This is a genomic window from Mesorhizobium sp. ORM8.1, assembly GCF_053005525.2.
The window spans coordinates 1,003,175-1,109,461 of record NZ_CM132600.1 but is presented as its reverse complement, the minus strand read 5'-3'; the positions used below and the strand labels follow the sequence as shown (position 1 = coordinate 1,109,461).

General features: G+C 63.2%; 121 protein-coding genes, 2 tRNA genes and 5 pseudogenes (1 of these 128 running past the window's edge). 67 read left to right on the top strand and 61 right to left on the bottom strand.

All coding sequences use genetic code 11. The features are described from left to right. Positions 1 to 10 precede the first annotated feature (10 nt). Positions 11 to 178, bottom strand: coding sequence for a hypothetical protein (locus ACVDG8_RS05835; protein ID WP_447253862.1), 168 nt, complete (start codon positions 176 to 178; stop codon positions 11 to 13). A 135-nt stretch (positions 179 to 313) separates the two neighbouring features. Between ACVDG8_RS05835 and ACVDG8_RS05830 the strand changes: the two genes are divergently transcribed. After that, positions 314 to 487 (top strand): hypothetical protein, encoded by a 174-nt coding sequence (locus tag ACVDG8_RS05830; protein WP_447253861.1) that lies wholly within the window; start codon positions 314 to 316, stop codon positions 485 to 487. Positions 488 to 1,949: 1,462 nt separating this feature from the next. On the opposite strand, the gene ACVDG8_RS05825 is transcribed toward ACVDG8_RS05830, so the two are convergent. Beyond that, positions 1,950 to 2,918 carry a LysR substrate-binding domain-containing protein gene (locus tag ACVDG8_RS05825; RefSeq protein WP_447253860.1) on the bottom strand — a complete coding sequence of 323 codons (969 nt, stop codon included), beginning with the start codon at positions 2,916 to 2,918 and terminating at the stop codon, positions 1,950 to 1,952. Between the two features lie 113 nt (positions 2,919 to 3,031). Here ACVDG8_RS05825 and ACVDG8_RS05820 point away from each other — a divergent pair, with 113 nt between their 5' ends. The 5 genes from ACVDG8_RS05820 to ACVDG8_RS05800 all read left to right on the top strand — a co-directional run bounded on the left by ACVDG8_RS05820 (position 3,032) and on the right by ACVDG8_RS05800 (position 6,151). Continuing rightward, on the top strand, positions 3,032 to 3,865 hold the full coding sequence (locus tag ACVDG8_RS05820; RefSeq protein WP_447253859.1) for a hypothetical protein: 834 nt from the start codon (positions 3,032 to 3,034) through the stop codon (positions 3,863 to 3,865). 290 nt (positions 3,866 to 4,155) lie between these two features. Then, on the top strand, positions 4,156 to 4,905 hold the full coding sequence (locus tag ACVDG8_RS05815) for a DMT family transporter (protein ID WP_455707586.1): 750 nt from the start codon (positions 4,156 to 4,158) through the stop codon (positions 4,903 to 4,905). Then, the gene (locus ACVDG8_RS05810) at positions 4,902 to 5,099 is read left to right on the top strand and encodes a hypothetical protein (RefSeq protein ID WP_455707585.1); all 198 of its coding nucleotides are present in this window, start codon (positions 4,902 to 4,904) and stop codon (positions 5,097 to 5,099) included. The genes ACVDG8_RS05815 and ACVDG8_RS05810 overlap by 4 nt, the downstream gene beginning before the upstream one ends. Positions 5,100 to 5,455: 356 nt before the next feature. Next, positions 5,456 to 5,899 (top strand): MucR family transcriptional regulator, encoded by a 444-nt coding sequence (locus ACVDG8_RS05805; RefSeq protein ID WP_447253857.1) that lies wholly within the window; start codon positions 5,456 to 5,458, stop codon positions 5,897 to 5,899. Positions 5,900 to 5,902: 3 nt separating this feature from the next. Then, a complete protein-coding gene (locus ACVDG8_RS05800) occupies positions 5,903 to 6,151 on the top strand; it encodes a hypothetical protein (RefSeq protein ID WP_447253856.1) in 249 nt (82 codons plus the stop codon). Positions 6,152 to 6,188: 37 nt separating this feature from the next. On the opposite strand, the gene ACVDG8_RS05795 is transcribed toward ACVDG8_RS05800, so the two are convergent. After that, a complete protein-coding gene (locus ACVDG8_RS05795; RefSeq protein WP_447253855.1) occupies positions 6,189 to 6,392 on the bottom strand; it encodes a hypothetical protein in 204 nt (67 codons plus the stop codon). Between the two features lie 404 nt (positions 6,393 to 6,796). Here ACVDG8_RS05795 and ACVDG8_RS05790 point away from each other — a divergent pair, with 404 nt between their 5' ends. Then, complete coding sequence (locus ACVDG8_RS05790; protein ID WP_447253854.1) at positions 6,797 to 8,674, top strand: ABC-F family ATP-binding cassette domain-containing protein; 1,878 nt, start codon at positions 6,797 to 6,799, stop codon at positions 8,672 to 8,674. A 213-nt stretch (positions 8,675 to 8,887) separates the two neighbouring features. Continuing rightward, positions 8,888 to 10,993, top strand: a complete 2,106-nt coding sequence (locus ACVDG8_RS05785) for a molybdopterin-containing oxidoreductase family protein (RefSeq protein ID WP_447253853.1) — start codon at positions 8,888 to 8,890, stop codon at positions 10,991 to 10,993. A 34-nt stretch (positions 10,994 to 11,027) separates the two neighbouring features. On the opposite strand, the gene ACVDG8_RS05780 is transcribed toward ACVDG8_RS05785, so the two are convergent. Together ACVDG8_RS05780 and ACVDG8_RS05775 are read right to left on the bottom strand one after the other, a co-directional pair. Further along, a complete protein-coding gene (locus tag ACVDG8_RS05780; RefSeq protein ID WP_447253852.1) occupies positions 11,028 to 11,357 on the bottom strand; it encodes a hypothetical protein in 330 nt (109 codons plus the stop codon). 76 nt (positions 11,358 to 11,433) lie between these two features. Next, positions 11,434 to 11,556, bottom strand: coding sequence for a hypothetical protein (locus tag ACVDG8_RS05775; protein ID WP_447253851.1), 123 nt, complete (start codon positions 11,554 to 11,556; stop codon positions 11,434 to 11,436). A 73-nt stretch (positions 11,557 to 11,629) separates the two neighbouring features. Between ACVDG8_RS05775 and speB the strand changes: the two genes are divergently transcribed. The 5 genes from speB (at position 11,630) to ACVDG8_RS05750 (ending at position 16,261) form a co-directional block, all read left to right on the top strand. Beyond that, positions 11,630 to 12,439 carry an agmatinase gene (gene speB, locus ACVDG8_RS05770; RefSeq protein WP_447253850.1) on the top strand — a complete coding sequence of 270 codons (810 nt, stop codon included), beginning with the start codon at positions 11,630 to 11,632 and terminating at the stop codon, positions 12,437 to 12,439. Positions 12,440 to 12,500: 61 nt separating this feature from the next. Further along, positions 12,501 to 13,271 carry a 4-hydroxy-tetrahydrodipicolinate reductase gene (gene dapB / locus ACVDG8_RS05765; RefSeq protein ID WP_447253849.1) on the top strand — a complete coding sequence of 257 codons (771 nt, stop codon included), beginning with the start codon at positions 12,501 to 12,503 and terminating at the stop codon, positions 13,269 to 13,271. Between the two features lie 227 nt (positions 13,272 to 13,498). After that, the gene (locus tag ACVDG8_RS05760; RefSeq protein ID WP_447257239.1) at positions 13,499 to 14,455 is read left to right on the top strand and encodes an ABC transporter substrate-binding protein; all 957 of its coding nucleotides are present in this window, start codon (positions 13,499 to 13,501) and stop codon (positions 14,453 to 14,455) included. Between the two features lie 106 nt (positions 14,456 to 14,561). Beyond that, positions 14,562 to 15,371 carry an ABC transporter ATP-binding protein gene (locus ACVDG8_RS05755; RefSeq protein WP_447253848.1) on the top strand — a complete coding sequence of 270 codons (810 nt, stop codon included), beginning with the start codon at positions 14,562 to 14,564 and terminating at the stop codon, positions 15,369 to 15,371. An 11-nt stretch (positions 15,372 to 15,382) separates the two neighbouring features. Next, a complete protein-coding gene (locus ACVDG8_RS05750; RefSeq protein ID WP_447253847.1) occupies positions 15,383 to 16,261 on the top strand; it encodes an ABC transporter permease in 879 nt (292 codons plus the stop codon). 7 nt (positions 16,262 to 16,268) lie between these two features. Here the strand turns inward: ACVDG8_RS05750 and ACVDG8_RS05745 are convergent, their stop codons facing one another. Together ACVDG8_RS05745 and ACVDG8_RS05740 are read right to left on the bottom strand one after the other, a co-directional pair. After that, a complete protein-coding gene (locus ACVDG8_RS05745) occupies positions 16,269 to 17,624 on the bottom strand; it encodes a sensor histidine kinase (protein ID WP_447253846.1) in 1,356 nt (451 codons plus the stop codon). 28 nt (positions 17,625 to 17,652) lie between these two features. After that, complete coding sequence (locus ACVDG8_RS05740; RefSeq protein ID WP_447253845.1) at positions 17,653 to 18,330, bottom strand: response regulator; 678 nt, start codon at positions 18,328 to 18,330, stop codon at positions 17,653 to 17,655. A gap of 464 nt (positions 18,331 to 18,794) precedes the next feature. Here ACVDG8_RS05740 and ACVDG8_RS05735 point away from each other — a divergent pair, with 464 nt between their 5' ends. The 5 genes from ACVDG8_RS05735 (at position 18,795) to ACVDG8_RS05715 (ending at position 20,331) form a co-directional block, all read left to right on the top strand. After that, positions 18,795 to 19,028, top strand: coding sequence for a DUF680 domain-containing protein (locus ACVDG8_RS05735; RefSeq protein WP_447253844.1), 234 nt, complete (start codon positions 18,795 to 18,797; stop codon positions 19,026 to 19,028). Between the two features lie 49 nt (positions 19,029 to 19,077). Next, on the top strand, positions 19,078 to 19,311 hold the full coding sequence (locus tag ACVDG8_RS05730) for a DUF680 domain-containing protein (protein ID WP_447253843.1): 234 nt from the start codon (positions 19,078 to 19,080) through the stop codon (positions 19,309 to 19,311). A 56-nt stretch (positions 19,312 to 19,367) separates the two neighbouring features. Next, the gene (locus tag ACVDG8_RS05725) at positions 19,368 to 19,571 is read left to right on the top strand and encodes a DUF680 domain-containing protein (RefSeq protein ID WP_447253842.1); all 204 of its coding nucleotides are present in this window, start codon (positions 19,368 to 19,370) and stop codon (positions 19,569 to 19,571) included. Positions 19,572 to 19,603: 32 nt separating this feature from the next. Beyond that, positions 19,604 to 19,807: a DUF680 domain-containing protein gene (locus ACVDG8_RS05720; RefSeq protein ID WP_447253841.1), complete on the top strand. Its 204-nt coding sequence runs from the start codon at positions 19,604 to 19,606 to the stop codon at positions 19,805 to 19,807. A 281-nt stretch (positions 19,808 to 20,088) separates the two neighbouring features. Next, a complete protein-coding gene (locus tag ACVDG8_RS05715) occupies positions 20,089 to 20,331 on the top strand; it encodes a DUF680 domain-containing protein (protein ID WP_447253840.1) in 243 nt (80 codons plus the stop codon). Positions 20,332 to 20,451: 120 nt separating this feature from the next. On the opposite strand, the gene ACVDG8_RS05710 is transcribed toward ACVDG8_RS05715, so the two are convergent. The 4 genes and pseudogenes from ACVDG8_RS05710 to purM all read right to left on the bottom strand — a co-directional run bounded on the left by ACVDG8_RS05710 (position 20,452) and on the right by purM (position 23,121). After that, positions 20,452 to 20,967 (bottom strand): SixA phosphatase family protein, encoded by a 516-nt coding sequence (locus tag ACVDG8_RS05710; protein WP_447253839.1) that lies wholly within the window; start codon positions 20,965 to 20,967, stop codon positions 20,452 to 20,454. A 3-nt stretch (positions 20,968 to 20,970) separates the two neighbouring features. Further along, positions 20,971 to 21,162: a hypothetical protein gene (locus ACVDG8_RS05705; protein WP_447253838.1), complete on the bottom strand. Its 192-nt coding sequence runs from the start codon at positions 21,160 to 21,162 to the stop codon at positions 20,971 to 20,973. A 177-nt stretch (positions 21,163 to 21,339) separates the two neighbouring features. Next, positions 21,340 to 22,045: pseudogene (gene purN / locus ACVDG8_RS05700) on the bottom strand (phosphoribosylglycinamide formyltransferase). Continuing rightward, positions 22,042 to 23,121 carry a phosphoribosylformylglycinamidine cyclo-ligase gene (purM, locus tag ACVDG8_RS05695; protein ID WP_447253836.1) on the bottom strand — a complete coding sequence of 360 codons (1,080 nt, stop codon included), beginning with the start codon at positions 23,119 to 23,121 and terminating at the stop codon, positions 22,042 to 22,044. Before purM ends, purN begins: the two are co-directional and overlap by 4 nt. Positions 23,122 to 23,404: 283 nt before the next feature. Here purM and ACVDG8_RS05690 point away from each other — a divergent pair, with 283 nt between their 5' ends. The 3 genes from ACVDG8_RS05690 to hdaA are packed head-to-tail and all read left to right on the top strand — an operon-like array spanning position 23,405 to position 25,866. Next, on the top strand, positions 23,405 to 24,007 hold the full coding sequence (locus tag ACVDG8_RS05690; protein WP_447257238.1) for a CDP-alcohol phosphatidyltransferase family protein: 603 nt from the start codon (positions 23,405 to 23,407) through the stop codon (positions 24,005 to 24,007). Next, positions 23,934 to 25,160 carry an AI-2E family transporter gene (locus tag ACVDG8_RS05685; protein ID WP_447253835.1) on the top strand — a complete coding sequence of 409 codons (1,227 nt, stop codon included), beginning with the start codon at positions 23,934 to 23,936 and terminating at the stop codon, positions 25,158 to 25,160. Before ACVDG8_RS05690 ends, ACVDG8_RS05685 begins: the two co-directional genes overlap by 74 nt. Position 25,161: 1 nt before the next feature. Further along, a complete protein-coding gene (gene hdaA / locus ACVDG8_RS05680) occupies positions 25,162 to 25,866 on the top strand; it encodes a DnaA regulatory inactivator HdaA (RefSeq protein WP_447253834.1) in 705 nt (234 codons plus the stop codon). Between the two features lie 24 nt (positions 25,867 to 25,890). Here the strand turns inward: hdaA and ACVDG8_RS05675 are convergent, their stop codons facing one another. Further along, positions 25,891 to 26,160: a hypothetical protein gene (locus tag ACVDG8_RS05675; RefSeq protein WP_447253833.1), complete on the bottom strand. Its 270-nt coding sequence runs from the start codon at positions 26,158 to 26,160 to the stop codon at positions 25,891 to 25,893. Between the two features lie 477 nt (positions 26,161 to 26,637). On the opposite strand from ACVDG8_RS05675, the gene ACVDG8_RS05670 reads away from it, so the two are divergent. Next, positions 26,638 to 26,895: a type II toxin-antitoxin system Phd/YefM family antitoxin gene (locus ACVDG8_RS05670; RefSeq protein ID WP_447257237.1), complete on the top strand. Its 258-nt coding sequence runs from the start codon at positions 26,638 to 26,640 to the stop codon at positions 26,893 to 26,895. Between the two features lie 7 nt (positions 26,896 to 26,902). Beyond that, a pseudogene (locus ACVDG8_RS05665) lies at positions 26,903 to 27,285 on the top strand (type II toxin-antitoxin system VapC family toxin). A 49-nt stretch (positions 27,286 to 27,334) separates the two neighbouring features. Here the strand turns inward: ACVDG8_RS05665 and ACVDG8_RS05660 are convergent. From ACVDG8_RS05660 to ACVDG8_RS05650, 3 genes are all read right to left on the bottom strand, one after another. Further along, a tRNA-Pro gene (locus tag ACVDG8_RS05660) sits at positions 27,335 to 27,411 on the bottom strand. Positions 27,412 to 27,545: 134 nt separating this feature from the next. Further along, positions 27,546 to 28,742, bottom strand: coding sequence for a flavin-containing monooxygenase (locus ACVDG8_RS05655; protein WP_447253832.1), 1,197 nt, complete (start codon positions 28,740 to 28,742; stop codon positions 27,546 to 27,548). A gap of 111 nt (positions 28,743 to 28,853) precedes the next feature. Next, positions 28,854 to 29,822 carry an NAD(P)H-dependent oxidoreductase gene (locus ACVDG8_RS05650; protein ID WP_447253831.1) on the bottom strand — a complete coding sequence of 323 codons (969 nt, stop codon included), beginning with the start codon at positions 29,820 to 29,822 and terminating at the stop codon, positions 28,854 to 28,856. Between the two features lie 266 nt (positions 29,823 to 30,088). Here ACVDG8_RS05650 and ACVDG8_RS05645 point away from each other — a divergent pair, with 266 nt between their 5' ends. After that, complete coding sequence (locus ACVDG8_RS05645; protein ID WP_447253830.1) at positions 30,089 to 30,394, top strand: ETC complex I subunit; 306 nt, start codon at positions 30,089 to 30,091, stop codon at positions 30,392 to 30,394. A 58-nt stretch (positions 30,395 to 30,452) separates the two neighbouring features. Further along, positions 30,453 to 30,529: transfer RNA gene (locus tag ACVDG8_RS05640), tRNA-Arg, on the top strand. Positions 30,530 to 30,634: 105 nt separating this feature from the next. On the opposite strand, the gene ACVDG8_RS05635 is transcribed toward ACVDG8_RS05640, so the two are convergent. After that, positions 30,635 to 31,423 (bottom strand): hypothetical protein, encoded by a 789-nt coding sequence (locus ACVDG8_RS05635; protein WP_447253829.1) that lies wholly within the window; start codon positions 31,421 to 31,423, stop codon positions 30,635 to 30,637. Between the two features lie 313 nt (positions 31,424 to 31,736). On the opposite strand from ACVDG8_RS05635, the gene ACVDG8_RS05630 reads away from it, so the two are divergent. Next, complete coding sequence (locus ACVDG8_RS05630) at positions 31,737 to 31,949, top strand: hypothetical protein (protein WP_447253828.1); 213 nt, start codon at positions 31,737 to 31,739, stop codon at positions 31,947 to 31,949. Between the two features lie 120 nt (positions 31,950 to 32,069). Here ACVDG8_RS05630 and ACVDG8_RS05625 read toward each other — a convergent pair whose 3' ends face one another. Beyond that, complete coding sequence (locus tag ACVDG8_RS05625) at positions 32,070 to 32,468, bottom strand: ArsR/SmtB family transcription factor (RefSeq protein ID WP_455707584.1); 399 nt, start codon at positions 32,466 to 32,468, stop codon at positions 32,070 to 32,072. A gap of 470 nt (positions 32,469 to 32,938) precedes the next feature. Here ACVDG8_RS05625 and ACVDG8_RS05620 point away from each other — a divergent pair, with 470 nt between their 5' ends. The 4 genes from ACVDG8_RS05620 (at position 32,939) to ACVDG8_RS05605 (ending at position 36,294) form a co-directional block, all read left to right on the top strand. After that, entirely contained in the window at positions 32,939 to 33,397 is a 459-nt protein-coding gene (locus tag ACVDG8_RS05620; RefSeq protein WP_447253825.1) for a hypothetical protein, read from the top strand. Positions 33,398 to 33,978: 581 nt separating this feature from the next. After that, positions 33,979 to 34,752 carry a hypothetical protein gene (locus ACVDG8_RS05615; protein ID WP_447253824.1) on the top strand — a complete coding sequence of 258 codons (774 nt, stop codon included), beginning with the start codon at positions 33,979 to 33,981 and terminating at the stop codon, positions 34,750 to 34,752. 279 nt (positions 34,753 to 35,031) lie between these two features. Continuing rightward, positions 35,032 to 35,160: a hypothetical protein gene (locus tag ACVDG8_RS05610; protein WP_447253823.1), complete on the top strand. Its 129-nt coding sequence runs from the start codon at positions 35,032 to 35,034 to the stop codon at positions 35,158 to 35,160. Between the two features lie 162 nt (positions 35,161 to 35,322). Beyond that, positions 35,323 to 36,294, top strand: coding sequence for a glycosyltransferase family 8 protein (locus ACVDG8_RS05605; protein ID WP_447253822.1), 972 nt, complete (start codon positions 35,323 to 35,325; stop codon positions 36,292 to 36,294). A gap of 415 nt (positions 36,295 to 36,709) precedes the next feature. Here ACVDG8_RS05605 and ACVDG8_RS05600 read toward each other — a convergent pair. From ACVDG8_RS05600 to ACVDG8_RS05590, 3 genes and pseudogenes are all read right to left on the bottom strand, one after another. Further along, positions 36,710 to 36,950: pseudogene (locus ACVDG8_RS05600) on the bottom strand (DUF982 domain-containing protein). A 184-nt stretch (positions 36,951 to 37,134) separates the two neighbouring features. Further along, a complete protein-coding gene (locus tag ACVDG8_RS05595; protein ID WP_447253820.1) occupies positions 37,135 to 37,380 on the bottom strand; it encodes a DUF982 domain-containing protein in 246 nt (81 codons plus the stop codon). A gap of 104 nt (positions 37,381 to 37,484) precedes the next feature. Then, positions 37,485 to 37,688: a hypothetical protein gene (locus tag ACVDG8_RS05590; RefSeq protein WP_447253819.1), complete on the bottom strand. Its 204-nt coding sequence runs from the start codon at positions 37,686 to 37,688 to the stop codon at positions 37,485 to 37,487. Positions 37,689 to 38,119: 431 nt separating this feature from the next. Between ACVDG8_RS05590 and ACVDG8_RS05585 the strand changes: the two genes are divergently transcribed. The 4 genes from ACVDG8_RS05585 to ACVDG8_RS05570 all read left to right on the top strand — a co-directional run bounded on the left by ACVDG8_RS05585 (position 38,120) and on the right by ACVDG8_RS05570 (position 41,469). Further along, positions 38,120 to 38,479 (top strand): ArsR/SmtB family transcription factor, encoded by a 360-nt coding sequence (locus ACVDG8_RS05585; RefSeq protein WP_447253818.1) that lies wholly within the window; start codon positions 38,120 to 38,122, stop codon positions 38,477 to 38,479. A 698-nt stretch (positions 38,480 to 39,177) separates the two neighbouring features. Beyond that, positions 39,178 to 39,558 (top strand): sugar 3,4-ketoisomerase, encoded by a 381-nt coding sequence (locus tag ACVDG8_RS05580; protein ID WP_447253817.1) that lies wholly within the window; start codon positions 39,178 to 39,180, stop codon positions 39,556 to 39,558. Between the two features lie 39 nt (positions 39,559 to 39,597). Further along, positions 39,598 to 40,794 (top strand): FAD-dependent oxidoreductase, encoded by a 1,197-nt coding sequence (locus tag ACVDG8_RS05575; protein ID WP_455707583.1) that lies wholly within the window; start codon positions 39,598 to 39,600, stop codon positions 40,792 to 40,794. 24 nt (positions 40,795 to 40,818) lie between these two features. Next, entirely contained in the window at positions 40,819 to 41,469 is a 651-nt protein-coding gene (locus ACVDG8_RS05570; protein WP_447253815.1) for a glycosyltransferase family 2 protein, read from the top strand. Here ACVDG8_RS05570 and ACVDG8_RS05565 read toward each other — a convergent pair. After that, positions 41,409 to 42,605, bottom strand: a complete 1,197-nt coding sequence (locus ACVDG8_RS05565; RefSeq protein ID WP_447253601.1) for an IS256 family transposase — start codon at positions 42,603 to 42,605, stop codon at positions 41,409 to 41,411. The genes ACVDG8_RS05570 and ACVDG8_RS05565 overlap by 61 nt on opposite strands. 29 nt (positions 42,606 to 42,634) lie before the next feature. On the opposite strand from ACVDG8_RS05565, the gene ACVDG8_RS05560 reads away from it, so the two are divergent. Further along, positions 42,635 to 43,036, top strand: coding sequence for a hypothetical protein (locus ACVDG8_RS05560; RefSeq protein WP_447253814.1), 402 nt, complete (start codon positions 42,635 to 42,637; stop codon positions 43,034 to 43,036). Positions 43,037 to 43,078: 42 nt separating this feature from the next. Here the strand turns inward: ACVDG8_RS05560 and ACVDG8_RS05555 are convergent, their stop codons facing one another. The 5 genes from ACVDG8_RS05555 to ACVDG8_RS05535 form a co-directional block, all read right to left on the bottom strand. Then, entirely contained in the window at positions 43,079 to 43,885 is an 807-nt protein-coding gene (locus ACVDG8_RS05555) for an ABC transporter permease (RefSeq protein ID WP_447253813.1), read from the bottom strand. A gap of 5 nt (positions 43,886 to 43,890) precedes the next feature. Next, positions 43,891 to 44,724 carry an ABC transporter permease gene (locus tag ACVDG8_RS05550; protein WP_447253812.1) on the bottom strand — a complete coding sequence of 278 codons (834 nt, stop codon included), beginning with the start codon at positions 44,722 to 44,724 and terminating at the stop codon, positions 43,891 to 43,893. A 22-nt stretch (positions 44,725 to 44,746) separates the two neighbouring features. Next, positions 44,747 to 45,862, bottom strand: coding sequence for an ABC transporter substrate-binding protein (locus ACVDG8_RS05545; RefSeq protein WP_447253811.1), 1,116 nt, complete (start codon positions 45,860 to 45,862; stop codon positions 44,747 to 44,749). A 72-nt stretch (positions 45,863 to 45,934) separates the two neighbouring features. Further along, positions 45,935 to 47,029 (bottom strand): ABC transporter ATP-binding protein, encoded by a 1,095-nt coding sequence (locus ACVDG8_RS05540; protein ID WP_447253810.1) that lies wholly within the window; start codon positions 47,027 to 47,029, stop codon positions 45,935 to 45,937. 274 nt (positions 47,030 to 47,303) lie between these two features. Next, the gene (locus ACVDG8_RS05535; protein ID WP_447253809.1) at positions 47,304 to 48,191 is read right to left on the bottom strand and encodes a LysR substrate-binding domain-containing protein; all 888 of its coding nucleotides are present in this window, start codon (positions 48,189 to 48,191) and stop codon (positions 47,304 to 47,306) included. A gap of 82 nt (positions 48,192 to 48,273) precedes the next feature. Here ACVDG8_RS05535 and ACVDG8_RS05530 point away from each other — a divergent pair, with 82 nt between their 5' ends. Together ACVDG8_RS05530 and ACVDG8_RS05525 are read left to right on the top strand one after the other, a co-directional pair. Then, entirely contained in the window at positions 48,274 to 49,875 is a 1,602-nt protein-coding gene (locus tag ACVDG8_RS05530) for an amidohydrolase (RefSeq protein WP_447253808.1), read from the top strand. Positions 49,876 to 49,894: 19 nt separating this feature from the next. Then, the gene (locus ACVDG8_RS05525; protein ID WP_447253807.1) at positions 49,895 to 50,827 is read left to right on the top strand and encodes a dimethylarginine dimethylaminohydrolase family protein; all 933 of its coding nucleotides are present in this window, start codon (positions 49,895 to 49,897) and stop codon (positions 50,825 to 50,827) included. A 113-nt stretch (positions 50,828 to 50,940) separates the two neighbouring features. Here ACVDG8_RS05525 and ACVDG8_RS05520 read toward each other — a convergent pair whose 3' ends face one another. The 5 genes from ACVDG8_RS05520 to ACVDG8_RS05500 all read right to left on the bottom strand — a co-directional run bounded on the left by ACVDG8_RS05520 (position 50,941) and on the right by ACVDG8_RS05500 (position 53,132). Further along, the gene (locus tag ACVDG8_RS05520) at positions 50,941 to 51,276 is read right to left on the bottom strand and encodes a hypothetical protein (RefSeq protein ID WP_447253806.1); all 336 of its coding nucleotides are present in this window, start codon (positions 51,274 to 51,276) and stop codon (positions 50,941 to 50,943) included. A gap of 330 nt (positions 51,277 to 51,606) precedes the next feature. After that, positions 51,607 to 51,753, bottom strand: coding sequence for a hypothetical protein (locus tag ACVDG8_RS05515; RefSeq protein WP_447253805.1), 147 nt, complete (start codon positions 51,751 to 51,753; stop codon positions 51,607 to 51,609). Positions 51,754 to 51,861: 108 nt separating this feature from the next. After that, positions 51,862 to 52,095 (bottom strand): hypothetical protein, encoded by a 234-nt coding sequence (locus tag ACVDG8_RS05510; RefSeq protein WP_447253804.1) that lies wholly within the window; start codon positions 52,093 to 52,095, stop codon positions 51,862 to 51,864. 73 nt (positions 52,096 to 52,168) lie between these two features. Then, entirely contained in the window at positions 52,169 to 52,753 is a 585-nt protein-coding gene (locus tag ACVDG8_RS05505) for a cytochrome c (protein WP_447253803.1), read from the bottom strand. 241 nt (positions 52,754 to 52,994) lie between these two features. Beyond that, positions 52,995 to 53,132, bottom strand: a complete 138-nt coding sequence (locus ACVDG8_RS05500) for a hypothetical protein (protein WP_447253802.1) — start codon at positions 53,130 to 53,132, stop codon at positions 52,995 to 52,997. 204 nt (positions 53,133 to 53,336) lie between these two features. On the opposite strand from ACVDG8_RS05500, the gene ACVDG8_RS05495 reads away from it, so the two are divergent. After that, positions 53,337 to 54,908: a tlde1 domain-containing protein gene (locus ACVDG8_RS05495; protein WP_447253801.1), complete on the top strand. Its 1,572-nt coding sequence runs from the start codon at positions 53,337 to 53,339 to the stop codon at positions 54,906 to 54,908. Positions 54,909 to 54,912: 4 nt separating this feature from the next. Here ACVDG8_RS05495 and yddG read toward each other — a convergent pair whose 3' ends face one another. Continuing rightward, positions 54,913 to 55,824 carry an aromatic amino acid exporter YddG gene (yddG, locus tag ACVDG8_RS05490; RefSeq protein ID WP_447253800.1) on the bottom strand — a complete coding sequence of 304 codons (912 nt, stop codon included), beginning with the start codon at positions 55,822 to 55,824 and terminating at the stop codon, positions 54,913 to 54,915. Positions 55,825 to 56,027: 203 nt separating this feature from the next. Here yddG and ACVDG8_RS05485 point away from each other — a divergent pair, with 203 nt between their 5' ends. Then, a complete protein-coding gene (locus ACVDG8_RS05485) occupies positions 56,028 to 57,269 on the top strand; it encodes a glycosyltransferase (protein WP_447253799.1) in 1,242 nt (413 codons plus the stop codon). Positions 57,270 to 57,271: 2 nt separating this feature from the next. On the opposite strand, the gene ACVDG8_RS05480 is transcribed toward ACVDG8_RS05485, so the two are convergent. Then, entirely contained in the window at positions 57,272 to 58,027 is a 756-nt protein-coding gene (locus ACVDG8_RS05480) for a bestrophin-like domain (RefSeq protein WP_447253798.1), read from the bottom strand. Positions 58,028 to 58,197: 170 nt separating this feature from the next. Here ACVDG8_RS05480 and ACVDG8_RS05475 point away from each other — a divergent pair, with 170 nt between their 5' ends. Then, entirely contained in the window at positions 58,198 to 58,983 is a 786-nt protein-coding gene (locus tag ACVDG8_RS05475) for a ThuA domain-containing protein (protein ID WP_447253797.1), read from the top strand. 189 nt (positions 58,984 to 59,172) lie between these two features. After that, positions 59,173 to 60,231: a Gfo/Idh/MocA family protein gene (locus ACVDG8_RS05470; RefSeq protein WP_447253796.1), complete on the top strand. Its 1,059-nt coding sequence runs from the start codon at positions 59,173 to 59,175 to the stop codon at positions 60,229 to 60,231. Between the two features lie 177 nt (positions 60,232 to 60,408). Here the strand turns inward: ACVDG8_RS05470 and ACVDG8_RS05465 are convergent, their stop codons facing one another. From ACVDG8_RS05465 to ACVDG8_RS05425, 9 genes are all read right to left on the bottom strand, one after another. Next, positions 60,409 to 61,161 (bottom strand): amino acid ABC transporter ATP-binding protein, encoded by a 753-nt coding sequence (locus ACVDG8_RS05465; RefSeq protein WP_447253795.1) that lies wholly within the window; start codon positions 61,159 to 61,161, stop codon positions 60,409 to 60,411. A gap of 26 nt (positions 61,162 to 61,187) precedes the next feature. Then, positions 61,188 to 61,862 (bottom strand): amino acid ABC transporter permease, encoded by a 675-nt coding sequence (locus tag ACVDG8_RS05460; RefSeq protein ID WP_447253794.1) that lies wholly within the window; start codon positions 61,860 to 61,862, stop codon positions 61,188 to 61,190. Next, on the bottom strand, positions 61,859 to 62,530 hold the full coding sequence (locus ACVDG8_RS05455; RefSeq protein ID WP_447253793.1) for an amino acid ABC transporter permease: 672 nt from the start codon (positions 62,528 to 62,530) through the stop codon (positions 61,859 to 61,861). Before ACVDG8_RS05455 ends, ACVDG8_RS05460 begins: the two co-directional genes overlap by 4 nt. 120 nt (positions 62,531 to 62,650) lie before the next feature. Beyond that, entirely contained in the window at positions 62,651 to 63,439 is a 789-nt protein-coding gene (locus ACVDG8_RS05450; protein ID WP_447253792.1) for an ABC transporter substrate-binding protein, read from the bottom strand. A 110-nt stretch (positions 63,440 to 63,549) separates the two neighbouring features. Continuing rightward, a complete protein-coding gene (locus tag ACVDG8_RS05445) occupies positions 63,550 to 64,713 on the bottom strand; it encodes a saccharopine dehydrogenase family protein (protein WP_447253791.1) in 1,164 nt (387 codons plus the stop codon). Continuing rightward, entirely contained in the window at positions 64,710 to 65,216 is a 507-nt protein-coding gene (locus tag ACVDG8_RS05440; protein ID WP_447253790.1) for an Lrp/AsnC family transcriptional regulator, read from the bottom strand. The genes ACVDG8_RS05445 and ACVDG8_RS05440 overlap by 4 nt, the downstream gene beginning before the upstream one ends. Positions 65,217 to 65,317: 101 nt before the next feature. After that, positions 65,318 to 66,049, bottom strand: coding sequence for a 3-keto-5-aminohexanoate cleavage protein (locus ACVDG8_RS05435; RefSeq protein WP_447253789.1), 732 nt, complete (start codon positions 66,047 to 66,049; stop codon positions 65,318 to 65,320). 372 nt (positions 66,050 to 66,421) lie between these two features. Beyond that, positions 66,422 to 66,601 carry a hypothetical protein gene (locus ACVDG8_RS05430; protein WP_447253788.1) on the bottom strand — a complete coding sequence of 60 codons (180 nt, stop codon included), beginning with the start codon at positions 66,599 to 66,601 and terminating at the stop codon, positions 66,422 to 66,424. A gap of 54 nt (positions 66,602 to 66,655) precedes the next feature. Beyond that, entirely contained in the window at positions 66,656 to 67,138 is a 483-nt protein-coding gene (locus ACVDG8_RS05425) for a MarR family winged helix-turn-helix transcriptional regulator (RefSeq protein WP_447253787.1), read from the bottom strand. A 173-nt stretch (positions 67,139 to 67,311) separates the two neighbouring features. Here ACVDG8_RS05425 and ACVDG8_RS05420 point away from each other — a divergent pair, with 173 nt between their 5' ends. Both ACVDG8_RS05420 and ACVDG8_RS05415 read left to right on the top strand, forming a co-directional pair. Beyond that, complete coding sequence (locus tag ACVDG8_RS05420; RefSeq protein WP_447253786.1) at positions 67,312 to 68,127, top strand: p-hydroxycinnamoyl CoA hydratase/lyase; 816 nt, start codon at positions 67,312 to 67,314, stop codon at positions 68,125 to 68,127. Between the two features lie 33 nt (positions 68,128 to 68,160). Then, positions 68,161 to 69,651 carry an AMP-binding protein gene (locus tag ACVDG8_RS05415; protein ID WP_447253785.1) on the top strand — a complete coding sequence of 497 codons (1,491 nt, stop codon included), beginning with the start codon at positions 68,161 to 68,163 and terminating at the stop codon, positions 69,649 to 69,651. A 67-nt stretch (positions 69,652 to 69,718) separates the two neighbouring features. Here ACVDG8_RS05415 and ACVDG8_RS05410 read toward each other — a convergent pair whose 3' ends face one another. Beyond that, positions 69,719 to 70,135: a winged helix-turn-helix transcriptional regulator gene (locus ACVDG8_RS05410; protein ID WP_447253784.1), complete on the bottom strand. Its 417-nt coding sequence runs from the start codon at positions 70,133 to 70,135 to the stop codon at positions 69,719 to 69,721. A gap of 107 nt (positions 70,136 to 70,242) precedes the next feature. Here ACVDG8_RS05410 and ACVDG8_RS05405 point away from each other — a divergent pair, with 107 nt between their 5' ends. Then, positions 70,243 to 70,830 carry a dihydrofolate reductase family protein gene (locus ACVDG8_RS05405; protein WP_447253783.1) on the top strand — a complete coding sequence of 196 codons (588 nt, stop codon included), beginning with the start codon at positions 70,243 to 70,245 and terminating at the stop codon, positions 70,828 to 70,830. A 48-nt stretch (positions 70,831 to 70,878) separates the two neighbouring features. Here ACVDG8_RS05405 and ACVDG8_RS05400 read toward each other — a convergent pair whose 3' ends face one another. The 5 genes and pseudogenes from ACVDG8_RS05400 to ACVDG8_RS05380 all read right to left on the bottom strand — a co-directional run bounded on the left by ACVDG8_RS05400 (position 70,879) and on the right by ACVDG8_RS05380 (position 76,412). Continuing rightward, positions 70,879 to 71,133: a hypothetical protein gene (locus tag ACVDG8_RS05400; RefSeq protein ID WP_447253782.1), complete on the bottom strand. Its 255-nt coding sequence runs from the start codon at positions 71,131 to 71,133 to the stop codon at positions 70,879 to 70,881. Between the two features lie 198 nt (positions 71,134 to 71,331). Next, entirely contained in the window at positions 71,332 to 72,498 is a 1,167-nt protein-coding gene (locus ACVDG8_RS05395; RefSeq protein ID WP_447253781.1) for a tetratricopeptide repeat protein, read from the bottom strand. Next, the gene (locus ACVDG8_RS05390; RefSeq protein ID WP_447253780.1) at positions 72,449 to 72,955 is read right to left on the bottom strand and encodes a tetratricopeptide repeat protein; all 507 of its coding nucleotides are present in this window, start codon (positions 72,953 to 72,955) and stop codon (positions 72,449 to 72,451) included. Before ACVDG8_RS05390 ends, ACVDG8_RS05395 begins: the two co-directional genes overlap by 50 nt. Positions 72,956 to 73,259: 304 nt before the next feature. After that, on the bottom strand, positions 73,260 to 75,038 hold the full coding sequence (locus ACVDG8_RS05385) for a tetratricopeptide repeat protein (protein WP_447253778.1): 1,779 nt from the start codon (positions 75,036 to 75,038) through the stop codon (positions 73,260 to 73,262). A 127-nt stretch (positions 75,039 to 75,165) separates the two neighbouring features. Beyond that, positions 75,166 to 76,412, bottom strand: a pseudogene (locus ACVDG8_RS05380) (cytochrome-c peroxidase). Positions 76,413 to 76,625: 213 nt separating this feature from the next. Between ACVDG8_RS05380 and ACVDG8_RS05375 the strand changes: the two are divergent. Next, positions 76,626 to 78,158 carry an acid phosphatase gene (locus ACVDG8_RS05375; protein ID WP_447253776.1) on the top strand — a complete coding sequence of 511 codons (1,533 nt, stop codon included), beginning with the start codon at positions 76,626 to 76,628 and terminating at the stop codon, positions 78,156 to 78,158. Positions 78,159 to 78,227: 69 nt separating this feature from the next. Here the strand turns inward: ACVDG8_RS05375 and ACVDG8_RS05370 are convergent, their stop codons facing one another. Next, entirely contained in the window at positions 78,228 to 80,645 is a 2,418-nt protein-coding gene (locus ACVDG8_RS05370; RefSeq protein ID WP_455707582.1) for a putative bifunctional diguanylate cyclase/phosphodiesterase, read from the bottom strand. Positions 80,646 to 80,877: 232 nt separating this feature from the next. Between ACVDG8_RS05370 and ACVDG8_RS05365 the strand changes: the two genes are divergently transcribed. From ACVDG8_RS05365 to ACVDG8_RS05355, 3 genes and pseudogenes are all read left to right on the top strand, one after another. After that, positions 80,878 to 81,300, top strand: coding sequence for an OsmC family protein (locus tag ACVDG8_RS05365; protein ID WP_447253773.1), 423 nt, complete (start codon positions 80,878 to 80,880; stop codon positions 81,298 to 81,300). Positions 81,301 to 81,305: 5 nt separating this feature from the next. Then, a pseudogene (locus ACVDG8_RS05360) lies at positions 81,306 to 81,837 on the top strand (hypothetical protein). Positions 81,838 to 81,987: 150 nt separating this feature from the next. Continuing rightward, a complete protein-coding gene (locus tag ACVDG8_RS05355; protein ID WP_447253771.1) occupies positions 81,988 to 82,731 on the top strand; it encodes a 2OG-Fe(II) oxygenase in 744 nt (247 codons plus the stop codon). A gap of 58 nt (positions 82,732 to 82,789) precedes the next feature. Here the strand turns inward: ACVDG8_RS05355 and ACVDG8_RS05350 are convergent, their stop codons facing one another. Then, positions 82,790 to 83,104: an EthD family reductase gene (locus ACVDG8_RS05350; RefSeq protein WP_447253770.1), complete on the bottom strand. Its 315-nt coding sequence runs from the start codon at positions 83,102 to 83,104 to the stop codon at positions 82,790 to 82,792. Between the two features lie 236 nt (positions 83,105 to 83,340). On the opposite strand from ACVDG8_RS05350, the gene ACVDG8_RS05345 reads away from it, so the two are divergent. The 4 genes from ACVDG8_RS05345 to ACVDG8_RS05330 all read left to right on the top strand — a co-directional run bounded on the left by ACVDG8_RS05345 (position 83,341) and on the right by ACVDG8_RS05330 (position 86,986). Next, a complete protein-coding gene (locus ACVDG8_RS05345) occupies positions 83,341 to 84,963 on the top strand; it encodes an ABC-F family ATP-binding cassette domain-containing protein (RefSeq protein WP_447253769.1) in 1,623 nt (540 codons plus the stop codon). 615 nt (positions 84,964 to 85,578) lie between these two features. Continuing rightward, positions 85,579 to 86,190, top strand: a complete 612-nt coding sequence (locus ACVDG8_RS05340; protein WP_455707581.1) for a hypothetical protein — start codon at positions 85,579 to 85,581, stop codon at positions 86,188 to 86,190. After that, complete coding sequence (locus tag ACVDG8_RS05335) at positions 86,133 to 86,813, top strand: hypothetical protein (protein ID WP_455707580.1); 681 nt, start codon at positions 86,133 to 86,135, stop codon at positions 86,811 to 86,813. Before ACVDG8_RS05340 ends, ACVDG8_RS05335 begins: the two co-directional genes overlap by 58 nt. Continuing rightward, positions 86,810 to 86,986 (top strand): hypothetical protein, encoded by a 177-nt coding sequence (locus ACVDG8_RS05330; protein ID WP_455707579.1) that lies wholly within the window; start codon positions 86,810 to 86,812, stop codon positions 86,984 to 86,986. Before ACVDG8_RS05335 ends, ACVDG8_RS05330 begins: the two co-directional genes overlap by 4 nt. A 60-nt stretch (positions 86,987 to 87,046) precedes the next feature. Here ACVDG8_RS05330 and ACVDG8_RS05325 read toward each other — a convergent pair whose 3' ends face one another. The 4 genes from ACVDG8_RS05325 to ACVDG8_RS05310 form a co-directional block, all read right to left on the bottom strand. Further along, positions 87,047 to 87,727 carry a type 1 glutamine amidotransferase gene (locus ACVDG8_RS05325; protein ID WP_447253767.1) on the bottom strand — a complete coding sequence of 227 codons (681 nt, stop codon included), beginning with the start codon at positions 87,725 to 87,727 and terminating at the stop codon, positions 87,047 to 87,049. Positions 87,728 to 88,023: 296 nt separating this feature from the next. Continuing rightward, positions 88,024 to 88,917 (bottom strand): hypothetical protein, encoded by an 894-nt coding sequence (locus tag ACVDG8_RS05320; RefSeq protein ID WP_447253766.1) that lies wholly within the window; start codon positions 88,915 to 88,917, stop codon positions 88,024 to 88,026. A gap of 315 nt (positions 88,918 to 89,232) precedes the next feature. After that, positions 89,233 to 90,888 (bottom strand): acyl-CoA synthetase, encoded by a 1,656-nt coding sequence (locus ACVDG8_RS05315; protein WP_447253765.1) that lies wholly within the window; start codon positions 90,886 to 90,888, stop codon positions 89,233 to 89,235. A 381-nt stretch (positions 90,889 to 91,269) separates the two neighbouring features. Continuing rightward, positions 91,270 to 92,073, bottom strand: coding sequence for a helix-turn-helix transcriptional regulator (locus ACVDG8_RS05310; RefSeq protein ID WP_447253764.1), 804 nt, complete (start codon positions 92,071 to 92,073; stop codon positions 91,270 to 91,272). Between the two features lie 138 nt (positions 92,074 to 92,211). On the opposite strand from ACVDG8_RS05310, the gene ACVDG8_RS05305 reads away from it, so the two are divergent. Then, positions 92,212 to 92,601 (top strand): VOC family protein, encoded by a 390-nt coding sequence (locus ACVDG8_RS05305; RefSeq protein WP_447253763.1) that lies wholly within the window; start codon positions 92,212 to 92,214, stop codon positions 92,599 to 92,601. A gap of 4 nt (positions 92,602 to 92,605) precedes the next feature. On the opposite strand, the gene ACVDG8_RS05300 is transcribed toward ACVDG8_RS05305, so the two are convergent. Further along, entirely contained in the window at positions 92,606 to 93,304 is a 699-nt protein-coding gene (locus tag ACVDG8_RS05300; protein ID WP_447253762.1) for a helix-turn-helix transcriptional regulator, read from the bottom strand. A gap of 120 nt (positions 93,305 to 93,424) precedes the next feature. On the opposite strand from ACVDG8_RS05300, the gene ACVDG8_RS05295 reads away from it, so the two are divergent. The 4 genes from ACVDG8_RS05295 (at position 93,425) to ACVDG8_RS05280 (ending at position 96,188) form a co-directional block, all read left to right on the top strand. After that, the gene (locus ACVDG8_RS05295) at positions 93,425 to 93,829 is read left to right on the top strand and encodes a VOC family protein (protein ID WP_447253761.1); all 405 of its coding nucleotides are present in this window, start codon (positions 93,425 to 93,427) and stop codon (positions 93,827 to 93,829) included. 103 nt (positions 93,830 to 93,932) lie between these two features. Next, entirely contained in the window at positions 93,933 to 95,045 is a 1,113-nt protein-coding gene (locus tag ACVDG8_RS05290; protein ID WP_447253760.1) for a KamA family radical SAM protein, read from the top strand. Positions 95,046 to 95,162: 117 nt separating this feature from the next. Then, positions 95,163 to 95,579 (top strand): mobile mystery protein A, encoded by a 417-nt coding sequence (locus ACVDG8_RS05285; protein WP_455707578.1) that lies wholly within the window; start codon positions 95,163 to 95,165, stop codon positions 95,577 to 95,579. A 3-nt stretch (positions 95,580 to 95,582) separates the two neighbouring features. Next, positions 95,583 to 96,188 carry a mobile mystery protein B gene (locus ACVDG8_RS05280; RefSeq protein ID WP_447253758.1) on the top strand — a complete coding sequence of 202 codons (606 nt, stop codon included), beginning with the start codon at positions 95,583 to 95,585 and terminating at the stop codon, positions 96,186 to 96,188. 18 nt (positions 96,189 to 96,206) lie between these two features. Here ACVDG8_RS05280 and ACVDG8_RS05275 read toward each other — a convergent pair whose 3' ends face one another. The 4 genes from ACVDG8_RS05275 to ACVDG8_RS05260 all read right to left on the bottom strand — a co-directional run bounded on the left by ACVDG8_RS05275 (position 96,207) and on the right by ACVDG8_RS05260 (position 98,453). Beyond that, complete coding sequence (locus ACVDG8_RS05275) at positions 96,207 to 97,601, bottom strand: FAD-binding oxidoreductase (protein WP_447253757.1); 1,395 nt, start codon at positions 97,599 to 97,601, stop codon at positions 96,207 to 96,209. A gap of 156 nt (positions 97,602 to 97,757) precedes the next feature. Beyond that, positions 97,758 to 97,931, bottom strand: coding sequence for a hypothetical protein (locus ACVDG8_RS05270; RefSeq protein ID WP_447253756.1), 174 nt, complete (start codon positions 97,929 to 97,931; stop codon positions 97,758 to 97,760). Between the two features lie 75 nt (positions 97,932 to 98,006). Continuing rightward, positions 98,007 to 98,198 carry a hypothetical protein gene (locus tag ACVDG8_RS05265; protein ID WP_447253755.1) on the bottom strand — a complete coding sequence of 64 codons (192 nt, stop codon included), beginning with the start codon at positions 98,196 to 98,198 and terminating at the stop codon, positions 98,007 to 98,009. Between the two features lie 45 nt (positions 98,199 to 98,243). Next, on the bottom strand, positions 98,244 to 98,453 hold the full coding sequence (locus ACVDG8_RS05260) for a hypothetical protein (RefSeq protein WP_447253754.1): 210 nt from the start codon (positions 98,451 to 98,453) through the stop codon (positions 98,244 to 98,246). A gap of 531 nt (positions 98,454 to 98,984) precedes the next feature. Between ACVDG8_RS05260 and ACVDG8_RS05255 the strand changes: the two genes are divergently transcribed. The 7 genes from ACVDG8_RS05255 (at position 98,985) to ACVDG8_RS05225 (ending at position 101,772) form a co-directional block, all read left to right on the top strand. After that, positions 98,985 to 99,248, top strand: a complete 264-nt coding sequence (locus ACVDG8_RS05255) for a hypothetical protein (RefSeq protein ID WP_447253753.1) — start codon at positions 98,985 to 98,987, stop codon at positions 99,246 to 99,248. Beyond that, complete coding sequence (locus ACVDG8_RS05250) at positions 99,245 to 99,607, top strand: hypothetical protein (protein WP_447253752.1); 363 nt, start codon at positions 99,245 to 99,247, stop codon at positions 99,605 to 99,607. The genes ACVDG8_RS05255 and ACVDG8_RS05250 overlap by 4 nt, the downstream gene beginning before the upstream one ends. A 96-nt stretch (positions 99,608 to 99,703) precedes the next feature. Next, positions 99,704 to 100,045 carry a hypothetical protein gene (locus tag ACVDG8_RS05245; RefSeq protein WP_455707894.1) on the top strand — a complete coding sequence of 114 codons (342 nt, stop codon included), beginning with the start codon at positions 99,704 to 99,706 and terminating at the stop codon, positions 100,043 to 100,045. Beyond that, complete coding sequence (locus tag ACVDG8_RS05240; RefSeq protein ID WP_447253750.1) at positions 99,939 to 100,274, top strand: hypothetical protein; 336 nt, start codon at positions 99,939 to 99,941, stop codon at positions 100,272 to 100,274. Before ACVDG8_RS05245 ends, ACVDG8_RS05240 begins: the two co-directional genes overlap by 107 nt. Beyond that, entirely contained in the window at positions 100,271 to 100,546 is a 276-nt protein-coding gene (locus ACVDG8_RS05235) for a DUF1488 domain-containing protein (protein ID WP_447253749.1), read from the top strand. The genes ACVDG8_RS05240 and ACVDG8_RS05235 overlap by 4 nt, the downstream gene beginning before the upstream one ends. Positions 100,547 to 100,555: 9 nt before the next feature. Next, positions 100,556 to 101,374, top strand: coding sequence for a transglutaminase-like domain-containing protein (locus ACVDG8_RS05230; RefSeq protein WP_447253748.1), 819 nt, complete (start codon positions 100,556 to 100,558; stop codon positions 101,372 to 101,374). 233 nt (positions 101,375 to 101,607) lie between these two features. Next, positions 101,608 to 101,772, top strand: coding sequence for a hypothetical protein (locus ACVDG8_RS05225; RefSeq protein WP_447253747.1), 165 nt, complete (start codon positions 101,608 to 101,610; stop codon positions 101,770 to 101,772). A 57-nt stretch (positions 101,773 to 101,829) separates the two neighbouring features. Here ACVDG8_RS05225 and ACVDG8_RS05220 read toward each other — a convergent pair whose 3' ends face one another. Beyond that, complete coding sequence (locus ACVDG8_RS05220; protein WP_447253746.1) at positions 101,830 to 102,252, bottom strand: hypothetical protein; 423 nt, start codon at positions 102,250 to 102,252, stop codon at positions 101,830 to 101,832. A 308-nt stretch (positions 102,253 to 102,560) separates the two neighbouring features. Between ACVDG8_RS05220 and minC the strand changes: the two genes are divergently transcribed. The 3 genes from minC to minE all read left to right on the top strand — a co-directional run bounded on the left by minC (position 102,561) and on the right by minE (position 104,692). Further along, complete coding sequence (gene minC, locus ACVDG8_RS05215) at positions 102,561 to 103,469, top strand: septum site-determining protein MinC (protein ID WP_447253745.1); 909 nt, start codon at positions 102,561 to 102,563, stop codon at positions 103,467 to 103,469. 138 nt (positions 103,470 to 103,607) lie between these two features. Continuing rightward, positions 103,608 to 104,423: a septum site-determining protein MinD gene (gene minD / locus ACVDG8_RS05210; protein ID WP_371009471.1), complete on the top strand. Its 816-nt coding sequence runs from the start codon at positions 103,608 to 103,610 to the stop codon at positions 104,421 to 104,423. Continuing rightward, a complete protein-coding gene (minE, locus tag ACVDG8_RS05205; RefSeq protein WP_371009473.1) occupies positions 104,420 to 104,692 on the top strand; it encodes a cell division topological specificity factor MinE in 273 nt (90 codons plus the stop codon). The genes minD and minE overlap by 4 nt, the downstream gene beginning before the upstream one ends. A 130-nt stretch (positions 104,693 to 104,822) precedes the next feature. On the opposite strand, the gene ACVDG8_RS05200 is transcribed toward minE, so the two are convergent. Beyond that, on the bottom strand, positions 104,823 to 106,287 hold the 3' portion of the coding sequence (locus ACVDG8_RS05200) for an ABC transporter ATP-binding protein (protein ID WP_455707577.1). The gene runs 308 nt beyond the window's last position; the window shows 1,465 of its 1,773 coding nt (coding positions 309-1,773); its start codon lies beyond the right edge, outside the window; its stop codon occupies positions 104,823 to 104,825.

Genomic DNA, 106,287 nt, shown 5'->3' with positions numbered 1-106,287 from the left:
CGGCTAACGTCTACCTCCTCGGCTCGACCCCCATCCTCGCCGATTGCCGCCGCAGCGCTCGCCTCTCGTCGCCGGGCATCTCCAGCGGCGCGACGTCACCCGGCACTTCCTCGACGATCCGCATCGTGACGCGATAGGCGGCGTAGGCAAACAGGCCTATCAGCAGCAGCCGTATCATGGTGATCTCCTGAAGCAGTTGGTTCGGTTGGCAGGTCAACCGCAGCCCGGGCGATTGGTTCCAGCCGTTTCTCGCAACCAAACCGCCGCCGCTTCGTTTGCCCTCGAGGAAAGGGGCGAACGAGAGGAGGTTGTCATGACGAAGCTTCCTGTGCTGCTGGCTCTTGCGGCAGGGCTCGTGCTCGCCGCCTGCGACAACAGCACGCCGCCGACCAAGGCGCCGGGCGACACGATCAACCAGGCCGACAAGAACCCGGTGCCGAATTCTGCCACCAGCGGCGATCAGCCGGGCACGCCGGCAAAGCAATAAGGTGAGATGTTGGCGCGGGCCGCGCCACACAGAAGAAGGCCGGCGCTGCTTGGGAGGAAGCTCGATAGCGCCGGCCAAGCGGGAAATCAGGCCCGCCGCACAAGCCAAGATAGCTGAGTCTCGGCTTCACGTCATGGTGCGATCGCGCTAGCCGGCTACACATGTGGACGATCCAAAACCGAGGCAAAATCCCGAAAATCTGCTGGTGTTTGCCTCTTTTCACACTTTCTCCCGCGGTTTTTTTCCACAAGTGGCGGAACGTGGTTCGCAACACCGATGAACGGCATTTTGAAAAGCACTCTTGCCCTGGCCGCCGTCGTCCTCGCAGCACTGATCCTGTGGACGATCGCCTACAACTATCAGGATCGACTGAGCGACCGGACGCTCATCGCGATAGTGGCGACCGATGCGGCAAGGCAAAATCGCGGGACGATCGCTTACGCTTCCGCCGACGGCCGGATACGGAGACCAGAGGCATCGAGGAAGATGGGCGCGAGCGCTGGTAGGCGAGAGCAGGGGTATCGCGCCATAGCCGTGAGGTGGGCCCAGCGACTTCCAAGTTTAATTTGCGAAGTTCAATTGGATCTGCGTTGGCTCCAACGCGGCCACGGTCCACCGGATCAGAGTGCGTCGGATGGTATTCGACGTGGTTGGCGAAAACAAGTCTAAAAAACTATAAAAAAACAGGCAGAATGTTTCACCAGACATCGGAATATGACTATTGCGTTTCGAAACAAAGACGCCATTATACAGTAATTGGGAACGTTTAGTAAGAAGTTCCTAATATTATCACCGCATAAGCTTGGGGTGGGTGATGGTTGCGTGGTTACGTTCATCTACTGTGGCTTGAAACGAGTAATCCATGAAAGAATCCACCGCCTTGTATTGACCCAGCTTTGGTTCGGCGGTGGACGGCAGGTAGAGTAGTTAGGTTCCCGCGGGGATAGAATGTCTCGTCGGTATCACTCAGGTGAAGTCGGTCTAGCGCTGGTGGTGGTGGCTTATACTATTTTCACCCCCTAGCATTGGCTGAATCGGCAGTCCCTAGGGCAAGGTATGCCGAAAGTCCGCCAACCAGCATCGGCTGCTCCGCTATGGTTCCCGGCGACGATCCCATGGCGAGCAAAATCGAGTGGAGCAGCATCGGCTCTGACGAGCAGGCGACGGAATGTCTTCGTCAGCTCTCTGGGAAGCTTGGACCGGATGGTATGCAGGTTTGGCTTGCCCGCTCAGGATTTGTGGCTCACAGAAATAGAATTTTCGGCGCTTCTGATACGTTAGTTGAGATATCAGCAATGTGGCCAATAAAAAAGAATGGTCTCTTATATTATCCTGGGATCTCATCGGTGGTTCAAATTAGATTGTTGGCACATAGTCAAGCGTTTTCGTTTAGGTGGAATAGAGATGGAGCCGTTAAGGTGTCTCAGTCATATACAATAAAGTAAAGCGGAGCAAAATAATGTCACGCCAGTGCCGCGCGCCTGGGCTGGCCGCCGGCGATCTCCAGGTCGAGGTCGCGCTGCGTCAGCGCCGCCTCGGCCATGATCCACTGCTTGAACAGCTCCACCTTGCGCGCGCCGAGCGTCTTGAGCGGGCTGACGAAATACCAGCCGGCGGTGTTGGGGTGGTGGACGGCGAAGGGCGCCACCAGCCGCTCGGCGCGGATGTCGCTTGCCATATAGGCACGGTTGGCGACAGCAAAGCCCATGCCGGCATTGGCCGCCTCGTAGGACATCATGCACGAATCGAAATAGGCGCTCCTGGTCTCGCCCAGCACGAAGCTGGCGCCGGCAAAGCCAAGCCATGACTGCCAGTTCTGGGTGCAGGTGTCGGAGTGGAGCAGCGTGAAATAGCGCAGATCCTCCGGCGTCACCCTCGATAGCGGCTTGTCGCCCAGCACCTCGTGGAACAGCTTGCGGCTGCACACCGGCGTCAGATCTTCCTTGAACAGCAGTTCCGACAACAGGCCGGGGAAATGGCCGTCGCCGTAGCGGATTTCAAGATCGTATTCCGAGGCCGAGAATTCATGCGTGGCATAAGAGGTCGACACCCGCATCTCGATATCGGGAAACTGCCGCTGGAAGCTCAAGAGCCTCGGAAACAGCCAGCGCGCAGCGAAAGTCGGCAAGACGCAGATCCTGAGCACATGCGCCTGCGACTGGCCGGTGGCCTCCATGCTGGCCGCCACGATCCGCTCCAGCGCCTCGCGCACGCGCGCCACATAGGTCTCGCCCTCCGGCGTCAGCGACACCGCATTGCCGCCGCGCTCGAAGATCTTGAAGCGCAGCTGGTCCTCCAGGCTTTTCACCCGCTGGCTGACGGCGGAAGCGGTGATGAACTGCTCCTCGCCGGCGCGCGTGAAATTCTTGTGCCTCGCGGCGCTTTCCACGATTTTCAGCGAATTGAGATTGACCTGACTGAGCAGTCGCACGGGGTTTGGACCTTAAGCTGCGCTTACGCTAGCACCAGCATTCCTAAATTTACAGGGGTAGGGGATTAATTGACTGTTTACCAAGTGTTGCCCCCACTTTGGAGAAAATAAAAATGAACGCCCATACAATTCCCGAACTGCGTTGCGCGATGAGCCGAGAGGCCATCATTGGCCATGAGACTTCGTGGAAAGTGTCGACCTTCGGCGTCGCCCAGTATCGTCACGGCTATGATCCAGACCTGCTTGCCGCCATCGAGGCCGCCGCCCTCAAGCTCAAGGCCAGCCATGCCGTGCACAAGCATCTCGACCTCACCTTCATCACCGGCGCCGACCGCTACATTCCCGAGATCAAGGAACTGCTCAACGACAAGCTGCGCCTGGAAAGGCTGTCCGACATGATGGGCACCAAGCTCGAGCCCTATCCGCTGTCGATCGTCGGCTCGACCGTCACCTTCATGAACCCGAAAGACGGCGCTGTCGAATGGCATTGCGACGGCGTTCCGGTGACCGAGCTTATTCCGCTGTCGATCAGCGATCCCCTTATCGGCGGCCATCTTGAGATCTATTGCGACGATTCCGAGACTGGCCGGTCAATCCTCGAATCCGGCCGCGACATTCCCCGCAACAAGATCATGCGCATCGACCACAAGATGAAATACGCCACGCTTGGCCAGTTCCTCGGTGTGCTTCACCGCACCGCGCCGATCCAGCTTGGCGAGCGCGTCACCCTGGTGCTCAACCAGCGCTCGGCGACCAAGCCCTATGTCGACGACAACCGCATGTTCTACCTCGCCGCCGACAACGACCACGACCGCGCCTGGGTCAACGAGCTCGCTGAGGACGTATGGACCAACCAGCTGCCCGCCTATCGCCGCCATGCTGAGGAGCATCCGGTGCCGCAGCCGGGCGCCGAGCCCGTCTCGGGCGGCGCGAGGGACACATGGTAGAAAGCCGCGATACCGTTGCGGGACAGTCGCAAATGGCGTCGCTGAGCCCCGCTTCGGTCATGGCCGAAAACCAGGAGATCAATCGGCCCAGCGCTCCAAGGGGGCGCTGGCCTTCGCTTTCGGCGCGGTCGGGCTGTGGGCCACCAACGCGCTTGTCGGCAAGACGCTGCTTGCCGGATATCCGGTCTCGCACGTGCAGTTCCTGCAGTTCTGCGGCGCTGCCTTGGTGTTTGCGCTGATCAGGCTGACGAGCCGGACATCTCCTTCTCTTTTTCCCACAAGGGGAAAAGGTGAGGGTGACGCTCACCGCCTATGCCGTCGGTTTCATCGGCCTGGTCGGCACCATGATGCTGCAATACATCGCCTTTGCTTCCATGCCGGTCATCGAGGCCAATCTTGTCGCCTATACTTGGCCATTGATGCTCGCCGCGGCGGTCATCGTGTTTGGCCGCCCGCGCCGCCCCTTGCTGCTTGGGCTTGCGGCCATGGCCGGCTTCGCCGGCGTGGCCTTGGTCATGTCGGGCGGCCGCACGCATTCCTGGTTCGAGGGGGCCTGGTTCGAAGGAGCCTGGTTCGAAAGGGCCTGGTTAGAGGGCGGCAGTCTTGCCGGTTATTGCGCGGCTTTCGGCTCGGCGCTGTGCATGGCTTTCTACTCGCTCGTGGTCGGCCGCCTTGGCGTGGCGCCCGAGCGCCTGCTGTTGCCCTCGGCGCTGGCCGGCATCGCGCTGACTTTTGCCTGGTGCCTGCATGATGGCGTCGCCCTCCCGGCCGGCGCCGACCTCTCGCTCGGGCTCTATCTCGGCGCCGGTCCGATGGGGCTCGGCTATTACTGCTGGTCGCGCGCGGCAAAACTCGACCGGGGCGGCAGGATCGCGATCGTAGCCTATCTGACGCCGATCGCGTCGACGTTTCTACTGGCGCTGTCGGGCGAAAGCCTGTCGAGGACCGCGGTTGCCGGCGCCGTCCTCGTCATCGGCAGCTGCCTTGCGGTCGGCATCGAAGGTATGGAGGCCAAGGATGATGCCAAGGACAATGGTTGACGAGGATGAACGCCGCGCCAGGCAGGAGGCGCGCTGGCTGCAAGGAGTTCGGCGCCGAAGCGCCGCTCTATGCGGCCTTGAAGGCCGAAAAGGCCATCGAGCAGAAGGATTTCAGCCGTTGCGCGCGCTGGAAGCGCGTGCTGGAGATTTTGGACGACAAGCCTGCGGCGCGGCTCGGCGGCGTGTCGCGGTAAATTAGCGGTTGGCCCGGAAGTGTCGAATCGCACGGGTCCAGTTGTTCGCTCGCCGGATCCCGCTTGCGTGTACGGAACTTACCCTGGACTTGGATTTCAGCAACTTTCGGTGTGAATCGAAGTGCTGGAGCGCTCCTTTACGCTGCGCGACGCACCTCCTGTGCTATAATGCGTCCGTTGTAGCCATTAGAATTCCTAACTTGCATGTCCGTAGGACTCACTGAAACATCGTGCGGTATTGAGTCTCTAGCATTACTGACTCTGGGCGGTCCGTTGGGGGACAGGTCCAATTCGATACACCGACTAAAGTCTGAAAAAGGAGCTGGCGATTTGAGAGCCAGCAGAAGGTGAAAAAATTGTCCAATATCGATGACAAGACCGCAATCGAACTAACGGCCGACATTGTCTCGGCCTATGTCGGCAACAATCCGCTCCCGGCCTCCGGCCTGCCTGATCTCATCGCCAGCGTCAGCGCATCGGTGCGCAAGCTCGCTGGCGGTGTTGCCGTCAAGGAGACGGTGGCGTTGACGCCGGCCGTCAATCCGAAGCGCTCGGTGTTCCCCGACCACATCATTTGCCTGGAGGACGGCAAGAAGTTCAAGTCGCTGAAGCGCCACCTGGCGACCGATCACGGCCTGACGCCTGATGAGTACCGGGCCAAATGGGGCCTGCCCGCCGACTATCCGATGGTGGCGCCCAGCTATTCTGCCACCCGTTCGGCACTGGCCAAATCGTCCGGCCTCGGCCGCAAGCCGGCTGCCGCCGACGCAGGCAAGGCCAAGCGCAAGGTCAAGGCCTGAGGCATGTTGCCTGCAATGGATGACGCCGCGCCATTACCATGGCGCGGCCATCTGGCCGCCCTCGGCGCTCTGCGCCGCAGGGTGGCCGCTCAGTCTTCGGTGGACACCGCCGAGGGCGTCAAGGCGCGGCGCGTGCTGTTTTCGCTGGGCAATCCGTCGGGGAACTGCTCGCGGCGCTTAACGCGCTCGACCACTTCGAGCGTACCATCGTCGAAGCCGCCGATCCTTCGGCCGCAGAAGCCAAGCGATTGAAATGCCTGGCCATTCTGGATGGTCTTATTGCGAGCAGTCAGCCGCCACGCGACTGAGGCTGCTTGGCCTGTGGCGCACGCTTGGGGTCTTGTTCATCGGCAAGGCTGTCCGCCTCGACCGCCGTCATTTCAAGAAGATAGACAAGCATCTGGTAGCGCGAGCGCGAGAGCATCTTCGCCAGCTTGCGCGTGATCTCCGCGACATATCTCAGCGTGCGTAGATCGTTGGCCGCCCCGTCCATCGTGAGCTCCTGACATAGCCAGCTTAATTGGGCCAAGTGAGCTTGGCCAAGTTATCGTTGGCGCCCACTCACGACTCACAGCGCGTTGATAGATTTGCAGGTTTGCATTAAAAACTGAAATCAATTTTTGGTAAGCATTCCGTTTGGACCAAAAGATTTTGCTGACTTTTTTTGGATGTACCACAGATGACAGCGCTAATATTAAACATACGAAACTTATGGTTGTCTTGCGTCGTCGGGTTGTTCTTCCGCGGCGGAATGATCATCGCCGACGGAGCGCGATAGGCAAGCAAGCGATCGCCGCGGTCGCGGGGCACCGGAACAGGAGCCCCTCGAGGGCGCGGAGCACCCTCCCGGGTCGCCGGCTCTTGCGCAGCACTTATGTCCCGTGCAAAAGCCCGGCCATGCTTATCATCAACGACCTCTCGCTGCGCATGGCGGGGCGCCTGCTTCTCGATCATGCCTCGCTGACCCTGCCGGCCGGCACCAAGGCCGGCCTCGTCGGACGCAACGGCACCGGCAAGACGACGCTGTTCAAGGCGATCACCGGCGATTTCCCATCCGAGACCGGCTCGATCAACCTGCCCAGGAACACGCGCATCGGCCAGGTGGCGCAGGAAGCGCCCGGCACGGAAGAGCCGCTGATCGAGATCGTGCTCAAGGCCGATGTCGAGCGCTCGGCTCTTCTCGAAGAGGAAAAGACCGCGAGCGATCCGCACCGCATCGCCGAGATCCACACCCGGCTGGCCGACATCGACGCGCATTCGGCCGAATCCCGCGCCGCCACCATCCTTGCCGGCCTCGGCTTCGACGACGCCGCACAGAAGCGGCCGGCTTCGTCTTTCTCTGGCGGCTGGCGCATGCGCGTGGCGCTGGCGGCGGTGCTGTTTTCCGAGCCGGACCTGCTGCTGCTCGACGAGCCGACCAACTATCTCGATCTCGAAGGCACGCTGTGGCTGGAGAACTACGTTTCGAAATATCCGCACACCGTGCTGTTGATCTCGCACGACCGCGATCTGCTCAACCGCGCCGTCAATTCGATCGTTCATCTCGACCAGACGAAGCTCACCTTCTGGCGCGGCGGCTATGACCAGTTCGAACGCCAGCTGACCGAGCAGCGCGAATTGCAGGAAAAGGGCCGCGTCAAGCAGGAAGCTGCTCGCAAGCACATGGAATCCTTCGTCGAGCGCTTCCGCGCCAAGGCCTCCAAGGCCAGGCAGGCGCAGTCGCGCATCAAGGCGCTGGAGAAGATGAAGCCGATCGCCGCGATCGTGAACGACAGTGTGCGGCCATTCTCTTTCCCCGAGCCGGTGAAGACCGTCGCTTCGCCGATCGTGGCGCTGAACAACGTCAATGTCGGCTACACCGAGGGCAGCCCGATCCTGAAGAAGATGACGCTGCGCATCGATGCCGACGATCGCATCGCGCTGCTTGGCGCCAACGGCAACGGCAAGTCGACCTTCGCCAAGCTTCTGTCCGGCCGCCTGAAGCAGGAAACCGGCACGATGACGGTGGCGCCGGGCCTGAAAGTGGCGATCTTCGCCCAGCACCAGCTCGACGATCTGCGCCCGGAAGAGAACGCCTATGAGCATGTGCGGCGGCTGATGCCGGACGCGCCGGAAGCCAAGGTGCGCGCCCGCGTCGCCCAGTTCGGTCTCGCGACCGAGAAGATGAACACCGCCGCAAAGGATCTCTCCGGCGGCGAGAAGGCACGCCTGCTGATGGGGCTTTCGGCCTTCGAGGGGCCAAACCTCTTCATCCTCGACGAGCCGACCAACCATCTCGATATCGACAGCCGTGAATCGCTGATCCATGCGCTGAACGAGTTTCCCGGCGCGGTGATCCTGATCTCGCACGACCGGCACCTGCTCGAAGCCACCGCCGACCGCCTCTGGCTGGTCAAGGACGGCGCGGTCAACCCGTATGATGGCGACCTGGAGGACTATAAGACGCTGGTCACCGGCGTCTCGTCCAACCGCCGCGAGCAGAAGGAAGCGGACAAGGCGTCCAAGGCCGACCGCCGCCGCGAGGCAGCCCAGCGCCGCGCCGCATTCGAACCGCTGGCCAAGGAAATCCGCGCCACCGAGGCGCTGATGGACCGCGTCCGCAAGCGCATCGACCTGATCGAGGACGAACTTGCCAACCCGGCGATCTATGAGAAGGATCCCTCGACTGCCACGCAGCTGGCCAAGGAGCGCTCGCAGTTGGCGCAGACGCTGGCGCAAAACGAGGAGAAATGGCTGACGATGTCGGCGGAGTATGAGGAAGGGATCGCGGAGTAGGACGCCTTCTCCTTCCCCCTTGTGGGAGAAGGTGGCCTCGCGTAGCGAGGTCGGATGAGGGGTGTTCCAGGGAACGCCGACGCCTCACTTCGCTGGAACACCCCTCATCCGTCTCGGCGCAAAAGCGCCGATCCACCTTCTCCCACAAGGGGAGAAGGGGAAGCGCCCACCTGGCTCTACACGCCATCCGAAAAACCCGCTAAACATCCTCTCATGAACCAGCACGCGACACCCCGGATCGGCCATTCGGCCTGTCCCCATGATTGCCCGTCCACCTGTGCGCTCGAGGTCGAGCTGCTCGACACTCACCGCATCGGCCGCGTCCATGGCGCCAAATCCAACAGCTACACGTCCGGCGTCGTCTGCGCCAAGGTCGCGCGTTATGCCGACCGCGTGCACCACCCGGACCGGCTGCTGAAGCCGCTTATCCGCGCCGGCGGCAAGGGCGAGGGCGCCTGGAAGGAAGCGAGCTGGGAAGCAGCGCTCGATCTCGTCGCGGAAAATTTCATTCGGGCGGAAGAGAAATACGGCTCGCAGACCGTGTGGCCCTATTACTATGCCGGCACGATGGGGCTGGTGCAGCGCGACGGCATCGACCGGCTGCGGCATGCGAAAAAATACTCCGGCTTCTTCGGCTCGATCTGCACCAATCTCGCCTGGACCGGTTGGATAATGGGCGCCGGCGCCATGCGCGGCCCCGATCCGCGCGAGATGGCGAAAGCCGATTGCGTGGTGATCTGGGGCACCAATGCCGTCGTCACGCAAGTCAATGTGATGACCCATGCGATGCGGGCCCGCAAGGAACGCGGCGCCAAAATCGTCGTCATCGACATCTATGACAACGCCACCATGAAACAGGCCGATCTCGGCCTGGTGCTGAAGCCCGGCACCGACGGTGCGCTCGCCTGCGCGGTGATGCATGTGTTGTTCCGCGATGGCATGGCCGACCGCGCCTATCTGGAAAAATACACCGACGATCCGCGCGGACTGGAAGAGCATCTGAAGACGCGCACGCCGCAATGGGCGGCCGCGATCACCGGGCTCGATGTCGCCGAGATCGAGGCCTTCGCGCAAATCGTCGGCACGACGAAGAAGACCTACTTCCGCCTCGGCTACGGCTTTGCCCGCCAGCGCAACGGCTCGATGAACATGCATGCCGCTGCCTGCATCGCCGCCGTCACCGGCGCCTGGCAATATGAAGGCGGCGGCGCCTTCCATACGAATTCAGGCATCTTCAAGCTCAACCAGGATGTGCTCGAAGGCACCGCGATGCGCGATCCGAACGTGCGCTATCTCGACCAGTCGCGTACCGGCCCGGTGCTGACGGGGGCGGCCGACGCGCTTTATGGCGGTCCGCCGGTGACGGCGATGCTGATCCAGAACACCAACCCGGCCAATGTCGCGCCCGAGCAGCGGCTGGTCCGGCAAGGTTTTCTGCGCGACGACCTGTTCACCTGCGTGCACGAGCAGTTCATGACCGATACGGCCAAGCTGGCCGATGTCGTGCTGCCGGCGACGATGTTCCTGGAGCATGACGACATCTACAAGGGTGGCGGCAACCAGCACATCACGCTCGGCCCCAAGCTGATCGAGCCGCCGGAAGGGCCGCGCACCAATCACTATGTCATCGAGGAGCTCGGAAAACGCCTCGGCGTCGCCGACCGTCCAGGCTTCGGCCTGACCGAGAAGCAGCATATCGACATCATCCTGGGCAAGCGCGGGCTCGGCGGCTTTGAAAGCCTGAAGGCTCAGAAATGGATCGACCTGCAGCCCGACTTCGACGACGCGCATTTCATCAACGGCTTCGGCCATGCCGACAAGAAATTCCATTTCCGCGCCAATTGGAGCGGGCAGGCGGCGCCCAATCGTCCCCCGAAGAGCATGGGCCTGTTCGGCCCGGTCGAGCAACTGCCGGAATTCCCCGATTACGTCGAGTTGATCGAGGTGGCGGACGAGGAGCATCCGTTCCGGCTGACGACATCGCCGGCGCGCAATTTCCTCAACTCGACTTTTTCCGAGACGCCTGTCTCGAAGGCCAAGGAAGGCAGGCCCGAACTGCTCGTGCATCCCGACGACGCGGCCACGCTCGGCATCGAGGATGGCGGCCGCGTCGAGGTCGGCAACCGGCGTGGCGACATCGTTCTGCACGCGAAATTCTTCGGCGGCTTGAAGCGCGGCGTGGTGGTGGCCGAAGGCATCTGGCCAAACAGCGCGCATGAGCGGGGCGAGGGCATCAACGTGCTCACCGGCGCCGATGCGCCCGCGCCTTACGGCGGCGCTGCCTTCCACGACAACAAGGTCTGGCTGAGGGCCCTCTGATTACGCAGTGTGGGCGAATTGGGTTGTGACGATTTCACCGATGCCGTGAGAATAGATCTCTCTGGGCTTGGTTGATCGAACCATCATCCCAATCGACCTCGCGTTTTGATTTCGGGATGCGTCGACCTTCATTGTTGTGAAATAGCGTCCCGTGGATTCCGAGCGCATCGCGCTTCAGCACGGGACGGTCCCAAAGCGGCACCAGGACGCGATTAGCCTCCTCCTCGCCAAGACGTTCAAAGAGGTCTTCGGCCAACTCCATATCTCGATCGCCGGGGAAGATGACGCCGAACTCTTCGTCCGTTGCCTGGAACACGCTGAAGGTCGCATTCAACGCACCATCGATGATTTGGACGTTTTTCATGGGCGGCATTCTGGCATTCGCCCGCAACGGTAACAACTCGCCAACTAACTCCACGCTCCCAAGTTGGCTTTGCCGCTCATGCGGCCAGCGTCTTGATCGCTTCGGCGGCTGTTTTGCGCACCGCTGCGTGTTGCAGGAGTGATGATGGGTGCGGCGCTTCACATTCGCCTGCGCCGGGGCGACATTCGATCTGGCCCAAGCGCCTCTCGTCGCACCTGCCAGCTCCCGCCTTTATAGAGGCGTTCTGTCTCAACGACGCGGAGGAGGATGTCATGACCAAGGTCTCGCTTCTCGGCATCCCGCATGATGGCAACTCGTCCTTTCTGCGGGGCCCGGCCGAGGCGCCGCCGCTGATCCGCCGCGAATTGCATTCCGACGCCCACAGCTCGTGGTCTGAGACCGGCTTCGATATCACCGACCGCCTCGTCGACCATGGCGATATCGATTTCGCGCAAGGCGGCGATCCATGGCAGCGGATCGAAAGCGAGGTCGGCCGCGCGCTCGATGCCGGCCATCCGCTGATCTCGCTTGGCGGTGACCACGCGATCGCCTGGCCGGTGCTGCGCGCGGTGCGCCGCCGCCACCCCAAGCTGACGATCGTCCAGATCGACGCGCATCCGGACATGTATGACGCCTATCAGGGCAATCCGCGCTCGCACACCTCGTCCTTCGCGCGCATCATGGAGGAGCGGTTGGCCGACCGGCTGATCCAGATCGGCCTGCGCACCCTCAACGATGAGCTTCGCGGCCAGTTCGAGCGCTTCGGCGTCGAGGTGGTGGAAATGCGGCATTTCAAGGAAGGCTTGCCGCTCGACCTGAAGACGCCGGTCTACCTCTCGGTCGATCTCGACGGTCTCGATCCGGCCTTCGCGCCCGGCGTCTCGCATCGCGAGCCGGGCGGCTTCACCACGCGCCAGGTGATCGGCCTGATCCAGGCGATCGACCAACGAATAGTCGCTGCCGACGTGGTCGAATACAATCCGCGCCAGGACCTCTCCAACATGACGGCGCTTGTCGCCGCCAAGCTGGTCAAGGAGATTGCCGGCATGATGCTGAAGACTAACGGCGTGGCTGCCCGCTGAATCAATTTGCCAAGGCGGTGTGCTAGACGATTGTTTCGACTCGCGTTTCGATTGGACCACAATGCCTGAGCCGCTGAAGATTGCCATTGCCGGCGCGCTCGGCCGCATGGGCCGGCAGATGGCCGAGACCGTTGCGGCCGATCCGCGCCTTCGGCTCGTCGCGCGCTTCCATCGGCCGGGCAGCGCGGGCGAGGGGCTGGTCGAGCGCGACGAGGCGCTTGGGCTTGCAGACGTCGTCATCGACTTCACCACGCCGGCTGCGTCAGCCGAATTGGCAAAGACCTGCGCCGCGCGCGGCGGCCCGGCCTTGATCATCGGCTCGACGGGCTTCGAGGCCGCCGAGCTGGAAGTGATAGCCGAGGCGGCGAAGACGGTCGCCATAGTACGTTCCGGCAGCTATTCATTGGGGCTCAACATGCTGACCGGGCTGGTCGAGCAGGCGGCGCGGGCGCTTGACGCCGACTTCGACATCGAAATCCTGGAGGCCCATCACCGTTTCAAGATCGATGCGCCATCGGGCACGGCGCTGATGCTGGGCGAAGCCGTTGCGCGCGGGCGCGGCGTCAGGCTGGGCGAGGTGGCCAAACGCGCCCGCGACGGGCTCACCGGTCCGCGCCCGGCCAGCGTGATCGGCTTCGCCGTGCTGCGCGGCGGCAGCATCGTTGGCGAGCACAGTGTAAGCTTCCTTGCCGAAGGCGAGACGCTGACGCTCTCGCATGCGGCCGGCGACCGTTCGATGTTCGCGCGCGGCGCCATCGCGGCCGCACTTTGGGTGGCCAGGCAGCCGCATGGCGAATACGATATGCGCGACGTCCTGGGATTTGGCGGCTGAGCGCCCTGGTCAGCCAGCTGCAGCTTACCAATCTGTAAGTCTTGATTTTCAGCTTTTCCTTGAAAGCTGGCTGAAAGGTTGGTGCCATAACTGTTGCGTGGCGCCCCATATTTGTCGCGGAAAGCGATGGGAGAGAGAGGGGCGCGGGAAACGAACAAAGGGAAGAGGCCATGTCGCTCGCGCGAATTCTGCTTGATTCAGCCGCCACAACCGCACTCGTCGCCACCATGGCCTTGTCAGCGCCGTCTGCGCGCGCCGACGAGAAGGTCTCCATCATGGTCGGCGGCTACGAGAAACAGATCTATCTGCCTGCCAAGCTGACCGAAGCGCTCGGCTACTTCAAGGACGAGGGTCTCGACGTCGAATTGCTGAATGAGCCGGCCGGCGTCGACGCCGAGAACGAGATGCTCGCCGGGGCCGTGCAGGGCGTCGTCGGCTTCTACGACCATTGCATCGACCTGCAGGCGAAAGGCAAGTTCGTTGAATCGATTGTCCAGTTCAGCCAGGCGCCGGGCGAAGTCGAGCTTGTTTCGACGAAACATCCGGAGATCAAATCACCCGCCGACTTCAAGGGAAAGAGCCTGGGCGTGACCGGTCTGGGCTCGTCGACGAATTTTCTTACGGAATATCTCGCCGTCAAGAACGGCTTGAAACTCGGCGAATTTACCTCGGTCCCGGTTGGCGCCGGCACCACCTTCATCGCCGCTATGCAGCAGGACAAGATCCAGGCAGGCATGACGACCGAGCCGACGATCACCCGGCTGCTGAAGACCGGCGAAGCGACCGTTCTGATCGATATGCGCACAATGGAGGGCACCAAGGCTGCGCTCGGCGGCACTTACCCGGCCGCATCCCTCTATATGCAGACCGACTGGGTCGAAGCGCACAAGGACATCGTGCAGAAGCTGGCCAATGCCTTCGTCAAGACGCAGAAATTCATCAACACGCATAGCGGCGCCGAAATCGCCGACAAGATGCCGAAGGACTATTATGTCGGCGACAAGGAAGGCTATGTGAAGGCTCTCGATGCCGGCAAGGCAATGTTCACCCCCGACGGGATAATGCCCGAAGGAGGCCCGGAGACGGTGCTGACGGTTCTTTCAGCCTTCAAGAAGGAACTGCAGGGCAAGCAGATCGACCTTGCCAAGACCTACACCTCGGAATTCGTCAAGAACGCCAAGTAGCAGGCCGCGCCGGCGCGATGCGCGACATCGCGCCGGCAGTCGCCGGTTTTCCACGTCCGGCGGCTCAGCCCGACGGCGGGCGTCCGCTCGAACCCGGAGTTCCACCATGACCCCTGAAAAGACCACACCAGCGATTGAACTGATCAATGTCAGTCGGCGGTTCCTTTCACCCACCGGCAAATCACTGACGGCGCTGCGCGATTTCACCATGACCGTCGAGCGCGGCGAATTCGTCGCCGTTGTCGGTCCGACCGGCTGCGGAAAGTCCACCACCCTCAATCTTGTCACCGGGCTTGCAAGCCCAAGTGCCGGCGAGGTCCGTGTCATGGGCGCCCCCGTCAAGGGGATAGATCCGCGCATCGGCTTTGTTTTCCAAAGCGATGCCTTGTTTCCCTGGCGGACTGTGATCGAGAACGTGATGGCCGGCCCGCTGTTTCGCGGGCGAGCCAAGGCGGATGCCACGGCCGCAGCGCGTGACTGGCTGGCGCGCGTCGGCTTGTCGCGTTTCGAGCAGCACTATCCGCATCAGCTTTCCGGCGGCATGCGCAAGCGCGTGGCGCTTGCCCAGACCTTCATAAATGGTCCGGAAATCCTTCTTATGGACGAGCCGTTTTCGGCGCTTGATGTGCAGACACGCGTGCTGATGCACGAGGAGCTGCTGCGCCTGTGGTCTGAGGCCAAGGCTTCCGTGGTCTTCGTCACGCATGACCTTGAGGAGGCGATCGCGCTGGCCGACAAGGTCTATGTCCTGACCGCCGGGCCGGCCACCGTGAAGTCGGTCTATACGATCGACCTGCCGCGCCCGCGCGTGGTCGCCGATATCCGCTACGAGCAGAGCTTCATCAATTACTCGCGCACCATCTGGGCCGATCTCAAGGAAGAGGTCGAGACCAGCTATGCGCGCGCGGCAGCCTGAGGAGAACCGCCATGACCGATGCCGCCATCGACATCAGGGCAGGGGCTTTCAAGCCTGGAACATCGGACGCGGAAATCGAAGCGGCCGCGGCAAAGGCATCGCGGCACCGCCGCCGCACCGTTATGTTCTGGCGGGTCGCCATTCTCGTTGCCTTTCTCGGCCTTTGGGAAATTGCCGCGCGCATGGCCTGGATCGATCCGTTCTTCTACGCCATGCCGAGCGCGATCGCGCAGCGGCTCTATGAATGGACGACGGAAGGAACGTCCGAGGGGCCGCTCTGGTATCACCTCTATGTCACCATGGAGGAATCGGTCATCGGCTTCGTGACCGGCTCGATCGCCGGCATCATCATCGGCGTCGCGCTCGGCCGCAACCGCATGGCCGCCGACATTTTCTCCATCTACATCAAGGTGATCAACTCTATCCCTCGCGTTGTTCTGGCGCCGATCTTCATCATGATCCTCGGTCTTGGCCTCGCTTCGAAAGTGGCGCTTGCCTTCGTCATGGTTTTCTTCGTTGTCTTCCACAATGCCTTTCAGGGCGTGCGGGAAGCCGACAGGGCCATGATCGCCAATGCCCGCATCCTCGGCGCGTCCAACTGGCAGCTGACACGCTCGGTGATCGTCCCTTCGGCGATGAGCTGGATCTTCGCCAGCCTGCATGTCAGCTTCGGCTTTGCCATCATCGGTGCGATCGTTGGCGAGTTCGTCGGCGCGCGCTTCGGCATCGGCCTGCTGATCAACATCGCCAAGGGATCCTTTGACGCCGCCGGCATGTACGCGGCGATCGTCATCGTCATGGTGGTTGCGCTCGGCGCCGAATATCTGATGACCATGGTCGAGGATCGCCTGGCGAAATGGCGTCCCCAGCCGCTGCACGAGACGCAGTGAGCGGTAGCTAGCTGCCCGCCAGCGGCAGCCGCACCTCAACCACCAGACCGCCGGCCGCGCCATCCCCCAGGGTGACGCGGCCGCCGGCATTTTCGACGACCTCGCGCACGATGGCGAGACCGAGCCCGCTGCCTTCCTCGGTCGACCCGGCGATTCGGTAGAAGCGTTCGAACACGTGTTCTCGTTCGTCCACCGGGATGCCGGGCCCGTTATCGGCGACCGTCAGCACGGCTTCGTCGTCGACAGTCGCCAGCTTCACCGTGACACTACCGCCGTCCATGGAGTAGCGCAGCGCGTTGTCGACGAGGTTGACGATCATTTCGCGCAGCATGGTGCCGTCGCCGATCACCGGCACCGGACCGGTCTCCTCGAGACCCAGATCGATGTTGCGGGCGATCGCAGTCGGCGCCTGCGCTTCCAGCACCTGGCGGGCGGCTTCGGTCATGTCGATGCGGTCGGCGCGCGGCCGCCGGCTGCCCGGCTCGGCCCGCGACAGGGTCAAGAGCTGTTCGGCCAGTCGCGCCAGCTTGCCGGAGCTTGCCTGCAGCGCGACCAGCGCTTCCTGGCGCGCGTCGGCGACGGTTTCGCGAAGCGCGTAGCTTGCCTGCGTCGACAGCAGCGCCAGTGGGGTGCGCAACTGGTGCGCCGCATTGGCGATGAAGCGGCGCTGCGCCGCCATCTGTGCCCGCACGCGCTCCATATAGGCGTTCAGCGCGTCGATCAGCGGGCGGATCTCGTTCTGCGCGCCCGCCACTTCGACCGGGTCGAGATCGCTGCGGCTGCGCGAGCGCACCGCGTCGCGCAACCGGATCAGGGGTGCAAGGCCACGATGCAGACCCAGCAGAACGAACAGCCCCGCAATCGCCACCAGCGCCAGCTGCTGGGCAAAGGCGCCAAACCAAAGACGCCGCACCATCGCGTCGTGACCGGCGAGCGTGACGCCAACGGTAACCGATATCGGCGAGTCGTCTCCGGCGCCGACCACCGCGTGACTGAAAGTCAGCAGTCTCAGCCAGTGGTCACGGTAGGCCGCCTCGGTATCAGGGTTCTTCGCCTCAGGCAGGTCGGGATAGCCGGTGAGCAGGCGCCCTTTGGAGGTCCTGACATGGTAGTAGACGCTGTCGCGATCGCCGGTATCGAACATCTCGATCGCCGCCGGCGGGATCGAGGCATCGAGCACGCCGTCGGTCATGGCGATTTGCTCGGCAATGGTTCGCGCCGAACCCAGCAGCATCCGGTCGGTGACCAGATCCGCGGTGGCCAGCGCGTTGCGGTGGCTGGTCCACAGATTGATGGTCGCGAGCCCGGCAAGCGGCAGCACCACCCAGGCCAGAAGCTGCAGGCGGAGACTGTTAATCCTCATGGCGCCAAATCGTCATGGCGTCTAATAGTCATGGCGCCAAATCTTCATAACGCAAAAGATAGCCGAGACCGCGCAGCGTGACGATACGGACCCGCGATCCTTCGAGCTTCTTGCGCACACGGTGCACATAGATCTCGATGGCGCTGGGGTCGGCGTCGGTTTCGAAATCGTAGATCGCCGCCGACAATGCCGCCTTGCTTACCGTGCGCCCCGCCTTGACCATCAATTGCTCCAACACCGCGTGTTCGCGTGGTGTCAGCGCGAGCGTTTCGCCAGCAAGCGAAAACAGCCTTGTGTTGGTGTCGAAGACCAGGTCGCCGCAGGTAACGACAGGCGCGGTCCGGTCATTGGCACGGCGCAGCTGCGCGCGGATGCGCGCTTCGAGCTCCTCGATCTGGAACGGTTTGGCCAGATAGTCGTCGGCGCCTTCGTTGAGGCCCTTGACCCGCCCGTCGAGGCTGGCATTGGCGGTCAGCACGATCACTGGCACTCGATTGCCGCGCGCCCGCAGCATTCGCAGCACTTCCAGCCCGCTCATGCGTGGCAGGGCCAGGTCGAGGATGACAAGCGCGTGACCGCCCGCTGCCAGCGCATGCTCGACATCCTCACCGTCATGGACAACGTCGACGACATAGCTCGCCTGGCGCAGCGTCTTGCTCAGCCAATCGGCCAATTCGCGATTGTCCTCGACAAGCAGCAGCCGCATCGCGTGTCGTTGTCCTCCCATTGTGCCGGCCTTCGCCGCGGCGGCAGCGCCCGGATTGGTCCCCGGAAATCAACCGATAGTATCGATCCGCCCGCAAGGCAAACACCGGCACGGGAGCCGCCACGGCGGCTGTTGAGCCACCCAATCGGTCTGACAAGCAATAAAACCGAACCGTTCGGTTCAATTAATGTTGACGGTCCGTGTAGCCCAGGTGAACGTTGGTACGTCCAATCAGAGCCTCGCATAGCGCGACCATTGCTCTAACTGCTTGATATTAAACAAAAAGAATATGGCAGACGCACCAATCACGTGATTTCAAGATCGAACCGAACGGTTCGGTTCGCACATTTTCGTGATTGGAAATGGCAACAGGACGGACCCATTTCGGGGTGGTCCGAGCGACGCGAATTTCCATCAAGGCACGCCACTAGACGGACACGACTTTGAAAATCTGGAGTATTAAAATGACCAAGATCGCTCTTGCCGCCGCTGCCCTTCTGGTTGCCACAGGCGCTGCTTTCGCCGGCTCCGACCACTACGGCTCCGACAACGTCAACCAGCCTGCCGTCACCCAGTCTTCGAGCAACGTTGACCGCACCGTGACCGGCTCGATCCACAAGTTCGAACAGCGCGACCTCAAGATCACGCCGGACTCGAACCAGCCGCAATCCGGCCAGGGCAATTGGGGCAACCGCTAAGCGGACCCGGCCTTGACCGTCCATCAATCTCAAATCCGGAGTAACTAAAATGAACAAGATCGCTCTTACCGCTGCAGCCCTTCTGGTTGCCACAAGCGCCGCTTTCGCCGGCTCCGACCACTACGGCTCCGACGGCGTCAACCAGCCGGCCGTCACCGCTCCCGCCGGTAACGTCGACAACACCGTCACCGGCTCGATCCGCAGCTTCGAAACGCGTGACCTCCACATCACGCCCTCTTCGAACCAGCCGCAGTCCGGCCAGGGCAACTGGGGCAACCACTAACCCCATCCCTGCCTGACCGATATCCAATCAACAACCTCAAATCTGGAGTACTTAAAATGACCAAGATCGCTCTTACCGCCGCTGCCCTTCTCGTTGCCACCGGCGCTGCTTTTGCCGGCTCCGACCATTACGGCTCGGCCAATGCCAACCAGCCGGCCGCTTCGGTCGACACTTCGTTCACCGCTTCGATCAAGTCGGACGCGAATGCTCCGAAGCCGGTCGTCACGGGCGCCAACCACGACCTGTTCGGCAACCACTAACAACCAACAACCTCAAATCTGGAGTACCTGAAATGACCAAGATCGCTCTTACCGCCGCCGCCCTTCTCGTTGCCACCGGCGCTGCTTTTGCCGGCTCCGACCACTACGGCTCGGCCAATGCCAACCAGCCGGCCGCTTCGGTCGACACTTCGTTCACCGCTTCGATCAAGTCGGATGCGAATGCTCAGAAGCCGGTCGTCACGGGCGCCAACCACGACCTGTTCGGCAACCACTAAACGGTCCTGTCTTGACAGACCTCAAAGCGGCGGGCTTGGCCCGCCGCTCTGCTTTTGTGGAGCCGGCTACCGGCAATATGTAAATCACTTCACAAGTATTTATATCACAAGCATTTGTAATCGTTTGTCTTTTTTCGAGCGAAGTCCGAACCGACGCTGCTGTGGCCGCTAAAAAAGCGAACGCGCCGGGAATAAATCCTGGACGCCGCGGGTCTTGTCGGCAGCGGGGCCATCCTCCCAAGGCCACCGTGGATCAAGCAACAGGAACAAGGACATTGAACATGACCAGGATCGCTCTCACCACCGCCGCAATGCTTCTCGCCATGGGCTCGGCCTTCGCCGGCAGCGACCATTATGGCGACAACAATGCCAACCAGGCGACAGCCGGTGTCGATAGTGCCTACACGGGTTCGCTCGGCAAGCGTGAAACTGCCAAGCAGGCCAAAGTCGATACCACGATGACGACCGGCGCTCCCGGCTCCAAGGCCTGGCCGGACCCGGGCCAGGGCATCTGGGGCAATTGATCGCTCCGCGCATCGCAAATGCCAAAAAAGCGGCGGGCTTGCTCCGCCGCTTTTTGTTTGCGGGGCGATGAAGCGCTGAAAGGGGTGTATGGACTGGGAGCAGATCAGCAGCGTCTTTGCCTACCCCAAATCCTTCGGCCTCACGCAATGCGTCAGCCGCGCGCCGCCGAAGTCAAGGTCCGGCCAATCGTCCTCGACCGTGAACCGGGCGAGCGCTGCCGTCGGGAACTTCGCCTCGATCTTCTTGAACATGCTCTCGTCCGACCCCGCACCGGCCAGCCGGAGCGCAAATTGCTGCAGTCCGGGATTATGACCGATCACAAGCAGGCTGGTCGCCTTCGCCTGCCGCACGCGCGCCAGGATGGCGCCTGCCGCGGCCTCATAAAGCTCCTCGGCGAACGCCACCGGCACAGGCGTCGGCAATTCCACCGCGACCAGTCGCCATGTGTCGCGGGTGCGCAGAGCCGGCGAAACCAGCGCCAGATCCGGCAGCCAGCCGCGCCGGGCAAGCTCACGCCCGATCAGCGGCGCCGTCTTCAGTCCGCGCGGCCCGAGCGGCCGGTCGAAATCGGCAAGGTCGGGATCGTCCCAACTCGATTTGGCGTGGCGCAGGAGAAGGAGTTGTTTCACGGGCATTGTTCAGGACCAGGGAATCTCGGCATTGAAATCCTTGCCATACTCGCCGCCATATTTCACGCCTGTCGCGGCATCGAAGGCTGCCACCAGCGTGCCGAAGACAAACAGGCCGACCAGCTGTTCGCCGTTGTCCCACCTGACGGTGATATCTGCTTCCGCGATCGCCCAACTGGCCCGACCGGATATGGATTGCACCGAGCACCGAGCCGGCCGTCTCGCCTTCCATCCGATGCAGATAGAAATACGCCGTGGCACTTTCCAGCCCGCCGGTCTCTTCATACTCGAAGACACCCGCGAGATCGCCTTTGGTCCGGACCGCGCTGTCGAAAATATCCACGGCTTCGGATCCCGAGTAACACCTTGTCTCTGCCTCTAGGGCGTGATCCGCGCCAGATGTTCGAGGTCTCTCCTCGCGCAGCGGGTCCGGCGCCATCACCACCGAGGTGGCGTTCTCGGCATCGTCGGCGAAATGGGCAAGCACGGTATGGCCCTTTTCCATCCGCGCCTTGCCTTCGGCGACCAGCCCTAGCGCCAGTGGATAGAGCCGGTGCTCGACCTTCAGCACGCGCGCGGCCAACGTGTCCTCATTGTCGCCGACCATCACCGGCACGGCGGCCTGCGCGATCAGCGGGCCGTCATCCATCTCAGGCGTGACGAAATGCACCGAGCAGCCATGGATGCGCACGCCCGCGCGCAAGGCACGCGCATGCGTGTCCAGGCCCTTGAAGGCCGGCAGCAGGGCAGGGTGGATGTTGACCATGCGGCCTTGCCATTTCTCGACCAGGCCGCGGCCCAGAATGCGCATATAGCCGGCCAGGGCAACGATCTCGGCGCCGAAACCGGTGAGTGCGGCATCGATCGTGGCGTCATGCGCATCCTTGCTTGGATAATCGGCGCGCTGGATCACCTTGGTGGCAACGCCGCGCGATTGCGCGATGCCGAGGCCGGCGGCATTCGCCCGGTCGGAAATGACGCCGACGATTTCGGCCGGAAAAGCGGGGTCGCCGGCCGCCGCGATCAATGCCGTCATGTTGGAGCCGCGCCCCGAGATCAGAACAACCGTACGTTTCCTGCTCATAGGCCGATCGAGCCCCTGTAGATGACGCCGGCGTCGCGTCGCGGCACGATGCGGCCGATCGTCGTCACCGTCTCGCCGGCCTCCTGCAGCACCGCGGCGACTTGCGCCGCCTGGCCCGAAGCGACCGCCAGGATCATGCCGATGCCGCAATTGAAGGTGCGCATCATCTCTTCCGGCGCGACGCCGCCGGTTTTCGCCAGCCAGGAAAACACCGGCGGCACGTCGATTGCCGCCAGGTCGAGCTCGGCCGAGAAATCCTTGGGCAGCACGCGCGGGATGTTTTCCGGGAAACCGCCGCCGGTGATGTGGGCGAGCGCCTTGATGCCGTGCGTGTTGCGGATCGCCTTCAGGATCGACTTCACATAAATGCGCGTCGGCTCGAGCAGCGCCTCGGCGAGGCTCAGCTCGTCGTTGAACGGCGCCGGATCGCTCCAGGCAAGGCCGCTGGTGGTCACGATACGGCGCACCAGTGAAAAGCCGTTGGAATGGAGCCCGGAGGAGGCGAGGCCAAGCAGCACGTCGCCCTCGACGATGTCGTCGGTCGGCAGCAGCTGGCCGCGCTCGGCGGCGCCCACGGCAAAGCCGGCGAGGTCATAGTCCTTGTCGTGATACATGCCCGGCATTTCCGCCGTCTCGCCGCCGATCAGCGCGCAGCCGGCCTGCCGGCAGCCTTGCGCGATGCCGCCGACAATCGCCGCGCCCTGGTCGGGGTCGAGCTTGCCGGTGGCGAAATAGTCGAGGAAGAACAGCGGCTCGGCGCCCTGCACGACGAGGTCGTTGACGCACATGGCGACGAGGTCGATGCCGATCGTGTCGTGTTTTCCGGCGTCGATGGCGATCTTGAGCTTGGTGCCGACGCCGTCATTGGCGGCGACCAGCACCGGGTCGGTGAAACCGGCCGCCTTCAAATCGAACAGCCCGCCGAAGCCGCCAATCTCGCCGTCGGCGCCGGGCCGGCGCGTGGCGCGCACCAGCGGCTTGATCTTCTCGACCATCAGATTGCCGGCATCGATGTCGACGCCCGCATCGGCATAAGTGAGCCCGTTCTTGCGCTTGGCCTGATCGCCCGTGCTCATTGTCGGCTCGTCCCTGTTGTCCTTGCCGGCTCTTCGCATGAATGGTTTCGCCGGGCAAGGATGACGGTTGTCGCGACGGACAAAACCTTGGACATCAAGTGTCGAATTAGCCCATCGTTGGCGATTGGCGAAGGCTAAGACGGGGCCGATCCTCCCGCAAGGGGGAGATGCCATCATGGTCGCTTTCGCCGATCGTCGACGTCGGAGAATAGGCACATGGTCCTTGCGCGCCCTTGGCATCTCCATCATCTATCTCGCGACCAACCGACAACTGGATATAAGGGTGACCATTCCCAACCTGATCACGATCATGCGGCTGCTGCTGGTGCCCGCCGTGGTGCTGGCGATGCTGAACATGCGCTGGGACTGGGCCTTCGCGGGCTTCGTGGTCGCCGGCATCTCCGACGGCGTCGACGGCTTCATCGCCCGCCGCTGGAACCAGTTCTCCCGGCTCGGCGCCTATCTCGATCCGATTGCCGACAAGCTTCTGCTGGTGTCGGTGTTCATCGACATGGGCTTTGCCGGCGAACTGCCGCTATGGCTGGTGGTGACCATGGTCTCGCGCGATGGGCTGATCGTCTGCGCGGTGCTTTTGTCGAGCGTCATGAGCCATCCCGTCGAGATGAAGCCGCTCTTTGTGTCGAAGGCCAACACCGCCGCGCAGATCGTGCTGGCAGCTCTTGTGCTCGGCGAACTGGCCTTCTCCATCCACCTTGGTCCGTTGCGCTTGGCCCTCATATTGCTGACCGGGGTCTTGACCGTGGCTTCGGCCGCGGCCTATCTCGTGGCCTGGCTAAGGCATATGAGTGGTTATGGCGAAGGCTCCCAGCCGAGCGACCCCAAGACGGGCAGCACCAACACAGGCAGCACCAACACGGGCACCTGACAACAGCGCGGCGGCGGCTGAAGACGGAACCGGTGCGCTCCGCCGCCAGATCTTCTTCTGGTTGGGCTCGGCCGTTTTCCTGGCCCTCTTCCTCTATCTCTTCTCGAACATCCTCTTGCCTTTCGTGGCGGGCATGGTGCTGGCCTATTTCCTCGATCCGGTCGCCGACTGGCTGCAGCGTCTGGGCCTCTCCAGGCTGATGGCGACGGTTGTTATCCTCATCGCCTTCATCATCGTCGTGGTGCTGGCTTTCGTCATCCTGGTGCCCGTGTTGACGACGCAGATGGCCGATTTCGGCCGCAAGCTGCCGGACTATCTGACCCGCCTGCAATCGCTGATCACCAGCATCGACCCGAAATGGCTGGAGCAGCGCTTCGGCGTCAACGCCGGCAGCTTGCGTGACGGGTTGAACTCGCTGCTCAGTTCCGGCTTCAGCCTCTTGACCACCGTCTTCACCTCGATCTGGAGCTCGGGCGTGGCGCTGGTCTCGCTGGTCAGCCTGTTCGTCGTCACCCCGGTCGTCGCCTTCTATATGCTGCTCGACTGGGATCGCATGGTGGCCGAGGTCGACAGCTGGGTGCCGCGCGATCATGTCGAGACGGTGCGTTCGCTCGCCCGCGACATCAACACCGCCACCGCCGGCTTCGTGCGCGGGCAGGGCACGCTGTGCCTGGTGCTCGGCGCCATGTATGCCACCGGGCTCACGCTCACCGGCTTGAACTTCGCCATCCTTATCGGCTTCTTCGCCGGCCTGATCTCCTTCATTCCCTATGTCGGTTCGCTGACCGGGCTGGTGCTTGCCGTCGGCGTCGCCTTCGTCCAGTTCTGGCCGGACTGGACCATGGTGGCGGCGGTGGCCTGCGTGTTCTTCGTCGGCCAGTTCATCGAGGGCAACATCCTGCAGCCGAGGCTGGTCGGCAAAAGCGTCGGTCTGCATCCGGTCTGGCTGATGTTCGCGCTGTTTGCCTTCGGCGCACTGTTCGGCTTCGTCGGCCTGCTGATTGCCGTACCGGCTTCTGCGGCGATCGCCGTTCTGGTGCGCTTCGCCATTTCCCGCTATCTGCAATCGCCGCTTTACAAGGGCCACGCCAACGAGCCGGCGCCGCCATTGCCCGCCGATCGCGGCGGTGGCCATCGCTCGACGCGGGGCTGAAATGGCTGCTCAGCCAACCAATCCGCCGCGCCAATTGCCGCTCGATCTCGGCCACGGCACCGGCTATTCGCGCGATGAGCTCGTCGTCTCCGGCACCAATGCGCAGGCGGCGTCACTGATCGACCGCTGGCCGGACTGGCCTTCGCCGGTGGTGGTGCTGGCTGGTCCGCCCGGCTCCGGCAAGACGCATCTCGCCCAGATCTGGCAGGAGCGGGTGCATGCCGTCGCCATCGACCCAGCCCGCATCGGCGAGCACATTGCCGGGCTCGGCGCCAGGCCGGCGCTCATCGACGATGTCGACAACGGGCCGATCGACGAGCCGGGCCTGTTCCACCTGATCAACAGCGTACGTGGCGCCGATTCGACGCTGCTGTTGACCGCGCGGCGTTTTCCATCGGCCTGGCGCGTCGCGCTGCCCGACCTGATCTCGCGGCTGAAGGCGGCGGCGACGGTCGAGATCCACGAGCCGGACGACCTTCTGCTTGCCGGCGTCATCACAAAGCTCTTCGCCGACCGCCAGGTCGAGGTCGAGCCGCATGTCGTGCAGTATCTGGTGCGCCGCATCGAGCGCTCGCTGGCGACAGCCATGCGCGTCGTCGAGCGCCTCGACCGCGCGGGCCTCGAACGCAAGACGCCGATCACCCGCGCGCTTGCCGCCGAGACCGTCGGCGCGATGGATGAAGGGCAGGGCGAATTCGATATTTAAGACGCGGGGAAGGGAGCGGCTCTCTTACACCGCCCACAGCCCGGCCAGATGCCGGACCAGCAAGTAGACCCCCGTATGCACCGCCACGTAGCAGGCGGCGACGACGGCAAAGAACATCAGGCTGGCGGGCCACGACCGGGAGGCGCGGCCATCCTGCCTCTTGCTCGGCCGGTTGTTCCAGATCCACAAGGCAGCGCACAGGATTGCCCAGATGACCATGACCGGAACCGTGAAGCCGTAATAGGCCAGGTAGGCCGGGCCAACCAGCGACAGCAACGCCTCGAGACCAGGCATCCAGAATCCCTCTTTTGCGGCAAGTTTAGACCGGCAACCGAGCCGGAGGCGAGGGATTATCCGAGCTGCGTTGCGTCTTGCGTCAGATCTTCAGCACGACCCGGCCGAACGGACGCTCCTCGATCTGATGTCGCAAGGCCTCCGCTGCGCTGCAATTGCCGCCGCAAAGGGCTTTCATGTTGCATCGCGCGACACCGCGCCCTTCCACGCGGCGGCCGTTCCCGTCATCGACCCATGGCGGAGTGCCTCCTGATCTGTCCCATTTCGGGACCGGGTCGATGGCATCGCTCTTGCAACACAAAATTGCCGGCTGACCCCGGTCCCGGTCGCGTTCCAGATCGGGTTGTAGGCTCGCCGGGCTCGAGATTGGGGTTCTCGCCCGGCGGGTTTACCGCCGTGTGAACGCGCTCCGATATTGAAATGGACCATAAAATGGTCTATTTATCTGGACCAGACGATGGGTCGTCCGGAGCTGTCATGCAAATATCCGTAACGGATGCAAAGGGGCAACTCACTGAATTGGTGCGCCGGGCCGAGGCAGGGGATGAGATCATCCTGACGCGCCACGGCCATGCGGCGGTGCGCCTGATTCCTGTGCGATCCGCACCGGACAGAAAGGGTCGCCGAGCCTTGCTCGAAGCTGCCCGGGTTGCAGGCGCAGCCAAGGCCAGCGCCGGACCGTCCGCCGCGAATAGCCAGGATTTCCTCTACGGTGATGACGGTCTGCCGGAATGATTTTCGGATGATCGCGGTCGACACCTCCGCCTTGATGGCGATTGTCCTCAACGAACCGGCGGCGGACGCCTGCATGGTGGCGCTCGAACGAGAGGACGAGCTTCTGATATCGGCAGGTACCGTGGCTGAACTGTTGATCGTCGCCGCACGACGGGGGTGGCCGAAGAGGCGCAGTCCCTGCTCGATGGGCTCGGCTTCGAAATCGCGCCGGTGACGGAAGGTGTCGCGCGCCGCGTTGCCGATGCTTACGCCCAATGGGGCAAGGGTATTCACGCCGCGGCGCTCGATTTCGGTGATTGCTTCGCTTATGAAGCGGCGAAGGATCGCGGCTGCCGACTGCTCTATGTCGGTGACGATTTTTCGAAAACCGACATTGACGGCGCGTTGTAGCCGGTTCACCGGCTGCTCTCAGGCCGCTTCGCGATGTACAAGAGGGTGATGGTCGGAGTGGCAGGACTCGAACCTGCGACCCCCTGATCCCAAATCAGGTGCGCTACCAGGCTGCGCTACACTCCGAGGTCACGCGGCGTATAGGGGGCGCACGCCCGGAAGGCAACACAAATCGGCGGCGTCGTCGATACCGCTATCGGTATGCGGATGCCGCAGTGTTGAATAGCGCGCGGCCCGGTTTCGTTTCTTGGCGACGTTGCCTAGCGCTTCTGTCTTGCGGCCTTCTTGGCGATCGCCGCGCCCTGGATCCTCGCATTGGCAAAGCAGCCGCGGATGCTTGGCCGCATGCCGGTGAACCACAGCCCAGGCAGCTTCGGGTCGCTGGCCGCGCCGTTGAACAGCGGCACGCCCTTGCCATCGAGTACGCCGAGCCTGCCCAGCATCGTCTCCAACCCGGTACGGTAGCCGGTCGCGGCAATCACGACATCGGGCGCGATCGCCTGGCCATTGTCGAGGATGACGCCGTCATGCCTGAATTCGCTTATTTGCGGCACGACGATGATGCGTCCCGCCTTGATGGCGTCGACGGCGCCGTCATCGGCGGCGATCGCGGTATAGTCGGAGCCCAGCCGGCTGGCGCCGCCGGACGGGGCAGGAGGCAGGCCGTATTTCGTGAGATCGCCGAACACCAGGCGTTGCGTTGCCGCCATGGCCGCATCCGCCAATCTGGTGGGCAGGCTCGCTATTATCGGCGAGAAGCGATGCACGGCGATCTGGCCGATGCGCTTCGGCAGCAGCGAGGGACCGTTGCGCGCCGACAGCCACATCTGGCCGGTCTCGACATGGGAAAGATGGTTGAGCGCGTCGAAGCCGGAATTGCCGGCGCCGATCACCAGCACCTTCTTGCCGACATAGTCGCTTGCCCGGCCGAAACCGGCCGAATGGAGGATCGACCCCGAAAAATCCTGCATGCCTTTCCAGGACGGGATGAAGGGATGCTGGTCGCGTCCGGTGGCGATCACCACATGGCGCGCCGCTTTCAGGCCGATATTTGTCCGCAACAACCAGTGGTCGCCGCGAAATTCGATCTCCTCGACGCTGACCCCGAAGCTGATCGGCAGCCGGTGCGTCTTGGCGAAGTCGTTGAGATGGGCAATGACAGTGCTGCGGTGTGGAAAAGCCGGCGTCCCTGCCGGATAGGATACGCCCGGCAGCGAAGAAAGGTCGCGATGCGTGTTGAGATGCAGATTGTCGTGCCGGCGATGCCAGGGCTCGGCCAGCCGCCCTTCGCGCTCCAGCACCTCGGTTGCGATGCCGACGTCGATCAGCGCATGGGCAACGGCAAGCCCAGCGGCGCCCGCGCCAATGACGATCGCGCCGTCGAGGATCGCCGGCTCGTCGCTCCAGCCCGGCGCGATTTCCGCTTCCATGCCCATTCTGGTCTTAATCTTCGTCATGGCCTCATCTGACACGGCCATGTATCCGACATATGCCGCTCGCACGGCAAAGGGAATAGGCGCTCGTTGCAAACAAGCTCGGCATTGTGTCGCGGAGTTGGCAAGCGCCGGCTAATGAACAGGATCGGCGTGCCGATGCACCAGCTTGAAGGCGCCGTCCTCCAACCGGAACACCTCCGTCACCCGCAAGGTCATGTCGGTCGCATCGCCGTTCTTGCCCATCCGCGCCTTGGCGTGCTGAAGGCCGCTCCAGAAAGCCAGTTCGCCGCTTGCCGATGACTGCAGCACCTCCAGGTCGGTGCTGCCGCCTTTGTGGAAGCTCGCCGCATCGCGCTCGTAGCGGCCGGCAACCGCGTCGGCGCCTTCGAGATGGTCGCCGCGCGGCGAAAAGAAGGTTGCCGGTTCCGAATGGGTGACGATGGCCTTGAGCGAGGTGGCGTCGCCATTGACATAGTCCGCCGCGATCTTCTGCCGTTCCTTCATGAAGGCGTCGAAGGCCGAGCTGCCGGGACGAACAGTGTTGATCCAGTTTTCCAGCGCGCCCATGAACTTTTCCAGGAAATCTGCGGTTTCGCTGTTTTTCACAGCGCCCTTATCGTCGAGCAGCTCGCCGACGGTGCCGATATAGGCTTCCGGCTGCTGCATCACCGGCATGTCGAGGAACACAAAGGTCTGGCGCAAGGCATGGTTGGCGCCGAAAGCGCCGAGCTTGTAGGGCGTGACGCTGACGACGCCGGCGGGCAGGCCTTTGTAGACGCTTTTGCCCGAAGGGCGCGAGCCGACATCGAGCGCATTCTTCAGGCAGCCTGGGATCGAGCGGTTGTATTCGGGCGTGACGAACAGGACGGCGTCGCATTCGCGGATCGCGGCGCGGAAGGCCGACCATGCCGCTGGCGGCTCGTCGCCGTCGAGGTCCTCGTTGTAGTGGGGCAATTCGCCGATCTCGACGAAACGGCAACGCAGCGAATCCGGCGCTCGCGCGGCAAGCGCCTTGGCGATCTTGCGGCTGAAGGACTGGGCGCGAAGGCTGCCGACAAGGACGGCGACCTGGAGGACGGCATGTTCGGTTGCATTGGTCATGGGGAACGTCCGGTTTTGATATGGCTCAGGGGAAGCGGTCGCACGCCGTCCACATTGTCTGGCGGAAGCGGCCGGCTGACGTTCGGATAATGCCGGGCAGAGCGTCAGGTTCCGCAACCCTCGCTACGTGCATCAGGCGCCTGCGGCCTTGCCGTCGGCGCGGTTGCACAGTATTGACGGATTGGCGCGCGAGTTCAGGCCGGAAACCGGCAGGCTCGGGCGCTTCGGGAAGGGTGCCCGGTTTTCGGGGCGACAACGAGGTGGTCATGTCCGCGCGCATTTTCAGTCCAGCCAAAACCGCGATGCAGTCCGGCAAGGCCAAGACCGGACATTGGGTGCTGGAGTTCGATCCGGCACAGCGCAAGAAGATCGATCCCTTGATGGGCTACACCACCTCGGGCGACATGCTGAGCCAGGTGAAGCTTACCTTCGAGACGAAGGAAGAGGCGATGGCCTACGCCGACAAGGAAAAGATCGCCTATCGCGTCGAGGAACCGAAAGAGACCAAGCGCCGGCAGATTTCCTATTCCGACAATTTCCGCTATGACCGCAGGACGCCCTGGACGCACTGACCACCCGAGTCTTTGCGTCGCCTGGCGTCTAGCGCACCAGCCGGCCCGGCCGGCCGACGGTCCCGTAGCTCAGCTGGATAGAGCACCGGCCTTCTAAGCCGATGGTCACAGGTTCGAATCCTGTCGGGATCGCCAATAAACTGCTGATTTTGCTGGTTTTTGCTGCTGTCAATGTCCGGGTGCGTGTATCTAGTTCCGGCTGTGTCAGCGCGGTGTCAGTTTTCAGGTGCAATCTCTCCTTTACGCCTGAGCTTGCTTTTTCCTCGAACCGCGCGAACCTCCAGGCAACCGCCTATCATGAGCCGGCCATGCCGCGCCAATCTCCCTTGCTACACGAGCTACACCTTCCTGGAGACCGCCTTCATCCGACGTATCGATGCTTAATATGAATCTGCCGCTGCCGAGAAGGATGCTTTTAACCTGCTCAATTATTTGGATCGACTGCAGGTTGGCACTGCAATCCGCCTCGAACAGGCGCTCCATATAGGTTTGCTGAAGGAGCCGGTCACTCAGGCGCTTTGACAGCAATGGCTCGGCCGCGTTGGTAGCTATGACAAGATGCGATGGCGGGATCAGTGCCAAGGCAGATCGAAGTTTCTCTGCGTCCGAAACTCCGCTGAACTGGCCTAATGAACAGACAAGCTGGATAAAACCTTGGTCGAAGATCACAATCTGACGAGCGTCGTACGGCTGATGCCAAACGTGGGAGAGAGTCATGAGATACTGGCTGAACCTGATCAGCCAGATCGGATTTCTCGGCGCCAGAATCCATATCAGCCTGGCGGCCAGTCTGAACCCTTTGGCGTTGTCGATAGGACGACAGGCAAAGGCGGCAGTCCGGATCGTTGATATGGCGACACGGTGTAGTGCATACCAGAACCCACCAGGGTCCAGCGGTGAGTGATGGACACCAGGTTCATATGAAAGCATTACCTTGGCGATGAAGCCCTGTAATTGCAGATGACGTTGAAGCGCATGTGCGAAAGTCGTCTTACCTGAGCCGGCTGGGCCAAATAGCTCGATGATCACTTTTCGGTCCCCGATGCCGCATGCGTTTGCATTGGTGGGATTCTTTTACCCTCCAACCCGCCTGCCAAGAAAGCGTTTGTTACCGGTCGGGCCCAATGCTCGTGCGAGTCAGACTTTGGTCCTCCGGGCGTCCAGCCTTGTCGCTTCTCCGGCGTAACCGCGTGGTTTGTGGAAACTGCAGGTCCCGATCATCGCGGCCGGCGGCGCGCCACATGGCAATAGATCACCTTGATCAGATCCCAATGCAGGCAGCGACGTTAGTGAATGCCTACAAGCCGCCGACGAGAAAGACGCCGCTGGTGGACAAACCGACATGAAGCTCTCCGATCTCGGCTCGCCAATCCCTGGCAAGCGACACGGCGGCGAGCCGGCGCGCGAAGAGGACTATTTCTATCCTTGCCCATATTGCGGGCAGAAAGTCGATCAGCACGACCTACGCCAGGTCTTCTATCACGAACAGCCGGGGCATGTGCCGTTGAAGCCCCTGCCCGAGGCACAGGTCATTGATTTTCCGAAGCGCAAATAAAAAACCCGCCAACCGAAGCCAGCGGGTCGCGTCTCTCCCTGAATTCTGCCATCCGCCAGTGCAACATCAGGTCAGGGTCCCAACGCTGCGGCGCAGTATATTGGAGATTGCTTATATGCGCTATAGCTCACCGGCAACCGCCTTGGCTCTTGGGATCATTTCATTTGTAGCGAGGCGATCTAGCAAACGGACCACCTGTTTGGCTTCTTCCGATTTGCACGAATAGTACCGCCGACCACGATGGTAACGTCCCTCGACGATACCGACTTCAAGCAACTTGCTTAAATGTTGCGACAGAGTGGCCTGGCTGCATTTAATCCGGGAAACTAAATCCGCAACACTCCTTTCCTTGTCCAGCAAATGGACAATAATCAATAGCCGTATCCTATACCCCAGGCCCGAAAGTAAATCAGCGGCTAAATTCCGTTGGTCGTGGGAAGAAATCTCGTTGATCGGCCCTCGACGGAGTGCTGGATCAGCGCCAATTTCCGCGAGCCGCTGTCGGACGTAAGCGGTCATAACTTCCTACTGATTCAGGGCAAAAATAAATTGCTGCGACAAGCACCGAGCAGTCGAGTTCCTCGTTCAACGAATCGTGCGTGTCAGCCTCTGGCAAAATCTGGACCATACGAAGCGATTTCAATCTGGCCGTCTTGGCGGCGCGCTCAGCGCGTTCAAGCTCAATGATCGATTTCGCGGACCACGCACCTCGGCGATCTTCCAGCCAACACATGCCTGCAACCTCGAACATCCTAAAGTTTTCTCAGTTCATCGATTCCATACCTTCGTGTGAACTATGTCGTCGTCCATTTTGATGAAGCCTGGCTTACTTAAACAGGGATTCACAGATTCTCGGTTCCGATCTATGTTTTGGACATGGAACGGCCCTTCGATGACATCGCTGCTGCCCTGCGAGATCCGCCGGCGGTTGCGGAGCCGCTATGCTCTGAAGAGGAAGCGGTGGCAGCCGGCTGGCGCAAGGCAGGGCGATGACGGACACCGGTAAATGGCCTGCCGCTCCGGTTTACAAACCTCGTGATTACGCACTCATCCTCAAGCTTTCGGAAACGGGTGATCTGCCGCCGACATGGGAGGAGTGGTGGGACAATTTCAAAGCGTTTGAAGCTGAGCAACGCCGCCAAGGCTTTCCCTCTATCAGAGTGAACGTCCACGCCGGCAAATTTAAAGCCTGGCTTCAAGACAACTCGCTCTCTTCATCCAAACAAACCCGGCAGCAATTCGCTCAGCAGCGGCTGGATATAAAACGAGCGCGGAAAGCAGAGCGTGCGGAATCACCATGGACGGCGTGGGCGCAGGCGCCGGCCCTTCCAACGCACTGGACGCACAGGCCGTTAGAGGTGCTAGCCTGTCTATTCCTGGCGATCGCGATAGGCTCTTTGCTGCTCGTGCTGTTTGACCCATTCGCACCGCTCGCGGCCTTGAGATGATGGCCGCCGTCATACCCACGCGCGCCGGTAAAAGGGCGTTAACGGGTTGTTGCCAGTCGCCGTTTGGCATGTCCGTTCCGGACACATAGGTTACGGTTTATACTGGAGACATGGGTAACACTTTTGGCCCCAAGCGGCGCTGCGTAGCACCATGTCTAGGAGATTGCTTCGTCGCCTTCTCCGGTGAGCTTCGGAACTGGTTGGGTCGTTGTCCAAACTGATAAGCAGGCACTTGCCGCGACGCGTGCCCTCTCGCCAGGCTTCCGAAGCTTGGCTGTTCCCGATTGCACGAATCTGGTGGCCGACTACCTCTCTAGGACCATGGTCCGGCACGACAGAGGCCCTCTTTGTTTCAAACGGCCCAAACTGCTAAGCCCTTTGCATTTTCGTGGGATTTCAATGGCTTAACCTGGTTCTCTGCGAAAACTGCGTGAAGGCGCCTGTCCCGCTCTCGTTTTGCAACCGCAATTGCCTAAAGTTTATCCGATGCCGTTAGGAAATCCTCATAGTGGTTTGCCTAGCGGTTGGGGCATGCAACGATTCATCTGCGGAGAAGCACCATGACATTGCGAAACGCACTTATGGCATCCCTGGCGATTCTCGCGCTCGCGACCGCCCCCGCCCTTGCCGGCGCCGGCGGAAATGGCGGCGGCCACGGGAATGGCGGCCACGGGAATGGCGGCGGCAACAGCAATGGCGGCAACGGCGGTGGCAATGCCGGCGGCAACGGCAATGGAAACAGCGGCGCCTCGCACGGCAAATCTGCTTCGGCTCCGGGACACAACAAGAGCGCCGATGTCGGCGCGTCCGACGACAGCTCGACCGATGATGCGGCAACCGACGATACCACGACGGCCGCCACGCCCAAGGAAAAGAACATTCATGCCAAGCTTGGCCGGCTGAATTCGCTGCAGCGCAACTTTCAAGCCTACATGAATTCCAAGAGCAAGAAGTTCGCTGGCGTCCAGGACTATGTGACGCAAGCCGCGGCAGCCCAGAACGCGCAGGCAGCGGTTGACGCCGCTACTCAGGGCGTGGCCGACGCCCAGGCAAAGCTCGACGCGCTGAATGCGGCCGCGGCTGATCCGAATACCCTGCCCGCCGACGTCCCGACTCCGCAACAGCTCGCTGATGCGCAGGCGGCGCTTGATGCCGCTAACGCGGCGCTGGCGGACGCGCAGACCGCGGCTGCCAATGCTCCGGCCCCCACCGACGCGTCTTTGGACGCGGCCCTTGCGGACATGGCCAACAAGCCGGTCGATGCCCAGGTCACTGCCTGGGCCAAGGATACGCTGGCGGGCAAGATCGACGCCGCTGCCGCTGCCGCGGCACCCACATCGACAACAACCCCTTAAGGCGGGACCAACCGACCAGATGGTGAACGAAACGCCGCCGGGCCTCGCTCGGCGGCTTTTTGTTGGCAGGGCGGCGCCGGCCTATTCGCCCCTCCGTAACAAAACGGTTCGCCTCGATTGGGGCGCGCCAAGCGGAAGCCCGGTCTCGGGGTGTTCATCCCTATCTCTGGATATTCCCCGTAACAAAGCCTCTGGACCTAAACCTTCGCCAGCACCGTTCCACGCGACTGCTGGGAGAAGATCTTCCGCGATCAGGCCATGCGCCATCCCGAGATGCGCATGCAAATGATCGATGGCTTCAACGAAGGCTGGATCGATTTCCGTGATCCGAATGCTGAAAGGCGCAAAGGCCGCACCGGCATTGACGAAGCGATTGCCAAGCTCGTTGCCGGGAACACAAGGTCGTAGGCTTGGGGGTTATGCGTTGCAGTCAGGCAGCGCATTTCTCGCGCTGCGGACAGGGCTCCCGCTGTCATGATCTGGCGTGCCGGTCAGATCGAGGCTTTCATCGCGCGGTATTTTGTGGCAGTCGGCGCAACGACGCAAATGGGTTGCGATTGACCGGCACCAATGACGAAGTCCTGTTTCTTTCTGGCGGCGGACGCCAAGTATTTTCCCTATGCCTGCCTTGCGGCGCGCCGGGTGCTGGACGTTTCGCTGCCGATAGACGCTTTTATCCTCCAGATGGATGTCGGCGCGGACGACCTTGCCGCGGCGCGGCGGCTGCTGGGCGACAGTGTCCGCATCATCGATCTGTCACAGATGATGCGCAGCGTGGCGTTTACCCCGGGCCACCTCAGCCTTGCCGTGTATATGCGGCTCTTCGTCGACGAGATGGTTGAGTTCACCCCTTACGAGCGGGTTGTCTATCTGGACAGCGATGTTCTCTTCAACCGGTCGATCCTCGACCTGATCGAGACGCCGCTCAACGCGCCGCTGCTCGCGGCGCACGATGTCCAGTCGTATTTCGAACCCGGATTCCGCAAACGGCTTTCGATGCAGCCGGGCGCGCCATACTTCAACTCCGGCGTACTTTTGCTCGACCTGCCGCGCGTCAGGAAAGATGGCTTGCTGGGCGCGGCGCGCCACTTTGCCTCGCTTCACGTCGACGGATTGGACCAGGGTGCGCTGAACCTCGCATTCCAGGGCAAATGGCAAACGCTGCACCCGGCGTGGAACGTCATGACGAACTACAGCTGGCAGCTGCCTTTCGGCGAGGCCCTTGCCCGGCATTTCAGCTGGGGCAAGCCTTGGGACAAGGTGCCGATCGGCGTCGAGCTCGCCGCGCTCGACATCTATCGCGACCTGGCCAGGGATACGCCGTGGAGCGCGCCGTTCCAACGCCGCGTGCCGTTCGAGCGCGGACTGATGAAGCGCTTTGTCCGCCGCTTCGATAAAATCGGCAGCCTGCTGAACAGCCGCGAGCGGCTTCGCCGCCGCGCCCGCTATGATGGCCGCAAGGTCTACGATATCTTTGCCAGGCAAGCGGAAGAGGGAGCGATGGCGGCCCAGTTCCCGGAGGTGCTCGGTGGGTTCGCCTGAGCGGTCCTGCGGCAGTGGCCTGTGGATAGTAACCACCCATTCACCATGGCCCGGACCTTGCGTTGTCACCGCTGATGCGACTCGACGAAAATGAAGCGGCCTGAACCGGTCAGGCAACCCCGAAGCCCAGCGGCCGGCGTTTTCATGTAAACCCATTGGATGCGTTGCCAAACGCGATCCCGAGTATGCGCCGGCCGTCGCTTCGCCTATGGAGCGTTTCACCGTTTCACGAACGGCGAAGCGCTCTAACTTCCTGTTTTTACGCAATTCCGGACGGAGGGTTACGGCGAAGTCGCCGAACTTAACCGCTCACACTTTTCCTGGAATTGCTCATAAACACAAGCCCGCCGCGGCAATGGGGAACCGCGACGGGCCTGCTGGCGCCCCTGGCGGGGCACCTGGGGAATTCCGGTGTTTAGGCAAGCAGCCCTGCGACCTTGGCTGCTTTGCGCAGCGTCTTGCGGGCTTCCACGGGGCTGCGCAGGCCATCGAGTGCGTCGCGACACACGGCTTGCCGAGCGCCAGGCGCCGTCGCGCGCCTGTCCCGGCCACCGCTCATCGAGGCACTCCATGGCTTCGAAGCAGCTGGATACCTTGCGTTGGCCGTTTGGCTGGAAATCGATCACGACCGGTTCGGAAAACCAGACATCGTTCATCACTTCCTCCAATCTTATGATCGTTTTTTGAGCAAGCAATCGGCGCCGGTCGGCGCCCGATGCGGGTCCGTCGGACGAGCAGCGGACCCGCGCATTAACCAACCACCGCGCATTAGGTTCCGAAGTTTTTGCGGTCTCGAGACAAAGGCGCTCCCGCACCTCTTGGAGCACGCAAAAACCACGCTCACTCGACCAGCACATGCGCCTCGCGCGCGGCGCTGACGAAGGCATCCCTGGCGTTGTCAGCGGCGACGTCGCCTCTGACCGCCCGCCGGCAGGCGCGCAATGCCGCGCCATGTGGTGCGCTGCCGGCATCGCGCCATTGTCCAGTCAGCAATTCAATGGCTTGCTCGGCATTGGATATGTGTCGGATCGAACCGGCTACGCCAACCGCGACTTCGACCGGCCTGGAAAACCATCCCTGGATCATCGTGAAAGCCCTGATGCGTTTGACAACATCAAACGCCGGGCTTTTGAGGAGGTTTCATCCCGGCGTTTCAACAGAGCGTGAAGTCGGCTGCCTTGCGCCCGCGGCTATCTTCCGAGCGGCCTTCGCGAAAGCTCGATCAGCTCCGCTTCGTCGGTGATGCCGGCCATATAGTTGGCGATGATGCGCGAGGCGCGCGACTCTTTCTGCTCGACCGTCTCGCCCTCGAAATTGCCATTGTCGAAGACGCGGCCAAGCATGGATGTCTCGTCGGGGGTGAATGTATTCCGCTGACTGGTCGCAATGGACATGGCTTCCTCCTCGAGCCTTGTTACGCCCTCTTTGTACCCCGGCTAATATTAGCACGGCTTTGGGTTGAGGGTGAGTCCTTCGCGCTCGGCAGGCCATTGCGCGGGCAGCGCATTGGCTCCTACCCACCCCCTCGGCTTTGCCGCTTTTTTCGGGCCACGATATATTCTTGCTGAATGGACGCGGCGCTGATACGCATTAGCAGCGCGGAATTTTTCCGAGTCTACGCACACTTGCGCCTAGCAAAAGTGCCGCGCACTCTGTCCGAGGCCAGCGATCCCGACGTGGTGGCAACCGGGTTACGACGGGATTTTTGGCCGAAACAAGAAGCAGGCAGGTCCCGGATTTGTACCCGGGGCAGGTCACCAACGCTCTGGAACTCTGAAGCCATCGCCCCCATGGCCTTCGGGAGAGCATGAACATGGGGAAATACATGGTCACGAAGAAACTTACTGCCAACGCAGAAAGTGCGGCAGCCTTTCTTGCGGTGATGGGCAACGAGAAACGTCTGCTCATCATGAACTACCTGGCCGAGAACGAACTCTCCGTCGGCGTCCTTGCCGACAAGGTCGAGCTCAGCCAATCGGCGCTGTCGCAACACCTTGCCAAACTGCGCAGGTTTGGCCTGGTCGAAACCCGCCGCGATCGTCAGATGGTCTATTATTCCTGCAAGTCTTCGGCCGCGCGCGACCTTCTCGCGCTGCTTGACGGCTTGCTCGCCATAGACAAGCCTTTCGCCGGACCGGACCGGCAGGCGCTTGTCGAAAGGATGCGGCGGCCGCAGGCCGCTTAAGCAGGCGCGTACGCAGGCGAGGCCGGGGGCCTTCGTCTGCGCCGGCGCCTCCCTTGCTTCAGGGGCGCTGATTTGCGAACAACCCGACGGGCCGCATGGCGGCGCCGGTGTTGCGTTTCACACTTTTCCGCCCTGTCTTGATCCGTCGCTCCGATCACCGTGGCGCGCGATGACGGCCCATCACTTTTGCTTGAATGATAGCCGGCTCGACCACGGCTTACGTCCGCAAGCGGCTGAAAGCGCGTGGCTTTTTCTTGCCCTCGTGATGCCGCACGAAGCGAAGATTACCGATTTGTAAGTCGCTTGAGCGGCTGCCGGCGGCTAACTTCGCGGGCGATCCACACCCCCGGATCATCTGAAGTGCCGAGCTTCCACTTAGGCACTTCGTGAGGCCCGCCGCTCCCGGCGGGCCTTTACTTTGACGTGATGGCCGATTGAAGGGAGCGCCATGATGCGCACCAGAAGATTCCGCCAAGCGTCAAAGGCCTGTCATTCTTCGCAAATTTTTCGAACCACCAAGATAGACTGGAAGCCGGCAGTCCCGAGCTGGGATTGAAGCGGCCTGTCAACTTTCGCCGTATGTCCATCGGTCAAGAACACGGCTCAAGTCATTGTATCTTATGCCTTTTGGTATAGGCCTATCCTCTATATACTCGACTCTGGTTTGAGGCGGGGGCGCTTGCGGGATGCAGAATCGAATGCTGTTCGGCGGCAAGGTCGCCGAAATCCCGACCACGACGCAATGCGATCTCAGAGGCATGCTGACGGCCGTCCAATTCGCCGGCTACAACTTCCATGCCGTGCGGGCGTTCGTCGTCACAGCGCCGCGCGGAACGGTCCGGGGTGGCCATTCTCACCGCTCGGGCCGGCAGCTGATGATGCGGCTCTCAGGTGAGATCGGCATTGAGCTTCGCTATCAGGAGCGAGTCGAGCGCGTGTCACTTATCGCATCGGACCGCGCACTCTTGATCGCGCCAGAAGTATGGGCGCTGCAGACATATGAGGGTGAGAACCCGTCCCTGCTGGTTTTGTGCGATACCGAATACGATCCCGACGACTACGTATTGGACCCAGCTTGATAACCGTGGGAACGGAGAGGCCGTTATGTGCGTCAGCGAATGAAAGCGGTTCGTGGCAGAATAGCCGTCCTTGGTGCGGGCATCATGGGCAGCTGCCTTGCTATCATGATGGCGCGCAAAGGCTTTGTGGTCTCCCTCTTCGACAAAGAGAACGAGCCGCTCGCCTGTGCCAGTCGCTGGAACGAGGGCAAGATTCACCTCGGCTATCTCTACGGCGCCGATCCGTCACTGTTGACCGCCCGGCACCTCCTTTCGGGAGGACTTCGTTTCGGCGACCTGGCATCGGCGTTGATCGAAAGCAATCTCGAAGCGCACACGACGATCTCGGACGATCTGTATCTGGTTCATCGCAACTCGATCGTAGGCGCTGAGCAACTGGGGAAGATATTTGAACGCGTGGATGCGTTGCTGCACAGCCATGCCGATGCCGCCCACTATCTCGTCGATGTGTCGGCGGCGCGCTCGAAAAGGCTCTCCAGAGCGGAATTGGCCGGTATCACCAACTCGGATGAAGTCATCGACGGTTTCAAGGTGCCAGAGCGATCCGTCAACACGCGCTGGATTGCCGACCGGCTTTGCGAGGTGCTCAAAAGCGAACCCAACATCAGCCTGCGGATGGCTGCCAAGATCCTATCGGCAGCGCCGAAAGACGGGATTGACGGCCAATGGCGCATTACAGTCGAAGGCGAGAAAAGCGAGGCATTCGACATCGTCGTCAATTGCCTGTGGGAGGGGCGATTGGCTGTCGATCGCACGGCTGGCGTGGAGCCGGTCCCGGGCTGGTCGCACAGATACCGCCTTTGCCTGTTCGGCCGCACAAGGCAGCCGGTTGACGTCCCGTGTGCGGTCGTCGCCCTTGGTCCGTTTGGCGACATAAAGAATTACGACGGACGCAACTTCTATCTCTCGTGGTATCCGAGCGGCCTTCTTGCCGAAAGCGGCGAATTGTCGATCGGAACGCCGAGCACGCTGGATGCTGAGGCAAGGCGGCGCTTCATCGCTGACGTTCGCGCCCGGCTCGTCGAGCTTGTGCCAAGCGTTTCCTGTCTGTTCGATGACGCCGAAGAACTTGAGGTGCGTGGCGGTTTCGTCTTTGCACAGGGCCGCGGTTCGCTCAGCGATCCGAACGCCACGATCCACCGGCGGGATCAATTCGGGTCAATCGCCTGGGCAGCTACATTTCCGTCGACACCGGAAAATACTCGACGGCGCCGTGGCTCGCGGAACGCCTGGTAACCCAGATTTGCGGGGTCGACTGAAATGGATGGAACAGGACAGGGTCGCACACATCAGGCCGTATCCGGTTGGCGGCCCAAGGTCACTGCTCTGGTGCCGTGTTACAATTCATCCGCATTCATTTCGCGCAACCTGGACAGCCTTGCCGCGCAGACCTGGGACGATATCGAGATCCTGGTCGGCGAGGATAACTCGACGGATACGACGTTCGACATCGTTTCGGCATTCGCAAGCACCCGTGACAATGTCCGTATCCTGCGCCGAAAGCAGAATCTGGGCTGGCTGAAAAATTCCAACGACCTCATGGCCAATGCCACCGGCGAGTTGATGTTCTTTGCCTTTCATGACGACATCATCGATCCGACCTACGTGGAAGCACTGGTGAAGGCCCTGGATGACAATCCCGATGCGGTAATGTCGTTCAGCGATCTCGAGGTGATCGAAGTCAGTGGCGAGCGTGCGATATGGACGTTCGATTCGCTTCCGGCCGCGCAGGGTAGTTTTGCGCGTGGGCGGTTGATGGCGCGGCAGCCGCGCGGATGGTGGGTTCCCAACCGCGGCTTGTTCAGGTTGTGTGCGTCAAGTTCTGCAAATTGGGGCGGCCACGATGCTGGTCATGCGGCTTGGCGCAGAGCGAGCTTCTTGTGCTCGCGCAGGTCGTCCATGTTGATGTAGCGGTTGGCCTCCATCCAGTTTTCGTTGGTCTCGACAGCCAAGGCCCTGACGAGGCGCAGGCAGCTTTCGGCGTTGGGGAAGATGCGCACGACATAGGTGCGCCGGCGGATTTCCTCGTTGAGCCGTTCGAGCATGTTGGTGGACTTGAGATGCTTGTGGTGCTGTCTCGGCAGCCTGAAGAAGGTCAGGGTCTGTTCGATGGCATCCTCGGCCCAGCCTGTCAGGCGCGGATAACGAGGCGACCATTTGGCGAGCCATGCGGCGAGATCGGCCTTGGCCTCAGCGAGATCGCGCCGGTCGTAGAGCCAGCGCAGTTCCTGCAGACAGTCGTCGCCGTGCTTGCGCGGCAGATGATCGAGCGCGTTCCTGAGGAAGTGGACGTAGCAGCGTTGCCATGCCGCTTCCGGGATCACCTCACCGATCGCCGCCACGAGGCCGGCATGGTCGTCGGAGACGACCAGCTCGACACCCTTGAGGCCGCGCGCCTTCAGCGAGACGAGAAAGTCTTTCCAGGCCGAACGGCTCTCGCGATTGGCCATCTCCACAGCCAGGATCTGGCGCCTTCCGTCCCAGTCGATGCCGACAGCGATCAGCACCGCCTGGCTCATGACGACGCCGGCTTCACGCACCTTCTCATAGCGCGCGTCGAGGATGAGGTAAGGGAACGGCTCTTGAAGGGGGCGCCTGGCAAAGGCAGCGAGGCTCTCGTCCAGCCGCTTGTTGATGGCCGAGATCGACGAGGCCGAAAACGCATGACCGCACAGCTCCTCGGTGATCGCCTTCACCTTCCTGGTCGACACACCCTGCACATACATCTCGGCCAGCGTCGCCACCAAGGCTCGCTCCGAACGCTGGTAGCGCTCGAACAATTCGGTCGAGAAGCGCCCCGAGCGGTCCTGCGGAACCCGCAGCTCAAGCTTGCCGACACGCGTGACAAGGGTGCGGCCATAGTAGCCCGAGCGGTAGCCCAGCCGCTCCGGCGTGCGTTCGCTTTTCGAAGCACCAAGCGCCTCGTCCATCTCGGCCTCGAGCACCTCCTGCATCACCGCGCGGATCACTTCGTGCAGTCCATCCGGGTTCGAAAGCAGAATGTCTTTGACGGCAGCGCTGGCGGTCTTACTTTCAATCTTGGTCATGGTGGCGTTCCTTCGCGGGAATCGGTGACGTGAACAATCACCAGCCTGCCATGACCGCCCCCTCTCAGCGAATTTGCAGAACTCTCAGCACACTACCCTTGTTCAGATCATGGGCATTCCATCGCAGCGGCGGCATCAAGCCCAACAGCCAGGGCGAATACAGCGCGGACTGGACCTGGCTTCTGCATCTGTCGTTGCTTGGCGGTTTTATCCGCGTACCTGAACTCCTGTGTCACAAATACTATCGGCCGGGCAGCATCAGCAAAAACTGGTCTCGCAACAATGCCCAACGCAAAGCCTTGCGAGCAGCGGGCGCAAGGGAGGTTTGGCATAGCGAGATCGGCTTGGCACAAAGAGCATTTCTCGCGGCCTATATTGTCTTGCGACCGTGGCGGTGGCTGGAGTGGTCGCAAAAGTCACGAGGAAAGTGATATCGGCGAATAGTCCTAAGTGTTGGCCTTGAGGGGCCCTGCTTACGGCGCGCTGCGCTGCCTGGTGACCACGCTGCGCACGGCCAGCACCAGCACGGTGATGACGATCAGGATCACCGAAAGTGCGGCGATCGCCGGGTCGATGTTGTCGCGCAGGCCCATCCACATCAGCCGTGGCAGCGTGATGGCGTTGACCGAGGTGATGAACAGCGTCACGCCGATCTCTTCCCAGGACAAGACGAAGGACAGTAGCGCCGCGGTGACGATGCCGAACTTGATGTTGGGCATGATGACGCGCGTCGCGCGCTCCCAGACACTGGCGCCAAGCCCGCGCGCGGCAAGGTCGATGCGCCGGTCGAGCTGGCTGAGCGAAACCAGGATCAGCACCGTGGCGAAAGGCACCGTCATCACCGAATGCGCCATGGCCACGCCAAGCCAGGTGTCATAGCCGAAGAAGGAGGTGATACCGGAGATGGAGGTAAGCAGGAAATACAGCGTCACGGCCGAGACCACCGGCGGCACCACCATCGGCAACAGCACGAAGCCGACAAGGGTTGCCGTGAAGCGCGGCTGGAACATCCACACGCCAAGGCTGAAGGTGAGCGCCAGCACGGTGGAAAACACGCTGCTGACCACGCCGATGCGCAGCGACAAAAGGATGGAGTCCAGCCAGCGCGGATCCTCGATCAGCGAGCGGTAGTGGCGCAACGACAATTCGCCGGTCGGCATGGTCAGCATGCGGCTCGGCGTCAGCGACACCGGAATGACCGCCAGCAATGGCATCAGCAGGAACAGCGCCACCAGCACGGCGAGGGTCAGCGAAACGGGGCCGGGACGATAGGTCGGCATCTCGGCTACACCAGTTCCTTCGGTTTGACATAGCGGAATACGAGCGCCATCAGCGCACCGATGAACACCACCAGCACGACGCTGATCGCCGCGCCCAGCCCCCAGTCGGGGCTCTGGAAGATGCGCAGGTAAATCAGCTCCGCGATCATCACGCTGCGGCCGCCGCCGAGGATCGCCGGCGTGACGAAGAAGCCGAGCGAGAAGACGAAGACGATCATCGCCGAACCGATGATGCCCGAACGCGTCATCGGCACGAACACGGTCCAGAAGGTGCGCATGCGGCTGGAGCCAAGCCCGCGCGCGGCAAGCAGCACGCGCTCGTCCAGGCTGCGCATGGCGGACGCCAGCGGGAACACCGCGAAGGGGATCAGGAAATGCGACATGCCGACGATGACGCCGAATTCGTTGCGCACCAGGGTCAGCGGTTCGGAAATGAAGCCGATCGATTGCAGCCACGTGTTGATCAGGCCGCGATTGGACAGAAGCGCCACCCAGCCAAAGGCACGCGTCAGCACCGAAATCCAGAACGGCACCAGGATGCAGAACTCGGCAATCACGCGCTGCGCCGGGCTGCCGCGCACCCACACGATGGTGATGGCGTAGGCGGCGACGACCGACACCACGGTGACGATCGCCGCGATGCGCAGCGTGCGGATGAACACCGACTGCACGAGGTCATCGGTGAGCAGGGCGTGGTATTGGCCGAGCCCCGGCGTCGGCAAGGTGAAGCTCCACTTCACCACGCCGAGGAAGGGCCAGGCATAGGCAAGGGCAAGAAACAGGAGCAGCGGCGCCATCAGCAGCGCCGCGCCCATCCTGTCGGAGAGGGTGCCTCTCATCGGTCAGAAGGTCTCCGCTGGCTCAGGCGGAGATGATCTTGGTGTATTCGTCGAGCGCCGCACCGTAATTCTTGGCGTACCAATCCATGTCGAGCGGGATCTGCTTCGTCATATTGGCGGGGTCGACGGGGTTGATGCGCTTCTTGTCGGCGGGGATCAGCGCATCGGTGGCCGGATTGGCCGGGCCCTGGCCGAGCTTGTCGAACATGATCAGCTGCTTTTGCGGATCCTGCGCGCTGGCGATGAACTTCATCGCCGCATCCTTGCCGCCGGGGTTGTTCTTCAGCACGGCCAGCGCGCCGGGCGAGATCAGGCCTTGGTCCCAGATGAACTTGATCTGGCCGCCGGAATCCTGCTCGATCAGCGAGGCGCGGGTCGACCAGACGATCGCCATCGAGGCTTCGCCGTTGAGCAGCACGCTCTGGCTCTCGGCGCCGCCGCCCCAATAGGAGACGACGTTTTCCTTGAAGGCGGCGATCTTGTCATGGGCGCGCTTGAGGTCGAGCGGATAGAGCGAGGCCGGCGCGACGCCGTCGGCAAGAAGCGCCGCTTCCCAGCTCGACACGCCCCATTTGTAGAGCGAGCGCTTGCCGGGGAATTTCTTGACGTCGAAGAAGTCGGCCATGCCGGTCGGCGCGTTGGAGCCGAATTTCTGCGAGTCATAGGCAATCACATAGGAGAAGAAATAGGTCGACGCGGCGAACTCCCAGCCGAAGCCCGGCCGCATCTTGGTCTTGTCGACGATCTTGTAGTCGATCGGCTCCAGCATGCCCTGTGCGCCGAGCGTGATGGCAGAGAACGGATCGACGTCGACAAGATCCCAGGTCGGCGCGCCGCTCTTGAACTGCGCGGCGATGGCGCCTTCGGTCGGACCCGAGCCGTCCATCTTGACCGGGATGCCGGTGTCCTTGGTGAAGGCCTGGCCGTAGGCGGCGTCGTAAGCCGTGATGGCGTCGCCGCCCCAGTTGACCAGCACCAGCCCCTTGGTCTCGGCGAAAGCGCCGGTCGAGCGCATAAGCATCGGCGTGCCGGCAATCACGAGGCCGGCAAGCTGCGCGAACTGGCGGCGCGAAATCTCGCCCCGCTTTGCCCGCTCGGAGAGAGATTGGATAGACTGTTTTTTGGTTTCGTTTGTCATGTCAGTTCCCCTTGTTTTGATTGATTGGATCCGCAAGTCGGTCCAGCGATCTTCAAGCCGCCGCGACGATGTCTATTGCCCTCCGTCCGGAAGGAGGAAACCTCTTTCGGCCGGCCAGGTCAGCCAGACCGAATTGCCTTTGCTGAGTGCGTCCGCCGCAACCTCGTTCGGCACCGAGACGGTGACCTTGGCGCCTTGACGCGTGGTGAGGTCGAGCTTGGTCGCAGCGCCCAGATAGGTCGAGCCGATCGCGGTCGCGGCAATGCCGTTCTCGCCGGCGCCAGCTTCGCGCGCGATCGACATATGTTCGGGGCGGATGGCGAGCAGAGCGTCGCCCTTTATCGCTTCGGCCTTGCAGCGCATGTTGACCGCACGGTCCTCGCACAGGCCCGTCGCGCCGTTGTCGGCGGGCTTCACGCCCTTTAGCGGCAGCATGTTGATCTCGCCCAGGAACTCGGCGACGAAACGGTTGGCCGGCCGGTCGTAGACCTCGTCCGGCGCGCCGACCTGCAGCAATTTGCCGTGGTTGAAGATGGCGACGCGCGACGACAGCGCAAGCGCCTCGCTCTGGTCATGGGTGACGAAGACGAAGGTGGTGCCGGTTTCCTGGTGCAACCGCTTCATCTCGGCCTGCATCTGGCTGCGCAGGCTCTTGTCCAGCGCCGAGAACGGCTCGTCGAGCAACAGCACGCCCGGCTCGAAGACCAGTGCGCGGGCGAGCGCCACGCGCTGCTGCTGGCCGCCCGAAAGCTGCGAGGGCAGTTTCTTCTCATGGCCCTTCAGCCCGACGCGCTCGACCATCTCGCCGACGCGGCGCTTGATCTCGGTTGCGGATTTCTTGCGCACCTTGAGCGGGAAGGCGATGTTGGCTTCCACGCTCATATGCGGGAAGAGCGCATAGCCCTGGAACACCATGCCGGCGGCACGCTGCTCGGCCGGCCGGTCGGTGATGTCGACACCGTCGCTGAACAGTCTGCCTTCGCTCGGCTGCACGAAGCCGGCGAGGATCATCAGGAAGGTTGTCTTGCCGGAGCCCGAAGGCCCAAGCAGCGTCAGGAATTCGCCACGGCCGATATCGAGCGTGAGGTTGTCCAGCGCCCGGAACGAGCCGAAGCTCTTACCGATCCCGTTCGCTTTGATTTCTGCGGCCCGGCCGGGTTGCTGCATCCTGCCTCTTTCCTCACGCCTGGCTAAGCGTAGGGCAGGCAAGCGGCTCACCGCAACCGAATAGTTTTCGCCTGATCGGCAAATTTGATTCACGGGTGGGAGATTAAGGGGCGACGCCGGAGCTGCCGATCTCCCCCCTTGAGGGGAGATCGCCGGCAGGCCAGAGGGGGTCGCCGCGCGTGGAGCGCCAACCTCTTTCTGCAGTAACAAGCCGAGCCCCATCGGACCGACCCCCTCTGTCGCCTTCGGCGACATCTCCCCCTCGAGGGGGAGATTAGAGCCTGTTCTCCGACAGCTTCGCCCGCAGCCATCCGCCGAACGCATTCAGCACCGGGTGCCCCGCCTTGGCATGCTCGAACACCAGGTAATACGACCGCGGCGAAGGGACCGATGCCTCGAACGGCTTGACCAGGCGGCCCTCGTTCAGCGCCCGGCGCCCGGTCAGTTCGTCGCCCATGGCAATTCCTTGTCCGGCGACCGCCGCCGAAAAGACCAGGTTCATGTCGGAGAAGAAGATACCGCCTTCGGTATCGGGATTTTCCACCTTGGCCAGCGCCAGCCAGCGCGCCCAGTCCTCGGTGTCGCCGAGATGTAAGAGGTTGGCGCGCAGCACGTCGGCGGGTTTGGAAAAACCACCGACCTTGTTGAGCAGCGTCGGGCTGCAAAGCGGCGTGAAGGACACCTCGCACAACAGCTCCACCGCGCGGTTCGGCCAGTTGCCGACGCCGAAGGCGATGAAGGCGTCGGCGTCCGGATTTGAGACGTCGTCGAGCCGCCGCGGCGTCAGCACGGACAGCGCTACGTCCGGGTACATCTGCTGGAATTCGCCGATATGGGTGCACAGGAACATCGAGGCGAAGCCCGGCGGGCAGGACACGGCGAACGAGCCGCCGACGCCGGCGCCGTTGTTTTGCGTTCCCGCATCGCCAAGCACGGTCAGCGCCTTCCTGACGTCCGCCGCATAGCGCTGGCCGCGTGGCGTCAGCGCCACGCCCTTGCCGATGCGTTGCAAAAGATCGAAGCCGAGGTCGCGTTCGAGCAGCCTCAACTGATGCGAGACAGCGCTTCGGGTGAGATGCAACTCGTCGGCGGCGCGCCATACGCTGCCGTGACGGGCAAAACTGTCGAGGGCGCGCAGCGCCTGCGTGGACGGTATTCGCACGGGACCTCAGGTGAACCGAATTTGCACGAGCCGGGAAAACATATCACTTTTTGATGAGCCGCTTCACTGCTTTCTTGGGGCCATGGAGAAACCGCTGACGACCTCGGCGCAACAAGCAGCACTTGCCTGCATCGACAGCATCCAGCCGCTGCTGTCGGCCTGGACGCGCACCATCTTCGATTTCGGCGAAACCGCCTGGCGCGAGTACCAGTCGGCCGCCTGGTATGTCGACCGGCTGAAGCGCGAGGGCTTTTCGGTCGAGGAAGGCTCGGGCGGCATGCCGACCGCCTTCTGCGCGCATTGGACGAACGGCGACGGTCCGGTGATCGGCATGTATGGCGAATACGACGCCGTGCCCGGCAATTGCCAGGACGCAGCGACCGTGAAGCGCGCGCGGCCGGGTCTCGGTGCGGAAGCGGGCGGCCACACCGATCCGCATTCGGGCCTCGGCATCGGCAGCCTCGGTGGCCTGCTCGCCACCAAGGCAGCGATGCTTGAGCACGGCATCAAGGGCACGCTGCGCTTCACCGGCGAGCCGGCCGAGAAGGTGAGGGGCTCGAAGCCGATCCACGCGGCCAAGGGTTACTATGACGGCCTGGCCGGCATGATCTCCTTCCACCCCTTCTACATGCTGCCGCTCTGCAACACGGCGCGCTGGGACACGCATTGCGGCGCCGCCTACGCGATGATCTACCGCTTCATCTGCGACGAGCCGGAAAACTGGGTTCGCGCAGGCGATTCAGCACCGATCCCGCAGGCGCATTCGGCGGTCCGGGCACCCGGCGCCAATGACGCGTTGATGATGATGTACATGGCCTCCAAGGCGCTGCGCGATTCCATGCTGACGCATCAGGGCGGCTGGTCGATCAGCGAAGCGATCCTGACCGCCGGCCAGGCGACCGCCGACAATCTGCCGGCCGGCCTGGCCGAAATCCAGTACATGATCCGCGTGCCGACCATTGCCATGGCCGAGCAGGCCACCGCCGTGCTCGACCGCAACGCCGAGGCCGCGGCCACGATGAGCGGCTGCCGCGTCGAGCGCCACTGGGTGTCGAAGTCGCGGCCGGGGCTCGCCAACCACGCCATGGCCGACATCACTTATCAGGCGCTGTCGACAGTCGGCGCGCCGCGCTGGAGCGATGAGGCGAGGGCGATCGCCCGCGAGGTCCAGGTCAATGCCGGTGGCGCGGCGACGGAGAACCCGTTCATCGACGAGCTGGAGCGGCTGATCGACCCGAGGCAAGCCGAGGCGATCCTCCGGCGCGACCTGCCGCCGTCGCAGGTCAATTCCACCTCCGACGACTACACCGACATGAGTTGGCATGCGCCGACCTCGCGCTTCTACGTCGCCCGCCCGGCGCTGCGCTCGACCAACGGCCATGCCTATCCCTCATGGGTGATGAACGCGCTGGGCGGCATTTCTGCAACCATCGACCCGATGGTCACCTGCGCCGCCAAGACAGTCGCGCTCACCGCGTTGCGCCTGCTGCAGGACAAAGCCGCGCGCGATGCCGCGATGGACGAATTCGTCAAGCGAACCGGCGGCGGCATAGGCGGCTCGAACTGGATCGCGCCGCTTTGCGATTACGAGGCGCCGATCAACTTCCGCTGGCCGGAATACATCACCACGCCGCGCGGGCGCGACTGGTGGATACCGAGCAGCCAACCCAATCAAGCAGCATGATCAAATCGAGGAGAACCCCATGACTGTCCATGACCGCATCGTCGCCGAGCCGTTCTCTCTGCAGCGCCGCAACCCCGCCGGCGGCACCAAGCCGCTGACCGCCTGGGGGTTTGCCAACGAAACCGATGTGTTGACCGACGTGCTGCTCGGCTCGCCGAATTTCTTGCGCCATTTGTCGACCAGCTCGTTGTCCAGAAAGCATCTGCGCGAGGCGCCTTGCAACGTCCAGATCGCGCAGGCGCAGCACAAGGACCTGGTCGCGGCCTATGAGCATTTCGGCGTCAACATCCACTGGCACGAGCCGACGCCGGAGCTGCCGATGCAGGTCTATTCGCGCGATTCCAGTGTCATGACGCCTTACGGCGCTTTCATCACCGCCATGGCCAACTGGTGGCGGCGCGGCGAGAACTATGCCGCGATCCGCACCTATGAAAAGCTCGGCATCCCGATCTACGACATGGTCACGGCCGGCACTTTCGAGGGCGGCGACTTCAACGTCATCGAGGACGGCGTGGTGCTGATCGGCTGCGGCGGCGCCCGCACCCAGGAAGAGGGCGCGCGCCAGGTGCAGGATTGGTTCGAGAAGGAAGGCTGGGAGACGCGGCTCGCCTTCATCGACGAGTACTACGTCCATATCGATCTGATGGTGGTGCCGATCGCCGAAAAGCTCACCGCTGTCTGCCTCGCCTGCACCGAGCCCGGCATCGTCGACTGGCTGAAGGGCAAGGGCCACGAGATCATCGACGTGCCCTTCCAGGACACGATGGCGCTCGGCTGCAATTTCATGTCGCTCGGCAAGGACAGGGTGATCGCGCCGACTTCGAGCAAGAGCCTGATCGGCCAGCTCAAGGCGCGCGGCTTCGAGGTCGCGGCCGTCGACATGAGTGAGATCTCCAAGACCGGCGGCGGCATTCATTGCATGGCGCAGGCGTTGAAGCGCGTGCCGGCTTAAGGGGAGTTAATCGCCAAAGCAGCGATCCTTTGCGCCTCCCTCTGTCCGGCAGGACAGAGGGAGGCGCCGTGGAGCGCGACCTATCTCGCCATAAACTCCCGAGAGGCGTTCCCTCATCGCGCCCGCCGACCACGACGCATGTCCACCGGCTCTTCCGTTGGCGGTTCGCCGGGCAGCCCCAGCCGCAGCCGCTCCTCCTCGGCAAAGCTTTCGGCTTGCGCGTGGATGTCGAACACCTGTTGCGTCAGCCTGCCGCCTTCGACGATGCGCACGATCCATTGGCCGTTGATGGCCTTTACACGGACACTGTCTGGCTCTCCCGACACCATGTACAGCCCCTGCTCTTGCATGAAGAATTGTATCTCTTGATCTGAAATACGATCTACAGCGAGGTAGGTTGCCGCAAAGCGTATTTTATTGGCCTTTAGTACGAAGGCGCCGATCGGCATTAAATATATTCAAAAGAACTAATGAAGAAAAACGATATATGGAGAGTCCAGTACGCAATTGCGTCCGGATCAGCGGGAATCGACCTCGATATGGCGCTTGTCTTCCATCGCGAGACGCAAGCGTCCTTAAGATGGTTTCAGATGGTTGCGCGTCGACCTCTGCGGCCACTCCCGGCGCGCGGCGCTCAATCGATACCGGCGTTTTGATTGCGAGCTGATGCGACGCCGATGGCGCCCGGCATAGCCGATGCCTAAGCGCGCATAGGCGAGCGTCCTCTCCCGCCCGGAAATGCGCGAACGGCTCGTGCGATCGCTCTAATTTGGGGGCGGCTAGAAGCCGAAGAACTGCTTGCCGATGAGATAGCCGAGCGCCACCACCACCAGCGGAAACAATGCCGGCGCCGCCTTGCCGAAAAGCGAGGGCTTTGCCGTCTTTGCGGCGACGCCATACGCGGCGTTGCCAAGGTTCTTGGTCATGGGTTTCCCGCAATAAAGCATAACATTAGAGATCGCTTATTAAGGTAGGAACCACTTGTTAATTTTTCGGCAAAGCCGACAGGACAATTCGAACCATTGCGCGAAGAGTTATTCCGACTGCTGCGTGCGCTCTGCAAGCGCGAAGGCCTGCAGGCTGCGCGATTTGCCGAGGTCCTGATCGGCATTGGCGATAATGGCGTGGAAGGCGGCGCGGGCGATGTCCTTCTTCTTGGCCTCGGGATGCACTTTGCGCACCGCCTTGACCAGTTCCTTCGCCGTCATGTCGGGTGTAACGAGACGCATCAGCGTATCGCCTATGGCCCGCAGTTCGCTTGCATCCATAATGAACCCCGCTTGGCTGCATAAGCCTAGCATATAGCGGGGTGAGCGAGTCACTTTTGTGATGCGGGCCGGCTCATTCGAGCTTTTTGCGGAACCGCGAATGGCAGCTCGAACAGTCCTGTAGGATAAGATGCAAGAGATGTTCCGCAGGCAGCTTTGCCGGATCGGTCTCCGCCGCGTTGGCGCGCTTGCCGAGCAGGCTGCCGCCGTCCATCGGCAGGCCGGCTCCCATGCGCATGTCGGCGCTGATCTCGGCCGGCGCCTTGTCAGCCTTGGCGGAGAGCGTGCCGGCGAGCAGGCCGATGTGGCGGGCGAGCGCCTCGAATTCCGGCCGCGCCTTGTCGATCTCCTCCCTGGCGCCTGACGGCGCGCCGAGCGAGCCGGCGGGGAATTCAGCGATCAGGACGGCGCCGGTGCGATCGCGCAGCGTCGCGGCCGCCGCCTTGAAGATCTCGGGCCGATAGTCGCGCCTGCCGTCAAACATCTCGGCGATCGTCCTCGCCGCCGCCGCCATGTCCTTCATCGAGGACTGCCGGGCAGCCACGATCGCATCGCCCGAGGCCATCGCCGTCGTCGAGGCAAGCACCAGCGAGGCGGCGAGCGCCAGCACCGCTACCTGGGACGCGATGGCGGCCGCCAGAAAACCGCGTCGATCCATTTCCTTCTCCCGGCCGCGATAGGAAGGTCGCTCGGCGGCTTTCCCTCAACCTAAGGTTTCCAGTGGCTGGAAGGTCAAGGGAGGAATCCCGTTGGAGGCTACGGCCCCCGGTCGAAGTGACTTTCTTTGGGTGGGATTGTTCGAAGGAGCAAAATGAAGCGCCCCGGGATCGGTCCACAACATTCCGGCCTGCGGGGTTCCACGCCTTGCCGAACGGTCGCAATTTGACCCAAATCGGCCTCTAGCCGGCTGAAGATGCTGCGGTTCCAGCCTTCACGGTTTCTTGACAGGGGCCGGAAAAACAGGCAGCAAAGCGGGTGAGGGAGAGCATTTCTACCGTGGCGAAGACCATGGAAGGCTCTTTTTTCGTATCGACCATCGCCAAATCGGCGACTGGTGGAGGGATTGGTTAACCAACTTTGTCCATCTTTTGAATCAATCGGCAACAGACGCGAAAGGTGCAGGGGGCACCAGGCGAACTGTAATCGTCACGGATGCAAGGTCGCAAACCGGCATGCCGATTGAGAGTGGTCGTATGGCGTTTTTGCGTTTGAAAAATCGGGGCGACACTCCTCATGGGGAGATGATTTCCAGGAAGTCCAGCCATCGCTGGATTGTGGTGCCCGCTGTCGGCGCCGCCCTTGCGCTATGGTCCGTCGCGACGCTCGCCGGCCTTTATTCGGTGGGCACGTCGCTCAACGCCGCCTCCAATGGATTGCCGAGCCTGCTTTCGCCGCGCGACATCGCGCTTGGCGACCAGCGCCGCAAGCTCGCCAATGCCTGGGCGCCGCGCCTTGCCGCCAATGGCGGTTACACGACCGGCTCGCTGACCGGCGGCTGCGATACAGGGTGCCTCAGCCTCGCCACCAGCTTCCTGCATGACGGCCGGGCGCCCGACAAATTCAAAGCTGACAACCCGAAGCACGACGGCAAGATGGCACGCCTCAAGCTGCCGGCGCCAGATACGATCGCGCACGAAAAAATCGTGCAGGAGAAGGTCGTCCTTGTGGCCTCGGCCGCCGGCGTGGCCGACCGCTTCGATGTCGTCGTCAAACGCGCCGGGCTCTCCCAGCAGAAGCTGGCCGAGGCCTTCACTCGCGCCGAGAATGCGCCCTTCATGCTGGCCAGCCTGCCAACGGCAAGCCGCTTCGGCGGGGCGCTGCCAGGCGCTCCGAACGAGGCACGCTTCGGCTCCGATCCGGCGCAGGTCCGGCAAGCCTCGGAGCTGGCGCTGGCGCTTGCCAATGCCCTGCCGGAGGATACGGCGGACGTTCCGACCACTGTTGCGCTGGCCAACAGCGACGCGCCCGATGTCGCCGGCAACCAGGACAATGGCCGGGACGGCGAATACCAGGTCGCCTCGCTGCCGCCGCAGGATGATCTGCCCGACACGATTGCCGTGCCCGGCCTTCGCCCGCGGACCACGCTTGAGCGAGCGAGCGAGGCGCCTGACCAGACTGCCGCCAAGCCGCAGAAACCGCTGGCCTCCAAGGCCAAGCCGCAACCCGCAGCTGACGACACCGCGGAAGGCGGGCAGACTACGGTCTCGCCGAGAACCGGCGACCAGGCCCTGCCGGGCGTGCCGAACTCGAAGCCGCTCGTGGCGAGCTCGAAGCCGTCAAAGAGAAGCAAGGCGCAGGCGTCTGAGATGCTGGCCTATGCAAAGCCCGACACGCCCGAGCGCGGCGGCCTCGGCAGTGCTTTCCGCAGCCTCTTCACCGGCCCGTCCATGGGCAATGGCGTCGCCGTCTATGATATCTCAGCGCGCACCGTCTACATGCCGGACGGCTCGAAGCTGGAGGCGCATTCGGGCCTGGGTTCGATGGTCGACCAGCCGCGCTTCGTCAACCGCAAGAATGTCGGCCCGACACCGCCCGACACCTACAACCTGTCACTCAGGGAATCGCGCTTCCACGGCGTCGAGGCGATCCGGCTGACGCCGGCCAGCGGCAGCAACAAATATGGCCGCAACGGCTTGCTGGCGCACACCTACATGCTGCGCGGCGGCCGTGCCGAGTCCAATGGCTGCGTCGTCTTCAGGGACTACCAGCGCTTCCTCGCCGCCTACAAGAAGGGCAAGATCAAGCGCCTCGTCGTCGTGCCGCGCCTGAACAGGTCGCTGACGCAGGTCGCCCAGGAAGGCCGCCAGGGCTGATTCTTCACCCGACAGGTTCGCTTGCCGGCGTGCTCTCTTTCCGCTTCCTGCCCAGCATGTCCTTGGCCGCCGTCAGCGCGCCGAGCACGATTAGCGCGCAGGCGAGCCCCACCGACCAGTGATAGGCGCCGAAGCCGAACGCCAGAAGGGCGATCACCGACAGCAGCGGCGCGGCGTAGGACAGCGCGCCGAGGATCATGATGTCGCCGTGCTTGCAGCCCCAGTCCCAGGCGTAGAAGCCGGCGCCGAGCGGGACCGTGCCCAGCGTGGCAATCGCCGCCCATTGCGTCGTCGTGGCCGGCCAGACCGTCCGCTCCAGTCCCAGATGCAAGAGCAACGCCACCGCCGAGGTGATCAGGCAATAGCCGGCGACGACGTCGACCGGCGTCTTGCCGAAACGGCGCGACAGCACCGAATAGCCGGACCAGACGAAAGCGCAGAACAGCGCGATGACGTGGCCGGGCATGATGCCGCCGGCGAGCCCGACGCTGCCGCCCTTGGTGATGATGGCGACCGCCCCGGCCAGGCCGAGCAGCACGCCGATGATGTGATGCGCTTTCAGCGTCTCGCCGGGTAGGAACGCGGCAAACACCACGATCAGCAGCGGCCACAGATAAGCGATCAGGCTGACCTCGACCGGCGGCGCCGATTGGATCGCGAAGAAATAGGCGCAATGGTAGATGCAGAGCCCGGCGACGCCCAGCGCCCAGACCTGCCAGGGCTGGCGCAGCGACCGGATCGCGTGTGGCCGGAAAATCCAGCTCACCACGCCCACCATGCCGCCGAGGAAGAAGGTCATGGCGGCGAGCTGGAACGGCGGGATAGGCCCGGCCGCGGTCGACAGCAGCGCCAGGAACGACCATGTCAGGATGGCCACGAAGCCGATCAGGGTGGAGACGGTTCTTGTCATGGCCATGCTTGTCGCACGGCCGCAAAGCGCAAGGTTTACCGGGAGCGACGGATTCCGACGCGCCGGCAGCTCTGTCGCAATTGATGGATTTGGGGGAGTGGAAATATTGACCCCTCCCAGAACATAAATATGGCGCACCCGGGGCTTGCGGCAAGACCCCTTACATCGCGTATTTACGCTGCTCCGATTCAATCACAACGGAGCCTGGCATGCGGATTTTACTGTCGACTTATGGCTCGCGTGGCGACGTCGAGCCCCTGGCGGCGCTCGGCGCGGCGTTACAGGCGCTTGGCGTCGAGGCGCGGGTCAGCGCTCCAGGCGATGCGGAGTTTGCGTCGCTGCTTGCCCGCGCCGGCGTGCCGCTGGCGCCGGCCTTCGCGCCGGTGCGCGAATGGGCGAAGGAGATGATCCGGTGCCGGCGTGCGTCCTCGCCCGATGGCATAGCCAGGCTGATCTCGGGCCAGGCGGCGGAGATCGTCGCGCGGCAATACGATGCGCTGAGCACGGCCGCCGAAGGCTGCGACGCCGTGGTGGCGTTCGGCCTGTTTCCATCCTGCGCCGCAGCGCGGCTGGTCGCCGAGAAAAAGGGCATTCCCTACATTCTCGGCACCTTTTGTCCGATCTGGCTGCCGTCCGAGCACAACAGGCCGCATGAATATCCGGGACACCCGCTTCCACCTGATGTCACCGACAACCGGACCCTATGGAAGCTCGACAACGCTACCAGGAACGCGTTGTTCGGCGACGCGATCAATGGTCATCGCGTATCGCTCGGCCTGCCTGCGTTGGACAATGTCCGCGACTATGTCCATGGCGATAGCGTGCTGCTCATGTGCGATCCGACGCTGGGGCCGTGGCAGCCTTCCGAGCTGATCGATGCCGTGCAGACCGGCGCCTGCATCTTGGCCGACGAGCGGCTGCTGCCGGACGACTTGGAAGCGTTCCTTCAGGCCGGCCCGCCGCCGGTCTATGTCGGCTTCGGCTCGATAGCGGTCGCCAAGGAGGCCGCGCGGGCAGCCATCGAGGCGATCCGCGCCAGAGGGCTCCGCACGGTGCTCGCGCATGGCTGGGCCGAACTCGATCTGATCGACGACCGCGACGATTGTTTCGCTGTCGGCGAGGTCAACCAGCAGGCGTTGTTCGGCCGTGTCGCGGCTGTGATGCATCACGGCGGCGCCGGCACCACCGTCGCCGCCGCGCGGGCAGGGGCGCCGCAGGTGATCGTGCCACAGATCGGCGACCAGCCCTATTGGGCGCGGAGGGCGGCGGAGCTTGGCATAGGGGCGGCGCATGACGGGCCGACGCCGACGACGGAGACACTGGCGGCGGCGCTGGAGATTGCCTTGGCGCCGGAGGTCCGGGCGCGGGCTGGCGTCATCGGCGGCAAGGTTCGCACAGATGGCGCCGAGGTGGCGGCGAGCTGGCTGGTCGATGCCTTAGCCCGGCGTTGATCTCACTGCGTCAGTTCGGTCAGCGCCCGCTGCAACGGCGTTGTCGAGACCTGGATCGGTCCGGTGAAGGGCGTGTCCATGTCCAAGATCAGATAGAGCGCCGCGGAGGCCAGCGCGCCCGAGACGATGAAGGTGCCGACGATGGTTGCGTTGCGTGGCGCGCGGAAGCCGAAGCTGGCGAAGATCAGCATCAGCCACGCAACCAGCAGAAGGATCAGCGGCACGGGAATGATGCCGTCGGACTGTCCGACCAGCACCCAACGCTGCTCGATCACCTTCTGCAGTTGCTGAGTCGCGGCCTGCAACGCGGCGGCGCGCTTGGCTTCCGGCGGCGTCAGATCCGCCAGCTGGTCGCCGACCTTGTTGAGCAGCAGTTCCGAAAGCCGGTTGGCTACCGCCGGTGTTCTCTGCGTCGGCGAGGTAGCGTCGACCAGCCGTTGCAGATAGGCGGTCAGCGTGGCGCGCGCGTCGGCGGTGTCCGGTCCGTATTGGCGCAGCGAGCGGTCGAGAATGATCAGCTGCGTCGCGAAATTGTGGACGTTGTGGTCGATGGTTTCGAAGGTGTTCTTGGCCGAGTTGATCATCAGGCCGAGCACCAGTGAGGACATCACCACGAAGAGATTGGCCGAAAGCCGCACCACGGCACTGGTATCGTCCTGGCGATGATGTTCGGGAAAGTGCGGATAGATCATCAGGCTGGCCAGCGCCGCCCCGGCCAGACAAGCAAAGATCGCCACCCCTGCAACCACTTCGCCCATGGCTCATATGCGCATGGGAAAGGGTGTTTGCCAATTGGCTCTGCGAATTCCCATCCCAGAACGAAGCCGAAGGCGTTGGCGAGCACGGGCGAAAACCGCTTCCAATACCGCCCGAAGCCTTTATGACTATCCGTCGGGCGGCTCCGGCTCACAATCATCACGAGGATACCATGACAATTCGCGCTGTCGTCTGGGGCGAGAACATCCATGAGCGGACCAATGAGGTGGTCGCCGCCCTCTATCCCGAAGGCATGCACGCCACCATCGCCAAGGCGCTGAACGCCGACGCCGGTATCTCGGCCTCCACCGCGACGCTGGAGCAGCCCGAGCACGGCCTGCCGGAGTCCCGCCTGGCCGAGACCGATGTTCTGGTCTGGTGGGGCCACAAGGACCACGGCGCTGTGGCCGACGAGGTCGTCGAGCGCGTCGCGCGCCGGGTGTGGCAAGGCATGGGGCTGATCGTGCTCCATTCCGGGCATTTCTCGAAAATCTTCAAGCGGCTGATGGGGACGCCCTGCACGCTGAAATGGCGCGAGGCGGGCGAGCGCGAGCGGCTTTGGGTGACCAGCCCCAACCATCCGATCGCCGAAGGCGTCGGTGAATTCTTCGAGCTCGAGAACGAGGAAATGTATGGCGAGCAGTTCGCCGTGCCGGAGCCGCTGGAGACCGTGTTCATCTCCTGGTTCCAGGGCGGCGAGGTGTTCCGCTCGGGCCTGACCTACCGGCGTGGCGCCGGCAACGTCTTCTACTTCCGGCCTGGGCACGAAACCTACCCGACCTATCACGACGCGACAGTGCAGAAGGTGCTGCGCAACGCTGTGAAATGGGCGCACAACCCGCAGGGCACGAGACCCGCCATCCTCGACGCGCCGAACGTGCCGGTCGACAAGGCGCTGGAGCCGATCGTCGAGCGCGGCGGCAAACTGCATGCCTCCGGCGAGGCCGGCTTCCGCTAAAACATGCCATCTGGAATTGCGTGACGATAACGCTTAGAGCGTTTCACCGTTTCACGGAAACGGCGAACCGCTCTAACTCTTTGTTTTACGCAATTCCGGACGGAAAACCGCTCACACTTTTCCTGGAATTGCTGTAGGCCAAATTGGCATATCATTGAATCGAACCAATTCGCTCAGGGAGCAAAAAGAATGCGGCTTTTGATACTTGGTACTGGCTGGATGGCGCAGGAACATGCCCGACGCTTCAGCGCCATCGATGGCGTCGAGCTTGTGGCGGCCGTCGATGTCGATGAAAAGCGGGTCGGTGAATTTGCTGACGGCTTCAAGATCCCGAAGCGCTTCACCTCGCTGGAAGCCGCGCTCGACTGGGGCGCCTTCGACGCTGTCGCCAACGTCACGCCGGACCGCATCCATCACCAGACCACCATGGCGCTGATCGCCGCCGGCAAGCCGGTGCTGTGCGAGAAGCCGCTGGCGGAAAACTTCGGCAGGGCCAACGAGATGGCGGATGCCGCGGAAGCCGCCGGCATCGTCAACATGGTCAACCTCACCTACCGCAACGTCGCGCCGCTGCAGAGGGCGCGCCAGATGGTGCTCAACGGCGAGATCGGCACGGTGCGCCATGTCGAGGCGTCCTATCTGCAGAGCTGGCTGGTGTCGAAATTCTGGGGCGACTGGCGCACCGACCCGAAATGGCTGTGGCGGCTGTCGCGCGGCCATGGTTCAAACGGCGTGCTCGGCGATGTCGGCATCCACATCCTGGATTTCGCCAGCTATGGCGCGGCGCTCGACATCGACCATGTGTTCTGCCGCCTGCGCGCCTTCGACAAGGCGCCGGGCAACCGCATCGGCGAATATGATCTCGACGCCAATGACAGTTTCGCCATGACGCTGGATTTTTCCAATGGCGCGTTCGGCGTGGTCCATGCCAGCCGCTGGGCGACCGGCCACATTAATGAACTGCGCCTGCGCATCTACGGTGACAAGGGCGGCGTCGAGGTGGTGCACAATCTGGAAGGCTCGGCTCTGAAGGCCTGCGTCGGCGACAACATCGAGACCGCCAAATGGGATGAGATCGATGCCGGCACCGTGCCGACCAACTACCAGCGCTTCGTCGAGGCGGTGAGGAGCGGCGCGCAGACCGAGCCGACCTTCCGCCACACGGCGGGCCTGCAGAAGGTGCTGGACCTGGCGGTGGTATCGGACGAGAAGCGCGCGGAATTGAGGGCCAACGCGGACACGCAGTGAGGCATGATCCTGAACCGGTCTCCGGAGAGGATCATGCTCAGACAGCAGGCCATCCCGATTCCATCTAGCAGGCTGTTGAAAAAGGATCCGAGATACCCGTTTTGAATCTGATTTGTGCTCGGTCTGATTCTGATACGTTCCGTGAACAAAACAGTTTTTCAACAGCCTGCTAGATGGCTAATGCCGTAGAATCTTGCTCAGGAAGGCGCGGCTGCGGTCGGTCTTCGGAGCGGAGAAGAATTCCTCCGGCGTGCCGCTTTCGACGATGGCGCCGGCATCCATGAACACAACGCGCTGCGCCACCTTGCGGGCAAAACCCATCTCGTGCGTCACCACCATCATGGTCATGCCTTCCTCGGCCACCGCGACCATGACGTCGAGCACTTCGGAAATCATCTCGGGGTCGAGTGCGGAGGTCGGCTCGTCGAACAGCATGATCTTGGGCCGCATGCCAAGACAGCGCGCGATCGCCACGCGCTGCTGCTGGCCGCCGGACAGCTGTGAGGGATAGGCGTTCACCTTGTCGGCGAGGCCGACCTTGGCCAGCAAGTCGCGCCCGGCCTGCTCGGCTTCGGCACGCGGGATCTTGCGGACATGGATCGGCGCCAGCGTCACGTTCTCAAGCGCAGTCTTGTGCGGATAGAGGTTGAACGACTGGAAGACGAAGCCGATCTCGGTGCGCAGCTGCGTCATGTTGGTGGTGGGGTCGCCGAGGCGCTGGCCGTCGACGATGAGATCGCCGTCCTTGATCGCCTCCAGCCCGTTGATGCAGCGGATCAACGTGCTCTTGCCCGAGCCGCTCGGGCCGCACACGACCACCACTTCGCGCGGCTCGACGCTGAGCGTGATGTCCTTCAGCACGTTGAGCGCACCGAACCATTTGTTGACGCCGCGAAAGTCGATCATGCCGGTTTTGGTCAGGTTGGTCATGGCGGTCGGCCCTTTGGTGTTCGATGTCACAACTGCACCTCACCATGGGCCGCACCCATGCGACGCTCGAGTCGGCGGGCCAGCATGATCAGCGGGTAGCAGACGATGAAATAGCCGACGCCGACCAGGAAGAAGACCAGCAGGCCGTTGGGCACGCGCTGCACCACCAGCCAGCCGACGCGGGTGAGGTCGGTCAGGCCGATCGCCGAGACGACGGAAGAATCCTTGATCAGCAACACATATTGCCCGACCAGCGGCGGCAGCACGATGCGCATCGCCTGCGGCAAAACCACCTGGCGCATGCGCTGCCAGCGCGACAGACCGGACGCCAGAGCCGCCTCGACCTGGCCTGTGGGCACGGACCGAATGCCGGCGGCAACGATCTCGCAGATGAAGCAGGCGGCCAGATCGGTCAGCGCGATGATGCCGGCGGTGAAGGCGTCGAGCTCGATGCCGAACTCCGGCAGGATGAAGAAGATCAGAAAAATCTGCACCAGGAACGGCGTGCCGCGGATCAGGTCGACCCAGGCGCCGATGACGTCCGAGATCAGCCGGTTGCCGCCGGTGCGCAAGATGCCGAGGCCGAAGCCGAGGGTCGTGCCCAGCACCAGGCTGATCAGCGACAGCACCACGGTCATGCCGAGGCCGCGCAAGGCCAGCTGATAGGAGCCGGCGAGGCTGAGGAACTGTTGCCAGATCATGTCCGCGCCCCCGCTGTGCCAAGCCAGCGGCTGGAGAGCACAGCCAGCCCTTTCAGGCAGTAGTAGAGCAGCAAATAAAAGGCGGCGATGGTGAGAAAGCCTTCCGCCGGCATAAAGCGATCGGAGGCGAGCAGCTGGCCGGCGCGGGTCAGTTCGGCAACCGAGATCAGCGATAGCAACGCGGAATCCTTGACCAGCACGATTGCCTGTCCGAGCAGTGGCGGGATCGTCACCTTGAAGGCTTGCGGCAGGACGACCAGGCGCATGCGCTGGACATAGGTCATGCCCGAAGCGACGCTGGCCTCGACCTGGCCGCGCGGGATCGACAGGATGCCGGCGCGAATGATCTCGGCGATGTAGGCGCCGCTGTTCAACGACAGCGCGAGGATGCCGACGACGAGTTCCGGCAGGACGAAGCCAAGCCGGGGCAGGCCGAAATAGAGGAAATAGAGCTGCGCCAGCAAGGGCGTGGCGCGCACGGCGTCGATATAGGCCTTGGCCGGCGCACGAAACAGCCAGCCGCGCTGCAAATTCATGGCGCACAGAACGATGCCGACGACCAGCGCGCCGACGAAGGACAGCGCCGACAGCCAGACGGTCGTGACCAGGCCCTGCCCGAACAGCGGCAGATATTCGACGATGGTGCGGAAGCTGAAATTTTCGAGCATTGGCGCGCGGTGGTGAGAGGGGGCCAGTGGTGAATAGCGAGTAGCGAAATAGGGAGCAGCAAAGCATGGCCGGAACGGCCATTCCCTATTCGCTACTCCTATTCGCTACTGGCTAATTCCTCAGTGATCCTTCTTCCAGGCGTCGGAATTGACCCAGTAGTCGAGGTTCTTCTGCAGGCGGCCGTCGATGGTGACCTGGTTGAGGAACAGGTTCATCCAGACCAGCAGGTCCGGCTCGTCATAGCGGGTGGCGAAGGCAAGCGGCTCCTTCGACAACAGCTCCGGCATGATGGTGAAGCTGCCGGCCGGATAGGCTGTCGACTGGCCCTTGACCGCCGAGACGTCGTTGACGCCGCAATCGGCCTGGCCGTTGTTGACAGCGTCGAGCAGGAGCGGACCGCCGCCCTTGTAGCTCTTGATGTCGGCATCGGGGAAGGCGGTCTTGGCTTCCTTCTCGCCGGTGGCGCCCAAAAGCACGGCGATCTTGGTGCCCTTGGCCCTGCAGTCCGCGGTGGTCTTGAACTTGCTGTCGGCCTTGGTGAAGACGGTGCTGCCCGTGTACATGTAAGGGGTGGTGAAGGCGACCTTCATGCCGCGCGCCAGCGTCGGCGTCATGTCGGCGACCAGCAGATCGGCCTTGCCCGACAAGAGCGCCGGGATAAGCCCATCCCAGTCGAAGTCGAGGAAGGTGATTTTCACACCCATTTCCTTGGCCATCAGTTCTGCGAGTTCGACCGAGCTGCCGGTGCGTTCGCCATTGGCGCCGACCAGCGAGAAGGGCGGTCCTTGCGTCTGCACGGCGACGCGCAGTTCGCCGCGCTTGGTGATCTCGTCGAGCGTTCCGGCACTGGCCGCCGTGGCAAGGCCCGCAAGCGCAAGTCCGGCGATGAAAAGCTTGGCAATCTTCATGTGGCATTCCTCCCTGTTGTAGCTGTTGTTTTGCCCGCGGATTCCCGGGGCTCCTTTTTGAGCGGCAGCGCCGTTTGCCGGCGGCAGCCACCGTTCGAAAATCCGTCTCCTCAGTCCCAGGCCACCGTCTCGGAAACCCTGATGCCGCGCTTGGCCAGTTCGTCGAAGAAGGGTCCGTCCGGCACATGCAGCAGCGGGTTCAAAAGGCCCGGTGTGGTGATCTCGCGCCGCGCCAGCATCTGCGCGACAATGCTCGCGGGATAGCCGACGCCGAGGCTCATGCCGAACAGGCCGGAGCCGAGATCGCGTTCGATGATCAGGTCCGATGTCACCGTCTTGGCGCGACCGCCCTCGAGGCCGGAGAAGACATTGCGCATCACGCAAAGGTCTTTCTCGTCGGCGCCGTACTGCAATTGAGGGCCGAGCAGCCTGCCGAGAAATTCGCGCGGGCTGGCGCTGATGCCGGGCACCTTGTCTTCGGAAAGGAAGCCGAGTTCCTTCAGCGGCGCCCAGAACGCCGACCAGCCCGGCCAGCGCAGCGTATAGCGCCCCGAGCGTTGCAGCCCTTTCGCGCCAGCCAGCATCTCGACATAGTGCAGCGCGTCGCCATTGGGAAAGGCTTCCAGCCTGCCGAGGTCCGCGACCTCGATCTCGTGGATGAAGCGGTTGTCGTGCTGCCGGCCGGCCGGCACTTCGACGCGCTTGCCATCCTCGATCATCACGCTGTCGCGGTTCTGGCTGACCAAAACCATGTCGAAGTTCCAGCTCACCTTGTAGCAGAGCGGCTTGGCCATCGCCTTCGGCTCGGGAATGCCGCCGCAATAGGAATCGATCGAAGAAATCGTAGAGAACTGTTTTGCGGCGCGCGCGTAGAGCACGAGGTCGATGCCGGGGTCGAGCCCGCATTCGGTCATGACAGATACGCCGGCCTGTTCAGCTTCGGGCGCCAGATCGGCAATGGCCTTGCCGTAATTGGTGGTGACCAGCGGCGTGCGGGTCGCGATCGCGGCCTGCACCGCCTCACGCATCAATGGCTGCGGCAACAGATCGATGGCGGCGTCCACATCCGCCAGCACCGTGGTCAGTGCCGGACCGATGGCACCCTCAGGCACAACAAAACGGACGCGGGAAAGGTCGGTCAGGCCGGCAAGCCGGGCAGGGCCGTCAGCTGCCGTATCGACGCAGACGATTTCCTCGACACCGGCGCTGGCGACGAGATCGGCGATGGCCGCTCGTCCTTGCAGGCCGAGGCCGCCGAGAACCGCTATTTTCATACCGGCTCCTTGCGGGGAGCATCTTCCGACCAGCAACCTTCCGGCAGGCTGACCCATTTATTGCACGATGCCATGACGACGAAGGTTTCGCTGCGCACCACTTCGCCGGGAATGCCGGCGCCCGGGATCAATTCGCTGGTGATGCGGTAGAGATCGGCGACATCGCCGGCCACGGTGACGTCGACAATGATGTCGAAGCGCCCGGTGACCACCGAAGCCGAATTGACGAAGGGCAGTTCGGAAATGCGCTGCGCCAGTTCGCGGGCCTTACCTCGCCCCTGGGCATTGATGCCGACAATGGCCGAGATCAGCTCTGGGCGCTCGGTCAAGTTCAACAGCCCGACGATCTTCAGCAGGTTGCGGTCGAGCAGATTGCGCAGCCTTGAGCGCACCGTCGGCACCGAGATCGCCATCGTCTCGGCGAGCCGGTTGATGCCGGGTTGGGCATCCTGCGACAACAGCTTGACCAGCCGTCGATCGGTTTGATCAAGATGCTCACGCAAAGGTTTGGCTTTCATAAAGGAGAAAAATAAGATGGAATTTCTTCCTGATATGAAAATAGCCTATGAGAAATTTTTAATAACAGCAAGAGGGGAGTTTGCAGCTACGCCGATCGGCCGGCTTTGAAGATCCCCACCGCCGCCGCCACCAGCGCGGCATTGCCATCCGCCACGCTGCCGTCCGGCAATTCCTTGCCGTCCTCCAATCCAACGCGCGTCGAAAATTTCCGCGCGGCCGCCCGTTCGACGAACGGCCACACCGTCGCGTTCTCGCCATGCAGCAGGATGGAGCGGTGGATGCCGGTGCGCTGCAGCACCTGTTCGATGCCGTCGGCGACACCAAACGCCTCATCAATCGTCTGCTCGGAAATCTCGATCAGCACGCGCAGCACCCGGCCGCCATGGTCGAGGCCGACGAGCCGCTCGGCGTCGGCGATGGAAGCCAGGCCGGCCTCGATGCCGATGCCGCGCTGGCGCAGGCTTTCCATGACGATGGGTGCGGCTGTCTCGCTGAGATTGACCGAGGCATAGTCCGGTAATTCGCGCCAGCTTGAGATGGCGACCAGGGTGCGCAGGTCGTCCTTCTCGATCCAGGCGCCGGTGGAGACGCCGATCAGCGTGCCGGGGCAGGCGCGGCGCAACGCGGCCACGGTTCTGTCCATCGCTTCGGGCGCCAGGCTCTCGCGGCCGTCCGCGCCGCGCGCGTGGACATGCAGTTCGGCCGCGCCCGCCGCGATGCAAGCCGCGGCGTCGCGCGCCATGGCGTCGGGGTCGAGCGGCAGTGCCGGGTGGAAGTCGGCGGGACGGGCACCGTTGATACAGGCCTGGACGATCATGCGAGGCGATCCTGTTGTGGGTGGCGCGAGCCTAGCAAGGGTGAGGTGGGCGGAGAACGGGTAGGGTGGGGACTGCTGACAGGATGTGAAGAGGACAGTCGTCGATGGCAGCGGGGCACGCCCCCTCTGTCCTGCCGGACATCTCCCCCTCAAGTGGGGAGATTGGCTTTTGCATCGGCTTTCGCCAATTACAAACGTTGCAAGATGAGCGCCGTCGTCAAAGTTGCTGATCTCCCCCCTTGAGGGGGAGATGGCCGGCAGGCCAGAGAGGGGGGCCTCGCGCCAACCTCAGCGCGCCGCCCGCCTCCCCACCAACCCCCACCACAGCGACACTCCCGATCAGCACCGACAGCACGCCGGCCGGCAACTCGGTTAGCGCGAACACCACACGCCCGACCCAATCCGCGAACACCACAAGCCGGATTTGCCGTCGGCCTCGCCTTGGACCTCGATCGGCGCCAGCACCTCCGATTTCTGCTGCGCCAGCGCATACGGCGCGTGCAGGAAGGTCGTGGCCAGCAAAAGCCCCGCGAGCGCGCACCGATCCATCATTAGCAAGATCCCCATCTCCAACAGCCGCGGGCAGCGCTATTAAAGAGTCAATTTTTAATTTGAGCCGTCCTCGCTCCAGATCAGGCGCAGCAGGCGCAGCAGTGTTGCCCGTTCCTTTTTCGTCAGTCGCTGCAGGAACCGGTCCTCGTGCCGGCGTACGTGCCGGCGCCATGCCGGCATCGCCTGCTTGGCTGCCTTGGTCAAAGCCAGCACCTGCACGCGCTTGTCCTGCGCGTGGTCGTCGCGTTCGACCAGTCCCCGCTCCTCGAGTTCGGCAAGCAACGGCGCCATGTTGGCGCTTTTCATGCCGAGCTGGCGGCAAAGCTCGGCGGCGCGAATGCCCGGCCTTTCGTCGATCAAGGCCAGCATGCCGTAGGTGACCGGGCGCAGCGCGGCATCGGCCAGCTCGACCGCGAAATCGTTGAGCGCCAGGGCCGAAGCGCGCCGCAGATTGTAGCCGATCTGCGCGTCGAGCTGGTCTTCGGGCGCGACCCTGCTCGTCTCGTCGGAACCGGTGCGGTCTCTTGTCTCGTCCATGCCGCAAGCGATCACCGCGATCAAAGCCCTTGTCAAGGAGAAAACACTATGCGACATAGTGATTATAAAAGCTATGAAACATAGCAATTATCAGGGCGGAATTGATACAGGGGCCGCAGGAGCACGGCTCTTGGCTCGTCCCACAGCCTGCAAGCAGGAGGAGAGTTGTTGCCATGACCGAAGACACCGTAGCCTTCGACATCGAGGACGGCATCGCCTGGGTACGCTTCAACCGCCCTGACAAGCGCAATTGCATGAACCCGCCGCTCAACCGGCGCATGATGGAGGTGCTCGACCAACTCGAATATCGCGACGATGTCGGCGTGCTGGTGCTGACCGGCGAAGGCAATGCCTGGTCGGCCGGCATGGACCTCAAGGAGTATTTTCGCGAGACCGAAGCCAAGGGCCTCGGCGCCGTCCGCAAGGCGCAAAGCGAGGCCTATGGCTGGTGGCGGCGGCTGCGCTGGTATCGCAAGCCGACCATCGCCATGGTCAATGGCTGGTGCTTCGGCGGCGGCTACGGCCCGCTGTTTGCCTGCGACCTGGCTTTCGCCGCCGACGAGGCGCAGTTTGCGCTGTCCGAGATCAACTGGGGCATCCTGCCCGGCGGCGGCGCCACCAAGGTGGTGGTCGATCTGCTGTCGATGCGCGACGCCATGTACCACGCGCTGACCGGCGAGTTGATCGACGGCAGGAAAGCGGCGGCCTGGAAGCTGGTCAATGAAAGCCTGCCACTCAAGGACTTGCGGGCGCGCGTCACGGAAGTGGCCAACATTCTGCTGAAGAAAAATCCCGTCGCGCTGAAGGCGACCAAGGACGCCATCCGCCGTGTTGGCGAGATGACCTACGACAATGCCGAAGACTATCTGGTGCGCGCGCAAGAGGCGGCCAATTCCTACGACAATGACGGCCGCAAGGAAGGCATCCGCCAGTTCATCGACGAAAAGAGCTACAAGCCCGGCCTCGGCGCCTACGACAAGGCAAGGTGATCGGCCAAAATCTGATCGGGGAGGAGATGCGAGATGCCGGCCTGGACGACGCCCGATCCCGTGGCCTTGCACGCCGCCACGCAGCCCGAACGCATCGCTTGCGTCGACCTCGCTTCCGGGCGGCGCTGGACCTATGGCAGACTGGATGAGGCGATCCAGCGCGCCGTGGCCGTGCTGGATCGCAGCTACGGCATCGAGCCGGGACAGCGTATCGCCACCGTCGCCCGCAACAGCGCCGACCTGCTGATCCTGCAGCAGGCCGCCATGCGCCTCGGCGCCATCTTCGTGCCGGTCAACTGGCGGCTCGCAGCAGTTGAGCAACAGGCGATCCTCGCCGATTGCGATCCCGCGCTGTTGCTGCACGATGGCGCGTTCGAGACGGCGCCGCCAAAAGGCTGCACGCCGGTCGAGGTCCCCGACTTCGCGGCGACGGTGCAAGCGCAGGCGCCGGCGCCGCGCCGGCCCTTGCCGGCAGCCGACCAGCCATCGATCATCCTTTACACGTCGGGCACGTCGGGCCGGCCGAAAGGGGTGATCGTCACCGAGCGCAACGCCTTCGCCACCGCGGTCAATTTCGGCGTGCTGGGGCGGGTCGGCAATGCAAGTGTCTTCCTGTGCGACGCGCCGATGTTCCATGTCATCGGCCTCATCACCAGCCTGCGCCCGCCCTTGCTGCAAGGCGGCGCCGTGCTGATCTCGCCTGGCTTCGAAGCCGAGCTCACGAACCGCCGGCTGGCGGATCCCGAACTCGGCGTCACCCACTATTTCTGCGTCCCGCAAATGGCCAGAATGCTGCGCGCGGACGCCGCATTCGCGCCAGCGCGCTGGACCACGCTGACCGCCATCTTCACCGGCGGCGCGCCCAATCCCGCCGCCGATATCCTCTGGTGGCTGGAACAAGGCGTGCGCATGGTCGACGGCTTCGGCATGACCGAGGCCGGCACCGTGCTTGGCATGCCCGTCGAGGCCGGCCAGATCGCGCGCAAGGCGGGCTCCGCCGGCATGCCGGCGCCATCGCTGTCGCTGCGCATCGTCGATGACGGTGGCCGAGACGTCGCAGCCGGGCAGACCGGCGAGATATGGCTCAGCGGCCCCAACGTCACGCCGGGTTACTGGAACCGGCCGGACGAGACGGCGCAGGCCTTCACCTCAGATGGCTGGTTCCGCACCGGCGACATCGCGCGCCGGGACGATGACGGCTTCGTCACCCTCGTCGACCGCCGCAAGGACATGTTCATTTCCGGCGGCGAGAACATCTATCCGGCCGAGGTCGAAATGGCGCTGCTCGATCATCCCGACATTGCCGAAGCGGCTGTCATCGGCATCGCCGACGAGCGCTGGGGCGAGGTCGGCCGCGCCTTCGTCGTGCTGAAGGGCGTTGACCGGGTTTTCGACCCGGCGGCATTTGCCGCTCACTGCGCCGCCCGCATCGCCCGCTACAAGGTGCCGAAGGAGTTTCTGCGCGTCGAAGCCCTGCCGCGCACCGCATCCGGCAAGATCCAGAAACACATCTTGCGCGGCTGAGCCTGGGCATTGCTGCCGGGCTGGCGAGGGCGATGCGATCGTCTTCCGATCGAGCGACGCGAGCGTCCTATCCCAGATGCTCGGCCCTGAGCTGCTCTTTCATCCGCGCCAGCGCCGGCTCGCCGCCGGCCGCGAGTTGATCGGCGATCTTGGCGAGCTCGTCGTCGGCGCTGCGGTATTTGCTGCCCCAGGCGCCAAGCGTTGCCAGCACCGGCAACAGGTCGATGCCGGCCTCGGTCAGCCGGTAGATCGCCTTCAGCCCATGGCTGGGGTCGTCGCTGCGGGTGAGGATGCCTTCATCGACCAACGTCTGCAGGCGCTCGGCCAGCGTGCGCGAGGAAATGCCCTCATCGGATTGCAGGAACTCGCGAAAATGCTTTTTGCCGGCGAAGACCAAGTCGCGGATGATGAGCAGCGTCCAGCGGTCGCCAAGCAGTTCCAGCGAGAGATTGATCGGGCAGCCGGACCGTCCCTTGGTCGACATGGGCATGGTTCCATTTTTAAATCACTTTACTATTGACACCATTCTTGCGGTGTGTCAAATAGTTCCGAAAGTAAATCATTGGACGCCGCAGCATGAGGAGAATGACAATGAAAAAGCTCATCCTTCAGATGCAGATGTCGGTCGACGGCTTCGTCGGCGCCGATGCGGACTACCCCTGGCAGCTCTGGGAGTGGGGCGACGACAACGGCTGGGACGAGGCGCTCAAGCAGGATTTCAACGCCGTTTTCGAGACCGTCGACACCATTCTCTTGAGCCGCAAGATGGCCGAGGAGGGCTATCTCACCCACTGGGGCAATACGGCCAGGAAGTATCCGAAGGACCGCTTCTATGCCTTCGCCCAGCGCATCGTCGAGGCACAGAAGGTGGTGCCGAGCGACAAGCTCGAGGCCTCGCGCTGGGAGCGCACGCGGGCCGTAGGCGGCGACCTGCCGCGCGAGGTCAATGCCTTGAAGCAAGGCGCGGGCGGCGACATCGCCGTGTTCGGCGGCGCCGGCTTCGCCTCGGCGCTGATTGCCGCCGGCCTCGTCGACGAGTTCCAGCTTTTCATCAATCCGGCCGTGCTCGGCGCCGGCCGCCGCATCTTCGACCAGGGCGGTTTTTCCAGGCTGAAACTGATCGGCTCGAAAGCCTATGCCAGCGGCATGGTGGTGAACCGCTACGCGCCGGCTGGGTGAGGGGACGTTAGGTGGCGTTGCCTTGAATCAATGCGGCAGCGCGCGCCCCTAACTGCCGGTGCGGTTGTGCTTTTCCGAGGCCGGGACCGCGCCATCCGGGCTCGACCTGACCAATTGCAGCCGGACCGGCCGACTGTGTTGCGGCCGGCCTGTGTGATCGTTGGCGACGGCGACGAACCGGCGTGCTTCATGCAAGGTCAGGCCGATCAGCACTAGGCCCGCATATTCGGCCGGCGCGTCGGTGCCCGGGTCGAACACCGCCCAACTGTCGTGAGGCGGCTCCTGCACCGCAACAAATCTCATTCGAGCCCCCGCTCTGAAGAACTGCTAATATAGCAGACGCTGTTTGGCGTTGCTATGACCTAGCTCACACATGGTGCTCGCTTAACGGTCAGCGACCGGATGGCGTCACAGCATCAGGCGCGCAGCCGGCATAGCCGACTTGCCCCGCCAAACTGCATGCCGATCCTTTTGATTTTCTAGAAGCGCCGGCTTTCTTTCTCACGGCGCGGCGCTAAGCGCACGCAGCGCCATCGTCGCCGCGCGATACTCGACGAAACCCTTCGGGCAATCGCTGGCGGCCAGCCTGTAGAGCCGCAAGGCCTCCTCATTATGTCCCTGCAGCCGGTCGGCTTCCGCCGTGTAGAAATTCGCCTCGCATACCTGTCCCCGTTTGGTCTCCGGGTTGGAATCCTCGGCAGCCGCCAGTGTCTCGGCCGCCGTCTTGTCGCCGAGCAGCATCCGCACAACCGGCGCCGGCCATTTCGCCATGTCGAGCTTGGCTGTCGCCTCCCGCAGATGGCCGGGTAAGCCGGTACGCCGCTCGGCCAGTTCGCGCCAGATGGCGGCATAGGCGTCGTCGGGCTTGAGGGTGCCCGTCTGCCGAAAATCGGCCAGGGCCTCGGCAAGAGCGCCGGAATAGAAATGGACCAGGCCGCGGCCTCCATAGGCCTTGGCGAAGCTCGGATCGAGGGCGATCGCTTGGTCGTAGTCGGCGATGGCCTTTGCATAGTCGCCTTTGGTGGCCCAGACCGAGCCTCTGGCGACGAAGGCGAAGGGTTTTGTCAGGTTCAATCCAATGGCTGCGGTAAAATCGGCGGCGGCGCGGTCGTTGTCGCCCCGTCGCACCCACGCCGCGCCCCGACAAAAATACCCGATCGCGAGTTTTGGATCGAGGGCAATCGCCTGGTCGCAATCAGCGACGGCGCGATCGAGTTCACCCTTGCCCACGAGCGCGAAACCCCTGTTGGCAAACGGCGTGGCCATTGTTGGAGCAAAGCGTATCGCGTTGCCGTAGTCGACGACGGCGCGGTCCAAATCGCCCTTTGCTGCCCGTGCCTCGCCCCGATTGTTGTAAGCGTCGACATAATACGGGTCGAGGATGATCGCCTGATCGTAGTCGGCAATGGCGCGATCGTGCTCTCCTTTGTCGGCCCAGATCATGCCCCTGCTGTTGTAAGCCAGGGCGAATTTTGGATCGAGGCTGATCGAGGCATCCAAATCGGTCAGCGCCCGGTCGAGGTTGCCCTTACCCCACCAGGCACGGCCTCGAACGTAGCGGACGCTGCCGTCTTTCGGATCGAGCGCGACCACCTGGTCATAGTCGGCGACGGCGCCATCATAGTCGGGTCTTGGCCAATCGAGCATTGCCTCGCCGGTAGTAAGCATGCGTGTTCTTGGGATCGAGGCGGATCACCGCTTCGTAGTCGGCGAGCGCGCGCGCCTCGTCGCCCTTGCTCTCCCAGGCATCGGCGCGACTGTTGAGCGCGTCCACATCGCTCGGGTTGAGGTCGATAGCTTGATCGAAGTCGGCGATGGCGCGCTCGTTGTCACGTTTTCTTGCCCATACAAGCCCTCGATTGTGGAACGCTGCGGCGTCATGAGGATCGAGATCGATTGCCTTGCTGTAGTCGGCAAGAGCCGCGTCGTTCTCGCCCCTGAAGGAATTGGCGACGCCACGATTGTAGTAATAGTTGCTGTTCTTTGGATCGAGACTGATTGCGTTGCTGAGGTCTTCGACAGCCTTGTTGAAATCCGAGAAAGCCTTGTCCTGCTCCCCTTTAAAAATCCAGCTGATCCCACGGTTGTAATAGCCATTGGCCTGTGTCGGATCGAGGTCGATCATGGCGCTGAAATCGGCGATGGCGCGGTCATAGTCATGTCGCTCGGCCCACACATTGCCGCGCTTGAAATAGGCGATAACATGGTTGCGGCGCGGCTCCTCGCGTCGTCGATCATGCGCGTGCAGGCCTGGATGCGCACCGTCTGATCGACCTCGTCGTCGCTCATGCAATCGCTGCTGGCGCCGAGGGCGGGCAGCATAGAGACGAGCAGCAGGGCCGTGGCGGCAAGAACCGGCCGGCTCAGGCAAAAATGTCGGCCGTTCGGTCCAGATCCTTCTGGCGCGCACGTCGTTCTCTGCTTTGCACTCATGGCGCCATCTCATGCAGCGCGGCCTTCGCAGCGAGACCTTCGTAGTCATCGCTGGGACAGTCCCGGGCGGCGGTCCGGTAGAGCCGCATCGCCTCGTCGCCTTGTCCCTCAAGCCGCGCGAGTTCCGCGGCAAACAGGTTTGCCTCGCAGTGGTTGCCGCTGTCCTTACGCGGGTCCGGATCGGCGGCCGTGGCCAGCGCCTCCGCAAGGCTTGTTTCGCCAAGCAGCATGCGCACCGCTGGCGCCGGCCATTTCTTCATGTCGAGCTTGGGCGTCGCCTCGCGCAGATGATCAGGCCCGCCGCCGAGCCGCTCGGCGAGGTCGAGCCAGATGGCTGGATAAGCATCGTCCTGCCTGAGGGCGGTGGCCTGCCGGAAATCGGCGGTGGCCTTGACGGGGTCGCCGGAATGGAAGCTGATGATGCCGCGGCCGAGATAGGCATAGGCAAGCTTGGGGTCGAGAGCGATCGCTTCATTGTAGTCGCCAACTGCGCGGGCATATTCGCCCTTGTCGAACCAGATCAAGGCACGGCCGTCATAACTTCGGGCATCTTTCGGATCGAGGCTGATGGCCCGGTCGTAGTCGGCAATAGCCCGCTCATGCTCGCCCTTTCTTCTCCACAGTGCCGCGCGCCGGCGATAATTGGCTGCGTAGGCCGGCTTGAGCGCGATCGCTTGATCGTAGTCGGCAATGGCGTGGCTGTTGTCGGCCTTCCTGAACCAGGCGTTGCCTCGATTGGCGAATGCGCCGGGAGAATTTGCATCGATGGCGATCGTCCTGCCAAAGTCGGCTATCGCACGGTCCTCGTCGCCCTTTTGCGCCCAGACGAGCCCCCGGCTGTTATAGGCGTCGGCATCTTTAGGATCGAGATTGATCGCTTGATCATAGTCGGCGATCGCCTGGTCGTAGTCTTTCTTCTTTTTCCACACCAAACCCCTGTCGTAGTAGTGTTTGGCATTGGCGGGCTCCAGGCTGATCGCGCGACCGTAGTCGGCAATCGCCCGGTCGTAGTCGCCCTTGCGAGACCAGACCGTGGCGCGCATGGCGTAAGCGTCCGGGCGCTTGGGGTCGATGGCGATCACTCGATCCCAGTCGCCAATAGCGTGATCATAATCGCCCATGTCGTATCGGGTAATGGCGCGGATCTCATAAACCAGAGGGTCATTCCCATTCAGGGAAGCCGCCTTGTCGAAGTCGGCGATGGCGCGGTCGTAACGGGCCTTGTGCCTCCAGGACACACCTCTGTTGAGGTAGACGCCGATATCGTTGGCCCCGAGATCAATTGCCTTGTCGAAATCCGATATGGCGCGGTCGCTTTGTCCTTTGTCGTCCAAAAGAATGCCGCGCCCATAGAACGCGTCGGCGTCCTTCGGGCGGAGTTCGATCACCTTGTCGTAGTCCGCAATGGCACGATCGGTGTCCTTTTCCCGCGTCCAGGTGATGGCTCGGTTGTAGTATGCATCAGCGTTTGCCGGCTCGAGTTCGATCGCCCGATCGTAATCCTCGATGGCCAGAAAGTAGTTTCCCCGCGTACCGAAGGCATTGCCGCGAATGACGTGCGCAGTAGAGCGGTTTGACGATGGCTCCGCCCTGTCCTCGATGATCTGCGTGCAGGCTGCGATGCGCCGCGTCGGGTCGACTGTTTTGCCGTCGCAGGCCGGATGATCGTCATATTTCTGAATGGCAGCGGCGGCCGGCACGGCAGGGACGAGCGGCAGCAGGAGGAAGGCGAGCGCCCACCATGACGGTTTCAGCCATGCTCGAACCAATGCCACCCGCCCCACCAATCGAACCCCGCAGCGCTGCTGCAACACGATTGGGCGCATTCTAGCCAGGTGGTTTCAGCGAGCAATCGCTGGTTGCGTCTGTGGATCGAAAAATCCGGCGGCGCTGGATCAGCCGTCACTGCCCGGCCTGGTCGGCGTCGGTCAGCGTGCCGAGGAAGGCGACGATGTCGTCGATCTCGGCGTCGGTCAGCGCCGGCCTGTCACCGGGCTTCTTGCCGTTGAAGGGCGGATCGGTGTTGAGGTTCGGCCAGTAGGCTTTGGGCAAATCGTCGAATTTCCTGACCGTGCCGTCGGCGTTCTTCGGATACCAGCGACCAGGGTCGGTGTCGCGGCTGGCATAGAAGGCGACCGCCTCGCGCAGCGTGTGGAAATAGCCATTGTGGAAGAAACTTTTCGCAGCGCGACATTGCGCAGCGTCGGCGTCTTGAACAGGCCGCAATATTCCGTGCGCCCCTTGAAGTCGGTGCGCAGCGGGCCGCACAGGCCGAGGTCGACATAGTTGGGATCGGCATTGGCGGGGATCGCCGGATTGCGCGGCACGGCGATCGCGATCAGGCCGTAGTCGGTGAATTGCGGCGGCTCGCCGTCGTTGGCGGGTTCGCTCAAATGGCAGCTCGCGCAATTGCCCTTGGTCTCGTCCTCGAAGACCATGCGGCCATGCAGTTCCTGCGCGCTCAGCTGCGCCTTGCCGGCGAGGAAGGCGTCGTAGCGGCTGGAATACGGATAGAAGTCGGCGCTGCTCTGCTCGAACGTGCCCAGCGCCTCGACAGCGGCGGCGAAGGCGTCTTGCGGATGGTCGAGCACATCGGCGCCGAAAGCCGCCTTGAAGGCGCCGGCGTAGGGCGCCTTGCGCAGGCTGGCGACCACTTGTGCCTCATCCTTGTTCGCCATCTCGAAAGGCGACAGCAGCGGGATCCTGGCCTGGTCCTTGCCGTGGTCGGCGCGGCCGTCCCAGGTCAGGCCGCCGGTCGGGCCGTTGTCGACGCTCTCGTCGCCTTCGTCCTCGGAATCGTAGAAATGCTCGCTGAAGGCCGGCGTCGCCTGCAGGTAGCGCAGCGAGGGCACGGCGCGCTGTCCAGGCTGGTCGAGGCCTGGCCCGCCCATCTCGACCGGCGAGGCGGAGGCCGGACCGAAGGCATGGTTGGGATCATGGCAGGACGAACAGGCCTGCTTGCCCGACGCCGACAGCGCCGGATCGAAGAACATTTTTCGCCCCAGCGCGGTGAGTGCCTGCGCCCGCGCGAAGGCATCGGCGCGCGATAGGGGGCCGGGGTGGACGCTGCCGGCAGGCAGCCCGGCGGCTGGCCATAGGATTGCGATACCTGCAAGCGCCGCAAGCGTGGCGGTTGTCCATTGTTTCATGGCAGCCAGTCCGTTTCTGCATTTGCGTAAGCCGGCTTTGCTACGGAGTGATGACCGTTCGGTGAGGTCTAACTTTGCCCGCGTCGCGTTCCTTGGCGCCCCCCTCTGTCCTGCTATCCCCACGCATCCGCCGCCTGTCACAAAGCTGACAACCGCCAGCCCTAGCGTCTGAACGTTCCTCCAGCCATGTCCCCAGCCACGAGGCATTCTCCAATGACCAGGTCCTTCCTCTCGCTCTGCCTCGCTTCGACGGCGCTGGCATCGGCCGCCGCCGTCGCGCAGGCCGCTCCTCCCGGCTACGACAAGATCGACACCGTCGTCGTCATCTACGCCGAGAACCGCAGCTTCGATAATCTCTATGGCGGCTTCCCCGGCGCCAATGGCCTTGCCAATGTCTCGGCCGACCAGGCGCGCCAGCTCGACCGCGACGGCAAGCCGCTCACCGAGCTGCCGCCGGCCTGGGGCGGGCTGACCGGCAAGGGCGTGACGCCGGCGGTGACGGAGGCTCAGACCGAGCATCTCGCCAACGCGGTCTTTGCCATCGACGACCCTAAGGGTTTCAACGAAGGCACCAACGTCATCACGCATGATCTCTGGCACCGCTTCTACCAGGAGCAGATGCAGATAGATGCCGGCAAGAACGACAAGTTCGTCGCCTGGGCCGATTCCGGCTCGCTGGTGATGGGCCATTATGACGGCTCGCATCTGCCGATGTGGGCGGTCGGCCAGAAATATGTGCTGGCCGACAATTTCTTCCAGGGCGCCTTCGGCGGCTCCTTCCTCAACCACTTCATGCTGGCCTGCGCCTGCGTACCTTATTACCCGCATGCCGATACCAGCCCGGTGAAGGGCCAGATCGCCGTCGTCGAGGCTGATGGCACGACGCTGAAGGTGGCCGACAACTCGCCGCCTTCGGCACTTGGCGGCGTGCCGAAATTCGTCAGCGACGGCGCGATCACGCCAGACTTCTACGCCGTCAACACCATGCAGCCGCCATATCAGCCGAGCGCCAACAAGCCGGCCGAGGGTGGCGATGCGGCTCTGGCCGATCCGACGCAACCGACCACGCTGCCGCCGCAGCACGAGGTCACCATCGGCGATCTGTTGTCGCTCAAAGGTATCGACTGGGCCTGGTATTCCGGCGCCTGGCAGGCGGCGCTCGACGGCAAGAACGCCACGCCGGTGCCGAACTTCCAGTTCCACCACCAGCCGTTCAACTATTTCGCGGCCTATGCTCCGGGCACAGCCGCGCGGACCGCGCACCTGCGCGACGGCGGCCTTGGCGGCGAGGAGTTCATCAAGGCGATCGACGACGGCAAGCTGCCGGCGGTTTCCTTCTACAAGCCGCAAGGCAACCTCAACGAGCACAGCGGCTATGCCGACGTGACCAGCGGCGATCAGCATCTGGCCGACCTCGTTGCGCATCTCGAAAAGAGCCCGCAATGGCCGCATATGCTGGTCGTCGTCACTTATGACGAGAACGGCGGCTTCTGGGATCACGTCGCGCCGCCCAAGGCCGACCGCTGGGGGCCGGGCAACCGCGTCCCGGCCTTCATCATCTCGCCCTATGCGAAGGCGGGCACGGTCGACCACACGCAGTACGACACCACCTCGATCCTGCGCTTCATCACCAACCGCTACGATTTGCCGGTGCTGCAGGGCATCGTCCTGCGCGACAAGGCGCTCGCCGCCAACGGCCAGCCGCCGCTGGGCGACCTGACGGCTGCGCTTGATCTGACGAAGTAAGGTTTGGAAACTTCAATGAAAACAAGGCCCGCTCCGGCGGGCCCTTGTTTTCCGGATGCTCTGCGTTGCCTATGCCGTCTGGGCGCTTGGCAGCTCAAAAATCGTATATAGCTGGGATGCCGGCATAGGCCGCCCGAACAACCACCCCTGGACGTCAGTGCAGCCGTTTTCCCTGACGAGGCGGTATTGGTCTTCGGTCTCGACGCCTTCAGCAGTCGTGGTCATGCCGAGCGTCGAGCCGAGCTCGGCCACGGCCTTGACGATGGCACGGCTCTCGCTGCTTTCGCACATCAGGCTGACGAAGCTGCGGTCGATCTTGATGCGGTTGAACGGAAAGGACCTTAGATAGCTCAACGAGGAGTATCCCGTTCCGAAATCATCCATGGCGATACCGACGCCGAGATCGCGCAGGCTGTGCAGTGTCTGGATCGTGTGCTCGTTGTGCGCCAGCAGCACCGACTCCGTGATCTCGAGCTCCAGCCGCGACGGCATGAGACCGGAAGCGGCGAGCGCCGAGGTGACCTGAAGCGGCAATCCCTGCTGCTTGAACTGAGCGGGCGACAGATTGACGGCGACCTTGACGGGCAGCGGCCATTGAGCGGCATCGGCACAGGCTTGCCGCATGATCCATTCGCCGAGAGCGTCGATGACACCGGTCTCTTCCGAGAGCTGGATGAACTCCGACGGCGGCAGCAGGCCGAGGCGCGGATGATTCCATCTCACAAGCGCCTCGAAGCCGGTAAGCTTGGAGGTCCGTGCGTCGTGCAGCGGCTGATAGTGGAGGACGAACTGATCGTTTGCCACTGACACCGCAAGTTCAGCCTCGATCTGGCGGCGCTCCTGCAGACGCGCGTCCATCCCCGGTTCAAACGACCGGCAGGTGCCGCGGCCTTCCATCTTGGCCTTGTAAAGGGCAAGGTCGGCGTTTCTGATCAGGATCTCGGAGTTCTGCCCGTCCTCTGGAAAGACAGCGATGCCGATGCTGCCGCCGATGTTGATGGTGTGGCCCTGGATGGAAAATTCGCTGGAGAGCGCATGAATGACGCGGCTTGCCAGCGCGCCAGCCTGTTCGTTGCCATCGAGCAGGAGCTGGAGGACGATGAATTCGTCGCCGCCCACCCGCGCTACCATGGCGGTTTCCCCGGCCTGCTGCTTCAGGCGACCGGCCACGGCGCGGAGCAACTCGTCGCCCACCGGATGGCCGAGGGTGTCGTTCACCGGTTTGAACCGGTCGAGATCGATGCAATGAACTGCGAGTTTCTCACTGGCCCTGAGGCCGCTCAACGCCTCGTCCATCGTATTGGCCAGAAGCCCGCGGTTTGGCAGCCCGGTCAGGATGTCATGCGTCGCAAGGTGCTGGATCTCGGCGGTGCGCTCCTCGACGCGCCGTTCCAGTGTCTCCGCGGCCTCCGTCTGCATCGACATCGCGCGCCCGATGGCATACCAGCACGCCAACGCCAGCAAAGTGACGATGGCGATTGCGCCATAGCTCGCTAGCTCGAACTCTCGCACCGACCGGACATCGACATCGTTCTCGAACCGGCTGTTTGGGAATCCGGCCCAGAGCCGCCACGCGCTTCTCGGATCGTTTAGAGAAAGCGGGATCACTTCCGAATAGATCAGTTTTGGATCGGGCGAGGTGAAGGAGCTTGTATCGGCGGCCAGGGACGTCGAAAGCCGATGCTGGTCGGACTCGAAACCATAGTCCGCATTGACGATGACATAGTCGGCACTGGGAAGAAGCTTTCTCAGCGCCGAGGTAAGCATGATGGCTGAAACCGAGCCCCGCAGGCTGCCGTCGGTCGCGAAAACAGGAACCGAAAGGATGAATCCCGATCGGTCGGCGTTGTCGCCACTGTGAATGAAATCCGTGTTGTCGCAGGTGATCAGCTCTTTCGTGCCGATGATCGGTACGTTGAGCCCATCGATGTTGCTCGAAGTCGGGTAGTTCGCCTTCAGCCAGGCAAGTTGCTTGGCAAGCTCATGGTATTCATAAGTCTCGATCTCTTCGGGCGGACGCGTCAACGATTGATCGTCCAACGATGCGAGTTTTTTTGCGCCGGTCGCCTCGGTCCTTGCCTTGGCGTTCACGATGAGCTGGTCGAACTGCAGGATCGGCTCCTCCAGCTTGCCCTTCACCGGGTCGAAGCGGTCGGGGTCGAAGTTCAGCGGCAGGAAGTAGACTTCGGAGATGGAAACGTTATTGGCCAGGTTATTGTAGATCTGCTGGATCGTGGCGCGGCCTTCCTCGCCGAGGTTCGTTCCATGGCGGTCGAGGTTTTGCACGCTCGGCAGATAGGTGAGGGTCCGGACGTTCTCATAGATGGCGCGCAACGCGTCCTCGACGGTTTTGGCGGTTGCCCGCGATACCGCTTGGGAGTTCTCGAGGTAGCGCTCCTTGGCGAGCGCGAAGTCACGTTGGGAGCGGATGTGCAACGCGGCCAGCGTCGCCGCGCCGGTCACAAGGATCAGAGCAAATCCGGTCATTCGCCAGAACGCATTCATCCGTGAGCCCCTTCAATCGGCAAGACATAGCGCTTCACAGTTTAGGAACCGCTAATGGGATTCTGTCCGCCGCGCGCCCGGGCGAGCCATTTTCGCGCCAACAAGAGCAATCGATCTTATCGTGCGAGATCGATACCGTAGGCGGGAGACGGCAGGGCGCTCCATGGGGCGGCCGCGCCTGGATTTCGTCGGACCAACGGCCGAAGGACATGCAATGAGCGAGCTTAAAGTAAGAACGAGGCTGACCGGCGCGCTTGCCGTCCTGCCGCCGGGCGGCTTGCCCGTAATCACAACCCCGACCGGCGGCGAAGTCGGCGTGGTCACCCAGGTGAGCGCGCCGGGTTTCAACCCGCTGGACTTGCTGTTCGCCTCGCTCGCCGCCTGCATGGTGCTCAGCGCCCGCATCGCCGCGACGCGCCTCGGCGTTGCCGGCCGGCTGGGCGAGGTGAGGGCGGAGGTCGGCGGCGAGAAAGCCAAGGATGAACCCTCGCGCATCGCGACCTTCAACATCAGGCTCGACATCGCCGGCGACCTCGACGCGGCGACCAAGCAGCGCATCCTGGTGGACGCCGAAGCCATCTGCACCATCTCCAACACGCTGCGCGGCGCGCCCACCCTGCACGCGACATTGGGGTGAGGGCGGTGGCGCATCTTTCCCCGATCGACTACGCCACCGCGTCCGCCGAGATCCGCGCCGAGCATGACCGCGAGCTGGCGCTGCGCGGCCGCATGACCAACATGAAGCGCATCCTGCTCCACTCGCCCGCCGCCCACCGCATCTACGGCGAATGGTTCACGCTGCGCGACTTGCTCAAGCCGGCGCTAGGCGACCGCGCCATATGGCTGTTCTCGAAGGCGATTGCGCAGACGCTGCGCGCGGAGATCCCGGTGACATTCTTCCGGCGTGCACTGATCGATTCAGGCCTTGATCCGGAAGCGGTCGAGTCCACGGACGACGAAGCGCTGCTCATCGAATTCGCCAAAGCGGTCGCCGCCGATGCCAATGCCGTTCGCGACGAAACCTGGACCGCCCTCAAGGCGCGCTATGACGAGACGCTCTTGGTCAACCTCGTCGCCTTCACCGGCATCATGGTGGCGACGTGTGTTCGCCAACGCGGTGAAGGTGGACCTCGATCCGGAACTGGAAGGGTATCGCCGCAAGGACACGGTCTAGGCCGCGATCCTTCGCGCCCCCTCTGTCCTGCCGGACAGAGGGGGCGCTGTCCCGCCGACATTTCCGGTATCCAGTTCTCCACCTCCGCAGGAATCGGGTGGCCCCCTTCCGTCGCGCGCCCCACCTTCAGGACAAGCAAGGAGCCAACTCATGACGATCCATTCCGTGACCACCAAGCGCGCCAGCCAATCCGCGGAGTCCCGCATCGCCGCACAAAACTGGCACGCCCTCGTCTCCGATCTCAACGCTCACGGCTGCGCTGTCATGCCCGGCCTGCTGTCGGCGGAAGAATGCACCGAAATCGCCGCGCTCTATCCGCATGAAGAGCATTTCCGCAGCCATGTGGTGATGGCCCGCCATGGTTTCGGCAAGGGCGAGTACCGCTATTTCCGCCATCCGCTGCCGGACCTGATCGGCGCCTTGCGCACCGCGCTCTATCCGAGCCTGGCCGGCGTCGCCAATGATTGGAACGAGAAGATGGGCGTAGCCCTGCGTTATCCTGCGGATCACGCCGCCTTCCTGAAGCGTTGCCACGATGAGGATCAAAAGAGGCCGACGCCGCTTCTGCTGCAATACGGGCCCGGCGACTTCAACTGCCTGCACCAGGACCTCTACGGCGACCTCGCTTTCCCCCTCCAGGTCGCGATCCTGCTGTCGCGGCCGGGTGAGGATTTCACCGGCGGTGAGTTCGTGCTGACCGAACAGCGTCCACGCATGCAAAGCCGCGCCGAAGTGGTGCCGCTGACCCAGGGCGATGCGGTGATCTTCGCCGTCCACAATCGCCCGGTGCAAGGCGCCAAGGGCAATTACCGCGTCAACCTCAGGCACGGCGTCAGCCGTCTGCGCTCAGGTCAGCGGCATACGGTGGGGATTATCTTTCACGACGCGAAGTGACGTTGCCCGCTTCGGCACGGCTCCGTCGTTCCGCTGGCTGCTCGATGCCGACGCAAGCTCACACTTCGTCGACGTCGAACAGCAGCATCGTCAGGTCGTCGTCCCCTGGCGCGAGTATCCGCCGGTCGGCGGCGCAGGCGATGCCGATTTCGGTGGCAAACGCGCTCTGCATATCGGCGAGGCTGTCGAAATACAGCGTCCCCACCAGATACGGCATCTCGCCCGCCGAGCGCTTGATGATGGGCCGCCTGCTGACGTCGTAGCGCCTCAGGCCGGGAAGCTTCTTGGCCAACGGCACATGAATCTCGAAATAATGCCGGTCGAATGCCTCCGGATCGGCCGGGGTTTTGTAAATCACGAGCATCTTGGCCATCGTCATGTTCCTGTCCTGTTGCTGTACCGGTCGGGGCCTGCAGGCCGCCGCGTCAATGTCGTTCCGCAAGCGAGGATTTCGACAATCCCTGGATTCTTGTTTTTTCGCGCGCGGTAACGCGCGGTAACAGGTGCCTCGCCACCACCTGCGGCGCTTCCGCCTCTTCCCCCGCGACCCTCATTCGCGTATGGCCCCGGGCAAATCCCGCAATTTCGCACCAGCCTCCCGGACCCCCAATGATCCGTCTTGAAAGTATCGGCAAGCAGAACGGCCGACAGATCGTCTTCATCGAAGCCTCGGCCGCCTTGCAGAAAGGCGAGAAGGTCGGCCTGGTTGGCCCCAACGGCGCCGGCAAGACGACGCTGTTCCGCATGATCATCGGCCAGGAGCAGCCCGACGAGGGCCAAGTCTCGGTCGAGCGCGGCGTCACCATCGGCTATTTCAGCCAGGATGTCGGCGACATGAGCGGCATGAGCGCGGTCGCCGAAGTCATGGAGGGCGCCGGGCCGGTGAGCGCGGTTGCCGCCGAGATGCGCGAGCTCGAGCATGCCATGGGCGACCCCGAGCGGGCCGACGAGATGGATGAGATCATCGAGCGCTACGGCGAGTTGCAGCACCGCTTCGAGGAGCTCGACGGCTATGCGCTCGACGGCCGCGCGCGCGAGGTGCTGGATGGCCTCGGCTTCAGCCAGGAAATGATGGACGGCGACGTTTCGAAACTTTCGGGCGGCTGGAAGATGCGCGTGGCGCTGGCCCGCATCCTGTTGATGCGGCCCGACGTCATGCTGCTCGACGAGCCTTCGAACCATCTCGATCTTGAAAGCCTGATCTGGCTCGAAAAATTCCTCAAGGATTATGACGGCGCGCTCTTGATGACCTCGCACGACCGCGAGTTCATGAACCGCATCGTCAACAAGATCATCGAGATCGATGCCGGCTCGCTGACCTCCTATTCCGGCAATTACGAATTCTACCAGGAGCAGCGCGCGCTGGCCGACAAGCAGTTGCAGGCGCAGTTCGAACGCCAGCAGGCGATGCTGGCCAAGGAGATCGCCTTCATCGAGCGCTTCAAGGCGCGCGCCTCGCATGCCGCGCAGGTGCAGAGCCGCGTGAAGAAGCTCGACAAGATCGACCGCGTCGAGCCGCCGAAGCGCCGCCAGGTGGTGAATTTCGAGTTCCAGCCGGCGCCGCGCTGCGGCGAGGACGTGGCGACGCTGAAAGGCATCCACAAAGCCTATGGCAGCCGCACCATCTATGCGGGCCTCGACTTCCAGATCCGCCGCCGCGAGCGCTGGTGCGTGATGGGCGTCAACGGCGCCGGCAAGTCGACGCTGTTGAAGCTCGTCGCCGGCGCCTCCGAGCCCGACACGGGCACGGTGGCGCGGGGGCCGAGCGTGAAAATGGGCTATTTCGCCCAGCACGCCATGGAAGTGCTGGAAGGCGAGCGCACCGTGTTCCAGACGCTGGAGGACGCGTTTCCGCAGGCCGGCCAGGCGCCGCTGCGGGCGCTGGCCGGCTGCTTCGGCTTTTCCGGTGACGAGATCGAGAAGAAGTGCCGCGTGCTGTCGGGCGGTGAGAAGGCGCGGCTGGTGATGGCGCTGATGCTGTTCGACCCGCCTAATCTTCTGGTGCTCGACGAGCCGACCAACCACCTCGACATCACCACCAAGCAGATGCTGATCGAGGCGCTGGCGCAATATGAAGGCACCATGCTCTTCGTCTCGCACGACCGTCATTTCCTGGCCGCGCTGTCGAACCGTGTGCTGGAGCTCACGCCCGATGGCGTCCACGCCTATGGCGGCGGCTATACCGAATATGTCGCGAGGACGGGCCAGGAAGCGCCGGGGTTGAGGAGCTAGACCACTCCGCCTGTTGCTGCCGGCCTGCCAGCGGGTGGCGACCCGGTCGGCGACCATGAAGCCAAGTAGAAGCCGACGCCGAATTGGCCGATCGAACTTCGTCTTCAGCCGCCTTGCCGGCCTCGCCGCGTTCCACCAGATCGCCTCGAAGTGCAGCTCCTGGCAGTTTCCGCCGTGTTGGAGATCAGTTCACGCAGGAAGATGTCGCGGTCCAAACAGACCGAATGCACCATCATATGCAGCCGCCGCGAGACGTCCGCTTCGAATGTCCTGCGACTCCATCGAACGCTCTGCGACCGGCCCGGTAGCAGAGCTCTACTTTTAATGCTCGCTTGGGCTAAAAAGTCTTCGCAACAGTCATGTGAATGATGACAAGCAGCTCGCTGTCTCTCCCTTTGCGGCGCGGGCTTTCGGTGATCCAACTGGAGAGATTGGGAGTGGAAGAGGGGATCACCTGACAGCGGATCCGCATACATTGGGATCGGCGACAATCTTAATTTTGGCTTCCTTCGCATAGGCTTCCGGAATGAAAGGTAATGCGGTATATTAGAAATTCGTTAAGTATGCCCGGAGGCCAGCGTAAGGTGTGTTGTCAAGCGTAAGGGATGTGTCGTGATGAATTTCAAATCTCTAATCAAGCGGGCCGAGGACGTAGACAAGGAATTTCAGGAGCTCCAATCGGATCTGGCGGAAGCATTCGACGACTGCCTTTCGACCGATGGCCAGGATTCCTCAGCCGCGGAAGTGCCGGCAAACGAGGAAGCTGGGCCCGCTGAAAGCGAAACCGACGCGCCGCCGTTGAGGTTGACGCCGCACACACAGACCCGGCTTGCCGCCCTGGAAGCCGTCGCCGGCCTTTTCGGGGACGGGCAAGGCCACCTGGAAGAGATCGAAACCAGATTGGCCGAGATAGGCACCGCGCATCGCATGACGCGCGAGATTCTGAACGTCCTGCATCGCGATACCCTAAGGGCCAACGAGTTGGAACTGGCCAATGTCGCTTTGACGACGGAACACAAGACCTTGTCGGAACAATTGCTCGACACCGCCCGCAAGCTGCGCGAACGCGACCGTGCAGCCGAGGCTTGGCAACAGCGCGAGGCCAGCGTCGTCCAGGATCGAGGTCGCTGCGCGCAGCGCTTGCGACGGTACGGCTCGAGCTGGTGGAAATGGGCAATGAGAGCGCAAGGCGCGAGACGCAGTTCGGCGAGATCGTCAAGGCTCTGACCGCCAAAACCGTCGAGGTCGACAGGCGCGCCAGCGAGAACAAGCTGCTGCGCGAAAAGCAGGTCGGCCTTTCGGTTGAGCTCGAGCAGGCGCAAAAGCGGGAGACCGAAGCTCGGCATAAACTGGACGAGTTCTCGGCAACCCACGCCAATGAAACCGCGTACATAGCCGAGCTGTTGGCGCAACTCGGCAGGCATGAGAAGGAAACAGCCCGGCTGCAGAAGTCACTGGAGACGACGCATGCCAAGCTTGCCGAGGCAACCGAGGCGGCCCGCATCGTGGAAAGCGACAGCGCTGCCGAACTGGCGCGCGGCCACGCCGAGATGCGCGGGCTGCGTTCCGAGATAGAGGAGTTGCGGTCGAGGCTGGAGAAGGCATCTAACGACAGCAGCGAAACCTCCGTCGAGATCACCCTGCTCAGGACCCAGGTCAACGATTTGGCGACCGAACGCCAGATCGCGGAGCAAGGCTTTTCGCTCTCAAAAATGAGAGCGAAGCCGACAAGAGGAACCTGTCGGCGGTCAGCACCAACCTATCGGAGCTTTCACTGCAACTGGCGTCGGACCAGATCCAGCTCGATATCCAGAAGCAGGAATGCGAGGATCTGCGCGCCGAGATCGTGACGCTCAACGCGCGCATCAAGGAATTGCTGCCCTATGAGCGGCTGCATCGGGTGACGGACGCGAGATCGCGCAAGGATGCTGTGCCGTCGACCAATGGCCATATCGTCGAAGCTCAGCCGCGCCCCAGTTCGAGGCGCACATCCCGGCGCCCGTTGCGTGCCAATGCCGGGTAGAGCAAGTCCAGAAACCCTGCGACAGGGTTTCTGGTCGCCGTAGCATAGGGGCGAACCGCCTCAGCCGAAAAGCTTGGTCACAAAGCCGCTGAACCAGGCAAACTGTGCATCGTGATGGGCTTGCAGCAACCTGTCCTGCTGGCATCGCTCTTGCGCGCCGAGAGTCGCGAAGGGCGCGTCCTGCCTGTCCTGCCAGCGCCGGATGCCGGCCGGGCCTTGCTCGCCATGGAACTGCAGCGCATAGGCCGTGTCGCCGATCCGGAACGCCTGATTGGGAAAAATCTCGCTTGAAGCGAGATGCACGGCGCCCGCCGGCAAGGCGAATGTATGAAAATGGTTCTGCGGCAGGAACAGCGACCGATCGAGGAAATCGCGGGCCTCGGCCGTAGGCGTGATCTCGAAATAGCCGAACTCCCTGATGCCGCTTTCCACCGGCCCGACAGGCGCGCCCAGATGCCAGGCAATCTGCTGCGCGCCCTGGCAGATGCCGAGCAAAGGCAGGTTATTCTCCAGGCAATGCCCGATCAGCCTGGCTTCGTCATTGAGGAAGGGATGTATGTCCGTGTCGAAGACATTGAACGGGCCGCCATAGATCACGGCCCCGTCGACAGCATCGAGATCGATCGGCTCGCCCTTGAACGGCATCACGGTTTTGATGATGTGGCCGTTGGCGGACAGCGTCGTCGCGGCATGGTCGTCGCCCGGTTCTTCCGCGTGCCTGACGAGGAGAATGCGCTTCATCGGGATTCCTGCTGCCACTTGATGTCCATCCAGCTTAGCGAGCCGACGGAAATGTGCCAGCGTGGAGTTCGCACCGGAGGAGCGACGCCAAAACTGCCAATCTCCCCCCTCGTGGGGGAGATGCCCGGCAGGGCAGAGGGGGCGTGAAGGAACGCTGCATTTGCCTTCGTGCGCCGCACAGCGACAATACATGGAAGAACGAGCCAGAAGCCGGAAGGCTGGCGGGACAGCGCCCCCCTCTGGCCTGCCGGCCATCTCCCCCACGAGGGGGAGATCAGCAGTGGTTACGCCGCGCCCTATTTCCCCGCCATGCTGTCGGCCAACCCCTGCGCCTGGGCAAGCAATCCCGCGAAGGCCGGGTCGCCGGGCAGGTGCTGGGCCATGCAGGCGCGGTAGTCGGCATCGCCCTTTTCCCAGGCGGCGTTGCCGGCATCGGTGGCGGTCGAATCGTCCTGGTTCGTGCCCTGATCGGTCTGCTGGGCTTTCTGCGCGGCGACGTCGGCGGCTGCCCAGATCGAATCGCAGGCCGCGATCTTGGGGACGGCGGGCGATGCAGGCGCCTCGGCGATCAGCACGCGGTCGCCTTTCACGACGGCGACCACGACATGCTGGTCGTAGATCGGTCCGACATCCTGCGTCCAGCCGCCGAGACGGGCGACCACCGCGTCAGCGCCGTCGGGCTTCTTCAACGCAAAGTCGAGCGTGCCGGAGAACGCCGCGTCGCTGCCGATGGCCTGGGTGTAGAAACCATCGAGCTTCAGCGCCTCGCCGATATCGGCGGGCAGCTTGAAATCCGCCTCAGCCTCGGCCGACTTGGATTTCAGCCAGCGCTCCGTCAGCCCGCGTGTCGAGGCCACGATGCTCGGGCCGTCATCGCTCTGCGCATACCGCAATCCGTCGAGCATGCCGTAGCCGATGTCGGAGGCGTTGAGGCTTTGCAGGTTGATGGTGCCGGTCGCCGGAAAATCCTTGACTTGAAGCGGGCCGAGAATGGTGGCGAGACGCCGCTGCAGGTCGGCCAGGTCTTTCTCGTTCTGGGCATCGATGGTTTCGATGGCCGTGTTGGCGCTTTCCTGCGCCGCGATGTCGGCCATCGCCTTGTCGCGCGCCGCGATATAATCGTCCTCCGGCGAAGCCGCATATGCCGCGCTCGCCGAGAGCGTCAAGAGAAGTGTCAAGACCAACCGCATGATGTAACCCCGCGAGCATTCTGCCCCATGATTCAAGCATGTTTGATGACAAGTTTGGGCCAAATAAAGACCGATGGCGCCAAGCCCGAAGCTGCCGATCTCCCCCCTCGTGGGGGAGATGCCCGGCAGGGCGGAGGGGGCGCGAAGGAACGCTGCTTTGCTACCGAGAGAACCGTTGGCGCTCTCGCGTTGAACGTTTGAGCTCGACTGCTCGGTGCAGCCAGCTGGATGGGCTGGCGGGACAGCGCCCCTCTCTGGCCTGCCGGCCATCTCCCCCACGAGGGGGAGATTAGCAGCTGCCGCGCTTAGCTCACCTCACTCCTTGCGCTTCTCCACCTCCGCCTTCCTCAGCAGGAACCGCTGGATCTTGCCGCTTGGCGTCTTCGGCAGTTCGCTCACGAACTCGACCTCGCGCGGGTAGGAGTGCGCCGAGAGCCGCTTCTTCACATGCCGGGCGAGCTCCTCGGCAAGCGCATCACTACCCTTGAAGGCGGGTGCCAGCACGACGAAAGCCTTGACGATCTCGGTGCGCTGCGGGTCGGGCACGCCGACCACCGCCGCCTCGTTGACCGCCGGATGCTCGATCAGCGCGCTCTCCACGTCGAAGGGCCCGATGCGGTAGCCGGCCGAGGTGATGACGTCGTCGGCGCGGCCGATGAAGGAGACCGAGCCGTCCGGCTCATATTCCACCGTGTCGCCGGTGCGGTAATAGCCGCCGGCGATCGCCGGTGTCTCAGCCGCATGATAGCCGTCGAACCAGCGCAGCGGCGACCGCGCGATGTCGACGGCAAGCACGCCCGGCTGGTTGGGTCCGAGCTCGTTGCCCGCCTCGTCCAGCACCACCATGCGATAGCCCGGCATGGCAAAGCCCGCCGAGCCGGCTCGGACACGGTGCGCCAGCCCGTGATGGTTGTTGACCATCATGCCGTTCTCGGTCTGGCCGTAATGGTCGTGGATCGGAACAGCGAGGTTGGTGTCGAACCAGCGGATCACTTCCGGGTTGAGCGGCTCGCCGGCGCTGCTCACCACGCGCAGCCTGCCTTTCACGCGCGTCGCCGCTTCGGGCCCTTCCGCCATCAGCAGGCGAAAGGCGGTGGGCGAGCCGGCAAGGCTGGTGACGCCTAGACGCTCGATGATGTCGTAGGTCGATTTGGCGTTGAAGGCGCCTTCGTAGAAGGTGGTGGCGATGCCGAGCTGCAAGGGGCCGGTGATGGCGTAATAGAGCCCGTAGGCCCAGCCGGGATCGGCGATGTTCCAGAACACATCGTCGGGCCGCAACCCGATCGCGTGGCGCATATAGGCGCCGAAGGCAAGCAGCGCGCTGAGCGGCACCGGCACGCCTTTCGGATGGCCGGTCGTGCCGGAGGTCGACATCATCATGAACAGGTCCGAGCCCTTGCGCATGACAGGCGCGCAGTCGGGGGAGGCGGCGGCAAGGGCTGCGCGAAAATCGATGTCGCCTTGCGGCAGGGTGTCGCCGGCGCCGAGGATGGTGGCGACGCTCGGATGGTTCTCCACCTCGTCGAGCTTGCCGCGGTTGGCCGGGTTGGTCACCACCAGCCTGGCTTTGCTGTAGCTCAGCCGATGCTCGATCGCCTTCGGGCCGAAAGCGGTGAACAAGGGCTGGTAGACCGCGCCGACGCGCCATGTGCCGAGGACCAGCGCCACTAGCTCGGGAATGCGCGGCAGCATGCCGGCCACGACGTCGCCGGGGCGCACGCCAAGGTCCTTCAGCAGATTGCCGACACGGCCCGATAGATCGGCGAGGTCGTCGAAGCTGAATTCGCGCACTTCTCCAGCGGCCAAGATCGCGCGCAGCGCCAGCCGGTTCGCGCCGGTGTAGCGGCCGCAGCACTCGACATAGGCGTTGACGCCGTGCGCCGGATCACCGTGCAAGCGTGCGATCTCGTCCTCGATGCGGAAACGCTGAACGGCATCCTCATAGCGCGGCAGCGCCGGTTTGTCGGTCATGGCTGTCCTCCCTTGGGTGGCGGATCATCTCCCCATGATCGCCGGCCGACGGCAGATTGCCTGAAAAGATCGCGTGGGTCGATTGCTGCGAAGGTCGGGGCAGGAGGCTGCCAACGAGTCTCGTATGCACTCTACGGCGCCCCCCTCTGTCCTGCCGGACATCTCCCCCACTTGGGGAGATCAGCAGGTCTGGCGCCCAGCCATCTCGACAACGTTGGCGATTGGCGAAAGCCGCGAAACAGCCAATCTCCCCCTCGTGGGGGAGATGTCCGGCAGGACAGAGGGGGGCGCGAAGGAACGCCAGCTTTCCTAGTCATGTGCGTCGAAAAGCATAGTCGAACAGCAGGCTAGCACCGGTTCCGGAATCAGTATCTGAACGGCCTACCCACGTTTCCGATAAAGGCTGACCGTCATGTCCTTGCCCACGCCCGCCGGCGTCAGCATAAAATAATCATAGGTCACGATCTCGCCGCTTGGCCCGACCAGCCCCTTCGACCAGATCGGCGCTTCCTCGACCCGCATCTCTGCCCATAGCCGCGCGAAGTCCGCGCTCAGCGCCTTGAGCGGGTCGAGCACGGCGCGGATGTCGGGCACCGCGGCGAAGCCGACGGTCGCGGCGCGGAATTGCGCGATCGACGAGCGCGACACCACGTCCCAGTCGGCGAACAGCGCTCGCCAGGCCGGATCGAGGAACAGCCGTGCAAGCAGGTTGCGCCTTGCCGGATCCGCCGGATCGAAGCCGCCGAACAGATTTGCCGCCTCGTCGTTCCAGCCGACGAAATCCCAGGCGCGGTTGAGCGCATAGGCCGGGTTGGGCGAGAGCGCGGCAAGCAGATCGGCAAGGCGCGGATCGGGCAAGCGGTCTTCGCGTCGCATTTCGGGCAGCCACTCCGGCTTGGCGAGCTTGAACAGATGCTCGCGCTCGACCGGCATCAGCTTCAGCACATCGGCGAGCGCGCTCAGCACCGGCGCCGATGGGTTCGCCTCGCGGCCCTGTTCCAGCCAGGTGTACCAGGTGGCGCTGATGCCCGCGAGCAGCGCCACCTCCTCGCGCAGCAGTCCGGTGGCGCGCCGGCGCATGCCGGTGCTGAGGCCGTGCCGCGCCGGCGCGACGCGCTCGCGCATGGCGCGCAGGAAGCGCCCGAGCTCCTTGCGCCTGTCCGTCTCGGCGGTTCGTTCCAGCATGTTTGCCCCCGACGGTGGTAGCGGCGCTACCAGCACTGCCGCCCATCTTGTACCACCTGACTACCAGTATAAACGGGATGCTGCATCGAACAACACCCGGTCGCTTCGTGTCGCGGCCGGCCAGCCAGGAATCCCGCAATGAATGCGCTGAAAAACATCAGGAACATCGACTACACGGTCATCTTCGTCCGCGACATGAAGAAGATGCGCCGCTTCTACCAGGACGTGATGGGCTTCCCCATCCATTCGAGCCTTGGCGAAGCCTGGATCGCCTACCAGGTCGGCGCCTGCCTTCTGGCGCTGACCGAACGCGGCGTGATGTTCAACGATGCGCCGACACCGCAAGGCGCGCTGTCGCTGCAGCTCGCCTTTCGTGTGACGCCCGGCGAGGTCGATCAATGCGCCGAGGCGCTGCGCGCAGCCGGCATTGCGATCGAGATGGAACCGGCCGACCAGCCCTGGGGCCACCGGACAGTGTTCTTCCGCGATCCCGATGGCAATGTGCTGGAGATCTATGCGGATATTTAAAGTGTCAGGGTAGGCGCAGGCCCTGTGCCTGCATATGCCGTTTCCAGCGGCTGCGCAGCTCGCCTGGACGGCAACCGATACGCTCCTCGATGAATTCGGCGGCATCGATGCGGTCGGTGCGGAAATGGCGAAAATCCTGGCGCAGTTCGCACCAGGCGGCGAGCAGCCGCACAGTCTCGGCATAACCGATCATCGTCGGCCAGATCACGCGCTCGCTCTCTTCGCCGGTTTCGTTGCGGTAGCGGATGCGGATCTTGTGGCCTTTGCGGATCGATGCCCGCGCCTGCGCGATGTCCAGCCCGTCGGGCAGGTTTTTGCGGCCAAGCGGTGTGCCGACGCTTGGCTGGCTGACGAAGGGGCGCAGCCGCTCGGGCACTACGGTGGCGATCTTGGCGATCAAGTCGCGCGCAGCACTCGCCAGCACGGGGTCGCCTTTGTCGGCCACCCATTGCGCGCCGAGCACCGCCGCCTCCAACTCGTCCGGCGTCAGCATCAGCGGCGGCATGTCGTAATCGCTGTCCAGCACATAGCCGAGGCCGGCTTCGCCCCGGATCGGCACGCGCTGCCCGACGAGGTCGGCGATGTCGCGATAGACCGAGCGCCGCGAGGTCTCGAGTTCCTCGGCGATCTGGCTCGCGGTGATCGGCAGGGTCGAGCGGCGCAGGATCTGGATGATCTGGAACAATCGGTCGGCGCGGCGCACGGCATGTCTCCTGTTGCCACTATGGTGGCAGCAGGGTTGCTCCACAAGTCGGATACGGCGCCTGAGCCGGCGCGGCCGCCGACGGAGAAGACTCCGCGGCCAACACATGGAGAAGACTCAATGAATTTCGTTTCAACCCGCATCATCACCGCCGATGTCAAAAGGCTCGTCGACTTCTATGCGACGGCGACGGGCGTTCAGCTCACGCTCTACACCGAGGATTTCGCCGAACTCATCACCGCGGCGGGCACGCTGGCGATCGGCAGCACGCGCACACTCAAGCTCTTCGGCGGCGATCACGTGGCGAGCCCGGCTGCGAACCATACAGCGATCATCGAGTTCCGCGTCGCCGACGTCGACGCGGACTATCGCCGGCTCGCCGGGCAGTTGGGGGAAGCGCTGGTGCAGGAACCCACCACCATGCCGTGGGGCAACCGCTCGCTTTTGTTTCGCGATCCGGACGGCAATCTGGTGAATTTCTTCACACCGGTCACGGCGGAAGCGATCGCGAAGTTCGAAAGGTGAGGGGGTGGGCGGGAGCTCGGTGTGTCAGGACGAGCAGCAAGCCAACGGTTGACCATACGCGCCATCCAGCCGATACCGCGCGCAAACATCTTCCGAGCTTCAAATGACCACCGACTTCAAACAACCAGCCACGACCCCCGAGCCCACCTGGCAGGACGATGTCCGCGCCGGCGTGCGCCATGTTCGCGACCTGGCCTCGCTGCCGCTCTCGCCCGCCGAGCGTGACGCTGCGCAGGCTGCCGCCGCGGCCCACAAGGTGCGCGTGCCAAAACCCTATCTCGACCTGATCGACTGGAGCGACCCCAACGACCCGATCCGCGCCCAGGTCATCCCGTCGCCGGACGAACTCGTCGCGGCCGAGGGCGAGCTCGACGACCCGATCGGCGACCATGCCTTCAGCCCGGCGCCCAGGCTGACGCACCGTCATGCCGACCGCGTGCTTCTGTTTCCGACCTATCAGTGCGCCGTCTATTGCCGTTTCTGCTTCCGCAAGGAATCGCTGACATCGATCGGCCGCGGCTATACAAGCGAGGCGCTGGAGCCGGCGCTGGCTTATATCGCCCAGCACCCCGAAATCCGCGAGGTGATCCTGACCGGTGGCGATCCGCTGTCGCTGCCTGACTCAGCACTTGCCGAAATCCGCGCCAGGCTGGAGGCTATCCCGCATCTGCGGCTGTTGCGCATCCACACCCGCGTGCCGGTGGCACTGCCGTCGCGCATCACCGCCGGGCTGGTCGAGGCGCTGCAGGGCCGGCTGATGGTCACGGTGGTGACCCACTTCAATCATCCGCGAGAAATCACTGAAGCCACCGAGGCTGCCTGCCGCACGATGCGGCTGGCCGGCTTCGTGCTGCTCAACCAAAGCGTCCTGCTCAAGGGCGTCAACGATAAGGTCGAGGTGCTGGAGGAGCTTTGCCGCGAGCTGATGTACCGGTTGGGCGTCAAACCCTATTACCTGCATCACGGCGACCTCGCGCGCGGCATGGCGCACCGCCGCACCACAATCGCCGAAGGCCAGGCGCTGGTCGCTGAATTGCGCCAGCGCCTCTCCGGCATCTGCAACCCGACCTATGTCATCGATCTCCCCGACGGCGGCGGCAAGGTGCCGCTGGCCGCGAGCCACATCGAGGGACGGGACGGAGAGATTTGGCGCATTCGCGGACTGGACGGGAAGGTGCGACGATACACCGAGTTGGTGGCAGTGACGTCAATATAAAGATTGACGTGTGTGTCATAATTGTATATCTTAATATTGACAAAATTCCTCAAAACGTCAATGTAAGAGTTTACGATGAGTGTCAGGCAAGCCGTTCTCAGACAATATCAGGCGAAAGTGGACCTCGCCCAGAGCAGTAATATCGAGATCCCTCCGGAAGGTTGGATCCGCACGGTGCGCAAGGCGCTCGGCATGTCCGGCGCCGAGCTTGGCCGACGGATGAATTTGACGCGCGCGCGCATCGCGCAGGCGGAGCATGCCGAACTGGACGGCGGTATCACATTGAAGTCCATGCAAGCCGCGGCCGAGGCCATGGGTTGTCGGTTTGTTTATGCCTTCGAACCGCCGGGCAGCATCGAGAACGTCATCATCCAGCAGGCGCGAAAAAAAGCTCAAGCTGTCATTGGCGCTGCCGGCCGGCATATGGCTCTTGAGAACCAGACCGTGTCCGACAATCGCACGGAACAGGAGATTGCACGCCTCACGCGCGATCTCGTCCACGACATGCCTTCCGATTTCTGGCGGGACAATTGACCTTTGGTCGTCAAGCTCGACTATCCCGAGGGTGCGACGCCTCTCGATCCCAATGAGCTTGGCGGGCTCAAGCACAAACACATAACCACACAGGGCGAACTGGACGAGCTTGAGCAGGCAAACATTGCATCGGGCTTGCAATGGCTGGGCCGGATGCGGCCGCGGGACGTCCTGACGGATGTCTTCGCCATCGAACTTCATCGCCGTCTCTTCGGCGAAGTCTGGAGTTGGGCGGGTTCTCTCAGAATGACCGGCAAGAACATTGGCGTCGATCCGGCGCAGATTGCCGTGCAACTACGTGGCGCGATGGACGACGCACGTTATTGGGCGGATCACCAAACCTATCATCCTGTCGAATTGGCGGCGCGGCTGCATCACCGCCTTGTATGGGTCCATACCTTCGTGAACGGCAATGGACGTCACGCACGGATCATGGCGGATGTCGTGCTCGACCGGATCCATGCTGTTGGGCCTATCGACTGGACTGCCGGGGCGGATCTTCAGAAAATGAATGATCGACGTGCCGCCTACATCGCGGCTCTCAAGGCCGCCGACAATCACGATTTCGCCCCGCTGCTGGCGTTTGTCGGAGCGGATGTTCCGAAATAGATGCCGGGAGCACTCGATCTATCTGGCCACGACTTTCCCCGGATTCATCACATTACCCGGATCGATCATCTCTTTGATCATCCTCGCCAAGTCCCGCTTCACCGGATCGGCGTGGCGTTCATAGGCCGCGCGCTTTTCCAGCCCCACGCCATGCTCGGCCGAGAACGAGCCGCCGGCCGCCACCAGCCCCTCATAGAGCACGTCCTCGACCGCCTTGTGCCGCTCGGGCGGCAGCGGCCCGTCGGCGTTGATGGAGATGTGCAGATTGCCGTCGGCGAGATGGCCGAAGACGTAAGGGGCATAGGAAGTGTCGAGCTTCTTCAGCCCGGCCTCGATGCGCGCCACATAGGCGTCCAGTGCGCCGCCGGGCACCGACACGTCGAAGGACTCAGGCAGATGGTGCGCGCGCTCGATCTGCTCTGTTTCCTCGCGCAGCCGCCATATCGTGGCGGCCTGGGCTTCGGAACTCGCGACCAGCCCGTCGATGATGCCGGCCTCTTCCCAGATCGCCGCCAGCCCGTCCTCCAACGCGCCGCGCGCCGCCTCCACCCTGTCGGCGCCGAGGCCCAGCACCAGCAGGCATGGCGCATCGAGCGGCAATTGCCCGGACGTATAGCCCAGCGCCCGTTGCATCAGCGCCGCAAAATTGCGCCACAGGATCTCGGCGGCGCCAAGCCGCGTGCCGGTCTGGCCGAGGAAATACCGCACAATGCGCTGCGCGCTTGCCGCATCCGGCACGCCGACCAGGGCGGTGGCGCTTGCGCCTGCCATCGGGTCGAGCCTGAGCGCCACGCGGGTGACGATGCCGAGCGTGCCCTCCGCGCCGATGAACAGATGCTTCAGGTCATAGCCGGCGCTGGTCTTCAGCACCCGGGTGAGGTCGCAAAAGACGCGCCCGTCCGGCAGTACGGCCTCGAGACCCAGCACGCGGTGGCGCATCGTGCCGTTGCGAAACGCCAGGATGCCGCCGGCATTGGTGGACACCATGCCGCCGATGGTGGCGCTGCCGCGCGCTGCAAGGTCGATGCCGGGGTCGAGCCCATGCACCGCCGCCGCTTCCTGCAGAAGCCCAAGCGTTGCGCCGGCCTGGACGATCGCCACGCGCGCGAACGGGTCGATCTCCTCGATGTGGTTCAGCCCGCCGAGATCGCAGATAATCTGACCGGCGGACGTCGCCGCTCCGCCCGCCAACCCCGTGCGCCCACCCTGGGCGACCAGCCCGATGCCGCGTTCGAAGCAGAATTTCACCAGCGCCGCGACGCCTGCGATACCCGTGGGGCGCACCAGGGCGGAGGCGCCGAAATTGCGGGCGTCGAATCCGGGATCGCGGGTGGCGAGTTCCGTGGCGTCCCAGACAATGGCGTTGGGCAAGGCGGCGCGGAGCGCAGGGATGAGGGATCGGTCGTCGCGCACGCTGGTAGGCTCCGTATCGAGGCAGGAGCCCAATCTATAAAGGCGACAGCGCGGTAGAGTCACGCTCGGACCAGCGTCGCAACGCAAGGACTTCAGTGATGCCTTACGGGTTCCCGCAGGGGCGTCGTGGTGATGTGCCGTTCGCCGATCGGCGCCTCAGATCAGGCGGTTGCGTTCCGCGAGCACGCGCGCGCGTCGCACGGTGCCATCCGTATCGGCGACCTTGCGTCTTGCGTCTTCGTCATGCCGGATCGCCAGTCGCGCAGACTTGGCTTTTGACGCTTTGTATGGCGGTTTGATCGCGAAGGGCGCGGGGTCCGGGGTTTTCATGTCTCTCATTGTTGTTGTCCTTTCACATGAAATGATCGCAGGGCGACTTCGCCGGCAAAATTCCAATGCGCTTTATCAGATCGCTCGTCCGGTCTCCTGCCGCCGCCTGTCGTCCTGCTCGTTCAATTGCGCGAGCATCTTTTCCGCCCGTCGTGTCCTGATGCCGACCATGATCTTGTGCCCGGCCTCGGCGGGCTGACCGGTGAAGATGTCGAAGACGGTCCAACTGTTCGGCTTCTCCAGCCGCAACGCGTAGCGCTTTGCCATTGAGGCATTCCTTCTCGGTTGCGCCAACCGACGATTGCCGATCGTTCAGGCCTTCATCACGAAGAATGCCGACGCCAGCATGGCAACAACCCACAGCACCACAAAAACCTTCAAGGCGAGCGGCCCGTGTGAAGCAAGTGCTGCCCGGACGCGCGCCACCACACCGCCCATGCGTGTCGATCCCACAGCCACCGTAGCGACAGCGGCGGGCGCGCCGCCGCCAAACTTGCCGAAAGTGCGAGGCCGTTCAGCCATGGATACGACCTCGAATGTTGGGGCAATGCTGGCTGTAAGCGAACGACGCGCCGGCTGACGACGTGGCCGTCATATGGCTCTTATAGACGGCTTTGAATGCCATAGATAGGAGCACTAAAAACAATTACCCGATCTTCAAAAATACCGGCTGAACTTATACGGGCGAAGTAGAAAATACCTAAGATATTTTCCTGAACTATTTTGGATTTTCATGCTGAAAAACCAGAATTTTATTTGACGATAAAAAATAAAAGCCCAAAGCCAGCTTGTTATAAACGTAATTTAGGCGCATACAAAAAGCTCGTTGATTTGGTCGAGTTGGCTTTCGCCCCGTCGGAGCCTCGCCATCCCTTTCCGAATTCTCGATAGCGAATGCATGGCGCCACCCGGCGCGGCGGTTCGCTTCGTTCGGACCCTGGAATGACACTGGCGCTGACCACGGATGTACTGGCAGCCCGGCAGGTCGTTCCAGCGGTTCGACGGCAATGAGGCGGAAAGGCGCAAGCGCTTTTCCCACGGAAAGCGGCAACCATGACCAAGCGCACCACGCCGACCGCCGTTCGCTTCAACGCGGCGTTTGCGCTGCCGGGCTTCGATGCGCCGCAGCCGCTCGGAGACTACCGCGTCGACCTCGACGAGGAGCCCCTGGAAGGGGCCTCGCGCGTCGCATGGCGTCGCGTCGCCACATTCATTCACCTGCCGGCAATCTCCGCGACGGAGCTCACGCGGCAAATGGTGCCGATCGACGCGGCCTCGCTCGAAGCCGCGCTCGAAAAAGACCGGAGACAATCATGACAAGCCTCATGCAACGCAAGGCCCGCCCCATCCAGCACGGAGCCCCGCAGCGTCTGTTCGACGTCGGACAAACGGTTCGCCTGAAGGGCGGTTTTGGCACCGGTCCGAAGACCGGCGAAATCTACCGGGTCACCGGCACGCTGCCGCCGAAGGGCGCCTCGCCGCAATACCGTATCCGCAGCGAGGGCGAGCCCTATGACCGCGTGGTGACCGAAGACAGTTTGGAACGCGTCGACATTTCGGCGCCGGACGAAGGCATAGCTCTCATCGAAAGGACGTTCGGACATGGCCAAGGGACAGCAGCGGTCGAACCGCGAAACCAGGAAGCCGAAGCAGGAAAAAGCTCTGGCCAAGCCTGAGACCGGCTTCGGCGCCCAGATCAAAGCGCCGCCGGCCAAGGCGGCCCGGGTAAAGGCAAGGGCAAGGGCTGAGGCCGGCGCACAGGCGCGCTCGCGATGAAGATCGTGATCGAATTCTATCGCACCCGCGCCGCGGACGACGCGCAGGCCGTCGTCGGCCGCGAGATGGCGTTGGCAGCCGACGTCGATGACGCCATCGAGATCGCGCGGCTTCTGGCAACGACGCTGGAGATGCCGCAACAGCCGGACGCCGTGTTGATCACCGGCGCCGACGGCGCGATGCTCTACCGCGGCGCCATCGCGGCGCAAGCGGGCAGGAGGGGCCGACAGCGTGAACGCCAACAGCATCATCGCCGGCAACAGCATCGTCGAATGGGCCGGCGCCGCCGGATCGCGCACGTTGGATTGCGAAAGCGCCCCGAGGCGCGACTTCCGTGACCGTCAATATGGCCGACGCGTCGAGGCTGACCGCTCCTGGACCGTCTATCACGTCTTCAGCGGCATTCCGGCGCATGTCGACGGCGCGGTCATGATCGGCCTGACGCGCGACGACGCGACGCAATCCATGCTGTCGCTCAACCTTTGCAACACAAGGCGCCAAAGTGAATGGAGCGCCGAGCGCCCGTTGCCTCGCGCCCCTTCTCAAACACAGGTTCGCTGCTCATGACCCTTGCTTTTCCAAACCCCAGCCGCAGCTTCGATGAAGCGCGCAACGCCGTCTGCTTCATCGCCCATGACGGCATGTTCAAGGTCCGCTTCTTCGTCGAGGCAGAAGCGCTGGCGCGATCCGGCGTCGCGCCCAACGGCAAGGGCACTGCAGAGGCGACATATCTTTCGGCCTTCGACGCCCAGCGCGGGTCGATCGAACGCGTCGCCAGCAAGGCCTATGCGCGCGGACGCCACGATTCCTACACGCTCACCGCCGCCGATTTCAGGTAACCGTAAAAGATGCTCATCCGCTACGGCTACGAGATTACGCTCACCTGCCCGCAACCGACCGCTCTGGTCTGCCTGCTGTCGGTGCATCAAGACCGCGCGGCGGATATCCGGGTTCCCGAAACCCTGTTCATCACGCCTGAGGTCGCGACGTCCACCTATCGCGATCTGTTCGGCAACCGCTGCCGGCGGTTGGTCGCGCCGGCGGGCGACATGACCATGTGGGGCGACGCGACGATCGAGGACGACGGCCAACCGGACAGGCAATTGCCGATGGCCCGCGAAATCGCCGTACAAGATCTGCCGGACGATTGCCTGGTCTATCTCCTGGGCAGCCGCTATTGCGAGACCGACCGGCTGAGCCAGACGGCCTGGGATATCTTCGGCAAGATCGCGCCGGGCTGGGGCCGCGTGCAGGCGGTCTGCGATTTCGTCCACAACCATATCGAGTTCGACTACATGCAGGCGCGGGCGACGCGCACGGCCTTCGAGGCCTACCAGGAGCGCGTCGGCGTCTGCCGCGACTTCGCCCATCTGGCGGTGACGTTCTGCCGCTGCCTCAACATCCCCGCCCGCTACGTCAACGGCCATCTCGGCGACATCGGCGTGCCGGTGGTCGACCCGATGGATTTCAGCGCCTGGATCGAAGTCTACCTCGACGGCGCCTGGCACACTTTCGACCCGCGCAACAACAAGCCCAGGATCGGCCGCATCCTGGTCGCGCGCGGCCGCGACGCCGCCGACATCCCGCTCATCAACTCCTTCGGCCCGCACGTGCTGAAAGGCTTTCGGGTGTGGACCTACGAGGTGACGCAACTGCTCGTGCATTAGCCGGCCCATGGGGCCTGGCCCTCAAGCATCAGGCCAGCGGCGATGCGTGTTACCATCGGCAAGAAACGGCGCCAAACGCCGGCGAGTGTCCTGGGCGCCCCGACCTGTATGGCAGGGGATTGAGCGGGCTGTCCTGCCGCATCGGCGCGATTCCATCGCGTGCTCATTTAGCCCGCCTGCCACCGGAACCATTGTCAAATGAGAGAGTTTGAGCGCCAAAAGGGGAAGCTCAAATGGAGAGTCACAACAACCAGCCGACACTTGACGAGATCGTCAGGAGACTGGTGCAGCAGATCGGCATCACCGAAGCCCAAGCGCTTGAACTCATCCACTTTGTCGGGCTGAACTGGCCGTCGCTTGTCAGGGAGGCGAAGGCGCTTAAGGACGGGGAAGGGTAGGCGGCGCGCCAACTCGTACAACGCTTCTCGCACCTGCGCCGCCGCGTTTGGACGTGTCTAGTTCGACCAGATCGCGCACTCGATTGTCTGGCCGCTGCCGGGGTCGCGAACGATCTTGCGGGATACGCGGTGAAGACCTTTTCGTTGCAATCTGATTTGATCGCTTGCGAGGTACGCCTGATTGCCGACCTCCCACTCCCAGCGCCTGTTTCTCGGAGTCGGCTTCCAGGTGAAACGCGATCCGTATGTTTGGCTGCCTGGCGTCGTGTTGTCGAAGCGGCAATCCAAGGTCCTCGGCATGAAGCCATTTAGCTCCATTGCCTTGGCTAGCCCGGGAGCGGTCGACTTGGTTTGCCAGTCATCCCTGGCGGCTGTCGAGGTTGTGGTGCATCCCGCAAGACAAAGGCTTGCCAACAACGCCACGCCGAACCCGGCACCCCGTCTGGCCGTGCGCCCATTGCTTTCTTGATTGTAGTACATGCCGTCCCCCATCCCGGCTTCAACATTGCGCAGGACAAAACGTTGCGCAAGTATCCTTGGGCGGCAACACATGGTTTTTGTCCGGAGTTGGATTAGCTTCGATTGGGCAGCGGTCCTCGATCTGGCGTAATCCAGAGATGTCTTACGCTCGCCAATATTGGCGCGGTTCCGGTGGGTGCGGCCCCCTGTGACCGGCTCGCCACAAACATTAGCCATGTCAGCTGTTAACGGCGCCAATCGCCAAAATTAACCTTTTGTTAACCATTGCCCGGGCACCCTTTAACCATTGAGTAAGGATTCGCCTGGTCGTGACCTTCGCCGCCCCTTTGCAGAACAAATCCATCCGTTTTCGCGCCCGCTCCTTCGTCGCTTTCACGCTGACGCCGGAGGCGCCGATCGCCGATTGGCTGGAGGGGCTCGACCGCTGGATCGGCAACTCGCCGGGCTATTTTGCCGGGCGGCCGGTGGTGCTGGATCTGAACATGTTGCAGCCGGGGCCGGAAGAGATCGCCGCCCTGGTCGGCACGCTCGCCCGGCGCGGCATCCGCGTCTATGCCATCGAGCTCGAAGGCGCCGAACTCGGGCCCGACCTGCCGCCGCTGCTGGCCGGCGCCAAGGAGGCGACGGCCGAGGGTCTGCTCGGACGGGCCGGGCGCAAGGCGCGCGCCGAGGAGCTCGAGGCCACCGCCGAGGGGCTGGCCGAAGCTGTTCAAGACACGGCGCAGGCCGAGGTTTCGCAGGAAGAGCATGCTCAGGTTTTCCAGGAAGAGATGTCCGGCGATGAGCCGGTCGATCCGGAACTGGCAAGGCTCGAAGCGGTCAGGATCGAGCCCGCGCAAGCGGCAAAATCAGGGCAGGGCGCCGAACCGGTGCGGCTGGAGTCCGGCGCCGGCACGCTGATGATCAAGGCGCCGATCCGTTCGGGACAGTCGGTCTTTCATCCGCATGGCGATGTCATCGTGCTGGGCTCTGTCGCCTCCGGCTCGGAGATTGTCGCCGGCGGCTCGATCCATGTCTATGGCACGCTGCGCGGCCGCGCGGTCGCCGGCTCGGAAGGCAATATTTCGGCGCGCATCTTCTGCCGCAAGAACGAGGCGGAGCTGCTCGCCATCGACGGCTGGTACACGACGGCGGAAGAGATGGAAGGCACCTCGCGCGGCAAGGCGGTGCAGGCTTTCCTCGAAAACGATGCGCTTTGCGTGCTGCCGCTCGGCTAGTTCGGCGGCGCAAGCTTCGGACCGGTTTCGCGTGCGAGAGTTCAAGTGCGTGTGGGAAACAACATGTACCTGACAAAGAACTGATCCGCCGTGACAGGCACGGCCAGAGAATAAAAACCGCCAACGGAGGCTGGATATATGGGCAAGGTAGTCGTGGTCACCTCGGGCAAGGGAGGCGTCGGCAAGACGACCTCGACGGCCGCGCTCGGCGCCGCCGTTGCCAAGACCGGCAAGAAGGTGGCGCTGGTCGATTTCGACGTTGGCTTGCGCAACCTCGACCTGATCATGGGCGCCGAGCGCCGCGTGGTGTTCGACATCGTCAACGTCATCCAGGGCTCGGCGAAGCTCTCGCAGGCGCTGATCCGCGACAAGCGGCTGGAGACGCTCTATCTATTGCCGGCATCGCAGACGCGCGACAAGGATGCGCTGACCGAGGAGGGCGTCGCCGAAGTCATCGCGCGGCTGCGCCAGGTCTTCGACTATGTCTTCTGCGATAGCCCGGCCGGCATCGAGCGCGGCGCCCAGCTCGCCATGCGCTTCGCCGACGAGGCGGTCATCGTCACCAATCCGGAAGTGTCGTCGGTGCGCGATTCCGACCGCATCATCGGCCTGCTCGACGCCCGCACCATGAAGGCCGAGCAGGGCGAGGTGGTCGCCAAGCATGTGCTGGTGACGCGCTATGACGCAGCGCGCGCCGCGCGCGGCGAGATGCTGTCGATCGACGACGTGCTGGAGATCCTGTCGGTGCCGTTGCTTGGCATCATCCCGGAAAGCCAGGATGTGCTCAGGGCCTCCAACCTCGGTTCGCCCGTCACGCTTTCCGAACCGCTCAATTCCGCCGCCAAAGCCTATCTCGAGGCGGCGCGGCGGCTGGAGGGCGAAGACCTGCCGGTGGTCGTCCCCTTCGAACGCAAAGGCTTCCTCGACCGGCTGCTCGGAAGGAGGGCCGCATGAGCATCCTCGATCTTTTCAAGCGGCGCACCAGCGCGCCGGTAGCGCGCGAGCGGCTGCAGCTGCTGCTCGCCTATGAGCGCCAGAGCCGCGGCCAGCCCGATCTCGTCTCCGTCCTGCGCGAGGAGATCATGGCGGTCATCGCAAGGCATGTGCAGATCGACCAGGATTACCTCCAGGTCTCGATGGATCGCGGCGCGACGATGTCGACGCTGGAAATCGACATCCAGATCCCCAACAAAAGCGCGACGCCGCTGGCCATGGCGGGGTAATGCGCCTTCCTCGTCCTCGCATTCGCGGGGGCGAGGAACGCAGACTGTCAGAGCCGCGATCCTTCGCGCCCCTCTCCGCAGAGGGGGCGCTGTCCCGCCAGCGTCTCGGGATGACGCCCAGCAAATCCCCTCACTCCGGCTGATACAGCTCATCCATGCTGCTGGCCGCGAGCTCCGCGAACTTCGCCTGCTTCTTCACCCGTCCATGTTCCAGGATCACTAGGTCGTCGCAGAACGAAATCGTCGAATGGTGGTGGCTGATGACGATCGTCGTGCGGCGGCCGGCGCGCGACTTCAGCGTTTCCACGATCGCCGCTTCCGAAAGCCCGTCCACCGCGTTGGTGGCCTCGTCGAGGATCAGTATGTCGGGATCGCGCACCAGGGCGCGGGCTAGCGCGATGCGTTGCCTTTGTCCGGCCGACAGATTGACGCCGCGATAGCCGACGACGGTTTCATAAGCTTGCGGCAGGCGTTCGATGAATTCATGCGCCTCGGCGAGCTCAGCGGCGCGCCGCGCTTCTTCCACGCTCGCCGTGTCCTTGCCGTAGGTGATGTTGTCGAGGATGGTGCCGTCGACCAGTTCCAGCTCCTGGCTCGCCAAGGCAATATGCGCCCGCCATGCGACCGGGTCGATCTCGCCAAGCGCCGTGCCGTCGACGAGGATCTGGCCCCCGTCCGGCTCGACGAAGCGGCAGAGCAGGTTGACGATGGTCGTCTTGCCGGCGCCGGAACGGCCGATCAGCGCGGTGGAGCGGCCGCTTCGGATGTCGAAGCTCGCGGCATGCAGCACCGCCGCGCGCTGCTCTTCATTGGCATAGCTGAAGCTCACGCCCTCGAAGGCGATTTTCTTGCTCAAAGCAGCGAATGGCCGGCTGCCTTGCGGCGCCTCCGGCTTGCCCTGCGGGTCGAGCAGCCAGGTCACCTCCTCCAGCGAGCCGGAAAGCCCTTGCAACTGGCTCCATGTCATCTGCAGTGCCCGCACATGCGGCTGCAGCCGGTAAAGCAGGATGAGGAAAGCGGCGACCAGCGGAAAGCTCAAGCCCGCGAGCCAGGCGCCGATCACCACCGTCAGGAACAGCATGGCGTGCAGCACCTCGGTCAGCGGTCCCAGCGCGCCCTGGCGGTTGGAGAGCTGGAAGGCTGCCCGGCGCAGGCCGTCCGACGCCGCCTCGAATGCCGCCTTTTCGCGCGCTTCCTGCCCGAAGATGCGGATCAGGCGGCCGGCATGAACGAGGTGAAGCATCCGCGAAGCCAGAGCGCTGTTGCGCGCCGTAACGCTGCGGCTCGGCTTCCTTAGATGCGCCGACAGCGCCATATGCGCCATCTGCACCAGCGCCAGCCCGAGCATCACCAGCAGCGTCATCTGCCAGGAGAGCAGCATCAGGAAGGCGAGCAGGATGAGCGCCGCCGAGGCGCTGACGATCGAGCCGAGCATCGCCTGGATGGCGTCGGAGGCGCGCCAGGATTCGCTGGAGATGATATTGAGCAACCGCCCGGGGCTCTCCTTCAGGAAGAAGGGGTAGCCGACACTGAGCAGCCGCTCGGCGAGCGCGCCGCGGATCGCCTGGCTGGCCTTGCCGTAGATATGGCCGGTG

Excerpts from the sequence above, each read along its gene's own strand:
- ACVDG8_RS05835 (WP_447253862.1), bottom strand. The coding sequence starts at position 178 with ATGATACGGCTGCTGCTGATAGGCCTGTTTGCCTACGCCGCCTATCGC.
- ACVDG8_RS05830 (WP_447253861.1), top strand. The coding sequence starts at position 314 with ATGACGAAGCTTCCTGTGCTGCTGGCTCTTGCGGCAGGGCTCGTGCTC.
- ACVDG8_RS05820 (WP_447253859.1), top strand. The coding sequence starts at position 3,032 with ATGAACGCCCATACAATTCCCGAACTGCGTTGCGCGATGAGCCGAGAG.
- ACVDG8_RS05800 (WP_447253856.1), top strand. The coding sequence starts at position 5,903 with ATGTTGCCTGCAATGGATGACGCCGCGCCATTACCATGGCGCGGCCAT.
- ACVDG8_RS05795 (WP_447253855.1), bottom strand. The coding sequence starts at position 6,392 with ATGGACGGGGCGGCCAACGATCTACGCACGCTGAGATATGTCGCGGAG.
- ACVDG8_RS05790 (WP_447253854.1), top strand. The coding sequence starts at position 6,797 with ATGCTTATCATCAACGACCTCTCGCTGCGCATGGCGGGGCGCCTGCTT.
- ACVDG8_RS05785 (WP_447253853.1), top strand. The coding sequence starts at position 8,888 with ATGAACCAGCACGCGACACCCCGGATCGGCCATTCGGCCTGTCCCCAT.
- ACVDG8_RS05780 (WP_447253852.1), bottom strand. The coding sequence starts at position 11,357 with ATGAAAAACGTCCAAATCATCGATGGTGCGTTGAATGCGACCTTCAGC.
- speB (WP_447253850.1), top strand. The coding sequence starts at position 11,630 with ATGACCAAGGTCTCGCTTCTCGGCATCCCGCATGATGGCAACTCGTCC.
- dapB (WP_447253849.1), top strand. The coding sequence starts at position 12,501 with ATGCCTGAGCCGCTGAAGATTGCCATTGCCGGCGCGCTCGGCCGCATG.
- ACVDG8_RS05760 (WP_447257239.1), top strand. The coding sequence starts at position 13,499 with ATGGCCTTGTCAGCGCCGTCTGCGCGCGCCGACGAGAAGGTCTCCATC.
- ACVDG8_RS05755 (WP_447253848.1), top strand. The coding sequence starts at position 14,562 with ATGACCCCTGAAAAGACCACACCAGCGATTGAACTGATCAATGTCAGT.
- ACVDG8_RS05750 (WP_447253847.1), top strand. The coding sequence starts at position 15,383 with ATGACCGATGCCGCCATCGACATCAGGGCAGGGGCTTTCAAGCCTGGA.
- ACVDG8_RS05745 (WP_447253846.1), bottom strand. The coding sequence starts at position 17,624 with ATGAGGATTAACAGTCTCCGCCTGCAGCTTCTGGCCTGGGTGGTGCTG.
- ACVDG8_RS05740 (WP_447253845.1), bottom strand. The coding sequence starts at position 18,330 with ATGCGGCTGCTGCTTGTCGAGGACAATCGCGAATTGGCCGATTGGCTG.
- ACVDG8_RS05735 (WP_447253844.1), top strand. The coding sequence starts at position 18,795 with ATGACCAAGATCGCTCTTGCCGCCGCTGCCCTTCTGGTTGCCACAGGC.
- ACVDG8_RS05730 (WP_447253843.1), top strand. The coding sequence starts at position 19,078 with ATGAACAAGATCGCTCTTACCGCTGCAGCCCTTCTGGTTGCCACAAGC.
- ACVDG8_RS05725 (WP_447253842.1), top strand. The coding sequence starts at position 19,368 with ATGACCAAGATCGCTCTTACCGCCGCTGCCCTTCTCGTTGCCACCGGC.
- ACVDG8_RS05720 (WP_447253841.1), top strand. The coding sequence starts at position 19,604 with ATGACCAAGATCGCTCTTACCGCCGCCGCCCTTCTCGTTGCCACCGGC.
- ACVDG8_RS05715 (WP_447253840.1), top strand. The coding sequence starts at position 20,089 with ATGACCAGGATCGCTCTCACCACCGCCGCAATGCTTCTCGCCATGGGC.
- ACVDG8_RS05710 (WP_447253839.1), bottom strand. The coding sequence starts at position 20,967 with ATGCCCGTGAAACAACTCCTTCTCCTGCGCCACGCCAAATCGAGTTGG.
- purM (WP_447253836.1), bottom strand. The coding sequence starts at position 23,121 with ATGAGCACGGGCGATCAGGCCAAGCGCAAGAACGGGCTCACTTATGCC.
- ACVDG8_RS05685 (WP_447253835.1), top strand. The coding sequence starts at position 23,934 with ATGGCGAAGGCTCCCAGCCGAGCGACCCCAAGACGGGCAGCACCAACA.
- hdaA (WP_447253834.1), top strand. The coding sequence starts at position 25,162 with ATGGCTGCTCAGCCAACCAATCCGCCGCGCCAATTGCCGCTCGATCTC.
- ACVDG8_RS05675 (WP_447253833.1), bottom strand. The coding sequence starts at position 26,160 with ATGCCTGGTCTCGAGGCGTTGCTGTCGCTGGTTGGCCCGGCCTACCTG.
- ACVDG8_RS05670 (WP_447257237.1), top strand. The coding sequence starts at position 26,638 with ATGCAAATATCCGTAACGGATGCAAAGGGGCAACTCACTGAATTGGTG.
- ACVDG8_RS05655 (WP_447253832.1), bottom strand. The coding sequence starts at position 28,742 with ATGACGAAGATTAAGACCAGAATGGGCATGGAAGCGGAAATCGCGCCG.
- ACVDG8_RS05650 (WP_447253831.1), bottom strand. The coding sequence starts at position 29,822 with ATGACCAATGCAACCGAACATGCCGTCCTCCAGGTCGCCGTCCTTGTC.
- ACVDG8_RS05645 (WP_447253830.1), top strand. The coding sequence starts at position 30,089 with ATGTCCGCGCGCATTTTCAGTCCAGCCAAAACCGCGATGCAGTCCGGC.
- ACVDG8_RS05630 (WP_447253828.1), top strand. The coding sequence starts at position 31,737 with ATGAAGCTCTCCGATCTCGGCTCGCCAATCCCTGGCAAGCGACACGGC.
- ACVDG8_RS05625 (WP_455707584.1), bottom strand. The coding sequence starts at position 32,468 with ATGACCGCTTACGTCCGACAGCGGCTCGCGGAAATTGGCGCTGATCCA.
- ACVDG8_RS05620 (WP_447253825.1), top strand. The coding sequence starts at position 32,939 with ATGACGGACACCGGTAAATGGCCTGCCGCTCCGGTTTACAAACCTCGT.
- ACVDG8_RS05615 (WP_447253824.1), top strand. The coding sequence starts at position 33,979 with ATGGCATCCCTGGCGATTCTCGCGCTCGCGACCGCCCCCGCCCTTGCC.
- ACVDG8_RS05610 (WP_447253823.1), top strand. The coding sequence starts at position 35,032 with ATGCAAATGATCGATGGCTTCAACGAAGGCTGGATCGATTTCCGTGAT.
- ACVDG8_RS05605 (WP_447253822.1), top strand. The coding sequence starts at position 35,323 with ATGACGAAGTCCTGTTTCTTTCTGGCGGCGGACGCCAAGTATTTTCCC.
- ACVDG8_RS05595 (WP_447253820.1), bottom strand. The coding sequence starts at position 37,380 with ATGATCCAGGGATGGTTTTCCAGGCCGGTCGAAGTCGCGGTTGGCGTA.
- ACVDG8_RS05590 (WP_447253819.1), bottom strand. The coding sequence starts at position 37,688 with ATGTCCATTGCGACCAGTCAGCGGAATACATTCACCCCCGACGAGACA.
- ACVDG8_RS05585 (WP_447253818.1), top strand. The coding sequence starts at position 38,120 with ATGGTCACGAAGAAACTTACTGCCAACGCAGAAAGTGCGGCAGCCTTT.
- ACVDG8_RS05580 (WP_447253817.1), top strand. The coding sequence starts at position 39,178 with ATGCTGTTCGGCGGCAAGGTCGCCGAAATCCCGACCACGACGCAATGC.
- ACVDG8_RS05575 (WP_455707583.1), top strand. The coding sequence starts at position 39,598 with ATGAAAGCGGTTCGTGGCAGAATAGCCGTCCTTGGTGCGGGCATCATG.
- ACVDG8_RS05570 (WP_447253815.1), top strand. The coding sequence starts at position 40,819 with ATGGATGGAACAGGACAGGGTCGCACACATCAGGCCGTATCCGGTTGG.
- ACVDG8_RS05565 (WP_447253601.1), bottom strand. The coding sequence starts at position 42,605 with ATGACCAAGATTGAAAGTAAGACCGCCAGCGCTGCCGTCAAAGACATT.
- ACVDG8_RS05555 (WP_447253813.1), bottom strand. The coding sequence starts at position 43,885 with ATGCCGACCTATCGTCCCGGCCCCGTTTCGCTGACCCTCGCCGTGCTG.
- ACVDG8_RS05550 (WP_447253812.1), bottom strand. The coding sequence starts at position 44,724 with ATGAGAGGCACCCTCTCCGACAGGATGGGCGCGGCGCTGCTGATGGCG.
- ACVDG8_RS05545 (WP_447253811.1), bottom strand. The coding sequence starts at position 45,862 with ATGACAAACGAAACCAAAAAACAGTCTATCCAATCTCTCTCCGAGCGG.
- ACVDG8_RS05540 (WP_447253810.1), bottom strand. The coding sequence starts at position 47,029 with ATGCAGCAACCCGGCCGGGCCGCAGAAATCAAAGCGAACGGGATCGGT.
- ACVDG8_RS05530 (WP_447253808.1), top strand. The coding sequence starts at position 48,274 with ATGGAGAAACCGCTGACGACCTCGGCGCAACAAGCAGCACTTGCCTGC.
- ACVDG8_RS05525 (WP_447253807.1), top strand. The coding sequence starts at position 49,895 with ATGACTGTCCATGACCGCATCGTCGCCGAGCCGTTCTCTCTGCAGCGC.
- ACVDG8_RS05520 (WP_447253806.1), bottom strand. The coding sequence starts at position 51,276 with ATGCCGATCGGCGCCTTCGTACTAAAGGCCAATAAAATACGCTTTGCG.
- ACVDG8_RS05515 (WP_447253805.1), bottom strand. The coding sequence starts at position 51,753 with ATGACCAAGAACCTTGGCAACGCCGCGTATGGCGTCGCCGCAAAGACG.
- ACVDG8_RS05510 (WP_447253804.1), bottom strand. The coding sequence starts at position 52,095 with ATGGATGCAAGCGAACTGCGGGCCATAGGCGATACGCTGATGCGTCTC.
- ACVDG8_RS05505 (WP_447253803.1), bottom strand. The coding sequence starts at position 52,753 with ATGGATCGACGCGGTTTTCTGGCGGCCGCCATCGCGTCCCAGGTAGCG.
- ACVDG8_RS05500 (WP_447253802.1), bottom strand. The coding sequence starts at position 53,132 with ATGGTCGATACGAAAAAAGAGCCTTCCATGGTCTTCGCCACGGTAGAA.
- ACVDG8_RS05495 (WP_447253801.1), top strand. The coding sequence starts at position 53,337 with ATGATTTCCAGGAAGTCCAGCCATCGCTGGATTGTGGTGCCCGCTGTC.
- yddG (WP_447253800.1), bottom strand. The coding sequence starts at position 55,824 with ATGGCCATGACAAGAACCGTCTCCACCCTGATCGGCTTCGTGGCCATC.
- ACVDG8_RS05485 (WP_447253799.1), top strand. The coding sequence starts at position 56,028 with ATGCGGATTTTACTGTCGACTTATGGCTCGCGTGGCGACGTCGAGCCC.
- ACVDG8_RS05480 (WP_447253798.1), bottom strand. The coding sequence starts at position 58,027 with ATGGGCGAAGTGGTTGCAGGGGTGGCGATCTTTGCTTGTCTGGCCGGG.
- ACVDG8_RS05475 (WP_447253797.1), top strand. The coding sequence starts at position 58,198 with ATGACAATTCGCGCTGTCGTCTGGGGCGAGAACATCCATGAGCGGACC.
- ACVDG8_RS05470 (WP_447253796.1), top strand. The coding sequence starts at position 59,173 with ATGCGGCTTTTGATACTTGGTACTGGCTGGATGGCGCAGGAACATGCC.
- ACVDG8_RS05465 (WP_447253795.1), bottom strand. The coding sequence starts at position 61,161 with ATGACCAACCTGACCAAAACCGGCATGATCGACTTTCGCGGCGTCAAC.
- ACVDG8_RS05460 (WP_447253794.1), bottom strand. The coding sequence starts at position 61,862 with ATGATCTGGCAACAGTTCCTCAGCCTCGCCGGCTCCTATCAGCTGGCC.
- ACVDG8_RS05455 (WP_447253793.1), bottom strand. The coding sequence starts at position 62,530 with ATGCTCGAAAATTTCAGCTTCCGCACCATCGTCGAATATCTGCCGCTG.
- ACVDG8_RS05450 (WP_447253792.1), bottom strand. The coding sequence starts at position 63,439 with ATGAAGATTGCCAAGCTTTTCATCGCCGGACTTGCGCTTGCGGGCCTT.
- ACVDG8_RS05445 (WP_447253791.1), bottom strand. The coding sequence starts at position 64,713 with ATGAAAATAGCGGTTCTCGGCGGCCTCGGCCTGCAAGGACGAGCGGCC.
- ACVDG8_RS05435 (WP_447253789.1), bottom strand. The coding sequence starts at position 66,049 with ATGATCGTCCAGGCCTGTATCAACGGTGCCCGTCCCGCCGACTTCCAC.
- ACVDG8_RS05430 (WP_447253788.1), bottom strand. The coding sequence starts at position 66,601 with ATGATGGATCGGTGCGCGCTCGCGGGGCTTTTGCTGGCCACGACCTTC.
- ACVDG8_RS05425 (WP_447253787.1), bottom strand. The coding sequence starts at position 67,138 with ATGGACGAGACAAGAGACCGCACCGGTTCCGACGAGACGAGCAGGGTC.
- ACVDG8_RS05420 (WP_447253786.1), top strand. The coding sequence starts at position 67,312 with ATGACCGAAGACACCGTAGCCTTCGACATCGAGGACGGCATCGCCTGG.
- ACVDG8_RS05415 (WP_447253785.1), top strand. The coding sequence starts at position 68,161 with ATGCCGGCCTGGACGACGCCCGATCCCGTGGCCTTGCACGCCGCCACG.
- ACVDG8_RS05410 (WP_447253784.1), bottom strand. The coding sequence starts at position 70,135 with ATGTCGACCAAGGGACGGTCCGGCTGCCCGATCAATCTCTCGCTGGAA.
- ACVDG8_RS05405 (WP_447253783.1), top strand. The coding sequence starts at position 70,243 with ATGAAAAAGCTCATCCTTCAGATGCAGATGTCGGTCGACGGCTTCGTC.
- ACVDG8_RS05400 (WP_447253782.1), bottom strand. The coding sequence starts at position 71,133 with ATGAGATTTGTTGCGGTGCAGGAGCCGCCTCACGACAGTTGGGCGGTG.
- ACVDG8_RS05395 (WP_447253781.1), bottom strand. The coding sequence starts at position 72,498 with ATGCTTACTACCGGCGAGGCAATGCTCGATTGGCCAAGACCCGACTAT.
- ACVDG8_RS05390 (WP_447253780.1), bottom strand. The coding sequence starts at position 72,955 with ATGATCGACCTCGATCCGACACAGGCCAATGGCTATTACAACCGTGGG.
- ACVDG8_RS05375 (WP_447253776.1), top strand. The coding sequence starts at position 76,626 with ATGACCAGGTCCTTCCTCTCGCTCTGCCTCGCTTCGACGGCGCTGGCA.
- ACVDG8_RS05370 (WP_455707582.1), bottom strand. The coding sequence starts at position 80,645 with ATGACCGGATTTGCTCTGATCCTTGTGACCGGCGCGGCGACGCTGGCC.
- ACVDG8_RS05365 (WP_447253773.1), top strand. The coding sequence starts at position 80,878 with ATGAGCGAGCTTAAAGTAAGAACGAGGCTGACCGGCGCGCTTGCCGTC.
- ACVDG8_RS05355 (WP_447253771.1), top strand. The coding sequence starts at position 81,988 with ATGACGATCCATTCCGTGACCACCAAGCGCGCCAGCCAATCCGCGGAG.
- ACVDG8_RS05350 (WP_447253770.1), bottom strand. The coding sequence starts at position 83,104 with ATGGCCAAGATGCTCGTGATTTACAAAACCCCGGCCGATCCGGAGGCA.
- ACVDG8_RS05345 (WP_447253769.1), top strand. The coding sequence starts at position 83,341 with ATGATCCGTCTTGAAAGTATCGGCAAGCAGAACGGCCGACAGATCGTC.
- ACVDG8_RS05340 (WP_455707581.1), top strand. The coding sequence starts at position 85,579 with ATGAATTTCAAATCTCTAATCAAGCGGGCCGAGGACGTAGACAAGGAA.
- ACVDG8_RS05335 (WP_455707580.1), top strand. The coding sequence starts at position 86,133 with ATGGGCAATGAGAGCGCAAGGCGCGAGACGCAGTTCGGCGAGATCGTC.
- ACVDG8_RS05325 (WP_447253767.1), bottom strand. The coding sequence starts at position 87,727 with ATGAAGCGCATTCTCCTCGTCAGGCACGCGGAAGAACCGGGCGACGAC.
- ACVDG8_RS05320 (WP_447253766.1), bottom strand. The coding sequence starts at position 88,917 with ATGCGGTTGGTCTTGACACTTCTCTTGACGCTCTCGGCGAGCGCGGCA.
- ACVDG8_RS05315 (WP_447253765.1), bottom strand. The coding sequence starts at position 90,888 with ATGACCGACAAACCGGCGCTGCCGCGCTATGAGGATGCCGTTCAGCGT.
- ACVDG8_RS05310 (WP_447253764.1), bottom strand. The coding sequence starts at position 92,073 with ATGCTGGAACGAACCGCCGAGACGGACAGGCGCAAGGAGCTCGGGCGC.
- ACVDG8_RS05305 (WP_447253763.1), top strand. The coding sequence starts at position 92,212 with ATGAATGCGCTGAAAAACATCAGGAACATCGACTACACGGTCATCTTC.
- ACVDG8_RS05295 (WP_447253761.1), top strand. The coding sequence starts at position 93,425 with ATGAATTTCGTTTCAACCCGCATCATCACCGCCGATGTCAAAAGGCTC.
- ACVDG8_RS05290 (WP_447253760.1), top strand. The coding sequence starts at position 93,933 with ATGACCACCGACTTCAAACAACCAGCCACGACCCCCGAGCCCACCTGG.
- ACVDG8_RS05270 (WP_447253756.1), bottom strand. The coding sequence starts at position 97,931 with ATGAAAACCCCGGACCCCGCGCCCTTCGCGATCAAACCGCCATACAAA.
- ACVDG8_RS05265 (WP_447253755.1), bottom strand. The coding sequence starts at position 98,198 with ATGGCAAAGCGCTACGCGTTGCGGCTGGAGAAGCCGAACAGTTGGACC.
- ACVDG8_RS05260 (WP_447253754.1), bottom strand. The coding sequence starts at position 98,453 with ATGGCTGAACGGCCTCGCACTTTCGGCAAGTTTGGCGGCGGCGCGCCC.
- ACVDG8_RS05255 (WP_447253753.1), top strand. The coding sequence starts at position 98,985 with ATGACCAAGCGCACCACGCCGACCGCCGTTCGCTTCAACGCGGCGTTT.
- ACVDG8_RS05250 (WP_447253752.1), top strand. The coding sequence starts at position 99,245 with ATGACAAGCCTCATGCAACGCAAGGCCCGCCCCATCCAGCACGGAGCC.
- ACVDG8_RS05245 (WP_455707894.1), top strand. The coding sequence starts at position 99,704 with ATGAAGATCGTGATCGAATTCTATCGCACCCGCGCCGCGGACGACGCG.
- ACVDG8_RS05235 (WP_447253749.1), top strand. The coding sequence starts at position 100,271 with ATGACCCTTGCTTTTCCAAACCCCAGCCGCAGCTTCGATGAAGCGCGC.
- ACVDG8_RS05230 (WP_447253748.1), top strand. The coding sequence starts at position 100,556 with ATGCTCATCCGCTACGGCTACGAGATTACGCTCACCTGCCCGCAACCG.
- ACVDG8_RS05225 (WP_447253747.1), top strand. The coding sequence starts at position 101,608 with ATGGAGAGTCACAACAACCAGCCGACACTTGACGAGATCGTCAGGAGA.
- ACVDG8_RS05220 (WP_447253746.1), bottom strand. The coding sequence starts at position 102,252 with ATGTACTACAATCAAGAAAGCAATGGGCGCACGGCCAGACGGGGTGCC.
- minD (WP_371009471.1), top strand. The coding sequence starts at position 103,608 with ATGGGCAAGGTAGTCGTGGTCACCTCGGGCAAGGGAGGCGTCGGCAAG.
- minE (WP_371009473.1), top strand. The coding sequence starts at position 104,420 with ATGAGCATCCTCGATCTTTTCAAGCGGCGCACCAGCGCGCCGGTAGCG.